The following is a 115343-nucleotide window of genomic DNA, read 5'->3' as shown; positions in this document are numbered from 1 at the left end:
TCGGCGGCAAGGCGTCCGGCCTTCTGACTTTCGGCGTGAAGGGCGGCCCGCGAGGCGGGCGCCCGCTTCCAGGACGCGGTGAAGATCTTCACCCGTCTGGTCAACATCGGCGACGCCAAGTCGCTGGTCTGCCACCCAGCCTCGACCACCCACCGCCAGCTGTCGCCTGACGAGCTGAAGAAGGCGGGCGTGACCGAGGACACCGTGCGCCTGTCCGTCGGCATCGAACACATCGACGACCTGATCGCCGATCTGGACCAGGCGCTGGCCGCCGTCTGATTTTTCGACCTGTCCCAGCCAGGCGCCGCCGACGCGGCGCTTGGCTGTCGACTCCGCTGATCCGGCTCACTACGGTCCCGCCATCGAATTCTCCGAGGGGTGAGACTGTATGCGTATTTCATCTTCCGTCGCCGTCCTGGCTTTCGCCGCGGCCCTGGCCGGCGGCGCCGCTGCTCAGGCCCAGACCGCGCCCGCCTTCGACGCCGCGCGCATTTCCGAGGACATCCGCGTCCTGTCGGACGACAGCTTCGAGGGGCGCGGCATCGCCACCCCGGCCGAGCAGAAGGTCATCGACTACCTGAGCCGCCAGTATGCGGCCGCCGGCTTCGCGCCGGGCGGCGAGAACGGCGGCTGGACCCAGGCGGTCGGCCTGAACCGCTTCACCGTCTCCAACGTCTCGGGCCAGCTGAAGCTGGGCGACTGGAGCCAGCCGCTGACGCAGGGCCAGGAAGTCACCATGACGACCCGCCTGCCCAGCAACGGCGTCGACCTGAAGGACGCGCCGCTGGTCTTCGTCGGCTACGGCATCAGCGCGCCCGAGCGTCAGTGGAACGACTTCAAGACCGACGTGCGCGGCAAGGTGATCGTCGTCCTGGTCAACGACGCCGACTTCGAAGACCCGTCGCTGAACACCTTCGGCGGCGAGGCCATGACCTATTACGGCCGCTGGACCTACAAGTTCGAGGAAGCCGCACGTCAGGGCGCGGCGGGCGTGCTGATCGTGCATGAGACCAAGCCCGCCTCCTACGGCTGGACCACGGTCGCCAACTCCTGGGGCGTGCCGCAGTTCGACATCGTGCGCGCCGATCCGTCGGCCGAGCGCGTGGCGATGGAAGGCTGGATCCAGCGCGATCTGGCCGTCGACCTGTTCCGCCGCGCGGGCCTCGATTTTGAGCAGGAGAAGATCAAGGCGCGCAGCCGCGACTTCCAGCCGGTCGAACTGAAGGGCGCCACCCTCGACGCCCGCATGGACGTGAAGTCCGAGGGCATCGTCACCCACAACGTCGTGGCCAAGCTGGAAGGGCACGACCCATCCGGACGAGACCATCCTCTACACCGGCCACTGGGACCACATCGGCATGGGCGAGCCGGACGCCAACGGCGACCGCATCTTCAACGGCGCCATCGACAATGCCTCGGGCACGGCGGCCCTGCTGGAGATGGCGCGCCAATGGTCGGCCGGACCGCGGCCGGAGCGCACCATCGTCATGATCAGCTTCACCGGCGAGGAAAGCGGCCTGCTGGGTTCGGAATTCTACGCCGCCAACCCGCTGTATCCGGTGGAGAAGACCGTCGGCGGCTTCAACATCGACTCGGCCGCGTCTTCGGTCGGATGAACAAGCTGGGCGTGACCGGCTACGGCCATTCAGAACTGGACGAGCCGGTGATCGCGGCGGCGGCGGCGCAGGGGCGCGGCTTCGTCGGCGACGCCGGGGGCGGCGGCGGGCATCTACTTCCGCTCCGACCACTTCCCGCTCGCCAAGAAGGGCGTGCCGATGGCCTATCTGTCCTCGACGGGCGAGTTCGTCGACGCGCCGATCGAGCCGCGCCTGGCGCGCGCCGCCGACTATCGCGCCAACCGCTATCACCAGGCGGCGGACGAGTGGGAGGCCGATTGGGACTATTCGGGCATGCTTCAGGATCTGGATGTCATGTTCAAGGTCGGTCAGGATTTGGCCAACAAGCCGCACCTGGCCGGAATGGAAGTCCGGCTCGGAGTTCGGCCCGGAACGCGCCAAGAGCGCCGCTCAGCGCCGCTGATCCGGCCCTTCGGTCGAACATGACGAAAATGTAAGGGGCGGCCTCGCAAGGGGCCGCCCTAAGACTATGGGAAACGGCCTCGTGGGGAAGGTCGAAGGAAACGCCATGCACCATCGCTTCATTCGCGGCGTCGCCGCCGCCGCGCTGATCCTCGTCGCGGGCGCCGCCTCGGCCCAGGACTTCTCGGCCCAGCGCCTGTCCGACGACATCCGCGTCATCAGCGCCGACGACTTCCAGGGCCGCTACCCCGGCACGCAGGGCGAGCAGAAGACGCTGGACTGGCTGCAGCCCAGTATGAGGCCATGGGGCTGGAGCCTGGCGGACCGAACGGCCAATGGCTGCAGGTCATCGACCTGAAGCGCCTGACGCCCAGGGGCGAAGCGGCCCTGGCCTGGGCCAGCGCCACGTCCGGCGGCCGCGCCCTGATCGCCGGGACCGACTTCACCCTGCGGGCGATGAACGATGCGGCCGTGGGCCAGGTGATCGACCACCCCCGTAGTCTTCGCGGGCTACGGCATCCATGCGCCCGAGCGGGGCTGGGACGACTACGGCGATCTGGACGTGACCGGGGCGGTCGTCCTGGTCGTGGCGGGCGAGCCGGACGGCGAACTGTTCAACGGCCCTACGCCACCACCTACCAGTCCGCAGCCTATAAGGCCGACGAGGCCAAGCGGCGCGGCGCCGTGGCGGTTCTGACCGTCGTCGACGGCGACGCAGGGACGGCCGCCTGGCGACGTGAGACATCGGGGGCGAACCGCACCCACACCCTGACGCCGGGCTCGGCCGAACTGACCCTCAGCGGCGCCGTCAACCGCGAGGTCGCCGTCGAAATGGGCGTGGACCTGGCGTCGCTGAAGCCCCGCCTCGAAACCGGCGACTTCCGCGCCTTCCCGCTGGAGACGCGGATCACCGCCTCGGCCGAGGAATCGGTCGAAATCCTGCGCACTCACAACCTTCTGGCGCGCATCACCGGAACAGAACGCCCGAACGAGGTCGTCATCTACTCCGCCCACTGGGACCATGTCGGCGTCAATGAACACGCAGCGGGCGACGACAAGGTGTTCAACGGCGCCTGGGACAACGCCTCAGGCACCATCGGCGTGGTCGAGATGGCGCGCCAGCTGAAGGCCGCCCCGACGCCGAAGCGCACCCTCGTCTTCGCCCATATGGCGGCCGAGGAGATGGGCCTGCTGGGCGCCTACGCCTATGTCGCCGATCCGGTCTATCCGCTGGAGACCACGGTGGCCGACATCAATATCGACATGCTGCCCCTCAGCGGCCCGACTCGCGACGTGCCCATCTTCGGCAAGGGCCAGAACAGCCTCGAAGACGACCTTCAGGCCCTGGCCGAACAGGAAGGCCGCTACGTCTCCGACGACGGCCAGCCGGAGCAGAATTCTACTACCGCTCCGACCACTTCCCCTTCGCCCGCGCGGGCGTGCCGGCCCTGATGCCCTGGCACGGGGTGGATTGGGTCGAGGGCGGCCGCGAGGCGGGCCTGGCCGCCTGGAAAGCCAAGTTCGGCGCCGACTATCACCGCCCCAGCGACGAGTGGTCGGCCGACTGGGATCTGCGCTCGGCGGTCGAGAACCTGACCCTGCTCTATCGCCTGGGCCTGGACCTGGCCAACGGCGACGAATGGCCGAGTTGGAAGCCGACCTCCGAGTTCGGCCAGGTCCGCGACCGCAGCGCGGCGGCCCGACGCTGACGCATCAAAAGGCAAGGGCGGCAACGCCCTCGCCCGCCCGCACGTTGAGGCGGAAATGAAGCGCCTTCGCCTCTCTTCTTCGTCGTGCTGGCGACCCTGCTGGCGGCCTGCGACCCGCCGGGACAGGTCAACCCGCCCACGGAGCCCGCCCAACCCATACAGGGGCCGGGAACCTCGGCGCCCCCGCCCCAGCGCCCGCCGGGGATGGAGCCCTTGCTGCGCGGCGCCGGCGCGACCAGCTTCGTCGGCCGATGGGCCGCCGCGGCCGGCGCCTGCGCGCAGCCAGACGATGAGGCCGCGCTCGAGATCACCACCACCGATCTGCACGGGCGCGGACTGCTCTGCGTGATCGAAACCATCAATGAGCGCGGCCAAGGCTACGACGCCCTCCTCTCCTGCCAGACGGCCGCCGGCCAGGCCGAACGGCCCGCCCGCTTCGAAGCCACCGACGACACCTTGCGCCTGATCTGGCTGGATCGGCCCAATGAGCAGCCCCAGCGCCTGATCCGCTGCACCACCCTGGCGCGCTGACGGCACAGGACGCCGCCCACGAAAAAACCCGCCGGATCGCTCCGGCGGGTCGTTTCGTCTGCGAGGAGAAAGCGCCTTAGTGGGCGACGCCCTTCCAGATGCGGCGATAGCTGGCGTAGGTCACGCCCGCGAAGGCCAGCAGGAAGATGATGACGCCGAAGCCCATCTGCTTGCGCTCGACCATCTTCGGCTCGGACGTCCAGGCGATGAAGGCGGCGACGTCCTTGGACATCTGGTCCACGGTCGCCTCGGTGCCGTCGTCATAAGTGACCTGACCGGCGGTCAGCGGCGCCGGCATGGCGATGAAGCCGCCCGGCGGCACATGGCCCTTGCCTTCCCAGAACGGGGTCATGTCGCCCGCCATATAGGGGTTGTAGTGCTGGCCCGGCGCCATCTTCAGGCCCGCCGGCGGGGTCGAATAGCCTGACAGCAGCGAATAGATGTAGTTGGCGCCGTCGTGGCGGGCCTTGGCCATGACCGACAGGTCCGGCGGCATGGCGCCGCCGTTGGCCGCAGCGGCCGCCGTCGGGTTCGGGTAGGGGTTGGGGAAGCGGTCCGCCGTGGTGGCGTCGCGACGCAGGTCTTCACCCGTTTCCGAGTCGATGTCGGCGACCTGAATCTCCTTGGCCAGAGCCTTCACGACCGGGTTGTCGTTCGGGTTCGGATACTTCGGATTCCAGAACGGCCCGTGCTTGTCGCCCAGGTTGCGGAAGTGCACCAGATCCATGCCGTGGCAGGAGGCGCAGACTTCACGATAGACCTTGTAGCCGCGCTGCAGCTGGCCCTGGTCGAAGGTGCCGAACGGACCGGCGAAGCTGAAGCCGCCGTCGCGCGGATGCTTGGCGCCCCCGGCGGCCATCGCCGGAGCGGCGATGGCGACCAGGCCGACAGCGGCCGTCACGGAGACGAGGATCTTGCGGAAGGACACGGTCTTTTTCTCGTTGCTCATCATCGCGCTCAGGCCTTCTCGGCTGCGGTCGACGGGAGCACGGGCTCCGAGATCGTCGCCGGGATCGGCAGCGGCTTCTCACGCAGGCCGATGAGAGGCATCAGCACCAGGAAGAAGACGAAGTAGTAGGCGGTGAACAGGCGGGTCAGCCACAGGTAGGAGTTCAGCTGGCCGTCGATCAGGTTGAAGCTGGGCATGCCCGGCACGACCGGCGCGTCCGGCAGCTGCGCGCCGCACCAGCCCAGGCCGAAGCAGACGAACAGGAAGATGATGAAGAAGGTCTTCATCGTCGGGCGGTAGCGCATGGAGCGCACCTTGGACGTATCCAGCCACGGCAGGACGAACAGCACGCCGATCGCGGCGAACATGGCCACCACGCCGCCGAACTTGTCGGGGATGGCGCGCAGGATCGCGTAGAAGGGCAGCATGTACCACTCAGGCACGATGTGCGCCGGGGTCTGCAGCGGGTTGGCCGGGATGTAGTTATCGGCGTGGCCCAGGGCGCCCGGGTTGTAGAAGACGAACACCGCGAACAGGATCAGGAACAGGATGATCGCAAAGCCGTCCTTGACCGTGAAGTACGGGTGGAAGGGCAGCGTGTCCTTGGCCTGACGGTCCTTCGGGATCAGGATGCCGACCGGGTTGTTCTGACCGGCGGCGTGCAGGGCCCACAGGTGCAGCACCACGCAGCCGGCGATGACGAACGGCAGCAGGTAGTGCAGCGAGAAGAAGCGGTTCAGCGTCGCGTTGTCGATCGCCGGGCCGCCGCGCAGCCAGACCAGGATCGGCTCGCCGACGACCGGAATGGCGCCGATCAGGTTGGTGATGACCTCAGCGCCCCAGAAGGACATCTGGCCCCACGGCAGGACGTAGCCCAGGAAGGCCGTGGCGATCATCAGGAAGAAGATGACGCAGCCGACGATCCAGATCATCTCGCGCGGCGCCTTATAGGAGCCGTAGTAGAGGCCCCGCAGCATGTGCAGGTAGACGGCGATGAAGAACATCGACGCGCCGTTGGCGTGCACATAACGGATCAGCCAGCCGCCGTTCACGTCGCGCATGATGCGCTCGACCGAGGCGAAGGCCATGTCGACGTGCGGGGTGTAGTGCATGGCCAGGACGATGCCGGTGATGATCTGGGTCATCAGGCAGATCGCCAGGATGCCGCCGAAGGTCCACCAGTAGTTCAGGTTCTTCGGGGTCGGCAGGTTCGCATAGTCCATGCCGAAACGGATGATCGGCAGGCGGGTGTCCATCCACCGCTCAACGGCGGTCTTCGGGACGTAAGTGGATTCGTGATCGCTCATGGTTCCTCTGTCCGTCCTCAGCCGATCTTCACGCGGGTGTCGGACACGTATTCGTAGTTCGGCACGATCAGGTTCAGCGGCGCCGGTCCCTTACGGATGCGGCCCGAGGCGTCGTAGTGCGAACCGTGGCACGGGCAGAACCAGCCGCCGTATTCACCGGCGTTGAAGGTCGGCACGCAGCCCAGGTGGGTGCACGAACCGATGACGACGAGATATTTCTCGTGGCCTTCCTTGGTGCGCTCGGCGTCGGTCTGCGGCGGGCTGCCCACGGCGCCCTCGTCGATGACCTTGGTCAGTTCGGCCGGGGTGCGATAGCGCACGAACACCGGCTTGCCCTGCCACTTGATGACGACCTGCTGGCCTTCCTGAACCTTGGTCAGATCGAATTCGATCGACGCCAGGGCCAGGGTGTCGGCCGCCGGGTTCATCTGGTTGATCAGGGGCCACGCCACCATCACGCCGGCGCCGGCCGCAGCCGCGCCCGCCGCAATGTGGATGAAGTCGCGGCGGGTGGCGTCGCCACCCCCGTGTTGGCCGTCAGGCCCGTCAGCATTCACGACCGATTCGGCCACGCGTTTCACCTCTGCATCGCCGGTCGCCCGCCCCGGGAAGGGACGTCAACCGAATGGAACCCTATCATGCGACGGCAAACCCCTGCCCGTCCGGCCTTGGTTTCAGCTGTTCCTGACAAGTCGCGAAAGCGATTTGCGAAACAGTCGCAACAAAAGCCGCGACAAGGCCCCGCCCCGCGCGTATGAGGGCCTTAGAATGCGTCTCGCCCTTTTTCAACCTGACATCCCCCATAATGTCGGCGCCTGCATCCGTCTGAGCGCCTGTTTCGGCGTGGAATTGCACGTCATCGAGCCCACCAGCTTCAATTTCGACGATCGTGCGATGAAGCGCGCGGCGCTGGATTACGGCTCGCTGTCCCATATGACGCGCCATGCGGACTGGGACGCTTTCCAGCGCGACCGGGCGCCGGGACGGCTGGTGCTGTTCACCACGCGCGCGGCCCAACCCCTGACGGATTTCGTTTTCCGGCCCGATGACGTTCTGTTGTTCGGCAAGGAGAGCGCCGGTTCGCCCGACTACGTCCATGCGGCGGCGGATGCGCGAATCTACATCCCCATCCGACCGGAAACCCGGTCGCTGAACCTGTCGGTCAGCGCCGGAATCGGCCTGCATGAGGCGTTGCGGCAGATGAACGAACTGCCGAGGCGTTGAGCGATTAACTAAAGCCGTTCAGTTCACGCCAACCCGCACAGGCATAACGTCGATCCGCAATAGCGGAGACCATGATGCAATCCCTGTGGCTTAAGCTTACCACGCCGGACCAACTGCCTTTATTGTTGGCGTTCGCCCTTCTCGCAGGTTTTCTGATCGGGTTGGGCGCGGCTGACGCCATGAAACGCCGCGGGCGGCGCCGAACCAAACCGTCGACGACCGCAGTCAAGGTCTTTCCCACGCCTCGAAACCCCGCCACAGATCAGCTGGCGACGGTCATGAAGGCTGAGTTTTACGCCAAACGATTGATGTCGCGACAGGAAGCGCGCGTCTTCTACGCCTTGGAGCGCGGCTTGGCCAAGCACCCGCTCGGTTGGCGCGTCATGGCCCAAGTCTCGCTCGGTGAGGTTCTGGGTTCCACGGATACGAACGCATTTCAGGCCGTGAACAGCAAGCGGGTCGACATGCTGATCATCGCCAGGGACGGTCTGCCGATCGCCGCGGTCGAATACCAGGGCTCAGGCCACTATCAAGGCACGGCCGCCGCCCGCGACGCCGTGAAACGAGAAGCTCTCCGACGTGCCGGTATCGAGTTCCTGGAAATTCGTTCCGGGCATGCTCCCGAAGAACTGGCCTTCGAAATCGACCGGCTCGTCCGGCGCAGAACGCCTGCCGACGAGCCGGCCTGATCGCCTTGTCCTAGCCTGAGCCTTACTCCGGCGCGCCGTCGTTCGGCAGTTTGGCCAGGCTCGGCCGCTCGGCGCTCTTCGAGGCCGCCACGCGCTCCACCGCGCGCATGACGCGCAGCAGGTTCTCGCCCGAGATCTTGCGGATGTCGGCCTCGCTCCAGCCGCGACGCATCAGTTCGGCCAGCAGGCGCGGATAGCCGTCCACGCCCTCCAGGCCGACCGGCAGGCTGTCCACGCCGTCATAGTCGCCGCCCAGGCCCACGTGGTCGATCCCCGCCACGTCGCGGACGTGCTGGATGTGGGCGATGACGTCCTCCATCGTCGCCTTGGGCGCCGGGTTGGCGGCGTTCCAGGCGTCCATGCCCGCCTTGACCGCAGCGGGATCGCCGGGGTTGAGGGCCGTCAGCCGCGTCGTCTCCGCGCCGCGCGCGGCGCCCGCAGCCCGCACGGCCTCGCTGACGAAGCCCGGCACGAACGTCACCATGACGATGCCGCCGTTGCCCGCCATCTGGCGCAGCACGGCGTCAGGCACGTTGCGCGGATGAGCCGTCACCGCCCGCGCCGAAGAGTGGGAGAAGATCACCGGCGCCTCGGACACGCGAATGGCGTCGACCATGGTGGCCTCGGATACGTGGCTGAGATCGACCATCATGCCCAGACGGTTCATCTCGCGGACCACGTCTTCGCCGAAGGCGTTCAGACCGTTCCACTTGGGCGCGTCCGTGCCGCTGTCGGCCCAGGTCGTGCTCTTGGAGTGGGTCAGCGTCATGTAGCGCGCGCCCGAATCGTAGAACTCGCGCAGCAGGCCCAGAGAGTCGTCGATCGAATAGCCGCCCTCCATGCCGATCAGGCTGGCGATCTTGCCCGCGCGGTGGATGCGGACCAGGTCGTCGGCCGTGGTGGCGATCTCGAAGGTCTCGGGATGGGCGGCGACGATGCGCTTCACCGTGTCGATCTGCTCGAAGGTGGCCTTGGCGGCGTCGACCGGCGCCATGCTGGCGGGGACATAGACCGACCAGAACTGACCGCCCACGCCCCCGGCGCGCAGACGCGGAATATCCGTATGCAGGCGCGTCGACGTCGACAGATTCGCATTCAGATCAACGCCGTGCGGATCATTCCCGAAGCCCTGACGCAGCGCCCACGGCAAATCGTTGTGCCCGTCGATCAGGGGCGTGCGCTTCAAAATCTGCATCACGCGCGCCTCTTGAGGCTGAGACGTTTTAGCCAGAACCGGTCCCGCCAGAACGGCGACGGAGGCGGCGGCCAGCAGGCTGGCGCGCAAGGCGATGCGGATCATGATTTCCCCTCTGAGCTACAGACCCGCCCGGTCGCCCCACGGCGCCGCTTTACGGGCGCCGCACGCTGGCACATGCGCGACGCCGTGGGAACCGTCCGTAGGCATCGTTTGCGCCGCGCCTTGTGATCTGGATCAAGGCCCCCTCGCCCGCGCTGCGGCATCAGGCTCGCATCCGCGCACCCCGCCGGACTGTTCAGAAAGGCCGCGTCATGGTTGAAGCCCTCATGATCCAAGCTGACCCCGCCCTGATGATTGAGCGCCGCGAGCGCGCCCGCGTCTGGTTCGAGACCCTGCGCGACAATATCCACGCCGGTTTCGAGGCGCTGGAAGACGCCGCCCCCGCCGAACTGTTCGCCGGAGAGCCCGGCCGTTTCGTCCGCACGCCCTGGGACCGCAAGGAAGGCGGCGGCGGCGTCATGGGCATGATGAGCGGCCGCCTGTTCGAAAAGGTCGGCGTCCACTGCTCGACCGTCCACGGAACCTTCCCCGCCGACTACGCCAAGAACGTGCCCGGCGCCGAGGAAGACCCGCGCTTCTACGCCACCGGCATCAGCCTGATCTGCCATCCGGTCAGCCCGCGCGTGCCTGCCGTGCACATGAACACCCGCCTGATCTCGACGACCAAGACCTGGTTCGGCGGCGGCGGCGACCTGACGCCCGTGCTGGATGCGGACCGTCGCGACGATCACCCCGACACCGTCGATTTCCACGCCGCCATGAAGGGCGCCTGCGACGCCTTCGACCCGGCATGGCACGCCAAATACAAGCAATGGTGCGACGAGTATTTCTTCCTGCCCCACCGCAATGAACCGCGCGGCACCGGCGGCATCTTCTACGACCACCACGACAGCGGCGACTGGGAGAAGGACTTCGCCTTCACCCAGGCGGTCGGCGAGGCCTTCCTCAAGGTCTATTCTGAGATTGTCGCCCGCCGGATGCACGAGCCCTGGACCGAGGCGGAGCGCGAGGAACAGTTGATCCGTCGCGGCCGCTACGTCGAGTTCAACCTGCTCTACGACCGCGGCACCATGTTCGGGCTGAAGACCGGCGGCAACGTCGAGTCGATCCTCAGCTCCATGCCCCCCGTGGTGAAGTGGCCATAGAGCGACGGCTCAAGCCGAAACCTGATCGTTCGCCCGGTCCAGGGCCTCTGCAACGGCCCTGGTCAGGCCCGCCACGCTGAGCGGCTTGGTCAGATGGCCGTCGGCGCCCGCGCGACGGCTGGCCTCGACATGTTCGCTCATGGCGTTCGCGGTCAGCATCAGGATCGGCGTCGGCTCGGCGCCTGTGCAACGCTCATGGGCGCGCATCTCGGCCGTCGCGGTCAGGCCGTCCATGACCGGCATCTGCATGTCCATCAGCACCAGGTCGAAGCCTCCCTCGCGGAAGGCGGCCAGGGCTTGAGCTCCGTCCTCCACCGTCGTCAGCGCGACCCCCAGAGGCTCGAGCATGACCTCGACCACCTTGCGGTTGGCCGGGTGGTCGTCCGCCAGCAGCACGCGCGGCGCGCCTGAGCGATCCGCACGCGGCAGAGCGGCAGGCGGAACTGGAGCCGCTTCAAACTCATCCTCTGCGCCCTCGACCGGCGGCAACGGCAGATCGAACCAGAAGCGCGCGCCGCCCTGCGGCGGAGACTCGCAGTCCAACTCGCCGCCCATCAGCCGCACCAGATCATCCGAAATGGCCAGCCCCAGGCCGCTGCCGCCGAACTGACGGGTGATGGAGCCGTCCTCCTGCTGGAAGCGATGAAAGATGCGCGACTTGAACTCGGCGTCGAAGCCGATGCCCGTATCCGTGACCGTGAAGCGCACGCGTTCCCCTTCGCCCTGCACGGCCTCCAGCGTCACCGCGCCTTCCTGGGTGAATTTCAACGCATTGCTGATGAGATTGGTCAGCACCTGACGCAGCCGCACCGCATCACCGATGACCCGACGGGGCAAGGTCGGATCATAGTCCAGCCGCAGCTCGACGCCCTTGCCCAGAGCCAGCGGCGCCCACAGTGCGACCACATCGCGCGTCACCTGCTCCAGGTCAAAGGGCGCCGGCTCGATCGCCACTTGGCCCGACTCGATGCGGGCGACGTCCAGAATGTCCGACAGCAGCCGCTCCAGAGTGACCCCCGACGAACGGATGATGTCGACCAGTTCGCGATCCCTCTCCGGCAGATCACGCGTCGTCAGAACCTCGGCCATGGCCACCACCCCGTTCAGGGGCGTGCGGATCTCATGGCTCATATTGGCCAGAAACTCGCTCTTGGCGCGGTTCGCCGCCTCGGCGTGAAGCTGCGCCTTCTTCAGACGCCGCGACTGTCGCCTCTGCCACAGCAGCACCAGCAGCACCGACAGGACGAAAACCAGGCTGATGGCCAGAATCCAGTTCTGACCCCGGATCACCGCCTGCTGCAGCTGGGTGTTGGCGCGTGCGGTCTCGAGCTGACGACGCCGCTCGGCCAGTTGCTGCTGCATGTCGCCCGTCACCTGATGGATGCCCGCGCTGAAGCGGCGGGACAGGTGCAGGTCGCGCTCACGCTGATACTCGCGCAAGATCTCGAACCCCTCGCGCGGCCGGCCTGAGCCGAAGAGGAGTTCAGCCTCAAGCAGGCGCTCGGTCGGATCGACCGCCCCTTCCGGCGCCAGGTCGCGCAGGCGCTCCAGATCGCGACGCGCGCCCGCCAGATCGCCCAGCCGCGCCCGCGCCACGCCGCGCGCCGGCAGAATGTCCAGCGCCAGAAAGGCCTTGCCGTCTATCAGGGCTTCGTGCGGAGCCAGACAGTCCAGCACCCCGCGCGAATCCCGTCGTGCATCGGCCACGGCTGCGCATAGAGCGGCGTCATAGGCGCTGAGGCTTTCCAGATTGGCGCGCTGGCTTAAGCGGTGGTGCGCCGCGTAATAGAGTTCTGCGTTCGGCAAATCCCCGACCTGAATCGCCATGCGCGCCAGATTATAGAGGCTGTCGAAATCAGGGCGCGGGTAATCGGGGTTGGAATCGTCGATCTCAAAACGACGAAAGGCGGCGGCGGCGCCCGCCACGTCGCTGAGCTTCATCAAGCCCATGCCCGTCATTTCCCACACGCCGGCGCGAGCGGTGGCGGCATAGGGGTCGTGAGCCGGAATCTCCGCCTCGACCGTCGTCAGCAGGCGCAGGCCTTCGCCTACCCGGTCCTGATCCATCAAGGCCAGGGCGCTCAAGCGGGCCGCATGGGCCATGACGAACCAATCGCGCGAGGTCCGGGCCGTGCGCGCCATCTCCTCTTCTACCGACAGGTCGCCCTGGTCATAGCGGATGGTCAGTGCGTTCAGTCGCGCAATGGCCAGGTAGCGCTGGTCGTTCTGGGCGCGCGCCTGCGTCTCCAGGCGCTTGTTCCAAATAGCCGCTCGCTCGAAATCGCCCTGGTTCAGAACCGTCCAGGCGACATGATACAGCCGGTTCAGCCCCTCGCGGTCACGGCGTTTCATCGCCGCCAGGCCGAAAGCTTCCAGCGCCGCGAAATCCGTACGGGAGGCGCGCTGTTCGACCGCACGCGCCAGTTCGGCGCTCTGCACCGCCTTGGCCATGGCGGGCTCGGCGACCGCCATCACGGCGACCGCCATCAAGGGCGCGCGAACAAAGGTCTTGAGGCGTATGGAAGACATCCTCGCGACCCTAGTCCTGCGAAAGTTGCCTAAGACTTAGCGCCGTTCGACGAAGCGCGCCACGCCAGCAGCGCCCTTCAGGCCGACACGCCCAGATAGGCGCGGATCCAGTCGGCCAGGACGGCGCGGTCGTTCGGCTCGGCCAGGGTGGCGTGGGCCTGATCGACCAGGGCGTCGTCGATGCGTCCCCGCCGCCCCTCGGTCAGGCGCGCGGCGAAGGCCGGATCGAACTCGGGGTGGCACTGGAAGCTGATGGCGTCCTGCCCCCAGGCCAGGCCCGCATAGGGCGTGAACGCGCTGGAGATCAGCACCCGCGCATCGGCGGGCGCGGCCACGACCTGATCCTGGTGCGACACGGGAATGGCGATGGTCGCCGCCGTCGGCGTCATCCAGGCCTCGTCGCTCAGCACGTCATAGCGGTGCAAGCCGACGCCCCACCCCTTGTCGGACTTCTCGACCCGGCCGCCGAAGGCGTGAGCCAGGATCTGGTGGCCGAAGCACACGCCCACCAACCGCGTCTTGCCTCGCGCCTCGCGCAGCCAGGCGGACAGCGGCTCGATCCAAGGCAGGTCTTCATAGACGCCCGCCGCCGATCCGGTGACGATCGTCCCGGCGAAGGCCGACGGATCCTCGGGGAGTTCGCCCGCCTGAACGTCGAAGCGATGGGTGGTCGCGCCCTCGCCCAGCATGGCGCGGAACTGGGCGGTGTAGTCGCCGAACGCCTCGGCCAAATGGGCAGGCGGGCGACCGGTTTCGAGGATGGCGATGGCGGTCATGAAATCCACTTGATCGACGGCGGTGAAGGAAGCCTCAGCGGCCGGATTGCGGTAGAAGAAAGAACAAAGCAATGAGACGAACCGCCCATGCCTTCTTCCGCCGACGCCCCGGCCGATGCGCCGCTTGAAGACCTGGTCGTCCTGATCAATGTCTTCAAGTGCAATGCGCCCCATCAGGACGAACTGATGGAGCGTCTGGCGGATCTGGTGCGTATTCAGACCGCCCTGCCCGGCTTCGTCTCGGGCACCCTGCATCGCGGATTGAACGGTCGCGTGGCGGCCAATCACGCCGTCTGGGCCGACGCCGACGCCTGGAAGGCCATGACCCGCCATCCTCGGATTGTCGCGGCCATGGGGCCGATCCTGGCCATCGCGACCTTCGAGCCGCACCTCTATGAGCCGGGCGAGGTCATCCAGGCCTAGCCCGCCCGCCAGACCTCGGCCCGACCGCCCGCGTCGCCCAGCGCCTGAACCGTCCAGCCGCAGATTTCAGCCGCCGCCGCCTCTGCGCCCGAGGGGGCGTTGACCACCGTCATGGCGCAGCCGTTCATCTTCATCGGATTGTTCAGCGGACGCAGCCGCGCCTCGGCCACCAGCACCCGCGACAGCCCCGCCTGCTCCAGCCGCCGGATGAAGCCGTCAAAGGTCTCCAGATCCTTCAGCGGCGTCCAGATCGCCACGCAGGCCGTCGGATCGGCGCGCAACACCGCCGCCGCCGTTTCGGCCGAGCGGACATAGTCGTCGGGCCGCTCGAACGGCGGATCGATCATCACCAGCGGCGCCTTCAGCCCCCGCGCCGCACGCACCGCCTCCTCATAGCCGTCGCCCGCCTGCCCCACAGCGTTGGGCCAGGGCGCCAGCGCCTCGCGCAACAGGGCCTCGACCGGCGGATTCAGCTCGAAGCCGCGATAGGAATCCTCAGGCCGCAAGGCCCGCGCCGTCAACACCGGCGAGCCGGGATAGAACCGCACCCCGCCCTGCGGGTTCAGCGCCGCGACTTCCGCCGCCAGCGCCTCGATCAGCGGCGGCCGCGCCTCGGCGGTCATCAGCCGCGCCACCCCGGCCTCGGCCTCGCGCGAGCGGACGGCATCGCCCGACAGGTCGTAGAGGCCCGCGCCCGCATGGGTGTCCAGCACGGCGACCGGGCCCAAGGCGTCGGTTCGCGCCTGCCGCTCCTTCAACAGCCACAGCACCAGGGCGTGCTTGACCAGATCGGCGAAGTTTCCGGCGTGAAAGCTGTGACGATAATTCATGCCCGCTCGTCTCTCGCGGCGAGCGCGGGGTCAAGCCCGCATCCCCAGCGCTCTGATACGAAAAAGGCCCCCTGCCTTGCGGACAGGGGGCCTTGGCCTCGCATCAGACTTCGATCAGTCAGCCCAGTTCAGGACGACCTTGCCCGACTTGCCCGACTTCATGGCCTCGAAGCCCGCCTCGAAGTCCTGATACGGCATCTGGTGGGTGATCAGCGGCGTCAGGTCCAGACCGGCCTTCAGCAGGCCCAGCATCTTGCGCCAGGTGGTGAACATCTCACGCCCATAGACGCCCTTGATGGTCAGGGCCTTCAGGATGATCGCGCCCCAGTCCGTCTCCATCGGCTTGGACGGAATGCCCAGAAGGGCCATGCCGCCGCCCATGATCAGGGTGTCGACGCACTGCTTGAAGGCGACGGGCGACCCCGACATCTCCAGCGCCACATCGAAGCCGACCTTCAGGCCCAGTTCGTGCATGACGTCGCGCAGATCTTCCTTGGTGGTGTTCACCGTGCGCACGCCCGGCGCGACCTTCTGCGCAAGTTCCAGGCGGAAGTCGTTGATATCGGTCAGGACCACAGTGCGGGCGCCCGCATGGCGCGCCACGGCGGCGGCCATCATGCCGATGGGACCGGCGCCCGTGACCAGCACGTCCTCGCCCAGGAGGTCGAACTGCTGCGCCGTGTGCACGGCGTTGCCGAACGGGTCCAGGATCGAGCCGATCTCATAGGGCACGTCGTCCGGCAGCTCGATGACGTTGAAGGCCGGGGCCACCACATATTCGGCGAAGGCGCCCTGGCGGTTCACGCCGATGCCGCGCGTGTCGGGGTCCAGGTGGAAGTGACCGGCGCGGGCCGCTTCGGAGTTCAGGTCGATGACGTGCCCCTCGGCCGAGACGCGCTGGCCGACCTTGAGGCGGCGATCCACGTCCTTGCCGATGGCGACGATCTCGCCGGCGAACTCGTGGCCGGTGATCATCGGCACGGGCACGTTCTTCTGGGACCACTCGTCCCAGTTCCAGATGTGGATGTCGGTGCCGCAGACGGCGGTGCGGTGCACCTTGATCAGCACGTCCTCGTCGCCCGCCACGGGGATCGGGGCGTCGATCAGCTCCAGCCCCTCGGCCGGTTTCGTCTTGGCCAGGGCCTTCATGGTGTCGGTCATGGTGGGTGCTCCCGTTACTTAGATGCAGCCGCTAGGCCGCCTTGGCCTGGACCGCAAGCGGTTCATGCGCCTCGCGGCGGGATCAGCGGCGTCATGCGTTCGCCCGCGGCCCCCAACTGTAACGAAATGAGATAATCCGGTTCAAACAAGCTTGGCTATAAGAACGCGAATCAGCTAGCGGCGATTCCAGAGCCGACGGCGAGATGGTCTCGACGTGGTTTCAGACCTAACCTCCAGCAAAACTCATGAAAAAGACGATCGCCGCCCTAGTCGGCGCCACCGTAGTCCTCGCGGCCAACGCAGCCTCGGCTGGCGTCCTGACCAACGTCTCCGTTAGCCTTTCGGACAGCCGCGTATCGCGGCCGACGGACGTGACCATCCGCTACACCACCGCTACAACACTCGACGCGCCCAGCCTTCGCCGCAACCTGCTGATAGCCACGTTCGGCGGCTTGGCGATGACCGACGGCGATTGCGGCGCAGATGTGACCTTTACGGTTAATGGGGCGCCCCTGGCGCCGGCCGCTTTGAGCCAATGCTCGGTTTGGGGCGGCAACAACGTCCAGTTCCGCCTGGCCGCAGGAGCAAGCGTCGCCGCCGGCTCGAATGTAGAGATCGTTATCGACAGTGCGCGCGTCACCACCACGGCGACGTCAGGCCTCTATGGCGCCACTACCTTCAGGACCGCCATGGACAGCGGCGCCCCGATTGATACGCCTGCCACCCAGCCCACCTACTTCATCAGCACGCCGCCGCCCGCCCCGGTTCCGACCCTGACCGAATGGGCCATGATCCTGCTGACAGCGGCCTTGGGCGGTTTCGCCGTCTTGACCATCCACCGTCGCCGTCAGGGCGTCTGATCCGCACATCATTGAGGCGCCCCGTCGCGGGTCGCCTCGGCGCTTGCGCCCCTTTTCCACCTTGCCAAGGCTTTCAAGCAATGAAGAAACCCATCACCGCAGCCGCGTTGGTCGCCGCCCTATCGATGGCCGCCACCGCCGCCATGGCGGGGACCTTGACGAATGTCAGCGTTACGCTCTCGGACAGCCGCGTCTCCCAACCGACCGACGTGACGATTCGCTACACCACGGCCACTGACCTCGACACCCCCAGCCAGAACACCAACCTGCTGATGGCCGAGTTCGGCGGCCTGACCTTCACCAACGGCGACTGCGCCGGTGACGCGACGGTCAAGATAGACGGTGTCGCTCTGCTGCCAGGCCAGTTGGACATCTGCTCCTTCTGGGGCGGCAAGTCGGTTCAATTCCGGATTGCCCCCGGTGAGATCGTTCCTGCCGGCTCCAACGTGGAGATCACAATCGACAAGGCGCGGGTGACGACCACGGCGACGGCTGGCAGGTATGCCACCGTCGGCCTGAGGACTACCCGGGACAATGATAATCCGGTTGTAGACACCCCGGTCACTCAGCCGACCTATGTCATCGGCACGCCGCCCGCTCCAGTTCCGACCCTGACCGAATGGGCGATGATCCTGCTGACGGCGGCCCTGGGCGGCTTCGCCGCCTTGACCATTCACAAGCGTCGCCGCACGGTCTGACCGGATCAGACAATGGCAGGGGCGGGCCGTTCAGGTCCGCCCCTGCTCTTTTCCTCCCCGCACTTCAGGCGCCCCACCATGCTGCGTTTCTTCAAGTCGCCTGCCGTCCAGTATCTGGGCCTGTTCGCCCTGCTGGCCGTGACGCTGTTCAGCGTCCTGGCCACGCCCTGGGCCGAACGACTGTTCGTTCAGCCCTTTACCCAGTTGCTCGTCGACATCAGCGCCTTCGTGCTTGCGCCGTTTGACCCCCGGGTTCAGGCGCAAGGCGACATCCTGCGCTTTTCCGACGGACATGGCGCGGTTCAGGTGCTCGCGGGCTGCAATGCGGTCGAGGTCTGCGCCCTGCTAATCGCGGCCATCCTGGCGTTTCCAGGCCGCCTGCGCGACGGTCTGATCGGCGCCGGCGTCGGCGTGATCGCCCTGCAACTGGTCAACCTGCTGCGCATCATCAGCCTGCTGTATCTGTCGCGCGGGTCGGAATCCCTGTTCGAGTTCTTCCACCACTATGTCTGGGACGCGATGATCGGGCTGGAGGGCCTGCTGGTTTTCTTCTTCTGGACCCGCTGGCAGAGCCGACAGCCCGGCAATGCACCCAAGACCATCGTTGAGGACGCCGCCTAATGGCCGCCTGGTTCGAAACCCTGGGCGCCAGAACGGCGGAAGAGGCCGCGCGTCGCCGCTTCGGTCTGTGGTCGTTGGGGATGTTCGTCCTGCTGCTGCCGCCGTGGTGGCTTTGGGGCGCTGACCTGGCTGCAGCGGCGCTGCGCCCGCTGGCGGGCCTGGCCTTCCGGATGTTCGGCCTATCCGGCGAGATCGGCGTGACCGCCGATGGCGGCTGGATCATCGGCACGCGCCTGACCAGCGGCGGCGTTCCGGTGAACTATGACCTGGCGGAGACGTCGATTCGGCGGCTGCTGCTCGGCTTCCCGCTGGCTCTGGCCTTCCTGACGGCGCCGCCGCGCACGACGCGTCCGCTCAAGGCGGCAGTCGTGACAATCCTGGTCCTGACCCTGCTGTTCATCCTGTCGCTGGCGTCCCTTATCTGGGGCGATCTGGCGGCGCAGTTGAACCCTGCCCTGGCCCCGCCCAGCGCGGGGGCCCGACAGGCGCTGGACCAGCCGCCCCTGCACCCCATCCTGGCTCAGATCGCCATCATCGGCCGCTATATCGGCATGTCGGTGGCGCCGCTAATCGCTGCGGTCGTGCTATGGGCGGCGCTCAACCCCGTCGGCCGGTCGGTCATCATGGCCGACGACAGCCTGAAATCGTAACTTCTGTTGGGGGTATCAGATGACCCCCAACTCCTTGCCCGCCTGGGTGAAGGCGGCGACGGCGGCGTCGATCTGTTCGAAGGTGTGGGCCGCAGACATCTGGGTGCGGATGCGGGCCTGGCCGCGCGGCACCACGGGAAGCTGAACCCGATGACGTAGACGCCCAGCTCCAGCAGACGCGCCGCCATGTCCTGCGCCAGCTTGGCGTCGCCCAGCATGACCGGAATGATCGGATGCTCGCCCGGCAGCAGGTCGAAGCCCGCCTCGGCCATGGCTGAACGGAACCGCGCCGCGTTGGCGAACAGCTGGGCGCGCAACTTGTCGCCCTCATCCCCCGCGGCGATGCGGATGGCCTCCAGCGACGAGCCGCAGACGGCGGGCGCCAGGGCGTTGGAGAACAGATAGGGCCGCGCCCGCTGCTTCAGCAGTTCCACCACGCTCGGCCGGGCGCAGATGAAGCCGCCCATGGCACCGCCCAGCGCCTTGCCGAAGGTGCCGGTGACGAAGTCGACCTCGACGCCGCAATGCGCAAACGAGCCCTTGCCCTTGTCGCCCAGGAAGCCGGTCGCATGGCAGTCGTCGACCATGATCAGCGCCTGATACTGGTCAGCCAGGGCGCGGATCTGGTCGATCTTGCCGATGTAGCCGTCCATCGAGAAGGCGCCGTCGGTGGCGATGATGATGTTGCGGGCCCCGCCGGCGCGCGCCTCCTTCAGCTTGGCCTCCAGATCGGCCATGTCCGAGTTGGCGAAGCGGTAACGCTGGGCCTTCGACAGGCGCACCCCGTCGATGATGGAGGCGTGGTTCAGGCTGTCCGAGACGATGGCGTCGGCCTCGGTAAACAGGGGCTCGAAGATGCCGCCGTTGGCGTCAAAGGCGGCGGCGAACAGGATGGCGTCCTCAAAGCCGAGATAGTCGGCGATGGCGCGTTCCAGCTCCTTGTGGATCTCCAGCGTACCGCAGATGAAGCGGACCGAGGCCGTGCCCGCGCCCCATTTTTCCTGCGCCTTGATCCCGGCCTGGGTGACGCGCTCGTCGCCCGCCAGCCCCAGATAGTTGTTGGCGCAGAAGTTCAGCACGTCGCGGCCGTTGACGGAGATCACCGGCCCCTGACGCGAGGCGATGACGCGCTCGGGCTTGGTCAGCCCCTGGGCGTGGATGTCAGCCAGTTCGGCGGAGACGCGATCGTAGAAGGCCAGGTTCATATCTTGGGTCATGTTTGCTCCGCTACGCTGAATTCGGGCAGGTTTGAACCCCTAGTCTGCGAGCTCTGAAACAGTTTGAGCCGAGGCGTCGGCGACGGGCCGCAGGGGGCTGACCTCAACCTGCCCGCCGCAGGGGGTAAAGGCCAGCGGCAGGGCGATCGCCGTCGCCGCGCCCGGCGCGGTCACGCGCACCGTCTTGGCCGAAGGACAGGTCGTCTCGCCCTTGTCTTCATGCGGAATGACGGTCCAGGCCAGATCAAACCAGGCGGCCTGCTGCGGGCGGATTTCCACCGGCGTCGGCGCGCGGCCCTGGGCGAGATAGCTCCCCGGCGCCTGAACCGCGCGAACGCCCGTCATCAGCTTTCCTTCGCCGTCCAGCAGGCTGACGGACGGATAGCCCGTCATGGTGCAGGCGTCAGGCCCGGTGTTCCGCAGCGCCAGGGTGGTGAGACGATGACCCATGCCCGCGTCGCCGCCCTCCACCGCCAGGCGCAGGTTCTCGGCGGCGCACGGCGCGCCCGACGGCGGCGGCGCCACGGCGGCGACCGGTCGGCTGCAGCGCTCGATGATGGCGCCGCCCGCCTGATCCCCCCGCCCCCCGGTCTGGCCGATGCGGCTCAGCGTGCCGCTCTCCAGTTCGCCCCGGCTGGCCGTATGCCACTCCAGCCCCTGCCCCGCGTACCGGGCGCCGCTGGCCGCAACGACGTTGGTCAGGGCGTAGTCCTTTCCTTCGTAGGACAGACGAGCGGTCTGGGCGTCGGGATAGGCGACGACGACCGTCTTGCCGCTTTCGCAGGCATAGCCGACGGCGGCTGCGCTCTGGTCCGTCGGCGGCTCGATCGGCGCGGTCGGCTCGGCCGGCTTCTCCCGAGAACATCCGGCGGCCAGCAGCCCCAATCCGGCGGTCAGGGCGATGGTCTGGAACGTGGCGGATCTGGTCATGGCGGCCCCCTTGCTGCGGCGACCCTGCTGCAACGTCGAGGGCTTGTGAAGGCTCCGCCCCGGCAAATCGTCAGGGAGCGGTTGCGTAACGATATACTATAACATATCAAGCCTCCCATCATTGTAACGGGGATGCGTGACATGCGATTTCGGACCTTCCTGCTGACCGCCGCGGGGGCGGCGGCGCTGACCAGCCTGGGCGTGGCTGCGCCCGCTTTCGCCGAAGACGTCGTACAGCGTCAGTCGCAGGGCGACCCGCATGATCACGCCCCCCGCGCCGCCGAGGCCTATGAGGTGGACGAGGTCGTGGTGCGCGCCCTGCCCCTGGGCCGCGCGGGCGACGACGTCGGCTCGCACGTCGCCCTTCTCAGCGGCGACGACCTGGTCCACCGGCGTCAGTCGACCCTGGGCGACACCCTGAACAGCATCCCCGGCGTCAACTCCGACACCTTCGGCGGCGGCGCCAGCCGCCCGGTGGTGCGCGGCCAGACCTCGCCCCGCGTCAAGGTGCTGAGCGAGGGCGCCGGCCTGATGGACGCCTCCGAAGTTTCGCCCGACCACGCGGTCAGCGGCGAGCCCCTGCTGCTGGAGGGCGTCGAGATCCTGCGCGGCCCGGCGGCCCTGCTCTATGGCGGCGGCGCCATCGGCGGCGCGGTCAACCTGCTGGACAAGAAGATCCCGACCCGCGTCCCAGCGAACGGCGGCGAGGGCGTGGCCGAATACCGTCGCGGCTCGGTCGATGACGAGGAAGCCGGCGTCGTCGGCTTGACGGTCGGCGCCGGAAACTTCGCCGTCCGCGTCGAGGCGGCCGCGCGCAAGTCGGACGACTACAAGGTTCCCGGCTGGGACGAGCCGCGTCTGGACGGCTCCTACAACGAAACCTCAACGGCGACGCTGGGCGCCTCCTGGATCGGGTCGCGCGGCTATCTGGGCGCGGCCTATACCGAACAGACCAGCCGCTACGGCCTGGCCGGTCACAGCCATGAATATGAAGACTGCCACCCGCACGGCGACCATCTGCATTGCGGCGGTCACGGCCACGACGACGATCATGGCGACGACGATCACGGGCACGAGCATGAGGGCGACCACGACCACGCCGCCCCCGAGGTCCGTCTGAAGAGCCGCCGCGTCGACCTGCGCGGCGAACTGCGCGACCCGCTGCCGGGCATCGAGAACGTGCGTCTGCGCGCCGGTTACACCGACTATGAGCACAGCGAGCTTGAAGAAGGCGTCGTCTCGACCACCTTCACCAACAAGGGCTACGACGGCCGCATCGAAGCCCAGCACCGCGAGATCGCCGGCTTCCGCGGCGTAGTCGGCCTGCAACTGAGCAAGAGCGACTTCGCCGCCATCGGCGAGGAAAGCTTCCTGGCCCCCAGCACGACCAAGAACACCGGCCTGTTCGTGATGGAGGAATACGAGATCGGCCTGTGGCACCTGGAAGGCGCCCTGCGCCAGGAATGGCAGGAGGCCTCGGCCGTCGGCCTGCCCGACGTCGAGCACAAGCCTTTCTCCATCTCGGGCGCGGCGGTGTGGCACTTCACCCCCGGCTGGTCCGGCGCCGTGTCGCTGTCGCGTTCGCAACGCGCCCCCTCGGCCCAGGAGCTGTATGCCGACGGCGTTCACCTGGCGACCAACACCTATGAGATCGGCGACTCCAGCCTGGACGTCGAGACGGCCAATTCGATCGAGCTGACCCTGCGCAAGACCGAAGGCGCCCTGACCGGCTCGGTCAGCGCCTATCATTACGTCTATGACGACTACATCTTCGCCCGGACCCTGGATCAGCATGAGGACTTCCGCCTGATCCGCTACAGCCAGGCCGACGCGACCTTCACCGGCATCGAGGGGGAACTGACGCAACAGTTCACCCCGTGGCTGTCGGGCACGGTGTTCGGCGATTACGTCCAGGGCGAGCTGAAGGGCGACGGCGGGAACCTGCCTCGCATCCCGGCGGCGCGGGCGGGCGTGCGCCTGGCCGCCTTCCAGGGACCGTGGTCCGGCGATGTGGAGTACAGCCGCACCTTCAAACAGACCGACATCGCCGCCTTCGAGACCGAGACGCCCGGCTACGACATGGTCAACGCCACCGTGGCCTATGACTTCGATCTGGGGCCGGTGCGCTCGCAGATCTTCCTGCGCGGGACCAATCTGCTGGACGAGACGGCTTTCAACCACGCCTCCTTCCTGGCCGAGACGGCGCCCCTGCGCGGGCGCAACCTGACGGTGGGCGTGCGCGCCCGCTTCTAGAGCGAAATCGGTTTAGTTGGACGCATGTCCAACTAAACTCAGATATTCGCTCCAGATAATTCTGGACCATTGTTCTGGGTTCAGTCGATCCGACTGAACCGAAAATGGTCTAGGTTTCTTCGCTATTGCAAAAAACGAGGGGCGGGATCCGACGGATTCCGCCCCTTCGTCCGTTGGAGTCCTGTCGGTTCGAACAGGACTAAGCCCCGCATTACAGGAGTTTAATCCAGGAGAGCGATTGCGCCCCCCTTCGGCGCACATCGTTCTTTAATCGAGTCGATGCGATCGACGAGACAGGGCGTCGGTCGCGAGCGTGCCTGTTTTTCGGTTGCCTTTAGGACTCGACATGTCGCCAGTCGCCTTGCTGTTCGCCCTCGCCTCCCTGTCCCCTGCCGACACGGCGGCGCCCGCCGCCCCGCCGCAGTCCGCGCCTGCCCAGACCGCCACCCCGGTCCCGCAGGAAGAGCTGGACGACGGCGCCTATGACCTGGGCACGCTCGCGGCCGTCACTACCGCCCGGCGCGGCGCGGCCCTGGGCGACTATGAGCCCGAACTGACCCTCGACGAGGAGCAGATCAAGGCTTACGGCGCCAGCAGCATCGAAGAGCTGATGACCCTGCTGGAGCCGGTGACGCGCAGTTCGCGCGGCGGCTCGCCGGTCTTCCTGGTCAACGGACGGCGCATCTCGGGCTTTCGCGAGATTCGCGGCATCCCGCCCGAGGCCATCGAGCGCACCGAGATCCTGCCCGAGGAAACCGCCCTGTCCTACGGCTACAGCGCCGATCAGCGGGTCGTGAACTTCGTGCTGAAGGCCGACTTCCGCTCCGTGACCATGCAGGCCAGCGCGCGCCGTCCCGACCAGGGCGGCCGCACCATGACCGACCTGGAAAGCAACATCCTGCGCATCTCGGGCAAGCAGCGCTGGACGCTGGACCTGGAATACGAACGCGACACCCCCCTGTTCGAGACCGAGCGCAACATCACCCGCGAGGGCGTTCCCTATGACCTGATGGGCAATGTCACCGCGCCGGGCGGCGGCGAGATCGACCCCGCCCTGTCGGCCCTGCTGGGCCAAGGCGTGACGACCGCCTCGGTCGGGGCGGGCGCAGCGGGCGGCGCCGCCCTGTCCGACTTCGGCGTCGGGCCGCGCACCGACGACCTGACCGCCTATCGCACCTTGTCGCCCAAGCGCGAGAACAGCTCCATCTCCGGCTCCCTGGTGCGCGACTTGAACCAGACCATGTCGATGACGCTCAGCGGCGAACTGGAGGATGCATCCAGCTTCTCCTACCTGGGCCTGCCGGGCCTCAGCCTGGCCCTGCCCTCGGCCAGCCCCTATTCGCCCTTCGCCGGCGACGTGCTTCTGCATCGCTATATCGACGCGCCCGGCGCGCTGGGACGACAGACGGACACCCTGTCGGGCCAGTTGGGCTTCCTGGTCGACGGCTATCTGGGCGACTGGCGCTGGACGGTGAACGGCGGCTACGACCGCACCGAGACCAAGACCCGCACCGGCCGAGGCCTCAACGACGACGCCCTTCAGGCGGGCGTGACGGCGGGAACCATCGACCCGTTCGGCGACCTGGGCCAGTTGCCGACCAATCCGTTCGACACCGCACGCTCCATCTCCAGCAAGACCAGCGTCGAGGGCGTCATCAACGGCACGGCCTGGGAAGGCCCGGCCGGATCGCTGACCTCGACCTTCAAGGTCGGCTTCGACAGCCAGTCTCTGGACTCCGAGAACCTGCGCTTCTCCGAGGAACAGCAGGCCAGCGTCTTCTCCGAACGCTCCCTGTCGCGCGACCGCACCAGCGCCTCGGGCAACTTCAACCTGCCCATCGCCAGCCGCGACCGCGAGGTTCTGGGCGCGCTCGGCGACCTGTCGGCCAACCTAAACCTGGCCTACGAAGACCTGTCCGATTTCGGCGGCCTGTCGGCCTATACCGTCGGGCTGAACTGGTCGCCGTGGGAGCCGGTCAACTTCACCGCCAGCTGGGCTGACGAGCAGAAGGCCCCGTCGATGTCGCAACTGAACGACCCGACGATCTCGACCCCGAACGTGCCGGTCTATGACTTCGCCACCGGCCAGTCGGTCAACATCGTCCGCATCGAGGGCGGCAACCCCAACCTGTCCGAAGAGACCAAGCGCGTCCTGAAGTTCGGCGTCAACCTGACCCCGCTGAAGGACAAGGATCTGCGCTTCACGGCCAACTACACCCGGACCGAGACGGAAGGCTCCATCGCCTCCTTCCCGACCATCACGCCTGAACTGGAAGCCGCACTACCCGAGCGCTTCACGCGCGACCTGGACGGCAATCTGGTGTCGATCGACGCCCGGCCGCTGAACTTCCAGAAGGCCGAGCAGCAGGAAATCCGCTGGGGCCTCAACTTCTCGACCGCCTTCGGCAAGCCGGACCCGGCGGCTATGGCCCGCATGAACGCGCGCAGCGGCGGCGGCTCGCGTGGACCGGGCGGCGGCGCGCCGACCGTCATGCGCGTCCAGGGCGGCCCGCCTCCGGGGGGTCACAGCGCGGGCGGCGCGCCCTCTGGCGGCGGAATGCGGATGCAGTCTGGCGGCGGACGCGGTCGGGGCGGGGGCATGATGCCTGGCCAGGGGCGCTTCAACGTCTCGCTGTATCACACCTATCGCATCCAGGATGAGATCACGATCCGCGACGGCCTGCCGGTGCTCGACCTGCTGGACGGCGCCGCCATCGGCGCGCGCGGCGGCCAGTCCCGCAATGAAGTCCAGCTGCAGATGGGCGCCTTCAAGAGCGGCATGGGCGGCTTCCTGAACGCCAACTGGAAGGAATCCACCCGCATCAACGGCGGCTCGTCGCCGGACGACGACCTGAGCTTCTCGGACCTGACGACGGTGAACCTGAACCTGTTCGCCGACCTGTCGTCGCGTGAGAGCCTGGTGTCACGCTACCCGTGGCTGAAGGGCGCCCGCGTCAGCGTCGGCGTCGAGAACATCTTCGACCAGCGCCTGAAGGTCCGCGACGGCCTGGGCGAGACGCCGCTGTCCTATCAGCCCGACTACCTCGACCCGCTGGGCCGCACGTTCCGCATCAGCCTGCGGAAGATCCTGTACTGATGGCCGCACCACCGCCGCTAACGAAGGAAGGGCGGCCTAGTCGGCCCCCTCCGCCGTCATCCTCGGACTTGATCCGAGGATCGAGGGGACCGGCGCGCTCTTCCTGTCCGCCGTCACGCAGACGGATGGCCCGATCCTCGGATCAAGTCCGAGGATGACGAAGAGCCATGATCATGAAAAAGGCCCAGTCGCGAGACCGAGCCTTTGTCTTTTAGTGATCGCCTTTCGGCGTCTCCATCAGTTCGATCAGCACCCCGCCCATCTCTTTGGGATGCAGAAACACCACCGGCGTCCCGTGCGCCCCGATGCGGGGTTCGCCCGTGCCCAGAATGGTCACGCCCTTGGCGCGCATCTCTGCGATGGCGGCGTGGATGTCGGCCACCTCGAAGCAGACGTGGTGCTGGCCGCCCTTCGGGTTCTTAGCCAGGAAGCCTGTGATCGGGCTGGTCTCGTCGAACGGCTCGATCAGCTCGATCTGGGCCGTCGGCGTGTCGATGAAGCAGACCTTCACCCCTTGGGCGGGCAGGTCGAACGGCTCGCCGATCTTCGTGGCGCCCAGAATATCGCGATACAGCTTGATCGACTCGGCGATGGAGGGCGTCGCGACGCCGACGTGGTTCAGATTGCCGATCACTTCTTCGTCTCCACAGGCACAGGCTGGGCATAGCCCAGGCGCTGGTTCAGCTTCTCGATCAGGTCAACCGCCGTCTCGGCGATGACCGACCCGGGCGGATAGACGGCCGCCGCGCCCATATCGAGCAGGGGCTGCACGTCCGACGGCGGAATAACCCCGCCGACCACCACCATGATGTCCGGGCGGCCCAGTTTCGCCAGTTCGGCGATCAGCTCAGGCGCCAACGTCAGATGCCCCGCCGCCAGCGATGAGGCGCCGACCGCATGGACGTTCTTCTCCACCGCGTCCTTGGCCGCCTCGGCAGGCGTCTGGAACAGGGAACCGGCCGTCACGTCGAAGCCGATGTCGCCGTATCCGGTGGCGACCACCTTCTGGCCCCGGTCGTGGCCGTCCTGCCCCAGCTTGGCGATCAGGATGCGAGGCGGGCCGCCGTCGTTCTCGACGAAGGCGGCGACCATTTCACGGGCGCGGGCGACCTTGGGATCGTTGCCCGCCTCCTTCGCATAGACGCCCGAAACCGTCTTCACCGTAGCGATGTGGCGGCCGAAGGCGGCCTCCAGCGCGTCGGAGATTTCGCCCACGGTGGCCTTGGCGCGAGCCGCCCGCACGGCCAGCTCCATCAGGTTCTCATTGCCGCGCGCACCCTCGGTCAGGGCGTCGAGCGCGGCTTGCGTCGCCGCCTCGTCGCGCTCGGCCTTCAGGCGTTGCAGCTTCTCGATCTGGCGGGCGCGCACCTCGGCGTTGTCGACCTTCAGCATCGGAATGTCGTCGACCACGGGGTTCAGATATTTGTTCACCCCCACGACCGTCTGCTGGCCCGTGTCGATGCGGGCCTGCGTCTTGGCGGCGGATTCCTCGATCCGCAGCTTGGGAATGCCCGCCTCGATGGCCTTGGCCATGCCGCCGTAGGCCTCGACCTCCTCCATCAGGGCGCGGGCCTTGGTCGCCAGCTCCTGGGTCAGGCGCTCGACGTAGAAGCTGCCGCCCCACGGGTCGATGACGCGCGTCAGGCCCGTCTCGGCCTGCGCCAGAATCTGGGTGTTCCGCGCGATCCGGGCCGAGAAGTCGGTCGGCAGAGCCAGCGCCTCGTCCAGGGCGTTGGTGTGCAGGCTCTGCGTCTGGCCGCCCGCCGCCGCCATGCACTCGACCATGGTGCGCGGCACATTGTTGAACACGTCCTGCGCCGCCAGCGACCAACCCGAGGTCTGGCAGTGGGTCCGCAGGGACAGCGACTTCGGATTGACGCCGCCTTCGCGCTTCACCGCCTCGGCCCACAGCAGGCGGCCGGCGCGCATCTTGGCCACCTCCATGAAGTAGTTCATGCCGATGGCCCAGAAGAAGCTCAGACGCGGCGCGAACCGGTCGATCTCCATGCCCGCCGCCTTGCCCGCGCGTAAGTATTCGATGCCGTCCGACAGGGTGTAGGCCAGCTCGATGTCCGCCGAGGCTCCCGCCTCCTGCATGTGATAGCCGGAGATGGAGATGGAGTTGAACTTGGGCGTTTCCTTCGCCGTCCATTCGAAGATGTCGGCGATGATCCGCATCGAGGGCGCAGGCGGATAGATGTAGGTGTTGCGGACCATGAACTCCTTCAGAATGTCGTTCTGAATGGTCCCGGTCAGCTTGGCGTGATCGACGCCCTGCTCCTCGCCCGCCACGACGTAGAGGGCCAGGATAGGCAGCACCGCCCCGTTCATGGTCATGGACACCGACATCTGGTCCAGCGGAATGCCGTCGAACAGGGTCCGCATGTCCAGAATGCTGTCGATGGCCACGCCCGCCATGCCGACGTCGCCCTTCACCCGCGGGTGGTCGCTGTCATAGCCCCGGTGGGTGGCCAGGTCGAAGGCGACCGACAGGCCCTTCTGACCGGCGGCCAGGTTGCGGCGATAGAAGGCGTTGGACTCCTCGGCGGTCGAGAAGCCCGCATACTGGCGGATGGTCCAGGGCGCGCCCGCATACATGGTCGGATAGGGCCCGCGCACGAAAGGGGCGAAGCCCGGCAGGCCGTGGATGAAGTCCAGCCCGTCCAGCGCATCCGGCCCATAGGCCGTCTCGACCGTCAGCCCCTCGGGCGTCGTCCACGCCGCGCGCTCCGGCCCGGCGCCGGTCGCGCCCAGATCAAGGGCGACCTTGGAGAAGTCAGGAAAACTCATTGGGCGGCCTCCTCGAAGGCGGCGGCGAAGCGCACGGGCGCCAGCGCCTCAAACGTCCCGATGGCGGCCATGGCGGGCGCGGGCGTCACCGGCGCGGTCCGCACGTCCGGGTCGACGAATTTGGTGACGCCGACGATCTGGGCGGCGCCGTCCCGATACGCCTTCTCGGCCATGTCGCGAGCGCGGGCGATGCGAGGCTGGATCACCCCGCCTTCCAGACAGGCGATCACGCCGCCTTCGGCCTCATAAACCTGGAACTCGGCCCACGCGGCCTCGGCCAGTTCGCGGGTGCGCGCGTCCAGATACCAGGAGCCGCTGGCCGGATCGTCGACACGGCCCAGATTGGACTCCTCCATCAGGATCAGTTGTGTGTTGCGCGCCTGACGTTTGGCGAAGTCGTCCGGCAAGCCCGCCGCGCGAGTGAAGCCGTCCAGCACCACCGCATCAGCCCCGCCCACGGCCCCGGCGAACCCGGCGGCGGTCAGGCGCAGCATGTTCGGCCACGGATCGCGCGCCGACAGCATCCGCCGCGACGAGCGCGCCTCGATGATCGCCGGAACCTCGGCGCCGAACGCCTTGGAGACGCTGGCCCAAATCAGGCGCAGCGCACGGATCTTGGCCAGGGAGTCGAAATAGGCCTGATCCACCGCGACGCCCAGCACGACGCCCTTCAGCGCCGCCTCAACCGACAGCCCCGCTTCAACGGCCGCCTTCACATAGGCCACGGCCGACGACGCGGCGAAGGCCAGTTCCTGGGCGATGGAGCCGCCCGCCTCATGCGCCACGCGGCCCGAGGCCATGAACAGCGTCGCCTCGGGATAGGTCGCGGCGTGGGTCGCCGCCGCCTTGGCCGTCTCGGCCATGATGCCCGCAAAGTCCGACGGCGCCCCGCCCGCCTCGGCATAGGCCGAGATCGGATCGAGGTGGAAGGCCAGCTTGGCGCGGGGCGAACCCTTGGCGGCCGCCGACAGGGCCTCCGCCGCCTTCACGCCCTCGAGCCCGGCGTCCAGCGCCACCGGCGCCAGTTCCAGCGCCACCCCGTCCAGCGCGCGCGCCAGCTTCGCAGCGTCCGACGCCGCCGGCCCGGCGATCAGGACGGAGGCCGCCCCGTTCTCCAGATCGGTCAAGATGGCGCGGTTGAGGGCATCGGCGTCCTCGCCCTCGTTCAGCGCCCGCACGTCCCACGCCCGGCCTTCGGAATCCGAGGGCCGGGGCGCGAACACCGGCTCGCCGCCGTTCGCCGCCCCATACAGAGGCTTCGTCGCCAGATGGTCCGCATCCAGATGGATGAGGCTCTCCAGCGGACGCTCCTTCAGCGCCTTGATAGCGGCTTCACGCCACTCCAGCGGGGTCGGGACGGCGAACTCACTCATTTACTCGAACTCCACCAGCACGTCGTCGGCGGCGACCGGGTCGCCGGCCTTGGCCTTGACCGCCTTCACCTTGCCGTCGCGCTCGGCCTTGAGGATGTTCTGCATCTTCATGGCCTCGATGATGGCCACGGTCTCGCCGGACTTGACCTCCTGGCCCGGGGTCACGGGGATGTCGACCACCAGACCCGGCATCGGCGACAGCACAAGCTTGGACGTATCCGCCGCCTGCTTCTCGGGCAGCAGGGCGTAGAGATGCGCCACGTCGGGACGCAGCACGCGCACCCGCGCCCGCGCCGCGCGGTGACGGATGTCGAAGCCGTCGGCGGCGCGCTTCACCTCGGCGGTGAAGGCGTCGTCGTCCAGCACAGCCTTGAACAGCGACAGGCCCGGACGCCATTCGATCTCGGACAGGGAGACGTCCTCGCCGTCGATGGCGACGATCAGGTCTTCGGCCTCGTCATAGCCGACCTCGACCTCATAGGCCGTCTTGTCGATCAGGACGGTCCAGTCGGTGCGCTCGCTGGGGTCGCCGTCCTGTTCGGCGATGACCTCATTCATGGCCACGGCCGAGGCGATCAGGATTTTCACCTGCTCAGGCGTCGGCGCCAAGCCGTGGAAGCCGTCGGGGAATTCGTCCTTGATGTAGCTGGTGGCCAGCTCGCCGGACTGGAAGCGTTCCTGATCCATGACCGCCGCCAGGAAGGGCACATTGTGGCCCAGCCCCGCCAGATGGGTGTCCTCCAGCGCGCGGGCCATGCCGCGCACGGCGTCGTCGCGCGTCTCGCCCCAGGCGCACAGCTTGGCGATCATGGGGTCGTAGAACATGCTGATCTCGTCGCCCTCGCGGACGCCCGAGTCATTGCGAACCGTATAGTCGCCCTGATCGCCCTCTTCCGGCTGCTCATAACGCACCAGACGGCCGATCGACGGCAGGAAGCCGCGATAGGGGTCTTCGGCGTAGATGCGGCTCTCGATGGCCCAGCCGTTGATCGACAGGTCGTCCTGCTTGATCGCCAGTTGCTCGCCCCAGGCCGAGCGGATCATCTGCTCGACCAGATCGACGCCGGTGATCAGCTCCGTCACCGGATGCTCGACCTGCAGACGGGTGTTCATCTCCAGGAAGAAGAAGGACTTGTCCTGACCGGCGACGAACTCGACCGTGCCGGCCGAGTCATAGTTCACCGCCTTGGCCAGGGCGACGGCCTGCGCCCCCATGGCGGCGCGTGTCGCCTCGTCCAGCAGGGGCGACGGCGCCTCCTCGATGACTTTCTGGTTGCGGCGCTGGATCGAGCATTCGCGCTCGAACAGGTGGATGACGTTGCCGTGCTTGTCGCCCAGCACCTGAATCTCGATGTGGCGCGGATCGACGATGAACTTCTCGAGGAAGACGCGGTCGTCGCCGAAGGCGTTCAGCGCCTCGGCCTTCACGGCGGCGAAGCCCTCGGCCATGTCGTCGTCCGAATGGGCGACGCGGATGCCCTTGCCCCCGCCCCCGGCCGAAGCCTTGATCATGACCGGATAGCCGATCTCACGCGCGATCTTCACCGCCTCGTCCGGCGTTTCGATCAGGCCCATATGGCCCGGCACGGTCGAGACGCCCGCCTCTGCGGCGAACTTCTTGGACGTGATCTTGTCGCCCATGGCGTCGATCGCCTCGGGGTTCGGCCCGATGAAGGCGATGCCCTCGGCCTTCAGCCGACGCGCAAACCCGGCGTTTTCAGACAGGAAGCCGAAGCCGGGATGCACGGCCTGCGCCCCCGTCTGCTTCACGGCGTCCACGATCCTGTCCTGGATCAGATAGGACTGGGCGGCGGGCGACGGGCCGATGTGGACGGTCTCGTCCGCCATCTCGCACGCCAGCGACCCGGCGTCGGCGTCGGAGTAGACGACCACCGTCTTGATGCCCATGCGACGGCAGGTCTTGATGACGCGAACAGCAATTTCGCCGCGGTTGGCGATCAGAATTTTATCGAACATTTCTGGGCCTTACAGCGGGATGTTGTCGTGCTTCTTCCAGGGATTTTCCTGGGTCTTGTTCTTCAGCGTCTTCAGCGCCTTGATCAGGCGACGGCGGGTGCCGTGGGGCATGATGACGTCGTCGATGTAGCCGAGCCCAGCCGCCACGAAGGGGTTGGCGAAGCGTTCCTTGTATTCGGCCTCGCGCGCGGCCAGAGCCTCGGGGTCGCCGGCCTCTTTACGGAAGATGATCTCGACCGCACCCTTGGCGCCCATGACCGCGATCTCGGCGGTGGGCCAGGCGTAGTTGACGTCGCCGCGCAGGTGTTTGGAGCTCATGACGTCATAGGCGCCGCCATAGGCCTTGCGCGTGATGACCGTCAGCTTGGGCACGGTGGCCTCGGCATAGGCGAACAGCAGCTTGGCGCCGTGCTTGATCAGAGCGCCGTACTCCTGCTTCGTGCCCGGCATGAAGCCCGGCACGTCGACGAAGGTCACCAGCGGGATGTGGAAGGCGTCGCAGAAGCGCACAAAGCGCGCGGCCTTGCGGCTGGAGTCGATGTCCAGCACGCCCGCCAGCGTCTGGGGCTGGTTGCCGACGATGCCGACCGGCTGGCCGTCCAGACGGCCGAAACCGCAGATGATGTTCTTGGCGAAGTCGGCGCCGATCTCGAAAAAGTCGGCCTCGTCGACCGTCTTCAGGATCAGCTCCTTCATGTCATAGGGCTGGTTCGGATTGGCCGGGACCAGAGTGTCCAGCGAGGCCTCATCGCGATCCGGCTCGTCATAGGTTTCGCGAACCGGCGGCGTCTCGCGGTTCGACAGCGGCAGGAAGCCGATCAGGCGGCGCACCTCCGACAGGGCCTCCAGATCGTTCTCGAAGGCGCCGTCGGCGACCCCGGACTTGCCCGCATGGACGCGGGCGCCGCCCAGGTCCTCGTGGCTGACCACCTCGTTGGTGACGGTCTTCACCACGTCGGGGCCGGTCACATACATGTAGGAGGTGTCCTTCACCATGAAGATGAAGTCGGTGATGGCGGGCGAATAGACGTCGCCGCCCGCGCACGGGCCCATGATGACCGAAATCTGCGGGATGACGCCCGAGGCCAGGGTGTTCTGCAGGAAAATGTCGGCGTAACCGGCCAGCGATTCCACCCCTTCCTGAATGCGCGCGCCGCCTGCGTCGAACAGGCCGATGATCGGCGCGCCGGCCGTCAGGGCCATCTTCTGAATCTTGACGATCTTGGCCGCGTGGGCGCCCGACAGCGAGCCGCCGAACACGGTGAAGTCCTTGGAGAAGACATAGACCAGACGGCCGTTGATCGTGCCGCGTCCGGTGACGACGCCGTCGCCGGGGATGCGCTGCTCGGCCATGCCGAAGTCGTGGCTGCGATGCTCCACGAACATGTCGGTCTCTTCGAAGGAGCCTTCGTCCAGCAGGACGCCGATGCGTTCGCGGGCGGTCAGCTTGCCCTTGGCGTGCTGGCTGGCGATGCGCTTCTCGCCCCCGCCCAGCTTGGCGGCGGCGCGACGGCGCTCGAGTTCCTCGAGGATGGCCTGGCTCATGGTTGGAGCGACTCCCTGACTTCGTTCAGGGTCCAACAAGCCGCTTCATCGCAAAAAGGCAATCGCAACTTTGCAAAAGGCCTCCAAGTGCGTAAGCCTGCCAAGGCAGACAGGCGTTTTTGCAAAGTTGCAATGCCCGACCATCATGGCTGAAAAACTCTACCTCGGGACCAAGGTCCGCAAGCTGCGCGAGGCGCGCGGCTGGACGCTGGAGCAGTGCGCCGGGCGGCTGGCGCTGTCGCCGTCCTATCTGTCGCAGATCGAGACCAACCAGCGCCCGGCCACGGCGCGGGTGCTGATCGCCCTGACGCGCGCCTTCGACGTGGACGCCAGCCTGTTTGATCTGGACGGCGACGCCCGCCTGATCGCCGACCTGCGCGAGGCGACCACCGACGTCGCGGGCCACGCCGAGGCGCCCACGGCGGGCGAGCTCAAACAGGCGGCCATGAACGCGCCCCGGCTGGCGCGGCAGTTCCTGGCCCTGCACCAGGACTATCGCCGTCTGGACGAGCGGCTGAAGACGCTGAACGAGACGCTGGGCCGCGACGAACACGCCGCCGACGCCGCCCCCGCCCTGCCCTATGAGGCGGTGCGCGACTTCTTCCACTATCGCGACAACTACATCGACGCCCTGGACCGGGCGGCCGAGGATCTGGCCGCGCGGCTGAACCTGGGCGACGGCGTCCATCCGGAGCGCGAGCTGGAGGCCGCCCTCAACGACCTGTGCGGCGTGCGCGTCGCCACGGGTCAGGGGCGCGGCGCCATGCGGCGCTTCGATCCGGGCGCGCGCATCCTCCATGTCGACGCCAGCCTGCCGGGCGCCACCCGCGCCTTCCAGATGGCGCATCAGCTGGTTCGCTTGCGGTTCGAAGACCTGATCGAGCACGAACTGGACCGCGCCGCCTTCGACATTCCCGCCGCGCGCGACGTGTGCCGGGTCGGTCTGGCCAACTATGCAGCGGGTGCGCTGCTGCTGCCCTATCGCGCGTTTCTGGAGGCGGCGCGGGAGCTGCGGCACGACGTGGACCGCCTGCGCAACCGCTTCCACGTCAGTTTCGAACAGGCCTGCCACCGATTGAGCACGCTACAGAGGCCCGGCTGGCGCGGCGTGCCCTTCTACTTCGCGCGAGTGGACATGGCCGGCAACATCACCAAGCGGCACAGCGCCACGCGCTTCCAGTTCGCCCGCTTCGGCGGCGCCTGCCCGTTATGGAACGTCCATGAGGCGTTCAGCGCGCCGGACCGCATACTAGTCAATCTGTCGGAGATGCCCGACGGCGCCCGCTACGTCTGCATCGCCAAGAGCGTGTCCAAGCCGGGCGGGTCGTTTCTGGAGCCGGATCGCCGCTATGCGCTGGGACTGGGGTGCGAGATCGAGCACGCGGCCCAGTTGGTCTATGCGGACGGGCTGGACCTGAACGGCCCGCCGACGCGCATGGGGGTGAACTGCCGCATCTGCGAACGGACGGACTGCACGCAAAGGGCGTTTCCGCCGATCGACCGGACCCTGGCCGTGCCGGAGAATGAGCGGGGGGTGATCCCGTATACGCTGAGCTGACCCTCTCCCCACGCAAGGCAGGGAGAGGGAAAATCAGCGTCAGCCCATCGTCGGGATGACGAAGCTCGAGTCCGCGTGCTCCAGATCGCTGTCCGGCCAGCGGGCGGTCACGGTCTTGGTCTTGGTCCAGAAGCGGACGCCTTCCATGCCGTGCTGGTTGATGTCGCCGAAGGCCGAACGCTTCCAGCCGCCGAACGAGTGATAGGCCACCGGCACCGGGATCGGCACGTTGATGCCGACCATGCCGACGTTGACGCGGGCGGCGAAGTCGCGGGCCGCGCGGCCGTTCTGGGTGAAGATGGCGACGCCGTTGCCGTACTGGTGCTTGCTCGGCAGGCTCAGCGCCTCCTCGAAGCTGGCGGCGCGCATGATCTGCAACACGGGGCCGAAGATCTCTTCCTTGTAGGATTCCATCTCGGGCTTGACGTGGTCGAACAGCGACGGGCCGATGAAGAAGCCCTTCTCGTGGCCCTGCAGGCTGAACTCGCGACCGTCGACGACCAGTTCGGCGCCTTCTTCCACGCCCTTGTTGATCCAGCCCAGAACCTTGTCCTTGTGGGTCTGGGTGACGACGGGGCCGTAGTGGGCCTCGGCGTCGGTCGAGACGCCGACGCGCAGGTTCGGGATTTCCGAGACCAGACGCTCGCGCAGTTCATCGGCGGTGCGTTGACCGACCGGCACCACCACCGGCAGGGCCATGCAGCGCTCGCCGGCCGAGCCGTAGGCCGCGCCGGTCAGATCCTTGATGACCTGATCCATGTCGGCGTCGGGCAGGACGATGCCGTGGTTCTTGGCGCCGCCCATGGCCTGAACGCGCTTGCCGTGGGCCGCGCCCTTCTGGAACACATAGTGGGCGATGTCCGACGAACCGACGAAGCTGACGGCATGGATCAGCGGATGTTCAAGAATGGAGTCGACCGCCACCTTGTCGCCGTGGACGACGTTCAGCACGCCCTTGGGCGCGCCCGCCTCCATCATCAGTTCGCCCAGACGCACCGGCAGGGACGGGTCACGCTCGGACGGCTTCAGGATGAAGGTGTTGCCCGCGGCGATGGCCACGCCGAACATCCACATCGGGATCATGCCGGGGAAGTTAAACGGGGTGATGCCCGCCACCACGCCCAGCGGCTGGCGCATGGAATAGACGTCGATGCCCGGACCGGCGCCATAGGTGTATTCGCCCTTCGAGGCGTGCGGGATGCCGCAGGCGAACTCGATCACTTCCAGACCGCGCTGGATGTCGCCCTTGGAGTCGGCGATGACCTTGCCGTGCTCGCTGGACAGCAGTTCTGCCAGTTCGTTCATGTTCGCCTCGACCAGGCGCTTGAACTCGAACATGACGCGGGCGCGGCGCTGCGGGTTGGTCGAGGACCAGCCTTCAAAGGCGGCCTGCGCCGACTGGACCGCGCGATCCAGTTCCGACGGCGTCGCCAGCTGGACGCGGGCCTGAACCTCGCCGGTGTTGGGGTTGAAGACGTCGCCGAAGCGACCCGATGCCCCATCAAAAGCCGCACCGTCGATGAAGTGGCGAATATCGCGCATTGAACGTCTCTCCCGATGATTATGGTTCTTCGTGAGCCTGCCCTAGCAGAGCGGGCGGGTCAGGCCCATTGCAATCTTGCAGGTGATGATGTGCATATCTGCACATGTTCGACTGGGATGATCTGAGAGTGTTTCTGGCGGCCGCGCGCGCCGGGTCTCTGGCCACGGCGGCGCAGCGGCTGGGCGTGGACGCGGCCACCGTCGGGCGGCGCGTGGCCCGGCTGGAGACGGCGCTGAAGTCGACCCTGCTGGTGCGCTCGGCCGCCGGACTGCACCTGACGGCCACGGGCGCCCAGCTGCTGGAGCGGGCGCTGGACGCCGAAAGCGCGATGGAAGCCGCCGGGCGCGTCACCCAGCCCGACCTGATCGCCGGCGCCGTGCGGATCAGCGCGTCGGAAGGCTTCGGCGGGGCGGTGCTGGCCCCCGCCCTGCCCGGCCTGCTGGCCGCGCATCCGGGGCTGAACGTCGAACTGGCGGCCAGCTCCGGCTTCCTGTCGCCCAGCCGCCGCGAGGTGGACATGGCCATCACCCTCAGCCCCGCCGCTGGGCCGCGTCTGATCGTCGAGCCGCTGACCACCTATCAGCTGGCGCTCTACGCCGCGCCGGAATACCTGAAACGTCACGGCGCGCCCGACACCATCGACGACCTGAACCGCGTCGACATGGTCGGATACGTCGACGACCTGATCTATGCGCCCGAGTTGCATTATCTGGACGAGATCCGCCCGCACCTGCGTCCCCGCCTGGCTTCATCCTCCATCCGCGCCCAACGGGACATGGTGGCGGCGGGCGGCGGCATCGGCGTCCTGCCCTGCTTTCTGGCGGAGGGACTGACGCGCGTTCTTGCGGACGCTGTGCTGATCGAGCGGCGCTTCTGGCTCAGCACCCACCGCGAGGTCCACGGCACGGCGCGGCTGAAAACGGTCCGGCGCTGGATCAAAGCCCTGTGTCAGGATCAGGTCAGCCGCCTCGCCCCCTTGCCCGCGACCACGCCGAGACGCGCCGAAGGGTGACTATATTTTACATTTTACATTGCTCTAAAGCCCAGCATCCGGGGCTATGACTCCAGCGTTCTCCTCGGAGCTGCGTAACAAGTATGAAGATCGCGATATTAGATGACGATCCCGTCCAATTGGAGTTCGTCTCCGAGGTCGTCCAAGACGCCGGGTATCGCGCCACTCTGTTTTCGCGCGGCCAGGCGCTGATCTCCGCCCTGCGCAAGGACACCTTCGACATGCTGATCGTCGACTGGAACCTGCCGGACCGTTCGGGTCTGGAGGTGCTGGCTTGGGCGCGCACCAATCTGAAGCCCGCCCCGCCCATGCTGCTGGTCACCAGCCGCGCCGAGGATGAAGACGTGGTCGCAGGCCTGGACGCCGGGGCCGACGACTACCTGCCCAAGCCCCTGTCCAAACCGGTGCTGGCGGCGCGGATCAACGCTCTGATCCGTCGCGCCTACGCCCAACCGACGACGCCGGGCGTCGAGGTCTATGACGGCTTGTCCTTCCACGAGTCCGCCGGGTCCGTGACCCGCGACGGCCAGCCAGTCGCTCTGACGGCCAAGGAATACGCCCTGGCCCTGCTGCTGTTCCGCAACCTGCACCGGGCGCTGTCGCGGACCTATATTCTGGAGACGGTGTGGGGCAATGAGCCGGACCTGAACAGCCGTTCGCTGGACATGCACATCTCGCGTATCCGCAACAAGCTTGAGCTGCGGCCCGAGCGAGGCTTCCGCCTGACCCCCATTTACAGCTACGGATACCGCCTTGAGCGCGTCGCGGGGGCAGAACCCGGCCAGGACGCCTGAATGAAGACGCAGGTGGCGAAATGAAGACGGATTGGGCGGCGGCCCTGGCGATCGCAGCGATGCTGGCCGCAGGAAGCGCCGTCGCACAGACTTCGGCCGCCCCGCCCGCTGCCCGGACGGCCGCCTCCGTCGAGACCCTCGACTATGTCGTCCAGCGCGGCGACACCCTGATCGACCTGGCGACCGCCTACATGCACCGGCCGCTCGACTATCGCCGAGTTCAGCGCGAGAACCGGGTCGCCAATCCGCGTCGCCTCGCCATCGGTCGCACCCTGGCCCTGCCCGTCGATCTGCTGCGCGCCGATCCGGACGAGGCGCGCATCGCCGGCTTTCGCGGCGCGGCGACCCTGAACCAGGACGGCCGCTCCGCCGCCCCCGCACCCGGCCAGACCGTGCGCGAAGGCGCCGTTCTCACCACCGGAGCCAACGCCTTCGTCCGCCTAGCCCTGTCCGACGGCAGCCATGTGGTCGTGCCCTCCAACAGCCGCGTGCGGGTCAGCCGCCTGCGCCGCTACGCCATCAACGGCGCCGTCGATCACGCCCTGACGGTCGAGGCGGGCCGCGCCGAGTCGCGCGTCACGCCCCGGCGCCGTCCCGGCGGCTTCGCCATCCGCACCCCCGTCTCGGTCTCGGCCGTGCGCGGCACCGACTTCCGCGTCTCCTTCGACGATGACGCCGACCGCTCGAGCACCGAAGTGCTGGAAGGCGCCGTCGCCATCGCCTCGGGCCAGGCCGAAACCCTGGCCGCCGCAGATCAGGGCGTCAGCGCCGCCGCCGGCGCTGTTCGCCTGCTGCCCCTGCTGCCCGCGCCCGCCCTGGCCCGCCCCGACGCGCCGCAAACCCAGGCCCAGGTCGCTTTCGACATCCAGCCCCTGCCCGGCGCCGAACGCTATCGCGGCCGCGTCGCCCAGGACGCCGGCATGATCGAGGCCTTCTCCGAGGCCGACAGCGCGCCCGGCGGCCCCCTGGTCTTCGGCGAGATGGAGGAAGGCGCCTTCTTCCTGCGCCTGACCGCCCTGTCGCCCGAGGGACTGGAGGGCAAGTCCACCACCTACAGCTTCATCCGCGCCCGCAACGGCGTCGGCGGCCTGGCCTCGGCCCTGGACCAGCGCGACCGCCGCCGCTTCTACCGCTTCCGCTGGGAGGCCGAGGGCGTCGGCGCGGCGACCTTCCGCTTCCAGCTTTGGCGCGAGGCCGAGGACGGAACCGTCGACGGCCCCCTGCTGGTCGACCAGCCCGGCCTGACCGACGAGGCCTTCACCCTCAGCGACCTGCCGCCGGGCGTCTACAGCTGGCGGGTGCAGGGCGCGCGCCATCGCTTCGGCCGTCTGCTGGAAGCCTGGTCCGAACCGCAACAGCTCCGCATCGGACGATAGCGCCGTGCCCGCGCCCTCAGGGCCGAAAGGCGGCTGGAGAGGCTGGCTCGGCGCCCGCTTGACCGGCCGTCGCGCCCTGGTCGAATGGGGGCTGGTGGCGACGCTGTCCGCCCTGCTGGTCGGCTGGATGGCGCTGACGCCCGCCGCCGACGGCGCCGACCACCTGATCTATGACGCCCTGATGCGGGCCGAGGCGGGACCGGCCGACGAAGACATCGTCATCATCGCCATCGACGACCGCAGCCTGGAAGCCCTGGGCCAATGGCCCTGGCCGCGCGACCTGCACGCCCGGCTGATCGACCGCCTGACCCAGGCGGGCGCGGGGCCTGTCGCCTACGACGTCCTGTTCACCGAAGCCTCGCAGCAAGACGACGCCCTTGCCGCCGCCCTGGCCCGCAACGGCCAGGTCCGCCTGCCCGTGGTGCTGGACGCCCCCGGCCTGAACGGCGCCGCCTATCGCGAAGACGCCCCCGCGCCCGGCCTGACCGAGGCGGCGGCGGGTCTGGGCCACGTCAACCTGACGGTCGACGACGACGGCGCCGTGCGCCGCCTGCCCCTCTATCTTCAGGCGGGCGAGCGGACCTGGCCGCACCTGATCCTGCCCCTGGCCGCCGCCAAGGGCGCCGTTCCTGCGCCGCCCGCGCCGCATGAGGGCGGCGACCTGTTCGCCGCGTCGCCGGAAGCCCTGATCTATCGCGGCCCGCCCGGCGCCTTCCGCACCCTGTCCTTCGCCGACGTGCTCAGCGGCGAGACGCCCGCCGCCTTCCTGAAGGACAGGCTGGTGCTGGTCGGGGCGACGGCGCCGGGTCTGGGCGACCGTTACGCCACCCCGGCCACGCCCCACGGCGAACTGCGTCCCGGCGTCGAGGTGCAGGCCGCCCTGCTCCAGACCCTGATCGAGGGCGGCGGCCCGCGCAGCCTGTCGCCCGCCTGGGTGCTGATCCTGTCCCTGCTGCCGCTCGGCCTGCTGGTCGCCGGCTTCCTGGTGCTGCGTCCGGCCGCCAACATGGCCCTGGGCGCCGGGCTGATCGTCGTGACGTTGATCGCCGCCGCGACCGCCTTCCTCGCAGGCGGCCTGTGGCTCCCGCCCTCGGCCGCCGTAGCTGGCTTGGCCCTAGCCTATCCCCTGTGGAGCTGGCGCCGCCTGGCCGCAGCCTCGGCCTATATGCAGAGCGAGGTCGAGGCCTTCGAGCGCGACGGCGTGCGCCTGACCGGCCGCGCCCAGGGCGGCGACGTGGTGGCCCGTCAGGTGGACGCCCTGCGCGCCGCCGTGCGTCAGGTGCGCGATCTGGAGCGCTTCATCTCCGACGCCCTGCGAAGCCTGCCCGACGCCACGGTCGTGGCCGACCCGCACGCCCGCATCATCCTGTCCAACGACCGGGCCGAGGCCCTGTTCGGCGACCGACTGAGGGACGACGCCGACCTGCCCCTGCTGTTCCGGTCCCTGGGCGAACCGGCCTGGCGCCGCTTCCTCGATCCCGAGGGCGATCCCGGCGACATCACCACGCCCGACGGCCGCATCCTGAAGGCCGCCGCCGCCCTGCTGACCGACGCCGAGGGGCAGCCGGTCGGCCATATCGTGCGCTTCGCCGACATGACCCGTTTCCGCGCCGCCGAGCGCCAGCGCGCCGAGGCCCTGCAACTGCTCAGCCACGACATGCGCGCGCCTCAGGTGTCGATCCTGACCCTGCTGGACGGCCCCGCCCCGCGCCTGGACCCCATGGTCGAGCGCCGCATCGCCGACTACGCCCGCCAGACCCTCGACCTCGCCGAAGGCTATGTTCAACTGGCCCGCGCCGAGAGCCAACCCTATCGCTCCGAGCTGCTGGACCTGGGCCAGATCGCCATGGACGCCGCCGACATCCTGTGGCCCCAGGCGTCGAAGAAAGGCGTCCGCATCCTGACGCCCGACGGCGAGGAAGAGTTCCTGGTCCAGGGCGACCCCGCCCTGTTGCGCCGCCTGACCACCAACCTTCTCGACAACGCCCTGAAATACGGCCCGGCGGGCGGCGCTATCCAGGTCAGCCTGACCGGGGCCGAGGAAGACGGTCGCCCGGTCTGCGTCCTCGGCGTCAGCGATCAGGGCCCTGGTCTGTCGGAAGAGGCCGCGCGTCGTTTGTTCCAGCCCTTCGGCCACGGCGGCGCCGATCATCGCGGCGCGGGTCTGGGCCTCGCCTTCGTCCGCACCGTCGCCGAACGCCACGGCGGAACCATCCGCCACCAGCCCGGATCGCCGGGCGCGACCTTCATCCTGACCCTGCCCAGGATCGCGGAAGAGGAATGAAGCTGCGGGCGGTCGGCCCTAGTCCGCCGCGTCCAACTGCGCCACCGCCGCCTTGGCCAGCAGGCCCGGCGCGGTTTCGGCCTGACGCCGTCCCAGGATCGCCACCGCCGAGGCGCGATAGGCCCCCGCCTCATTCCCCGGCCCGGTCAGGATCACCGTCAGGCTGTGCGTCTGGCGACCCTGGCTCCACCATTGCGGCAGGCGCGGCGCATCGGTCCACTCGCCCTGGCGCGCATCGACGTCGGTGAAGACGCCGGTCTTCTGAGGCCGCACCGCATAGGCCGTCTCGACCCGCCAGGCGGACTTATCGTCCACCTCGCGCCAGCCGCGCGCCGCCAGCGCCTGACGCACGGCCTCGGCCGCCGCGCGGTCGGCCTCGCTCGGCGCCTCGGCCTCAAGCAGGCGATAATCAGTCACGTTCGCGGGCACGGCGGCCGACAACTGCGTCTCGACGCGCGGCGTAGAAGCGCAGCCCGCCAGGACGGCCGCGCTGACCAGGGGAAGAGCCAGACGAGAGATCATGGCTGCGATACCTGCCCCGCCGCGCCCTCCAAGTCCACAACGGACGATTCCAACGGGACCGAAAAGCGCTCCGGCCTAGCCCCCGGACGCCAGCGCGCCCGTCACGCCCAGCGTCCCGTCCGCGTTCTCGACCACGCCCAGTTCCTCGATGCGCGCCCCGTCCTGCTCCAGCACGGCCAGCCAGCCGAAGGCCTGCGCCGTCGTCACGCGATCCAGCCGGACGCCCAGCCGCCCGCCCTCGGACATGCCCAACGTCGGCTGCACCCCCGCCGCCGAAGCGGTAGAGGCGACCAGAGCCTGCAGATCGACCGCCTCAGCCGGTCGCGCGCCGCGCTGGATCACGGCCGTCTCGACCTGCGTCAGTCGCCGCTCGGCGGCGACGCGGGCGCGCGCCTGATCGGCCTGCCAGCCGTCCAGCGGCCGCACCACGCCCAGCCAGCCGACGACGCCCAGCACCAGCGCCCCCATGACCGCCAGCATCCGCCGCTCGCGCAGCGACCGACCGTCCCACCAGGCGGCGACGGAAGAGAACAAGGCCTTCATCGGGCGCCTCCGATCGTGAGCGTGCTGACCATGCGCCCGCCTTCCTCGGCCGAGGTTTCGTCGACCACCGCCAGACCGGCCTCGGCCAGATCGGCGCGCACGGCGTCCAGATCATTGAACGTCGGATGGGCCAGGGTGACGCGCAGCCCCTCGCCGCCCAGGGTCGCGTCGTCCAGTTCCGCGCCCGGCACGCGCTCGACGGCGGCGAAGACGGCGGCCATCGCGCGCGCGGTCCCGCCCGGCGGCGGCCCGGCGTCGAGACGACGCAGAGCCTCCGGCGCCGGATCGTCCGCCGTCGCCAGTTCAGGATAGAGCTTCACCGCCCCCGCCCGAGCGCCGGCCTCAGCGCGATCGGCCGCCGCACGGTCGCGCAACCCTTCGGCCGCTATCAGGATCAGGGGCGAGACCAACAGCGCCGCCGCCAGACCCGCCGCCAGCCGCCAGTCTTTGGCCGCCTGTCCCCGCTCGCGCCGGTCGTGGACCTGCAACAGGTCGAGCGGGGCCGCCATCGCCCCCGCCGCCAGGGCCGCGTCCAACGCCTCGCCTTCCAGCCAGGTCAAAGAACGCCCGGCCGCAACCGCCTCCGCCAGATCCGGCTGGACCGTCACGGCGAAGGCCGGGCCGCGCAGCGCCACGTCGGCCCCTGCCTGTGCGGCCGTCAATGTCCCCGCCTCCAGCGGTGCGGGCAGGCACAGATTGTCCGGCACGACGGCCTCGGGCCGGATGTCGAAGGTCTCCATCCAGCGCAGCCAGGCCTGCAACAGCTTGGCCGACACCGCCGCCGTCAGGCGCGGGCCGCCATCGACCGGCGCAACGCCCAGAGCCACGTCCAGCCCCTCGACCTCGCCCGCCGCCTGATCGCGCAAGGCCCAGCGCGCCGCGGCGCGGGCCTGGGCCGCATTGCCCGGGGGCAGGTCCAGCCAGCGCGTCATGACGTCCGCGCCGGGGGCCACGGCGATGGTGCGCATCGACGGCGGCGCTTCGGCCTGATGCGGGTCCAACTCGCCGCGTCCGACGACACGGCCCTCGCGATCGACCAGCAGGAAACGCGCCGCCAGGGTCGCGTGGGTCGGGATGAACAGGATGCGGGCGTGGCTCATTCTTCCATGCTCATTCTTCAGGCGTCCAGCGACGGATGACGGTGCGCGCCGCGCCGTCGGGCGCGACGTGGATCAGGGCGGTGCGGACGGCGCGGGCGTCGCCATGCTCGATCTCGACCCTCAGGTCGAAGTAACGGGTGGCCAGGGTGATCTGGCCCTTGGCCTCTTCGTCGACGACCACGCCCGACAGGGCGGGTTGGGCCCAGAAGGCGTCGGGGCTGCTCCAACCCGTCGCAGGACGCGCGGCGATGGCCGCCTTGGCCGCGTTCAACCCGACCACGCCCCGGCTGATCGCGACCAGCAGAACGGCGTCCTGCGGCTCCAGCGTATTCACATTCAGGGGCGACAATCGCGCCTCCGGCAGGGCGCATAGATGCGGCCTCAACCGGCGATAGAGGGCGTCGTCCACCCCCGCCACGGCGCGCAGTTCGCTGACCTCGGCCAGCATGACCCCGCCAGTGCGATACGGCGTCGGACGGCTGGCGTAGGCGGCGTCCTCCGCCCCCTGCGCCGAAACCTCGTCGTCGCCGTCCATCCAGTCGGTCAGGGCCGCCGCGACCGCCGACATCCGCCCGCGCGGCAGGCCCAAAGCGGCGCCGAGCGCGATGAACTGCGCCGCCCCTTCGGGCCGGGCGATCAGATCCTCGCCCTGCCCCAGCGCCAGACTGTTCAGGTTGAAACAGGCCTGACCGTCGCGGATCACCGCCCGCCCCTCGCCCTCTTCCAGCGGCAGGGCGAAGACGCGGCCGTTCCATTGCGGCTGCAACGGCGTGCGCGCCGGATCGGCGCGCACCAGATCGGACAGCCGCCGCCGCGCCAGCGCCTCCGCCCCCGCCGCATAGGCTTGCGCCTGCGCCTGGCTCTCGGCGTTGGTGGTGCGGCGCACGGAAAAACGCACGTCGTCCAGCAGCACCACGCACAGCGCCGCCATCACCGCCACCAGCAACAGGACGGTCAACAGGGCCATGCCCCGACGATCGCGCGCGCCTTCCTTCATGCGGCTGCGACCAGAAACAGCTGCTCGACCGAGCCGAAGCCGTCCAGCGTCAGCGTCACCCGCACGGCGTCCGGCAGGGGCCGGTCGCTGCTGGCGGAAAAGGCAGGCGCCTCGGACCCGTTCTGGATGAAGGCGACGCGCACCTCTGTCACCCCGCGATACAGCACCTGCGGCGGCCCGGCCCGCGCACCGTCCAGATAGGGCGCCACGCGGCGCTCCAACCGATCCTCCACCAACCGGTATTCAACCCTTTGAACCGAGGCGCGCGGCGCGGCGTCCGGGTTGCTCCAGCCGCTGCGGGCCAGCACCAGCAGGGGATCGCCCGGTCGTTGCGGCCCCATGATCGCCTGAGGCACCGGACGCCCCGTCGGCCCGCGCACCCGCCGCGCCGTCGCCTGCGCCAGATCGGCGCGCAGCAGAGCGCGGGTGCGTTGCAGCGCCGCCACCCGCTCCGCGTTGGCCTTCACCGCGAACCGCGTCTCAATCGACTGGCCCAGCACCAGCGCGCCTGCCCCCGCCAGAAGGGCGAAGATCAGCAGGGCGATCATGACCTCGACCAGTGTAAACCCTTGTCGATTTGTTGCGCTATCGCTCACGCCACGGGCGCTCGCTGCTTGAGCACATTTTAGGACGCTATCGCTCGCCGCACAGCGGCTCGCTGCTTGAGCGGGTTGGCACCACGCCTTCATGCGCCCGCCGCCCGGAACAGCACACGCTCGGCGGCTTGTTCTTCATCGGCGAAGACGCGTACGTCGATACGGCCGACGCCGGGCATGTCGGTCGCGCTGACCACCCGCACCCAACGCCATTCGCGCCCGCCCAGCGACGCTTGCCCCGACGTGCTGCCGCTGGGCAGATCGCGCGCGATCATCGCCTCGGCGGCCACATTGTCAGCGACGACGCCGCCCAGCGTCCGCGTCTCGACCCGCGCCGCCGAGCGGGTGCTCTCGCCCGACAGGTTCAGCAACGCCATCGCCGCCAGACCGAACACGGCCAGCGCCACAAGACACTCGATCAGGGTGAAGCCCGCGCGGGGCGCTCCCTCACTCATGGATCGTCACCTCGCCCGCGCCGTCGATGGCGACGGTGACGGCCTGGCCCTCGCGCTCCAGCCGCACGCTGGCGGCGTCGGCGCCGCCGGTGGGGTCGAACACGGCGCGGGCGGGCGCGGCGACGGCGACGCCCTCCCCCCATGCCTTCGGCGCCAGAACGCCCGTCAGCGGCGTCCAGACGGCGCCGTCGAAGCTCTCGAAGCCATAGCCCGCCGCATCGGCGCGCAGGGCCACCGGGCGGTTGGTCATCACCGCCTCCTCGCGCGCCAGCGTCAGGCGCGCGGCGAACCGCTCGGCCTCGACCGCCAGCGTCGGGCGCGGGTCCGGCATGGACAGCAGCACCGCCCCCGCCGCCACGCCGATGATGGCGATGACCACCATTAACTCGACGAGGGTGAAACCTTGTCGTGCGCCAACGCTCGCCGCGCGGCGGCTCGCTGCTTCAGCGCGTTTGGGCGTTCCCACGGCTACCGAACCGGCCGGGCGAGAGAGCGCTTCAGCCCTGCCAGTTGCCGATGTCGGCGTCATTCCCATCGCCCCCTTCCTGGCCGTCGGCGCCGAAGGACCAGATGTCGAACTGGCCGCCATGGGCGCTGCGGCGGCGGTACTGATAGGGATTGCCCCACGGGTCTTCCGGCAGGCGGCGGACATAGCCGCCCTGGCGATAGCGTTCCGGCCGCGCCAGATCGGCGGGCGGCGCCGTCAGGGCCTTCAGCCCCTGCTGGTCCGTCGGGAAGGCCAGGTTGTCGAGGCGATAGGTCTCCACCGCCTGCTCCAGCACCGAGATGTCGGCCCGCGCCTTGCCGACCATGGCCTTGTCTTGACTGGGCAGGACATTGATCGCCACCACCGTCGCCAACAGGCCGATGATGACGATGACGACCATTAACTCGACAAGGGTGAACCCTTGTCGTGCGCTACCGCTCGCCGCGCGGCGGCTCGCTGCGTGAGCGCGTTGGGCGCGCGTTTGGGCGACATGGCGCAGACGTCGGGCGAAGGTCTTGAACATCAATGCCTCTCTCACCCCAGAGCCAGGGTGTTGATCTGAAGAATGGGAAGCAGGATCGACAGCACGATCACGGCGACGATCCCGCCCATGACCACGATGATCGCCGGCTCCAGCAGGCTGAGCATCACGGCGGTGAAGTTGGAGAATTCGCGTTCCAGATAATCGGCCGCGCGCTCCAGCATGGGCTCCAGCCGACCGCTGCTTTCGCCGGATGCGGTCATGTAGACGAGGATGGGCGGGAACACCTCGGCGCGGCGCATGGCGGCCGACAGGCCACCGCCCTCGCGCACCGCCTCGGCCATCTGTTCGGTGGCGCGGCGCAGGGCGCGGTTGGAGACGGTGCGGGCGGTGATGGTCAGCCCCTCCAGCACCGGCAGGCCCGCCGCGATCATGGTCGACAGGGTGCGGGCCATGCGCGCGCCGTGCAGGTCGCGCGTCAGCCGCCCGACTAGAGGCAGCCTCAGCACCCAGGCGTCCAGCTTCAGCCGCACCGCCTCGCGCCGCCGCGCGATCAGCCCCGCGCCGACCACGGCCGCAAGGATCAGCGCCATCAGCCAGCCCCAGTCGCGCATCAGGTCCGACAGGCCGATGACCAGCCGCGTCAGCAGCGGCAGGGTCTGGCCCATGCTGTCGAACTGATCGACCACCTTGGGCACGATATAGGTCATCATGGCGACGATGACGCCCAGCGCCACCACCGCCAGCACGCACGGATAGACCAGCGCCGTCAGCACCTTGCCGCGCACGACCTCGTCCCGCTCCAGCCCGTCGGCCAGCCGTTCGAGAATGGGCTGAAGCGCGCCCGACTGCTCGCCCGCCGCCGTCATGGCGCGATACAGCGGCGGAAAGGCCGCGCCCTGCTGGCCCATGGCGTCGGACAGGCGCCGCCCCTCGATCACCCCGGCGTGGACGCCTTCCAGCACGCGGCGCACGTTCGGCCGATCCGCCTGAAGCATCAAATTGCGCAGCGCCTCTTCCAGCGGAGAGACGGAAATCAGCGTCGCCAGTTGCCGCGTCGTCAGCGCCAGCGCCTTGGGCGACAACCGCCCGGCCTTGCCGGATGTCGTCGCAGCGATCGCGCCCGAACGACCCGGCGACAGTTGCAAGGGCGCCAGTTGTCGTTTCGCCAGCGCCTTGCGCGCGGCGGCCTCGTCGGCGGCGGTCACGGAGCCGCTGACCGTCCGCCCGGCGGCGTCGGCGGCGATGTAGTCAAAGGCCGCCATCAGGCCGCGACCTCTTCGGCGGCGGTTTCCTGACGCGCCACGCGCAAGGCTTCCTCGACCGAGGTGACGCCTTCCAGCACCAGCGTCCGCGCCCGGTCGGCCAGCGTCCCGCCGCGCGCGAAGGCGGCGTCGAACACCACGTCCTCGTCGGCGCCCGAGGCGATCAGGCGACGCACCTTCTCGTCCACCGTCAGCGTCTCATAAAGCCCGATGCGGCCGACATAGCCGGTCGAGCCGCAATCGGCGCAGCCGTGCGGCCGCCAGACGCGCGCGCCTTCCTCAGCCCCGATCAGCCGCGCCGTCGCCTTGTCCGCCGTCTCCTCGATCCGGCAGTGCGGGCACAGGCGCCGCACCAGGCGTTGCGCCACCACCAGCCGCAGGGTCGAGGCCAGCAGGAAGGGCTCGACCCCCATGTCGCGCAGGCGCGTCACCGCCCCGGCCGCGTCATTGGTGTGAACCGTCGACAGCACCAGATGGCCGGTCAGCGACGCCTGAACGGCGATGGCCGCCGTCTCCGTGTCGCGAATTTCGCCGACCATGACCACGTCGGGATCCTGACGCAGGATGGCGCGCAGACCGGCGGCGAAGGTCATGCCGACCTTGGGGTTGACCTGCGTCTGGCCCACGCCCTCCATGGCGTATTCGACCGGGTCTTCGACCGTCAGTATGTTGCGCGAGCCGTCGTTCAGCAGCGACAGCCCGGCATAGAGGCTGGTCGTCTTGCCCGAGCCGGTCGGCCCGGTGACCAGGATGATGCCGTTCGGCTCGGCCAGCGCATGGCGGAAGGCCTCCAGCGCGGCCGGGTCCATGCCCAGCCGGTCCAGCGTCAGCCCGGCCTGATCCTTGTCCAGAATGCGCAGCACCACCCGCTCGCCCGCCCGCGACGGCAGGGTCGAGACGCGCACGTCCAGCGACTTGCCGCCCAGCGTCAGGGGGATGCGCCCGTCCTGGGGCTTGCGCTTCTCGGCGATGTCGAGCCGCGCCATGACCTTGATGCGCGACACCAACAGGGGCGCAACGCGCGGGTTCAGGCTCAGCGCCTCGCGCAGCACCCCGTCCACCCGCATCCTCACCAGCAGCCGCGTCTCATAGCTTTCCAGATGCACGTCCGAGGCGCCGATGCGGGCGGCCTCGGCGATGACGCCGTTGATCAGACGGATGACCGGCGCGTCGTCCGTGGCGTCCAGCAGGTCCGCCGCCGCCGGGATGTCGTCCACCAGACTGTCGAGGCCCACCGGCAGGGACAGGTCGTCGCCGTCGGCGGCCGTCAGTTGCTCGCCCGCATAGACTTCCGACAGCTTGCGGTCGAAGGCGGCGGCGCTCAGCGGCGTCGCCTCCAGCGGACGGCCCAGCGCGCGGCGCGCCTCGACCAGGGCCAGAGGGTCGGCGCCCTCGCGCACCCCGACCGCCATCACCTCGCCCGCCGCCAGCAGCAGGACGCCGTGGGTCTTGGCGAAGCCGTAGGGCAGACGCGGATCGACGACGGTGATCACCGGGCGGCCCCCGCCACAGGCGGCAGCGGTTGGGCCGCGACCGGCGCCACGGGGGCGATGACCAACGGCTCGCCCACTGCCGGAGCCGCAGGCGGCTGGACCTGCATATAGTCGCGCAGCAGGGCGTCCAGGCTCGGCTCGCGATCGGGATGAACCCTCTGCTGCTCGCCGCGCATATAGCCCCAGCGATCCGTCGCCAAACCCTGCGCGTCCGCCGTCGTGCGCAAGATGGTCGGGCGCAGGAAGACCATCAGATTGGTCCGTCCCCGCTCGCGGCTGGTCGAGCGGAACAGGACGCCTACGCCCGGAATGTCGCCCAGGCCGGGCACCTTGCTCGTCTCCAGCCGGTCGTTCTGATCCAGAAGGCCGCCCGCCACGGCGATGTCGCCGTCATCGACGACCAGCGTCGTCTCCAGCTCGCGCTTGTCCAGGATCAGGTCGTTGGCGCCGCTGGTCAGCAGGCCGTTGATGCTCGACACTTCCTGCCTCAGCGTCAGGGTGATGGAGCCGCCCGCATTGATCTGGGGCCGCACCGTCAGGCGCACCCCGATGTCCTTGCGCTCGGTCGTGGTGAAGGGGTTGGAGTTGCCGTCCAGAATGGTCTGGCCAGTGGTGATCGGCACCTCCTGCCCGACCAGGAAGGTGGCCTCTTCATTGTCCAGCGTCATGATCGACGGGGTCTGCAGGAGGTTGGAGCCCGCGTCCGTCTTGGCCGCATTGATGATGAAGCCGAACAGGCCGTCGCCCCATTTGCCGCCCGCCCCGCCGACGAAGCCGTTGGCGCCCAGCAGGCTGTTCAAGGCCAGGTTCTGCAGCCGTTCGCGCAGGGGATCGTCCTTGTCGAGCTGCCCTGCCGCCGCCCCGCCCGCGATGGGAACCAGCGGCGCCGCACGGTCGGAATAGTTGGTCAGGCCGACGCCCTGCTCGCCCGCCATCAGCCACTGCACGCCCAGATCGCGCACGGCCTTGTCGCTCAGCTCGACGACGATGGCCTCGATCAGCACCTGCTGACGGCGCACGTCCAACTGGCGGATCACCTCGGTCAGGGTGCGTTGCAGGTCCGCCGGGCCGGAGATGACCAGGGCGTTGGCGCCGGGGAAACGGGCGATGGTGGCGCGCTGGCCGGTGGCGGTCACGGTGGTCGAGCCGATCGACCCGCTGTCGGCCTCGCCCGTCGTGGTCAGGCCGCCCTGCCCCATGCCGCTGGTCGTATTGGTCGCCCCCCGTGCGGGCGGTGCGCAGGCGCGGGGACGAGGTCGCCGCCGCATCCGCAGGCTGCCCCACGATCTGTTGCAGGACCGGCAGAAGCTGCTCGGCGTCGGCGTGCTCCAGGAAGACGACGTTGACGTCCTGACTGGCCCGCGCCCGCCCGTCCAGATCGGCGATCAGGCCGCGCACCCGCGACAGCGCCTGCCCGTCCCCGCGCAGCACCAGCGCATTGGAGCTTTCGACCGGGGTGATCGTCACCAGTCCCGGCCCGCCGGGACCGCCCGTCACCTGTTGCAGCACGCCCGCGATCTCGCGCGCCGAGGCGTTCTCCAGCGCCACCACCTCATAGGCCGAACGGTCCACGTCGATGCGGCCGACCAGCGCCCGGATGCGCGACAGGTTGTCGGCGAAGTCGGCCACCACCACGCTGTTGGCGCCGGGGTTGGCCAGCACCTGCCCTTGCGCCCCGACCAGAGGCCGGATCGTCTCGGCTGCCGAGGCGGCGTCGATGTGGCGAAGGGTGAAGACCTCGGTCGAGAACCGCTCGGCGCCGACGGTGGCCGGGCCCTGCGCCGCGCCCTGCGCCGGACTGATGCGATAGGCGCCCGACGACGTCGGCGTCACCACCAGACCATTGGCCCGCAGCGTCGACAGGAAGACCTCGAACAGCTGAGCCCGGGTCAGGGCGCGCGGGCTGGACACCGTCACTGTGCCCGTCACCGCCGGATCGACGATGAAGGTGCGCCCCGTCGTGCGCGCCACATCCTGCACGAAGGCGCGGATGTCGGCGTTCTGGACATTCAGCGTCTGGCGCGATTCCTGCGCCATCACCGGCGCGGCGGCCAGCGGCTGGACCGCCAGAACAGCGGCCAGCACGCCGGTCAACAGAGAGCGGTTACGGGCCTTCATGGGCGCGTCCTTACGGTGGTGGAGCGGACCTGACCGTCGCGCTCGAACTGGATCTGGGCCGAGGGGGCGTCGGCCAACTGGCCGCGCAGGGCGGCAAGCGCCTGCGGGCTGTTCAGGGCCGTGCCGTTGACCGACAGGATGACGTCGCCTGAGCGCAGGCCTGCATTGCGCAGCTCGCCCCCGTCGCCCGAGGCGGACACGGTCAGCCCCTTGATCCCCAAGCCCTGAATGCGCGGCCGCAGCCCCGCCTGGGCGATCAGACGTTGAGGATCGACCACCACGCCTTCGGCCGGGGCCGGTTCAGGCGCAGAGACGGCGGGTTGCGCCGTCGTCGCGGGCGCAACAGAGGCTGCGCCGGACGTCATGTCGGGAAAATCGAGACGGAACGGCGCGCCGCCACGCGACAGCATGACGTGGTCGGGGGCGACGGCGCTCAGGGTCAGCCCCGGCTCCACCTCCTCGCCCGCGCCGACCGAGACCTGGCGTCCGTCCGCCAGACCGATGATGGCCGAGCCGCCGCCCGCACCATCCGCGCGCACGCCGAACAGGCTCAGGCCGCCGCCGTCCGACGACGCCGCCTCGGCCCCGCCTCCGCCGTTACGGAAGAAGGCGTCGAAGCGCGACAGCACGCCCAGGTCGACCGCCGGCAGAGGCCGCGCATGCATCGCTTGCGGCGTCGGCGCCGCGAACAGCCAGACCAGCCGCCCCGGTCTGCACCAGAAGAAGCAGGATCAGCGCCGCCTCGACCACGCGCCGCAACGGCGGACGACGAAGGGACAGGCGGCCAAGGGACAGGCCGCCCTTGCCCCACGAAACGGCGCTCAGTTTGCGAAGGCCAGCGAGCAAGGAAGACATCCCCAACGGCCTCTCGCGGCCGCAACGCCTCCCTAGGCGGATGCTCCGTACCCGGCTCGCTCCGAACCATGACAGCGCCGAGAAGTTGTCACGACAGATGCGGCGGGTTCAGACGATATGACGCGAAACATTCACCCTCTCTCAACAGGAGAGGGATAAAAAAGCCGGGAGGCCGCTAGACCTCCCGGCTCAAGATCAGGCTCAGTCTGCGCTTAGAAACGCGCCGTCAGGCTGACCGAGGCGCTCTGGCCCAGATCGTACTGGTTGATGCGGATCTTGTTGCCCTTCTCCTGGTACTCCTCGAAGTCCGTCCCGAGCAGGTTGCGCAGCTCCAGGGCGAAGCCCAGGTCGCGGCCCTTCACGGTGAAGTCCTTGCGATAGACGAAGTCGAGGAAGGCGCCCGGCTCCTGCACATAGTCCGGCTCGCGCGCCGTGCCGACGCCCGCGCCGCGCGCGGTGGTCCGCTCCGAGACATAGTTCAGGATGAAGGTCGCCTGCGAGCGGGCCGTGTCGTCTTCCCAACCCAGTTGCAGGTTGGCGACGTGCTCGGACTGCCCCTGCATGCGGCTGCCGTCCTGGATGAAGAAGGACGCCTGTTCGGGACGGCCGCCGCCGCCCAGGGTGATGACGGTGTCGCCCTCGCCGACCGAAACCTCGGAGTCCGACCAGGTGTAGTTAGCCTGCACCAGCCAGCGCTTGTTGGAGATGAAGGCCGCCTGATCGGCGAACTCGAAGTATTTCTTCACCTCGGCCTCGACGCCCATGACGGTCGCTTCCGGCGCGTTCAGGAAGGTCTGCTGGCGCTGGTTGCCGACATCGACGATCACGGCTTCGACCGGCTTGTCCAGCTTCTTGTAGAAGACGCCCGCCGTGACGAACTGCTGACGGCCGAAATACCATTCCCAGCGCGCGTCCAGGTTCAGGATCTCGGTGTCCGTCAGATATGGGTTGCCGATGAAGACGCGATCGCTTTCCGGGTCGGTGTAGGCCTGGGGCGCCAGTTCGCGGAACTGCGGACGGCCGATGGTCTTGGACGCGCCGAAGCGCAGTTGTTGATCCTCGGTGAAGTTCCACGTCGCGGTGAACGACGGCAGCCAGTACTGCTCTTCGATCTCCGTCGCCTCATAGGCGGGCGTTCCGCCGAACAGGTCGCGCGGGGTCACGCTCTGCTGGCCGTCCTCGAAGCGGACGCCGAAGGTGGTGCGCACGGTCGGCACGAACTCGGCGTCGACCATGGCGTAGACGGCGTTGACCTTCATCTCCGCATCATAGGCGTTGGCGCCGTTCGAACCGGCGATCTCGCGCAGCTGCAGGGTCCACGGATTGATGTTGTAGTCCGAGAACAGATAGTCGATCCGCGCCCGGCGCTGGCTGTCGGTCAGGCCGTTGACGGCCTCGAACTGCAGGTCGTGACGTTCGGCCGAGCGGGTGTTGTCCAGGGTCGAGGCGCCGACGCTGATGGTCGCCTCGCGGCCCGCCGCCATCGGCAGCTTGTAGGCCAGGTCCACGCCGCCGGACCAGATTTCGTCGTCCAGCTCGCTGAACGAGATCTGGTTGCCCTGGACGTTGTGGATCAAGCGGTCCTGGGCGTCGACGCCGTACTGGAAGCGCGATTCATAGGGAGCGTCGCGCGAGGTCTTGGCGTAGGCCGCGCGCCAGTCCAGCTTCCACTCGCCGTCCGCGCCGAAGTAGTGCTCGCCCGCCAGCTGGCTGGTGAACAGCTGACGCACGAACCACTCGGTGTAGTCGTTGCGGATCACGCTGCCGCCAGCGTCGAAGTCCGGCCCGGCCGAGGTGCGGGCGCGCTTGGTCGTGGTGCGGACGTAGAGGTTGGTCCACTTCACCTCATGATCGTCAGTCGTCAGCGACAGGCCGCCCAGGAAGTTCAGGCGCACGTCGTTCTGGTTGGACTCGACGTCGAAGGTCGAGACCGGCACCAGGTCGTCGCCCTGGAACTGGCCCTCTTCCTGGATCGCCTGACGGGTGCGCCAGGAGTTATCGTAGCCGGCCACGGCGATGACGCCCAGGTCGCCGATCTCGGTCGGGGTGCGGAACCCGCCCGCCAGTTCCAGGCTGCCATCGACCGGCGTCTGCTGACGCTGCATCAGACGCAGCGGCGCATTGACCATCGAGCGCCCCATCCGCTGCAGCTCGGCGGCCGAGAAGTTGGCCATGTTGATCTGCTTGCCGGTGCGGAAGGCCAGGTCGATCGGCCCCGGAATCTTGCGGGTCTCGTCGTCGAAGCCGGTCCAGTCGGTGTCCGAGCCGTAATAGACCAGGTTGTCGCGGCCCGTCGTCTCGGTGTTGCCGCCGACGCCCGCCTTGAAGGTCAGGAAGGGCTCGGCCGGGGCGTCCACGGTGCGCAGGTCGATGACCCCGCCGCCGAACTCGCCCGGATAGTTGGGGGAATAGGACTTCTGAACCGTCACGCCCGCCAGGATGCTGGAGGGGAACAGGTCCAGCGGCACCACGCGCTGCAGCGGCTCGGGGCTGGGCAGCGGCGAACCGTTCAGCAGGGCCGAGGAATAGCGCTCGCCCAGGCCGCGCACATAGACGAAGCGGCCTTCGACGATCGACAGGCCGGTCACGCGGGTCAGGGCGGCGGCGGCGGTGGAGTCGCCGGTGCGTTGCAGGTCTTCCGACGTCAGGAAAGCGGCCACCTCGGCGCTCTGACGGTTCGGCTGCGGGATGTTGCGGCCCAGGACGACGATGTCGCCCAGCTGGGTGGCCGGGGTCTGCGACACCTGATCCGGGCTTTCCGGATCGGCGGGCAATTCATTGCTCAGAGCCACGGCGGCGACGGGAGCGGACGCCTGGGCGAGCGCGAGGCTGGGCGCGCCGAAAGCGGCGACCAGGGCGCTGCTGGCCAGCAGCAGCCCGTTACGGGTCAGGGTCTTGTTCTTCATGTTCGGCTGCCTTGCGTAGGTCGAGAGAGGCTGGACGCTCAAAGGGTCGGCGGCGGCCCTTTCGGACCGCCGCCTCGCCAGAGGGTTCATCAGCACTTCGCGTTGGCGGTCAGGCCGCAGGTCCAGCCCTGCCACCAGGTGTCCGAGGCGTTCTTCACGGCGCCGATGTAGTCGGTGTCGACGAAGGCGGCGTGGACGCTGGAAGCCTTGAACGGAGTCACGGCGGCTTCGTTGGCGCCGTTGATGAAGGTCAGCGACTGGTTGGCGATGGTCACGCCTGCGGTCGGCGCCGTCAGGGTCGACGTCCCATTGGCCGTGTTGTTCGTACCGGCCTTGAAGACCGTTTCCGAACGCGTCGCATTGTTCGGACGGTAGGAAATCCCGCACGACATGAAGACCGAGTTGAACACCGGGTTCACGCTGGCGGTGTCGGCGTCGGCGATATCCAGGCAACCGGCCTTGGAGCCGGCCACGCTGGTGAAGACCGAGTTGACCACGGTCGCCTTGGTGCCCGTGTCGAAGTGGGCGACGGTGTGGGCGTCGGTCGGCGAGTTGCGGCCCACCATCGTCCAGTTGGCGATCTTGGGTTGCGAGTTGTAGCGCTGGGCCAGCGGCGTCGAGGCCGGGGCGGCCGAGAACTCGAAACCGGCCGAGCGGCTGGTCGCGTTCGGGGCGCGCTGGGTCACGATGCCGAACTGGGCGCCGCCGCGCCAGCCGGTGTCGGTGTCGAAGGCGTCGTCGTCGGCGCCGTTGATGACGATGCGCTTCAGGTTGACGTTGCCGCCGAAGATTTCGATGCCGTCGTCCGACGAGTTGTAGGACTGGACGTATTCGATGGTCGTGCCCGCGCCGACGCCGGCCAGGGTCAGGGCCTGCAGCTCGTTGCCGGTCGAAATCTCAAAGCCCGAGTAGCGGATCTGGACGTAGCGCAGACGGCCCGAGTTGTCGTTGACGTTGCCGCCGCCGTAGAAGGCGTTGGTGCCTTCCACCTGGCCGGTGCAGGTGACCGGCGCGGTCAGCTGGCAGTTGGCCTGGGGCGCGCGGCCGGCGATGACGATGCCGCCCCACTGGCCGTGCGAGTTCTCGGTCGTCGCGCCTTCGACGTTCTGGCGGCTGGTGAAGACGATCGGCTGCGAGGCCGTGCCTTCGGCGTAGATCTGCGAGCCGCGGTTCACCAGCAGGTAGTCGCCGCCGCCCGAGGCGAAGATGGTGACGCCCGCTTCGACCGTCAGGATGCCCTGCGTGCCCGTGCTGGCCGAGGCGTCGACGCCGCCGTCGGTGCCGACGGCCGTGCGGCCCGAGATGGAGTAGATGGTGCCGGCGCGCAGCGGCACGGTCAGCGCGCCGTTGATCTGTTGCGGCAGCTGGCAGTTGCGCAGCGTGCCGTTGGCCATGGTGCCGACGTTGGCGAAGCCGGTCGGGCAGTCAGCCGCGGCCTGGCCGTTGCCGCCATTGCCGTTCCCATTGCCGTTGCCGTTGCCGTTCCCATTGCCGAAGTCGCCTTCGCCGGGCGAGGCCACCTCGGCGGAGCCGCCGCAGGCCGCCAGGGCGAGCGCGCTGGCCGCCACGGCGAGCATGGTCTTGAAGCTGCTGTTCATCGTCATCCACCGGTCTGGTCAAAAGATGCGACAGTGGGCGGCCTGTCCGTCACGGACGGCCCTGCTTCCCTCCTGCCTCGGCGGCATGGATAGCGACTGCGGTTTCCGAAGCTTGCGCGCTTCAATGACGGATCGGCTTAGGTTTCTTGCCGTTTTGTCGCCGCTTGAGTGACAAAATGTCCGGTGACGGAGGTAGCGCCTCGCCCTCCCGCGCCTCAAAGCCGCGGCCGAGGTCCGTGTGACGCTTGTATCCAGGACGCGTCTGGCGCAACACAGCGCGCCGGTCTTCCCGCCGGTCCCGACACACAAGAAGACGAGACACCGAATGGGCGGCTGGAACGTGCGTAAGCGCATCACTGTCAACGCGCAGGAACGCAGCCTGACCCGCAGTCTCAGCTGGCCGCACCTGATGGCCATGGGCGTGGGCGCCATCGTCGGCACCGGCATCCTGACCCTGATCGGCATCGGCGCGGACAAGGCCGGCCCGGCCGTCCTGCTGTCCTTCCTGATCGCGGGTTTCGTCTGCGCCTGCGCCGCCCTGGCCTATGCCGAAATGGCCTCGACCATCCCCGCCTCGGGCAGCGCCTACACTTACAACTACGTGGTCCTGGGCGAGGTCGTCGCCTGGATCATCGGCTGGAGCCTGATCCTGGAATACAGCCTGGTGGTCAGCGCCGTGGCCGTCAGTTGGTCCGGCTATGCGGCGCCCCTGCTGCACGACTGGCTGGGCCTGCCCATGGCCTTGATGCAGGGACCGCACGCGGGCGGCGTCGCCAACGTCCCGGCCCTGTTCATCATCCTGGTTATCGCCGGAATGCTGATCATCGGCACCCGCAAGAGCGCCACGCTGAACCTGGCCCTGGTGGTCGTGAAGCTGTCGGCCCTGGTGCTGTTCGTCTGGTTCGCCCTGCCCCACTTCAACGCCGCCAATCTGGAGCCGTTCAATCCCTACGGCTTCGGCCGCACCATGGGCGAGGACGGGGTCGAGCGCGGCATCATGGCCGCCGCGGCCATCATCTTCTCGGCCTTCTACGGCTTCGACGCCATCGCCACTGCGGCCGAAGAAACCCGCAATCCCAAGCGCGACCTGGCCATCGGCATCATCGGCTCCATGCTGGTCTGCGCGGCCATCTACACCGTCATCGCCACGGCGGCCCTGGGCGCGACCTCCTTCACCCTGTTCGCCAACAGCCCCGAACCGCTGGCCCTGATCCTGCGCGAGATCGGCCAGCCCGGCGCCGCCCACTTCCTGGCCGTGACGGCGGTGCTGACCCTGCCGACCGTCATCCTGGCCTTCTTCTACGGCCAGAGCCGCATCTTCTTCGTCATGGCGCGCGACGGCCTGCTGCCGCGCGGCCTGTCGCAGCTCTCGGCCAAGGGCGCGCCCCTGCGCATCACCCTGTTCACCGCCGCCGTGGTGGGGACCATCTCCCTGTTCTTCCCGCTGGACGAGATCGTCGCCCTGGCCAACGCCGGGACGCTGGTGGCCTTCAGCTCAGTGGCGCTGTGCATGCTGATCCTGCGCCGTCGCTCGCCGGACCTGCCGCGCGGCTTCCGCACGCCGCTGGCCTGGGTCATCGGCCCGATCGCCATCGCCGGCTGCCTCTATCTGCTGGCCAGCCTGCCGCAGAAGACGCAAGCGTGGTTCCTGATCTGGAACGTCATCGGCGTCGGCGCCTATCTGCTCTACGGCCGTCGCTTCAGCGTCGCCCGTCGTGAGGCCAAGGAAGCCGAACAGGCCGTCGCCGACTGATCCATACAGGGGGCGCTGCGACCGGCGCCCCCGCTAATCCGCAACCGGCCCAGGCGGTCCCCGGCGCCGCCTGCTATCCAGACGCCTCGCCCCGATGGCCGGATGGCGGAGCGGTTACGCGGCGGAGTGCATATCCGTCCAGCCTGGTTCGATTCCAGGTCCGGCCTCCATCGGGGCGCCCTGCCGTTCAGGAGCCGCCCCCCATGCGTCGCCCCATGCATCGCCCCGCGCCCCCGATCGACGCCGTGGACTGGCTGAACACGCTCGACCCGGTGCGTCTGGAAGACCTGCGCGGCAAGGTCGTCTGCATCGCCTTCCTGCAACGCCTCTGCCCCGGCTGCTCCCACTACGCCCTGCCCCAGGCCCGGCGCGTGGCCGAGACCTTCACCTCCGGCGAGGTCGCCGTTCTGGGCGTCCACAGCGTGTTCGAACATCACGACCAGCAGTCGGACCGCGCGGGCCTGACCCAATGGCTGGCCGAGCACGGTTGCCGTTTCCCCGTCGCCGTCGACGCGCCTTCGGCCGACACCACCGCGCCGCGCACCATGACCGCCTTCAATCTTCAGGGCACGCCCAGTCTGGTGCTGGTCGACCGGCTGGGCCGGATGCGGATGCGCCGCTTCGGCCCCGTCGCGGACATGATGCTGGGCGCCGAGATCATGGCCCTGCTGCTGGAGCCTGCAACCGTCGCGTGAAAAGCTGCACCGCCTGCTTGCCCCAGCGTCAAATGCTCATTTTATTGAGCATCCAGAACACAAAATCAGTGACTTAGGCCAAAACCATAAAGGGCTTGGCGCCTGATCCGTTATCGTGCCCACTATCCTGGACGGCGAACCAGAGGGGATCGCCTTCACAGTGAGCAGACGATATGGCCGCCCCCTTCTCCACGGATAAGGTCTTCATCGGCGGCGTCTGGCGCCCCGCAGGGGGCGAAGCGACCCTGCCGATCGAGAACCCATCGACCGGCGAGGTCATGGGCCAGCTTGCCGCCGGAACCGCCGCCGACGTGGACGCGGCCGTCTACGCCGCGCGCGCCGCCTTCGGCGGAGACTGGAGCCGGACCACCGCCGTCGAGCGCGGCCGCATCCTGGCCCGCATGGGACGCGAGGTCGAAGCCCGCATCGACATGCTGGCCGAACTGGAAGCCCTCGACGTCGGCAAGCCGCTGAAGCAGGCCCGCAACGACGTGATCGCCCTGGCCCGCTACCTCGAATTCTACGCGGGCGCGGCGGACAAGCTGCACGGCGAGACCATTCCCTTCCAGGACGGCTACACCGTCTACACCCTGCGCGAGCCGCACGGGGTGACGGGCCACATCATCCCGTGGAACTATCCGATGCAGATCATCGGCCGCTCCGTCGTGGCGGCCCTGTGCGTCGGCAACGCCGTGGTGCTGAAGCCCGCCGAGCAGGCGTCGCTGACCGCCCTCGCCTTCGCCCATATCGCCGCCGATTGCGGCCTGCCCGCAGGCGCGCTGAATGTCGTAACCGGCACGGGGGCCGAGGCGGGCGCGGCTCTGGCGGCGCATCCGGGGATCAACCACCTGTCCTTCACCGGCTCGACCGGGGTGGGCGTGGCCATCCAGCAGGCGGCGGCGCTCAACGCCGTTCCGGTGACGCTGGAGCTGGGCGGCAAGTCGCCCCAGCTGGTCTTCGACGACGCCGATCTGGACAAGGCCCTGCCCTTCCTCGTCAACGCGGGCGTCCAGAACGCAGGCCAGACCTGCTCAGCCGGATCGCGCGTCCTGGTCCAGCGCGGCGTCTATGACGAGGTCGTGCGCCGCATGGCCGAACGCTTCGCCGCCCTGACCGTCGGCCCCGCAATGGACGACCGCGATGTCGGCCCGCTGGTGTCCAAGAAGCAGCAGGCCATGGTCGACAGCTTCATCGAAAAGGGCCGCGCCGACGGCCTGATCGTGGCGCAGGCGACCCTGGCCGACCTGCCGTCCGGCGGCGCCTATGTCGCACCCACCCTGTTCGCAAACGTCGCGCCCGACCACCCGCTGGCGCAGCAGGAAATCTTCGGCCCCGCCGTCGTCGTCATCCCCTTCGACACCGAGGAGGACGCCGTCGCCATCGCCAACGGCACCGATTACGGCCTCGTCGCGGGCGTCTGGACCGCCGACGGCGGGCGGCAGATGCGGCTGGCGAAGCGGCTGCGCGCCGGACAGGTCTTCATCAACAACTACGGCGCGGCAGGCGGGGTCGAACTGCCCTTCGGCGGCGTCGGCAAATCGGGCCACGGTCGCGAGAAGGGGTTCGAGGCGCTCTACGCCTTCACCACCCTCAAGACCGTCGCGGCCCATCACGGATAGCGCAAGGGAGTAGCGTCTTGGAGGGGAACAGATCGAAGCGGCTGGAGGGCAAGCGAGCGATCGTCACGGGCGGGGCCTCCGGCTTCGGCGCCGGAATCGCGCGCCGCTTCGCCGAGGAAGGCGCCCGCGTCATCGTCGCCGACCTGAACGGCGAGGACGCCCGCACGCTGGCCGCTGAACTGGGCGACGCCGATCTGGGCGTAAAGGTCGACGTGTCCAGCGCCGCTGACGTGGCCGCCCTGGCCGAAACCGCTGAGCGCCTGCTGGGCGGCGTCGACATCGTGGTCAACAACGCGGGCGTCGGCCACACGCCCCAACCGCTGGACGAACTGTCGGACGAAGCCTTCGACCGCATCGCCGCCGTCAACATGCGCTCCATCTATCTGATGTCGAAGGCCTTCGTCCCCGCGATGAAGGCGCAAGGGTCCGGCGCCATTCTGAACATCGCCTCGACCGGCGGGGTCAGCCCCCGCCCGAACCTGACCTGGTACAACGCCTCAAAGGGCTGGGTCATCACGGCGACGCGGGCCATGGCGGTCGAACTGGCGCCCTTCCAGGTGCGGGTGAACGCGCTGAACCCGGTGGCGGGCGACACCCCCCTGCTGAAGACCTTCATGGGCGAGGACACGCCCGAGGTGCGGGCCAAGTTCCTGGCCTCCATCCCCATCGGCCGCTTCTCGACGCCCGAGGATATGGGCGCCGCCGCCGCCTTCCTCTGTTCGGACGACGCCTCGATGATCACGGGCGTGGCGCTGGAGGTCGACGGTGGCCGCTGCATCTGACCGTGTGTTCAAACTGCTGGTCCTGCCCGGCGACGGCATCGGACCGGAGATCATCCGCGAGACCCTACGCGTCGTCGACTGGGCCCGGAACGCCGGGCTGCGGATTGAACTGAGCGAGGGATTGGCGGGCGGCGCCAGCATCGACATCGTCGGCGCGCCCATCGCCGAGGACGTGGTCGAGCAGGCGCTGGCCTCCGACGCCGTCCTGTTCGGCGCGGTCGGCGGGCCGAAGTGGGACCACCTGCCCCGCGCCCAGCGCCCCGAGATGGGCATCCTGCGCCTGCGTCAGGCGCTGGACCTCTACGCCAACCTGCGCCCCGCTGTCTGTTTCGACGAACTGCTGGACGCCTCGGCGCTGAAGCCCGAGTTGATCCGGGGCCTCGACATCCTGATCGTGCGCGAAGCGACGGCAGGCGTCTATTTCAGCCTGCCCCGCGCCAATGAGGTCGGCCCCGACGGCCAGCGCCGCGCCTATGACACCCAGGCCTATACCGAGGCCGAGATCGCCCGCGTCTGCCGCACAGCCTTCGAGCTGGCTCGCACCCGCCAGCGCAGCGTCTGCTCGGTGGACAAGGCCAACGTCATGGAAACCGGCGCCCTGTGGCGGGCCGTCGCGAGCGAGGTCGCCTCCGACTATCCCGACGTGGAGTTGAGCCACATGTACGCCGACAACTGCGCCATGCAGTTGGTGCGACGCCCGGCCCAGTTCGACGTCATCGTCACCGACAACCTGTTCGGCGACATCCTGTCGGACGCGGCGGCGGCCCTGACCGGCTCGCTGGGCCTGCTGCCCTCGGCCTCCCTGTCCGGGCTTGGGCAGGGCGGCAACAGCCGGGGCCTGTATGAACCGATCCACGGCTCGGCGCCCGATATCGCCGGACAGGGCGTCGCCAACCCGATCGCGACCATCCTGTCCTTCGCCCTGTGCCTGCGCTGGTCGTTCGACCGCGCCGATCTGGCCGACCGGCTTGAGCGCGCCGTTCGGCACGTCGTGTCCAGCGGCGTCCGCACCCCGGATATCGCCCACCCCGGCGTCGCCGCCGTTTCCACCATTGAGATGACCGACGCGGTTCTGGCCGCCTTGGCTGCCGAGTGAGGTTCCACCGATGAGCGCCCCGACCCTGCAGACCGTCATGGACCTGATCGACGGCCGCACCGACGAATTGGTCGCCCTGACCCAGGATCTGATCCGCTTCCCCACCATCAACCCGCCGGGCGAGGCCTATCGCCCCTGCGCCGAATACATCGGCGAGCGGCTGAAGACGCGCGGTTTCACCGTCGAATATGTGCGCGGCGAAGGCTCGCCGGGCGACAGCGACCAATACCCGCGCACCAACGTCATCGCCCGCTGGACCGGCTCTGAACCGGGGCCTTGCGTCCACTTCAACAGCCACATCGACGTGGTCGAGGTCGGCGCCGGCTGGACCGTCGATCCCTTCGGCGGCGAGGTGAAGGACGGCAAAGTCTACGGTCGCGGTGCCTGCGACATGAAGGGCGGGCTGGCCGCCTCCATCATCGCGGTCGAGGCCCTGATCGATTCCGGCCTGCCCCTGCCCGGCGCGCTGGAGATATCCGGCACGGTGGACGAGGAGTCCGGCGGCTACGGCGGCGTCGCCTATCTGGCCGAGCGCGGCTGGTTTTCCGAGCCGCGCGTCAACCACGTCATCATCCCCGAGCCGCTGAACGTCGACCGGGTCTGCATCGGTCACCGCGGCGTCTGGTGGGCCGAGATCGAGACCAAGGGCCGCATCGCCCACGGCTCCATGCCATTCCTGGGCGACTCGGCCATCCGCCACATGGGCGCGGTGATGGAAGAGTTCGAGAGCAAGCTCTATCCCGCCATGGCCGCCCGCCATTCCGACATGCCGGTCGTCCCTGAAGGCGCGCGTCAGTCGACCATGAACATCAACTCCATCCACGGCGGTCAGGCCGAGGGCTTCGACGGCCTGCCCGCGCCCTGCGTCGCCGATTCCAGCCGTATGGTCATCGACCGCCGCTTCCTGATCGAGGAGACGCTGGAGGACGTGAAGGGCGAGGTGAAGGCCATCCTCGACGGGCTGGCGGCCCAGCGCCACGGCTTCCGCTATGAGATGCGCGACCTGTTCCAGGTGGCCCCCAGCATGGCCGACCGCGACGGCCCCGTGGCCAGCACGACCGCCGCCGCCATCGAGACGGTGCTGGGCAAGAAGGCCCAGTTCGTCTGTTCGCCCGGCACCTATGACCAGAAGCACATCGACCGTATCGGCAAGCTGAAGGACTGCATCGCCTACGGCCCCGGCGTGCTGGATCTGGCGCACCAACCGGACGAATGGGTGGGCATCGACGACATGACCAACTCAGCCAAGGTCATGGCTAGGGCGGCCTATGATCTGCTGACCCGCAAGCGGAGCTGACAGGATGGCGCGTGGCGACATGGAAGAAGAGAACATCATCGGCCCGCGCCTGCGCGCCCTTCGGGATCGCCTGGGCCTGTCGCAGCGCGCCCTGGCGCGCAAGGCCGGTGTGCCGTCCAGCACCGTCAGCCTGGTCGAGAGCGGCCGCACCAGCCCCTCGGTCGGCTCGCTGAAACGCCTTCTGGACGCGGCGGGCATATCGCTGGGCGACTTCTTCAGCTCGGAGTTCGAGACCCCGACCAAATACTTCTATCGCCACGACGAACTGACCGACATTTCACGCGGCGAAGTCTCCTACCGTCAGCTGGGCTCCAGCCAGGATTCCAGCCTGCAGATCCTGCACGAGACCTATCAGCCCGGCTCGGATAGCGGCCGGGTCATGCTGTCCCACGAGGGAGAGGAAGGCGGCATGATCATCTCCGGCCGCCTGGAAGTCACCGTCGACGGCCAGTCGCGGGTGCTGAAGGCGGGCGAAGGCTATCTGTTTCCCAGCGTCCTGCCGCACCGCTTCCGCAACATCGGCGACGCGCCCTGCGTGGTCATCAGCGCCTGCACGCCGCCGACCTTCTAACGGCGCCGTTGCGAATGATCAGTATTCCGATCATTGGATTATTTTATCCTTACGCGACAGGAAGATAGGCACCCAAAGAAACAGTCTTGCTCCAAATCGACCCAGGGCAGCTACTGATTGCCGAGGGAAGAGAGATTTCCGTCGCCGACAGAGCAGCCGCACAAATGTGCTGCATTGCACAAGACGTCGACTACGGAGATAGTTCGGCGACCGGGCAGTCCCGGCCGCGACGGCTGAACGCGGCCATAGACCGCGACGGCCTCATGGGGAGGAAGACGATGAATCGTCTGATGGTCAGCGTTTCCGCCGGGGCCCTGTTCGCCCTGTCCGCCACCTCCGTCGCCGCGCAGCGCGCGCCCGACGAGCCGGCCGCCACCACGGTCGACGAGGTCATCGTCACCGCCCAGCGCCGTGAACAGGCGGCCCAGGACGTGGGCATCGCCCTCAGCGTCCTCAGCGGTGAAAGCCTGACGCAGCAGGGCGTCACCAACGTCAACCAGCTTCAGAACGCCACGCCCAACCTGGAGGTCGAACCGGCCTTCGGCGGCGGCGCGGCCCAGTTCCGCATGCGCGGCGTCGGCTTTCAGGACTACGCCTCCAACAACTCGCCCACGGTCGGCGTCTATGTGAACGAGGTCGCCTATCCGGTCCCCGTCATGACGCAGGGACTGATCTTCGACATCGACCGGGTCGAGGTGCTGCGCGGGCCGCAAGGCACCCTCTACGGCCGCAACACCACCGGCGGCGCCATCAGCTTCGTCACCAAACGCCCGACCGAGGAGCTGTCCGCAGGCCTGATGACCGAATGGGGCAGCCATAACCTGTTCCGGGGCGAGGGCTATGTCTCAGGCCCGCTGGCCGACACCCTGCGCGGCCGTCTGGCCGTCTCGACCGAACAGGGCGGCGCCTGGCAGCGCAACCGCGACACGGGCGGAAAGCCTGGGCGACGCCGACCGCACCGGCGCCCGCGCCCTGCTGGAATGGACGCCCAATGAGACCTTCACGGCCCTGCTCGACGTCCACGGGGGCGTCGACAAGTCCGAGAACCAGGGCCTGTATCTGATCAGCGACCTGCACACCCGCCTGGGGACCGGCCCCGGTCATCCCCGCCGACAAGGACCGCTCCAAGACCGGCTGGGGCCTGTCGCAGCGCTTCGCCGACGCCATCGGCCGCGACGTGAACGCCAAGCCCGGTCGGGACAACTCATCCTGGGGCGCCTCGCTGAACGCCAATCTGGCGCTGAAGGGCATGAGCCTGTCCAGCATCACCAGCTATGAAACCCTGGACCGCAGCGAATACGGCGACTGGGACTCCAGCGCCTCGGTCGAGGCCGACACCTTCTTCGGCAGCGACGTGAAGGTTCTATCGCAGGAACTGCGCCTGGCCTCGGACAACGACAGCCCCCTGACCTGGGTGGCCGGGTTCTACTATTCCAAACAGGATCTCAACGAGCGCTACTTCTCGGACTTCATCGACATCTACAACACCTACGCCCAGGTCACCTATGACCAGAAGGTCGAGTCCTGGAGCCTGTTCGGTCAGGCCGAGTACGCCTTCGCCGAGCGGTGGAAGGCCATCCTGGGCCTGCGCTACGAAGAAGAAACGCGCGAGCTTGAAGGCTTCGGCTCGGCCTTCGGCGGCGCCACCGCCCTGCCCCCGACCAGCGTCGACACCAAGATGACGCCGCTGACCGGCAAGGCGGCGCTGGAGTTCAAGCCCGCCGACAACGTCCTGATCTACGGCTCGGCCAGCCGGGGCGCCAAGTCGGGCGGCTTCACCACCTACAACACCGGCGACAGCAGCGGCATCGAGCCCTTCGATCCGGAAATACTCTGGGCCTATGAGCTGGGCTTCAAGGCCGACCCGTCGCGCGCGGTCCAGATCAACGGCGCGGCCTACTACTACGACTACAACGGCCAGCAGGTGCTGTCGGCCGTCTGCGGCGCCAACGGCCCGGTCGGCCGCTTCACCAACGCCGATTCCAAGATCTACGGCGCGGAACTCGAAGGCGTCTTCCGTCCCACAGCCGGTCTACGGATCAGCCAGAACCTCAGCTACAAGAAGGGCGAATACACCGACTTCATCGACCTGGACATCGGCGCCTGCCAGCAGATTCCCCGCGCCACCGTCTACATCGACAAGTCAGGCCAAAAGATCCCCTTCCCCGCCTGGTCGTACGGCGGCTCGGTCAGCTACGACTGGACGGTCGGCGGCTTCGCGGTCACGGCCGAGGCCAACTACAGCTATCGTGACGAGTACCCGTCCTGGCTGGGCGCCAAATACGATGTCGAGGCCTATTGGCTGGCCAACGCCAGCGTCACCATCGGCCCCGAGGACGCCGCCTGGTCCGTGGCCTTCTGGGCGCGAAACCTGTTCGATCAGGACTACGACCTGACCCGCAACTTCTTCACCAGCGCCGACATCGCCCAACCCGGAACGCCGCGCACCATCGGCGCGCGGCTGACCCTGCGCTACTGATCGATCACCCCGCTCAGTAAATCGAGCATGCAGGTAAAATGTCATTTTTTATCTGCATGTTGCGCCTGACAAGTAACAGTCTTCCCTTTCGTCGCGGTTCGTCCGCTACTGGCGAAAGACAGAGGATGACCGCATGACCGCTGCAAGCGCCGGCAAGGCCGCCAACGACCTTAATCCATTCTGGATGCCGTTCACGGCGAACCGCGCCTTCAAGGCGCAGCCTCGCCTGTTCGCCTCGGCCAGGGACATGCACTACTTCACGCCGGACGGCCGGGCGGTGCTGGACGGCACCGCCGGCCTGTGGTGCGTCAACGCCGGTCACGCCCGCCGGCCGATCGTCGAGGCCATCCAGCGTCAGGCCGAGATTCTGGACTACGCCCCGACCTTCCAGCTGGGCCATCCGCTGGCGTTCGAGTTGGCCTCGCGTCTGGGCATGCTGCTGCCCGGCGACCTAAACCACGTCTTCTTCGCCGGTTCGGGGTCAGAGGCGGTCGACACCGCCCTGAAGATCGCCCTCGCCTATCAATCGGCCAGGGGGTTCGAGAACCGCACCCGCCTGATCGGCCGCCAGAAGGGCTATCACGGCGTCGGCTTCGGCGGCATTTCCGTCGGCGGGCTGGAGAACAACAAGCGCGGCTTCCCCACCCTGCCCAACGTCGACCACCTGTCGCACACGCTGAATCTGGACGAGGCCGCCTTTACGCGCGGCCAGCCCGTCTGGGGCCTGCATCTGGCCGATGAGCTGGAGGCCCTGATCGAGACCCACGGCGCCGAGACCATCGCCGGCGTCATCGTCGAGCCCATGTCCGGGTCGGCCGGGGTGATCGTGCCGCCGGTCGGCTATCTGGAGCGTCTGCGCGAGATTACGGCGCGGCACGGCATCCTGCTGATCTTCGATGAAGTCATCACCGGCTTCGGCCGCCTGGGCGCCCTGACGGCGGCCGAGGCGCTGGGCGTCACGCCCGATCTGATGACCTGCGCCAAGGGTCTCACCAACGGCGCCGTGCCGATGGGCGCCGTCGGCGTCAGCAGCGCCGTCTACCAGGCGGTGGTCGAGCGCGCGGCCGGGCCGGGCATCGAGTTCTTCCACGGCTACACCTATTCCGGCCACCCGCTGGCGGCGGCGGCCGGTCTGGCGACGCTCGACGTTTATGAGAGCGAAGGCCTGTTCCAGCGCGCGACCGAACTGACGCCCTACTGGCAAGACGCAGTGCACAGTCTGAGGGGGCTGCGCCACGTCATCGATATCCGCGATCTGGGTCTGGTTGCGGGGATCGAGCTGGAGCCGCGTCCCGGCGCGCCCGGCGCCCGCGCGACCGAGGTCTTCCACCAGGCGTTCGACGAAGGGCTGCTGATCCGGGTGACGGCGGATGTCATCGCCCTGTCGCCCCCGCTGATTATCAGCCGGGAACAGATCGACGAACTGATCGGCCGCCTGTCAGGGATCATAGAAAAAACACCCTGATCAGGGGTGTCGAGGAGGGGGAATAGAATGAGAAAACACCTACTGGCGTCGTCGGTCAGCCTGCTGACCCTGGCCGCCTTCTCCAACGCGAACGCTCAGAGCGACGCCCGATCGGGGGATCAGGCCACGCGCGTCGACGAGATCATCGTCACCGCCCAGCGTCGCGAGCAGGCCAGCCAGGACGTGGGCGTCTCGCTCAGCGTCATCGGCGGCGAACAATTGGACGAGAAGGGCATATCGGTCGTCAACGATCTGGAGAACGCCGTCCCCAACATGGAGGTCGACAGCCAGTTCGGCGGCGGCCAGCCTCAGTTCCGCATCCGCGGCATCGGCGCGCGCGAATACTCCTCGAACAACGCCTCGACGGTCGGCATCTATGTCGATGAAGTGGCCCATCCCTATACGGTGACGACCCAGGGCGCCCTGTTCGACGTGGCGCGCATGGAAGTCCTGCGCGGCCCGCAAGGCACCCTCTACGGCCGCAACACCACCGGCGGCGCCATCAACATCATCACCAATGCGCCCACGGCCGACTTCCGCGCCGGCTTCAACGCCGAATACGGCACGTTCGATCGCTTCAAGGTCGAGGGCTATGTCTCGGGTCAGATCGCGCCCAACCTGCTGGGCCGCCTGGCCGCCGTCACCGAACAGGGCGGCGCCTGGCAATACCACCGCGACACCGGCGAAAAGCTGGGCGACCTCGACAAGAGCGCCATCCGCGGCCGCCTGACCTGGGACGCCAGCGAGGCCGTCACTGTCGACCTGGCCGCCACCTATTCGATCGACAAGTCGGACGGCCGCGGCTTCCGCCTGCTGGGGCCGTACACGGTTTCGGGCGGCGCCGTGACCTATCCCAAGGACACGGCCTGGAGGATCACGGGCTGGGGCATATCGCCGGAAATGGCGGCCGTGGCCGGGGTCGGCCTGAACGCCAAGCCGTTCCGCGACAACGACGGCTTCGACGTCAGCGCCCGCATCAAGGCTGACCTGGGCTGGGCCGACCTGACCTCGATCACCGCCTACCAGACCTTTTCGCGCAGCGAGTTCAACGACTGGGACAGCACCCGCTTCAACGAGTCGAACGTCTTCTTCTACAACGACATCGACGTCTTCGCTCAGGAGCTGCGCCTGAGCTCCAACGGAGACGGGCCCCTCAGCTGGATGATCGGCGCCCACTATGCTGACGAAAGCATCGACGGCGGCTTCTACACCAACTTCCGGGGGCAGCCGAACCTGATCAACACCGCCTATGGCCAGTCGGTGTCAGCCTTCGGCGTCTTCACCCACAACTCCTATCAGGTGAACGAGCGCCTGAACTTGATCGCCGGCCTGCGTTGGGAGACGGAAGAGCGGACCCTGGACAGCGGCGGCACCTCGGTCGCGCCCAATCCGCCGCCGCCGACCGCCAGCTACGACACCGATCTCAACGAGGTCTCCGGCCGCCTGGGCCTGGAATACAAGCTGACAGACGACGCCCTCTTCTACGCCAGCGTGGCGCGCGGGGTGAAATCAGGCGGCTTCACCACCTACAACGCCACCTCGGCGACCCCGTTCAAGCCGGAAATCGTCATCGCCTATGAGGCCGGGATCAAGTCGGACCTGTTCGATCGTCGCCTGCGTCTGAACGGCGCCCTGTTCTACTATGACTACAAGGACCAGCAGGTTCAGGGGCTGGAATACGACCGGATCACCGGCCGCCTGGGCAAGATCACCAATGTGCCCAAGTCGCACATCTGGGGCGGCGAAATCGAGCTGACCTGGGTGCCGGTCGACGGCCTGACCATCAGCCAGAACATCGGCTACAAGACCGGCGAGTATGACGAGTACTTCGCCATCGACGGCGCCAAGACCGACGCCGCCAATCCCAAGGACGGTCCCTGGGACGTCATCATCACCAACGACCGCTCCGGCGAACGCCTGTCCTTCCCCAAGATGAACTACGGCGGCTCGGTCGCCTATGACTGGGAAGCGGCCGGGTGGGAGCTGCGCGCCGAGACCAACTACAACTATCGGGACGAGCTGTATTCCGTCAGCTCCTCATCGATCATCGACGCCTACTGGCTCTGGAACGCCAACTTCAGCGTCAGCCCGGCCGGCGCCAACTGGCGCGCGGGCCTGTGGGTGCGGAACATGTTCAACACCTACTACGAAGAGACCCGCAACGGCTTCAACGGCTCGGCGCGCCCGACCACCTCGCCCAGCCAGGGCCGCACCTACGGCGTGCGCCTGTCGATGGACTTCTAAGGCTTCCTCCCGAGTGAGGCGGGCCGGTTCCGGCCGGTCCGCCTTGCGCCTTTTCCTGATGGTATGATGGCTTACTCCGCTTCCCGCCTTGATCGCCGCACCCTGCTGACGGGTCTGGTCGTCGCGCCCGCCGTGCTGAGTTTCGGTCGCGCCCAGGCGGGCGGCGCCTATCTGTTTCCGCTGGGCGTCGCCAGCGGCGATCCCGCGCCGGACGGCTTCGTCATCTGGACCCGACTGGCCGCCGATCCTCTGGCCGCCGACGGTCAGGGCGGCCTCGACGCCGCCATTCCCGTGCGCTGGGAGGTCGCCGCCGACGACCAGTTCCGCCGCATCGTCGCCTCCGGCAGCGTGACCGCCGTCCGCGACGCTGCACACAGCCTGCACGTCGAGGTCGCGGGCCTCAGCCCCCACCGCCCCTACTGGTATCGCTTCACCGCCCAGGGCCAGCAGAGCCCAATCGGCCGCGCCCTGACCACCCCCGCCCCCAACGCCAGCGCGGACCGGCTGCGCCTCGCCGTCGCCTCCTGCTCGCACTGGGAGCGCGGCTATTTCAGCGCCTACGGCCACATGGCCGACGAGGCGCCGGACCTGACCCTGTTCCTGGGCGACTACATCTATGAATACAGCCTGGGGCCGGACCGCGCCGACCAGGTGGTGCGCCCCTACAACCTCGAGGAAGCGACATCGCTGGCGGGCTATCGCAACCGCTACGCCCTGCACCGCACCGATGCGAACCTGCAGCGTCTGCACGCCGCCGCCCCCTGCCTCGCCGTCTGGGACGATCACGAGGTTCAGGACGACTATTCCGGCGTCTGGTCCAAGATTTCGGGCGTTGCCCCCAATGACTTCCTGCAACGCCGCGCCGCCGCCTATCAGGCCTTCTATGAGGCCATGCCGATCCGTCGCACGCGCTTGAGCGCCAGCCTCCAGATGCCGATCTATCGCCGCGTCCGCTATGGCAAGCTGGCCGAGTTCTTCATGCTGGACGGCCGCCAGTACCGCTCGAAACAGCCGTGCAGCGACGGCGCCAACGGCGGCAAGGGCCAGATCGTCACCGATGCGACCTGCACCGACCGGCTGGACCCGTCGCGCACCTTCCTCGGCTTCGAGCAGGAGCGCTGGCTGTATGACGGCCTGGCCCGCGCTGAGGCGCGCTGGAACATCCTGGGCCAGAACCTGGTGATGGCGGGCCTCCGCCTGGCGCGCAGCCCGGCCGATGAAAACCGCTACTGGACCGACACCTGGGACGGCTTCCCCGCCGCCCGCGACCGTCTGACCTCGGCCCTGTCGGAACTGAAGCCGTCCAACCCCGTCGTCCTCAGCGGCGACTACCATTCGTTCTGGACCAACGACGTGAAGCTGGACAGCCGCGACCCGTCGTCGGCCACCGTGGCGACCGAGTTCGTCGGCACCTCCATCACCTCGACCGGCCCCAGCTACGACGGGCTGATGGCCGTCATGCCCAATAATCCGCAGGTGAAATTCTTCGACAGTCGCCCGCGCGGCTATATGTCGATCGACGTGCGCCCCGACCGCATGGATACGCGCTATCAGGTCATCAGCGATGTGCGCGATCCCAAGGCCAGCCTGTCGACCCTGAAATCCTGGACCGTTGAATCGGGCCGCCCCGGCGCCGTCGCCGCATGATCCCTTCTACCCGGAGTTTTCCCATGACCACCTCGCGCCGCTCTTCTTCCCTCATCGCGATGAGCCTGGCTCTCGCGCTCGGCGGAGCGTTGAGCGGCTGCGCCGGGGCGGTGTCGACGCAGACGGCGGCGACTGCGCCCGTGACCTTCTGGGAAGGCTTCCGCGATCACCCGCACGGCTATCTGACCGCCGAGAACACGCCCAACGCCGCCAACTTCCTGCCGCCGCCGCCCGAGGAAGGCTCACTGCGCGAACAGGCCGACATCGCCGCCTATCGCGCCATGCGGTCGCTGGAAGGCTCCGAACGCTGGGCCATCGCCCGCGCCGACAATGAGATCGAAACGCCCGGCGCCCCGCGCGCCTTCGACTGCGCCCTCGGTTTCAAGTTCGAGCCGGAAACAGATGCCGACGCTCACCCTGCTGATGGGCAAGATGCTGGGCGATCTGGAGATGATCCAGACCCCGGCCAAGAAGGGCTATTTCCGCAAGCGCCCCTTCGTGGTCGAGCCGCTGCCGACCTGCATCGCGCCCGAGACCTGGCTGGCGGCCAGCGGATCCTATCCGTCGGGCCACTCGGCGCTGGGCTGGGCCTGGGGCCTGGTGCTGGCCGAACTGGCGCCCGACCGCGCCGACGCCATCCTGCGCCGCGGCCTGGCCTATGGCGAAAGCCGCGCGGTGTGCGGCGTCCACTATCCCAGCGACGTCGAGGCGGGCCGCATCGTCGGCGCGACCATCGTCACCCGGCTGAAGGCCGATCCGGCGTTCCAGGCCGATTTCGCCAAGGCCAAGGAAGAGTTCGACGCCGCCCGCGCCGCCGCGACCGAGGCTACGGCCGCCTGCCCCGCCTCGCTGGCGCGCCAGCCGTGGTGAGGCGCGCTTAATCCATGGCGTGAAAGCAAATCCATGACGTAGGCTGACGAAGATCGGCCACGTCGCAAGGGGGAGACCGAGGGAAGGTGACGAAGACAGGGGCGACATGCGTCGCGACAGCATCCCGACGGCGCGGCCGGAACGGCGGGCTTCGGCCCGGCCTGATCACGCTCGTGCTGTCGCTGGCCCTGTGCCTCGTCTGGGGCCTGACCGCGCCGCAGGTTCAGGCGCAGGCGCCGCGTGACCGCCTGATCCTCGGCCTGCCGCTGGAGCCGCCGAACCTCGATCCGACCTCGGGCGCGGCGGCGGCGGTGGATGAAGTCGTCTACGCCAACGTCTTCGAAGGCCTGACCCGTCTGACCCAGAACGGCGCCGTCGCCCCGTCGCTGGCCGAGTCATGGGAGGCCGCCCCCGACGGCCTGACCTGGACCTTCCACCTGAGACGCGGCGTCACCTTCTCGGACGGCTCGCCGTTCGACGCATCAGTGGCGAAGTTCTCCCTGGACCGCATCACGGCCGAAGGCTCGACCAACGCCCAGAAGGCCCTGTTCGCGCCGATCCAGAGCGTCGAGGTCGTCGATCCGGCGACCATCCGCATCCGCCTGTCGCGGCCGATGGCCACCCTGCCCTATGTTCTGGCCTGGGGCGACGCGGTGATGGTTTCGCCGAGCAGCGCGGCCACCAACGCCGTCACGCCGGTCGGCACCGGCCCGTTCAAGCTGCAGAACTGGCAGCGCGGCAGCCAGCTGACCCTGATCCGCCGCGACGGCTACTGGGGTCCGACGCCCCGTCTGAACACCGTCGTCTTCCGCTTCATCAGCGATCCAACCGCCGCCTTCGCCGCCGTCAGCGCGGGCGACGTGGGACGCCTTCCCCAACTATCCTGCGCCCGAGAACGTCGCCCAGTTCCAGCGCGACCCGCGCTTCCGCGTCGTCGTCGGCGCCTCCGAAGGCAAGGTCATTCTGGGGATCAACAACAACAAGGCGCCGTTCAACGACGTGCGGGTGCGCCGCGCCCTGTCCTACGCCATCGACCGCGACGCCCTGATCCAGGGGGCCATGTTCGGCTTCGGCCAGCCCATCGGCAGCCATTATTCGCGTCAGGCGCCGGGCTATGTCGACCTGACCGGCCTCTATCCGCACGATCCCGCCAAGGCGCGCGCCCTGTTGGCCGAGGCGGGCTATCCCAACGGCATCGACGTGACGCTTCGCCTGCCGCCCCGCCCCTACGCCCGGCGCAGCGGCGAGGTGCTGATCTCGCAACTGGCCGAAGCAGGCATCCGCGCCAAGATCGAGAATCTGGAGTGGGCCCAGTGGCTGGACCAGGTGTTCAAACGCCGCCAGTTCGACCTGACCATCGTCGAGCACGTCGAGCCGATGGACTACGACATCTACGGCCGCAAGGACTACTATTTCGGCTACGACAGCCCGGCCTTCGACGCCCTGCTGGCGCAGGTCAACGCCGCCCCGGACGAGCCGACGCGCAACCGCCTGCTGGGCGACCTGCAACGCCGCATCGCCGATGACGCGGTCAACGGCTTCCTGTTCCAGTCCTCGCGCATCGGCGTGTGGAAGGCGGACGTGAACGGCCTGTGGATCAACGGCCCCATCGCCGCCAACGACGTCACCGGCGCCTACTGGACCGGCGCGGGCGCGGCTACGACCTCCAACGCCGAGCGTACCGGCGGCGGCCTGCCCTGGGGCTGGATCAGCCTGATCACGGGCGCCGCCCTGCTGGCCTTCGTCGCCTGGCGCTTCGGCGCGGCCTGGCTGCTGAAGAAGCTGGGCGGCCACGCCCTGACCCTGCTGGCGGCGACCGTGGTCATCTTCCTGTTGCTGCAGGTCGTGCCCGGCGATCCGGCCAGCTATATGATGGGGCTGAACGCCAGCCCGGAATCCATCGTCGCCCTGCGCCAGCAGATGGGCCTCGAAGGCTCCGGCCTTGAGCGTTATTTCGCCTGGCTCGGCGACCTGCTGACCGGCAAGTTCGGCACCAGCTACACCTATCAGGTGCCGGTCGGCGGGCTGATCGCGGAACGTCTGGCCGTGTCCGCGCCACTGGCCCTGATGGCCACCGTCCTGTCGCTGATCGTCGCCCTGCCCATCGGCGTCACCGCCGCCAGCCGCCGAGGCCACCGCCGTCGACACCGGCCTGATCGGCGTCACGCAAGTGGGCGTCGCCCTGCCCAATTTCTGGATCGCCATGCTGCTGATCCTGCTGTTCTCGGTGAACCTGGGCTGGTTCTCGGCGGGCGGCTTCCCCGGCTGGAGCGCGGGCTTCTGGCCCGCCTTCAAGGCCCTGATCCTGCCTGCTGTCGCGCTGGCCGCGCCGCAGGCCGCCATCCTCGCCCGCGTCCTGCGCACCGCCCTGCTCGACACCATGAACGAGGACTATGTCCGCACCGCCCGCGCCAAGGGTCTGTCGGTCAATCAGGCCCTGTGGCGCCACGCCTTGCGCAACGCCTGGATCCCGGTCCTGACCATCCTCGGCCTTCAGTTCCCCTTCCTGCTGGCGGGCGGCATCATCATCGAAAACGTCTTCTCCCTGCCCGGCCTCGGCCGACTGGTCTTCCAGGCCATCACCCAGCGCGACCTGATCGTCGTGCAGAGCGTCGTGGTGGTGCTGGTCTTCGCCGTGGTTCTGGTCAGCTTCCTGATCGACCTGGCCTATCTGTTCGCCGATCCGCGCCTGAGGGGACGCCGCGCATGACCGACGCCCCCGCCATCATCGCCCCCGCCAAACCCCGCGTGCGCTGGCCCCTGTCGCTGATCGTCGGCGCGACGCTGACGGCCGTCGTCCTGCTAACCGCCCTGCTGGCCCTCGTCTGGACGCCCTATGACGTCGAGGCGGTCGACATCGCCGCCAAGCTGACCGCCCCCTCCGCCGCCCACTGGATGGGCACCGACCACTTCGGCCGCGACGTGTTGTCCATGATCATGGCAGGCGCGCAGAACTCCCTCGTCGTCGCCTTCGTCGCCGTCGGCATCGGCGTCGCCATCGGCACGCCTCTGGGCCTGACGGCGGCGGCGCGCGGCGGCTGGATCGACGAACTGGTCATGCGCGGCAACGACCTGATCTTCGCCTTCCCCGCCCTGCTGCTGGCCGTGATGATCACCGCCGTCATGGGACCGGGCGCGATCAACGCCGTCATCGCCATCGGCGTCTTCAACATTCCCGTCTTCACCCGCGTCGCGCGCGGCGCGGCGCAAGGCCTGTGGACCCGCGAATACGTCCTGGCCGCCCGCACGGCGGGCAAGTCCAAGGCCCTGATCTCGGTCCAGCACATCCTGCCCAATCTGATGAGCCTGCTGGTCGTGCAGGCTGCGATCCAGTTCGCCGTCGGCATCGTCGCCGAGGCCGGTCTGTCCTACGTCGGCCTGGGCGCCCAGCCGCCCGCGCCCAGCTGGGGCCGGATGCTGGCCGAAGCCCAGACCATGATCGGCTTCGCGCCGTGGCTGGCCATCATGCCGGGCCTCGCCATCTTCGTGACCGTGCTGGGCCTCAGCCTGACCGGCGACGGCCTGCGCGACCTGTTCGACCCGCGCGTGCGGCGGGAGCGTTGACCATGACCGTCCTCGACATCCGCGACCTCAGCCTGTCGATCGGCCAGACGCCGATCCTGAAGAACGTCAGCCTGTCCGTCGCCCCCGGCGAGATTCTCGGCCTTGTCGGCGAGAGCGGCTCGGGCAAGTCCATGACCTCCCTGGCCGTGCTGGGCCTGACGCCGCCGCGCGCGACCCTGACCGGCGAGATCCGCCTGAACGGTCAGCTCATCTCGAACGCGCCTGACGCCGTGATGCAGCAGGTGCGCGGCCGCGACGTGGGCATCATCTTTCAGGAGCCGATGACGGCCCTGAACCCCGTCATGACCATCGGCGACCAGGTCGCCGAGACCGTGCGCCTGCACAAGAAGAGCTCGCGCAAGGAAGCCCTCGCCGTCGCCCGCGCCGTGCTCGACCGCGTCGGCCTGCCCGCCGAACGCTTCCCCCTGACCCGCTATCCGCACGAGCTATCGGGCGGCCAGAGGCAGCGCGTCGCCATCGCCATCGCCATCGCCCTGACGCCGAAACTGCTGATCGCGGACGAGGCGACGACGGCGCTGGACGTCACGACCCAGGCCCAGGTGCTGGACCTGCTGAAGCGGCTGGTGCGCGAGGACGGCATGGGCCTGATCCTCATCACCCACGACCTCGCCGTCGTGGCCGAAACCGCCGACCGGCTAGCGGTGATGAAGGATGGCGAACTGGTCGAGGAAGCGCCCGTCGACCGCATCCGCACAGGCATGGCCCACGCCTATTCCCAACGCCTGCTGGCCAATGCGACCCACGCCCCCACGCGCCGCAGCCGCCCGCAGGCCGACGCCGCCCCTGTGCTGCAGGTCGAGGGTCTGGTGCGCGAATACGGCGGCGCCCCCGCCCTGTTCGGCAAATCGAAGACCTTCCGCGCCGTCGATCAGGTCAGCCTGTCGATCCAGCCGGGCGAGAGCGTCGGACTGGTCGGCGAAAGCGGCTGCGGCAAGTCCACCCTGCTGCGTGCCATCCTGGCGCTGGAAACGCCGCAAGGCGGCCGTGTCCGGGTCAAGGGCCGCGACATCACCGCCGCGCGCGGCGCCGCGCTGAAGTCCATCCGCCGCGACATCCAGGTGGTGTTCCAAGACCCCTACGGCAGCTTCGATCCGCGCTGGAAGGTCAGCGATCTGGTGGCCGAGAACTTCCACCTGCTGGACGCCAAGCCCTCTCCCGCCGAGGCCCGCCGCCGCGTCGATGAAATGCTGGAGCGCGTCGGCCTGACCAGCAACGCCGCCGACCGCTATCCGCACGAGTTCTCGGGCGGCCAGCGCCAGCGCATCGCCATCGCCCGCGCCCTGATCACCGAACCGTCGGTCATCTGTCTGGACGAGGCGGTCTCGGCGCTGGACGTGTCCGTGCGGGCGCAGGTGCTGGACCTGCTGGCCGATCTGTCGGACCGGCTGGGTCTGTCCTACCTCTTCGTCACCCACGACCTCAGCGTGGTGCGCACGGTGACGGATCGCCTGCTGGTCATGCAGGCCGGAAAGATCGTCGAACAGGGCGATACGGCCGCCGTCTTCGCCGCCCCTTCGCACCCCTATACGCAGAAACTTCTGGCGGCGACGCCGGATCTGGTCCGCAATCACGCTCTGGAAAAGGAAACCGCCGGATGAACCGCAGAACCGTCCTCGGCTCGGCCCTGATCGGCGCCGCAGCCTCCGCAGCAGGAGCCGCCAGCGCCAAGCCCGCCGCCCAGAGCGCCGCCCGCGCTTCCGGCCGCACCGGGCCGCTGAACCTGATCACCGACGTCGAGGGCATCAAGGTCGGTCAGGCCCACGACGCGAGCGTCCGCACCGGCGTCACCGTCATCCTGGCCGAAAAGCCCGCTGTGGCAGCGGTGGACGTGCGCGGCGGCGGTCCCGCCGGACGCGAGACCGACGTCCTGCGCGCCGAAAACCTGGTGCAGGAGGTGGACGCCATCATCCTGTCGGGCGGGTCGGTCTATGGTCTCGGCTCGGCCGACAGCGTCGCCGCCTGGATGGGGATGCGCGGGCGCGGCTACGGCATGGGCGGGGCGCCGGGCGTGCCGCCCTCGCCCATCATCCCGACCGCCTGTCTCTACGACCTGGCCAACGGCGGCGACAAGGCGTGGGAGATGGAGCCCCCCTATCGCCGCCTGTCGGTTCAGGCGCTGGAGGCCGCAGGCGACCGCTTCGATCTCGGCACCGCAGGCGCGGGCTATGGCGCCGAAGCGGGCGCGCTGAAGGGCGGGATCGGCTCGGCCTCGGCGGTCATGGCGGCGGGCTGGACGGTCGGCGCCATCGTGGCGGTCAACAGCGTCGGCTCGGTCGTGGCGCCGGGCGGCAAGAGCTTCTGGGCCGCCCCCTATGAGATCGGCGACGAGTTCGGCGGTCTGGGATCATCGGGCCTGCACGCCTCGGCCGAGGACTGGGGCCCCTCCAAGTTCCGGCCCCAGCCGCGCGAGAACACCACCATCGCCTGCATCGCCACCGACGTCGCCCTGACCCGCGTGGAGCTTCAGCGCATGGCCATCATGGCCCAGGACGGCATGGCGCGCGCCATCCGCCCGGCCCACGCGCCGTTCGACGGCGACACCCTGTTCAGCCTGTCCACGGGCAAGAAGGTCATCGCTGACCCGGCCCTGCGTCAGGTCGTGGTCGCCCAGCTCGGCAACGTCGCCGCCGACGTCCTGGCCCGCGCCGTGGCGCGCGGCGTCTATCACGCGACCAACTATGAGGGCATGACCGGCAAGACCTGGCGGGAGCTGTAACCCCACGTCCTTCTCCCCACCGGGGGAGGAGGTGGGCGTCGGAGGCGCTCGGATGAGGGGGACGCCTCAACGCTCTCGACGCCCGCTTTTGCGGACACAGCCCCCTCATCCGTCATGCTTCGCCTGACACCTTCTCCCCCGGCGGGGAGAAGGGCCTTTAGATCGGCGCCCCCGGCGGCACCGCCTGCGCGACCGGCAGCGTCTCGCTCAGCGCCTTCAGCCCCTCGACCGGCCCGGTCAGAGCCTCCGCCAGATAGGCGCACTGCGCCGTCTCCAGCCGATCGCCGCGGCAACGCTTCAGCTGCTCGCCGAACCGCCGCGCGCTGTCACGCACCGCGCCCTGCGCCGTCGAGGACAAATCCTTGCCCTGGATCAGCGCGGCCAGATGGGCGGCGTAGCGGGCGCGGGCGACGCGGCGCAGCTCGGCCTGACGCGGGCTCAACGCCGCGCCCGGCCCGACGGCGACCGCCACCCGATCCAGCGTCTCGACCAGGCCCAACTGCCCCGGATCGCGGCGCTCCTGCTCGACCAGACGGTTCAGCCGCTCCGGCGCCAACAGGGTTTCAAACACCACCTCGGTCGCCGCCGCCGCCGCCGAGGACGGATCGAACACGGCGTCGGTCTTGCCCTCGAACAGCTCGATCTGGGTCTGGCGATCCGAATTGCCCGACTGGGCCGAGGACAGCAGGTCGATCAGATCGTCGCGCAGGTCCAGTTCGGCCGGAGACAGGGCCAGCATCAGGGCCTCCAGCGCCGCGCGCTGTTTGTCCGCAGGCACGACCTCGGCCCGCTCACGCCCTTCGCCGCTGACGGCGTAGCTGTAGTCCAAGCCGCCGATCTGACGTCCCACCGCCGTCGTCTGATAGCGGTGATAGAGATAGATCGGCACGATGACCCGGCGCAGGTCCGCCGCCGGCGCCCCCGCCGGCAGATTGGCCAGGCCGAAGCGCGACAGGGCGATGCGCCGCACCGCCAGGGTGTTGGCGAACTCGGCGGTCGGGTCTGTTCCGTTGTCCCACATGGCGCCGTAGGGCTGCAGGCTGCCCAGCGGACGGGTGTCGGTGTCGTTGACGAAGCGGTAGCCCTTTGCTTGCGCCTCGGCGGCCAAGGCCGCTCTCCGCGCGATCGGATCACGTCCCGGCGCGTCGCCATAGAGCCAGTCGACGACATAGCGGTCCCAGGCGCCGACGCCGGTCGTATAGGCCTGGCTGAAGTCCAGCCGGTCCCCGTCCGCGATCACCCACGGCGCCGGATAATCCATGACCGAGGCCCGCCCCTCGAAGGTGGAGGCGGCGAAGTTGTGAGCAATGCCCAGGGCGTGGCCGATCTCGTGCGCCGACAGGTGGCGCAGGCGGTGATAGGCCAGACGGTCCGGGTCGTCCTCGCCGCCCGTGCCGCTGCGGGCGGCGCCGATCAGCCCTTCGATGATCATCTTGTCCTGACGGTCGCGCAGGGAGCCCAGTTGCACCACGCCGCGCACGATCTCGCCGGTGCGGGGGTCGTTGACGCTGGTCCCGGTCGACCAGCCGCGCGTCTCGCGGTGAACCCAGGAGATGATGTTGTAGCGGGCGTCCATCGGATGCGCCCCCTCGGGCAGGAGCTCGACACGGAAGGCGTTAAGATAGCCCGCCTGTTCAAAGGCCTGCGCCCACCAGTTGCCGCCCTCGATCAGGGCCTCGCGGATGGCGGGCGGGGCGGCGCGATCGACGTAGAAGACGATGGGCTTCTTCACCGTCGAGCGCGCGGCGGTCGGATCCGTCTTCTCCAGCCGGAACCGGCGGGCCAGCCGACTGACCACCGGCTGATCCAAGTCGGCGGCGAAATCCGTCACCGTCACCTGAGCCGAGGTGCCCGACCGTGGATCATGCAGCACAGGCAGGAAGCCCTCGTCCGGCAGTCGGATGAACGAATGGCGCACCGCCAGGGTGACGGAACGGGTTTCCGGCGAAACGCGCGACAGCTCGCCGCCCGGCTCGTCGCTGGTGAAGGTCTGGACCGTCTGGAACTCCACATTGTCGGGGAAGACCAGGGTCTGGGCCGTATCGACGTAGCCGAGGCTGGCGGCCGGCTTGAACGTCCCCAGCCGCGCTCGCTTCAGACGGGAAACCACATTGACCGCGTCGCGCTCGAGAAAGCCCGAAAGGTCCACCGTGACCGAACCGTCGGCCCCGGCGTCCGTCGCCTCAGCCGACCAGACGACCGGCGAGACGAAGGAGGCGGCGACGGCGTTGACCTGATCCGGGTCGGCGTCCACGGCGCGGAAGCGATGGTTCTCGAAGGCGGCGAAGACCCGGTTCCCGACCTTGCGGAAGACCACGATCTGCGTCTGCCCCAGGCCCGAACGATCCAGCCCCGCTCCGTCCATGCCCAGGCCCGCCGACAGACCCGGCTGATACAGATAACGGCCCAGAACCCCGTCCGCGTCCGGCGCGGGCAGGCGCACCGAGACCTTGCCCTTGTCGCTGTCCTGTCGCACGCCGAACAGGCCGTCCCGCCAGGCGGCCGACGCCGCCGCCGAGGCGGGCGCGGACTGCGCCGCTACGGGAGCCGCCGCTCCAGCCAGAACCAGACCCGCGGCGCCCGCCAGAAGAACCTTGCGCAACATCGGCTTCCCCCTCCGATTGATTCAACAGCGGTCGTTCAGACCATCGAACGGCCGAAACAGCAAGCGGCGGCTCAGCGTACGCCCAGGGCCAGAGCATCCGGACGCCGAGTGTCGGCCGCGCCCAGGAAACGGTCGCCATCGACCATGATGGACTGGGTGCTCCCCATGGTCATCGACGGACGCACGGCGTGCCCCCGCTCGCGCAGCAGGCGCTCGACGTCGGGCGAAAAACCGCCTTCCAGCTCCAGCGGGCTGTCGCCTCCCGCCTGGTTCAGACGCGGACGCATGGCCGCCTCGGCCACGTTCAGATCGTGGTCGATCACGTTGGAGATCAGCTGGACCATGGTGGCGATGATGTAGCCGCCGCCGGGCGTGCCTGTGACCAGCCAGGGCTTGTCGTCCTTGAACACCACCATCGGCGTGATGGTCGAACCCAGGCGCTTGCCCGGCGCGGGCGAGTTCGGCTCCCCGCGCGTGCCCCACGAGAAGTTGTCCAGGTGGTTGTTCAGCAGGATGCCCGTCCCCACCGGGGCGACGTGCGCGCCGTAGGAGTTGGACAGGGTGTAGGTGTTCGACACCGCATTGCCGAAAGCGTCCGCGACCGAATAGTGGGTCGTGTCCTGGCTCTCATAGGGATAGGGGTTGCCCTCGGGGATATCGGCCGCTTTCAGGGTGCGGTCCAAGGCGATCAGTCGAACGCGTTCGGCGGCGAATTCCTTGCTCGCCAGCCCATGCGCCGGGGTGGTCCACTGCGGCGCCCCGCCGATCAGGCGACGGTCCGACGAGGTGATCTTCATCGCCTCGGAGATCAGGTGCAGGCTGTCGACGCTGCCCCACCTCATCGCGCGCAGGTCGAAATGCTCCAACAGGTTCAGCGCCTGGGCGACGCTGACGCCCGAGGCCGTCGGCGGCATATAGGCGATGCGATGGTCGCGATAGCTGCCCCAGATCGGCTCTGACACGTCGGCGCGGTAGGCGGCCATGTCGGCCATGGTGATCACCCCGCCCTGGGCCTGGACGCCCGCGACGATCTGGCGGGCCAACTCGCCCTTGTAGAACTCATCGGCCCCGCCGCGCGCCACCTTGCGCAGGCTCTCGGCCAACAGAGGCTGGCGGAAGATCTCGCCCGCGCGATAGGGGGTTCCGTCCGCCTTCAGATAGGCTTCGCGCGCGCCCGGATCGGTCGCCAGCACCCGCGCCCGCCCGGCCGTGGCGTCGGCCTCGCCGTCCGACAGGACATAGCCTTCCTCGGCCAGCTTGATCGCCGGCGCGACCAGATCGGCCCAGGGCATGGAGCCGAGCGCGCGTGCGCCTCCCACATGCCCATGACCGTGCCCCGGCACCGAGACGTTGATGAAGCCCGATGGCTTGCTGCGGTCAAAGCGGCCGCTGTCGTCCAGCAGCAGGTCCGGCGTCGTCGCCGCCGGCGCCGTGCCGTAGTAGTTGACGGCGATGGTCTGGGCCGGCCGCTCGGCCGTGGCCGCCATATGGACGATCATGTAGCCGCTGCCCGCCGATGTTGCCCGCACGCGGCAGGGTCACGGCTTCCGCGAAAGCCACGGCGACGGCCGAATCCACCGCATTGCCGCCCTGACGCAGGATTTCGACGCCCACGCGGGTGGCCGGGTCGCTCTGGCTGACCACCATGCCGCCGCGCCCCACCACGGGGCTGTGGATCTGGCCGTAGTTGACGATGTCGCCGCCGCTGCCCGTGGCGGGCCGGACCGGCGCGGCCTGTTTGGCCAGGACCGGCCCGCCCATCAGCATCAGGGCCGCCGTCAAGGCGACCAGGGTTCTGGGTTTGGTGATGTGCATGCAGCCCCCGTCACAATCCATCGCCGCCCCGCCTCGAACAGCGACGAGCGGACCGCGACGACTGACCTCAAATCCGATGAGCGAGCGATAGCATTGCTAAAAAGTCGACTTCAAGGGGCATTTCTTAGTGATTATTGCGCTCATTATTTTGAATATCGGCAATATTTAACCCAAAAAGGTTGACGCCGCCAACTATGGCGTCTTTTAGTCTGAAATGCGGCGCATCGTCCGCCATCGATAAAAATTCAGGCGACGGCGCGCTGCGCGACGGTCGCCGGCCATCAAACGACGCTCAATCGGAAGGGATGCCGAGGCGATGATCAAACACGGGGATGCCAAGCTCATGCGTTCAGTCCATGCACGTCGAAACATAAAGGCCGCCATGCTGGCCTCCACCGCCCTGCTCGCCGCCGGAACGGCGCACGCCCAGCAGACGCCGGCCAACGAACAGGCCACCCAGGTCGAAGACATCGTCGTCGTCGGCTCCCAGATTCGGGGCGCGAAGGTCACCGCCGCCCTGCCCGTCACGGTCGTGGGCGAGGAATTGATCCAGGCGACCGCCGCCACCTCGGGCGACGAACTGCTGCGCTCCATCCCCCAGATGGGCGATGTGACGTTCAACTCGGGGTATCTCCCGGCCTCGTCCAACTCGGCGCGCGGCGACACCGGCTCGGTGAACCTGCGCAACCTCGGCATCGGCAACACCCTGGTCCTGCTGAACGGCCGCAGGGTCGTGGGGCACCCGACGTCCCAGGCGAACGAGCACCTGGTCCCCGTCCTGACCTACAACACCAACGCCATTCCGGTGTCGGGCCTGAAGCGGCTTGAAGTCCTGCGCGACGGCGCGGCGGCCATCTACGGCGCCGATGCGGTGGCGGGCGTGGTCAACACGGTCCTGCGCGACGACATGAACGACTGGACCGTCTCCGCCCAGTACGGCGCCGCCGAGGGCACCGACATGTGGGAGAGCAATTTCTCCTTCTACGGCGGCAAGGACATCGCCGACGGACGCGGCAACCTGTCCCTGTTCTTCAACTACGACCGCCGCGACGAGCTTTCGACGCTGGATCAGGACTACACCGCCTCCGTGGACATCCGTTCTCTGTTCGCCGGAACGGGCTTCGAGAACGACACCACGCTGAACGGCGTCTCGTCGCTGACGCCCTGGGGCTATTTCCGCGTCGCGGACGGCGCCACCTCGATCGGCGGCGCGAACCGCTCGGCCTTCACCATCCAGCCCAACACCCTGTCCGGCTGCATCCGGCAGTTGGGCGACGGCTTGTGCATCAAGAACGGCACCACGGTTGACGCTGCCTTGCGCGCCGATACGGCCCAGGAAGACCTGACGGTCATTCCCCAGGTCGATCGTTTCAACCTGTTCCTGACCGGCCGCTACGAGATCAACGACAACGTCGAATTCTTCGGCGAGCTGGGCGGCTACTACGCCAAGTCCAAGGCGCGGCAGGCGCCGATCAACACCCTGTCGTCCGTGGTCATGACCATTCCGGGCACGAATTTCTACAATCCGACCGGCGAGGATCTGCTGCTCAGCGGCTATCGCTTCAACGACTTCGGTCCGATCGGCGTCGAGGTCACGAACAAGCAGTTCCGCGCCCTGGGCGGACTGCGCGGCGAATGGCGCGGCTGGAACTGGGAAACCGCCCTGGTTTGGTCCGAAGCGACGGCCGAGGACGTGTCGGACAACATCTCGACCACGCGCCTGTTCGAGTGGGCGTCCAAGTCCACGCCCGACGCCTACAACTTCTTCAACGGCGGCGACCCGACGCACCCCCGCTACGGCGACTCCACCCCGTCGAGCCAGGCGGCGCTGGACGCCATCGGCGTCGACATGGTCCGCAAGACCAAGACCGAACTGGGCATGTGGGACTTCAAGATCTCGCGGCCTGACCTCTTCACGCTGCCCGCCGGCCCGGTCGGCATGGCCGCCGGCGTCGAGGCCCGTACGGAGACCCAGCTGGACGACCGCGACAGCCGCATCGACGGCACGATCACCTATACCGACCGATCGGGCGCGACCTACAGCGACCTGATCAACTCATCGATGAACCCCGACACCTACGGCGAACGGGACGTGCTGTCGGCCTATATCGAGTTCGCCGCCCCGCTGGTCTCGCCGGAGATGGGCGTGCCCCTGGTCCACAACCTGGAGGTCCAGATCGCCGGCCGCTTCGAGAATTATTCCGACTTCGGCGACGTGGCCAAGCCCAAGTTCGCGGCGGCCTGGGACATCGTCGACGGGTTCCGCGTTCGCGGTTCGTGGGCCCAGGGTTTCCGCGCCCCGAACCTGGAACAGATCAACGCCACGATCATCACCCGCTCCAACACCAGCACCGACTGGGCCTATTGCGAGGCCCTGCTGCGTCGCGGCGCGCTGAGCAACATGAACCTGTGCGGCGGCAGCTTCACCCCGCCCTCCACCTTCCCCGACGCCGACGCCGTCAGCACGGCCCGGATCGCGCGCCTGACCGCCGAGCAACGCTCGGGCAATCCGGACCTGCAGCCCGAGGAGTCCGAGACCCTGTCCTTCGGCCTGGTGGTGCAGCCGCGCTTCATCCCGGCGGACTACGGCGACTTTACCTTCACCGCCGACTGGTGGCGGGTCGAGCAGACCGGCATGGTCGGCATCTTCCGCGGCCAGAACGCCATCACCCTGGACTATCTGCTGCGCAAGAGCGGCGGCTCGAACCCCAACGTGGTGCGCGCCGCCCCGACGCCCGAGGACATCCGCCTGTTCGCGGGCACCGGCCTCGCGCCCGCGGGCGAGATTCTCTACATCAAGGACGCCTACACCAATCAGCAGCCCCAGACCGTCGAAGGACTGGACCTGGGCGCCATGTGGAGCCTGCGCGGCACCCGCTACGGCGACTTCAACCTGAACCTGAACGTCTCGCACTTCCTGAAATACTATCTGGAGCCGTCACCGGGCGTTCAGGAGCTGATGGACGCGATGGACTCCGGGGACATCGATCCCGCAATCAACTTCTCGGGCAGCGCAGGCGATCTGCTTCGCGACTTCGGCCGCCCGGAATGGAAGTGGTCGCTGTCGGGAACCTGGCGCTATCAGAACATCACCGTCGGCGCCTTCACTCAGTACATCTCGTCGCTCTACGACGACTCCGTCACCAATGCGGCGAACGAGCCCTGGACCGTCGACGCCACCCTGACGGGTAATCTGTACGGCGAATATCAGTTCGAGGACGGCGGCCTTCTATCCGGCACGGCGGTCCGCGTCGGCGTGCGCAACATCACCGACGAACAACCGCCCCTGTCCAGCGGCGGCTATGTCGGCACCGTCTATCAGCCCTACGGTCGCTACTGGTACGCTAGCATCCGCAAGACCTTCTGACCGATCTCTGATCGTCCGGGGACGGCAGGCGGCGACGCCTTCCGTCCTCCCTTCTTTTTGTTCCCGGAGTACTCCATGAAGCCCGTTTCGATGCGCGCCCTCGCCCTCGCCGCCGCCCTGGCCGGCGTCGGCGTCCCCGCCCTGGCCGGCGAGCTGTCGCCCCAGGCCCAGCAGCAGATCGTCTCGACCGTCGACCGCAATCAGGCCGCCCTCGACCACGCCGCGCTCGAAATCTGGAAGTTCGCCGAGCTGGGCTATCAGGAGACCCAGAGCTCGGCCCTGCTGCAGGACCAGCTGCGCGACGCCGGCTTCACCGTCACGCCCGGCATCGCCAATGAGCCGACCGCCTTCCTGGCCAGCTTCAAGAACGGTTCCGGTCCGGTCATCGCGGTCCTGGCCGAATACGACGCCCTGCCCGGCCTGTCGCAGACCCTCAGCCCGATCCAGGAATCCGCGGGCGGCCATGCGGGCCACGGCTGCGGCCACAACCTGTTCGGCGCCGCCTCCATCCACGCCGCCATCGCGGTGAAGGACTGGATGGTCGCCAACAACATCAAGGGCGAGCTGCGCGTCTACGGCACCCCGGCCGAAGAAGGCGGTTCGGGCAAGGTCTACATGGTCCGCGACGGCCTGTTCGACGACGTGGACGTGTCGCTGCACTGGCACCCCGGCAATGTGAACTCGGCCCGCCAGGGCGACACCATGGCCAACGTCTCGGGCAAGTTCCGCTTCTACGGCACGGCGTCCCACGCCGCCGCCGCGCCGGACAAGGGCCGCTCCGCCCTGGACGGCGTCGAGGCCATGAACGCCATGGTCAACCTGATGCGCGAACACGTGCCCGACCGCACGCGCATCCACTACGCCATCACCGACGGCGGCAAGGCGCCGAACGTCGTCCCGGCCTACGCCGAGGCCTATTACTACGTCCGTCACAACAACCCGGAAATCGTCCGAGACGTGCTGGAGCGGGTGAAGCTGGCGGCCGACGGCGCGGCCCTGGGCACCGGCACCCGCGTCGAGTTCGAGGCCATCGGCGGCGTCTACTCCATGCTGCCGAACGAGGCCCTGATGCACGTCATGGACCGCAACCTGCGCCATGTCGGCGGCATCACCTGGACGGCCGAGGAAACCGCCCTGGCGTCGGAAATCCAGAAGACCCTGACCACCAAGCCCGACCTGGCCTCAGTCGGCCAGATCGAGGACGCCGTGATCGGCGGCGACTTCGGCGGCTCGACCGACGTCTCGGACGTGTCCTGGGTCACGCCGACGGTCGGCCTGTCGACGGCGACCTTCGTGCCGGGTTCGGCCGGTCACTCGTGGCAGAACGTGGTGGCGGCAGGCTCGACCATCGGCCTGAAGGGCGCCCATCTGGCGGCCAAGACCCTGGCCCTGACCACCGCCGAACTGTTCCAGAGCCCCGAGACGATCCAGGCCGCCAAGGCCGAATTCGAGCGCCGCCGCGGCCCTGACTTCCAATACCGCGCCCTGCTGGGCGACCGCGCCCCGGCGCTGAACTACCGCGACTAGAGCCGTCCGCTGCGCGATCCCTCCTCGTCTTGCTGCAGAGGGGTCGCGCAGCCCGCCTATCGCACCGCTCCAATCCCGGTAAAACACGGCGATTGACCGCGGCTGGACGCGATCAGCCCGCCGCCTCCCGTCCGTCCGCCATCATGAGCGTTCCACCGACGGCGCGGAGCGATTTCAGACGATTCAGACGAATTGGACTCTGTTTTTTCGGCGAGGCCGATCAGGCCTCCGCGCGTGACGCCGGGCGGCTCCTGACCGCCCGCGCGGGCTGCCCGGCGTGGATGTCGCGCCCGCGCCGCTCCACCTCCCGCAGGATCGCCGCCAGCTCCTTGTCGGTCAGATGCTCGATGCCGATGAAGGCCGCGTCGGCCTTCTTCACCGCATAGATCAGCTCATCCATCTTGGCGTGCATGGCGGCGGCGTCGCGGTTCTGGGTGTTCTGGATCAGGAAGACCATCAGGAAGGTGACGATGGTCGTGCCGGTGTTGATCACCAGTTGCCAGGTCTCGCTGTACCTGAACACCGGTCCCGTCACGGCCCAGATCAGCACCACCGCCAGGCAGACGATGAAGGTCCACGGCCGCCCCGCAAGCTTGGCCGTCGCGTTCGCCAGATGATTGAACAGCTTTTCCATTCCGGCGGAACGGCGGCCGCAGGGCCAGGTTCCGCCGGATCAGAGTTCGCCTCAGTCCGCCTTCTGCGGCGCCCGCGTTCCGATGGTGCGGTCCAGGAAGTCCAGATAGGTCCGCCACTGATGCAGCTGACGATCATTGCCCCGGATGCCGTGACGCTGGCCCGGATAGAGCATGGTCTCGAAGGGGATGCTCTTTTCCTGAAGGGCGTTCAAAACCCGCGTGGTGTTCTCGAAGATGACGTTGTCGTCGGCCATGCCGTGCATCAGCAGCAGACGCCCGGTCAGATTATCGAGGCGGTTCACCACGTCCGAGGCGGCGTAGCCGTCCACGTTCGCCTGCGGCGTCGACATGTACCGTTCGGTATAGGCGGTGTCGTACAGGCTCCACTCCGTCGGCGGCGCGCCCGCCAGGGCGGCGGCCAGCCCCATCTTCGGCTCGGTCAGCGCCATCAGGCTCATGAACCCGCCGTAGGACCAGCCCATCATGGCGATCCGGCTGTCGTCGACATAGGGCAGCGAGCGCAGATAGTCCGCGCCGATGACCTGATCCGCGATCTCCGGCTGGCCCATCTTCAGATAGAGAGCCTGTTTGAAGGCCGCCGAGCGATCGCCTTCGCCCCGGTTGTCCAGGCGGAAGACGATGTAACCGGCCTCGGTCAGCAACTGGGTCTTGGCCGGCTGCCAGGCGTTCTTTACCCCGCCGCCCGACGGGCCGCCATAGACTTCCATCACCACCGGATAGGTCTTCGACGGATCAAAGCCCGGCGGCGTCGTCATCTGCCACATCAGCGTCTCGCCGTGGCTCTGAAGGGTTCCGAAGGTCGGCTTCTGCTGACGCTCGGCATAGGGCCAGAAGGGGTGGCCGGGCTGAAGCCGGTTCTCCTCGATCCAGCGCACGCGCTGGCCGTTGATCGAATAGAGGGCCGACTGCGCCGGGGTGTTCACGTCGCTGTAGTTGCCGACATAGGCCGTGCCGGTGTTGTTGACCGATGCGCTCCACCAGCCGCCGCGCGGGTGACTTCCGTGGGGCTCAACGTCCGCTTGTAGCTGGCGCGGAACAGTTGCTGCTCGATCGGATATTCCTTGCCGTCGCGCATGGAGGCGGTGAAGAAGACCTCGCCCGTGTCCTGATTGACGCCGTCCAGCGCCTTGACCGGATAGTCGCCGCGCGTGATCGCCCGCAGGCGGCGGCCGTCCTTGTTGTAGAGATACAGGTGACGCCACCCGCTCTCCTCGCTGGACCAGATGAAGTTCCCGTCCTTGAGCGCCTTGAAGTCATGGGTGACGTTGACCCAGGCGTTCGAGGTCTGGCTGGCGATCACCCGGCTGGCGCCCGTGGCCGGATCGACGCTCAGCAGGTCCAGCCGCTTCTGGTCGCGCGACAGGCGTTGGACATAGGCGACCGAGCCGTCCGCCGCCCAGTTCACCCGGCCCAGATAGATGTCGGTGTCGGCGCCCAGGTCGACCTTGACCCGCTGACCGCTCTGCACGTCCTGGACATACAGCTCGACCACGGCGTTGGGCCGTCCGGCGCGTGGATAGCGCTGCGAGATGACCGAGGCCCCGCCGCCCGTGATGTCCAGGCGCGGAATGACGTCGACCGTGCTCTCGTCCGTGCGTTGCAGGGCGATGTAGCGTTCGTTCGGGCTCCACCAATAGCCGGTGTCGCGGTCCAGCTCTTCCTGGGCGATGAACTCGGCCGTGGCCCAGGTGATCAGATCCTTGCCGTCCGTGGTGATGGCCTGTTCGGCGCCCGTCTCCAGATTGACCAGGACCAGGTTTTGATCGCGCACGAAGCTGACGAAGGCGCCCTTGGGCGACACCTTGGCGTCGATCTCGTCGGCTGCCGTCTCGGTCAGGCGTCGCACCGAGCCGTCGGCGCGGTTGGCCCAGGAAGACGTCGCCCTCCAGCGGTGCCAGGATGTAGCCGCCCTGTTCGTCCCACGAATACTCGACCACGCCGCGCTGGGAGATCCGCATCCGCTCGCGCCGCGCCTTCTCGGCCTCGGACAGTTCGCCGGCGTCGGGGACCAGGGCGCGGGCGTCGATCAGCTTGAACGGCTCGCCCCCCTTCACCGGCGCGGCCCACAGGTCCAGCACGTCCACGTCATCCTCGCGCGAGCGCAGGAAGGCGACCAGTTCGCCGTCGGGCGACAGGCTAACGCCCTTGGCCACCGGCCCGGCCAGGGACGGATTGGCAAACACCCGCTCGACCGTCAGGATCGAGGACGCGGGCGCCGTGGCGGCGGGCGGAGCCGCGGGCTGCGGCGAGGATTGGGCGAAGGCCGAGGTCGCAGCCATCAGGATCGTCGAGGCGAGAAGAAAAGTGCGCATGGCGGTGAAGCTAGAGACGGAATCTTCCGTCGTCATCCGCAATTCGTCCTTCTCCCCTTGTGGGAGAAGGTGGGCCCGAAGGGCTCGGATGAGGGGTTTCTCCGACAGAGGCCAAAGCCGCGTGGTCGGAAAGGTCGCAAAAACCCCTCATCCGTCAGGCTTCGCCTGCCACCTTCTCCCGCAAGGGGAGAAGGGAGAAAAAGAGAGTTCAATTCATCTGAATCGTCTGAATCCCCTGCGGCTTGCGGCCGCATCTTCATGAGCCGGAACGCAGTATGACACAGTCGGACAGGCAGGCTGGCCGATTGTGATCCGCCCTTGTCGCAGAAGAGACGGAAGGATCGCCGCAGCGCCCTTTCGCAACCGCCCGCGACGGCCTAGGTAGTCGCCATGTCTGACGCCTCCCTCTCCGCGCCGCCCGTCAAGGCCAGTCCGTTTCATGAGTTGGAAGTCCTGTGGGTCCGCCACTGGAACGACCAGTTGTTCAGCTTCGGCGTCAAACGGCCCGAGGATTTCCGCTTCCGTTCGGGCGAATTCGTCATGATCGGCCTGCCGGGTCTGGACGGGGCCAAACCCGTGCTGCGCGCCTATTCCATCGCCTCGCCCTTCTGGGCCGAAGAGCTGGAGTTCTTCTCCATCAAGGTCGAGGACGGCCCACTGACCTCGCGCCTGCAGAAGATCGTCGCGGGCGACAGCGTCCTGATGGGCAAGAAGCCGACCGGCACCCTGGTGCTGGACGCCCTGACCGGGGGCGAGCGTCTGTGGCTGATCGGCACCGGCACGGGCCTGGCGCCCTGGCTGTCGGTCGCGCGCGACCCGGAGACCTATTCGCGCTTCAAGCAGGTCATCGTCTGCCACACGGTGCGCAACGTCGCCGACCTGGCCTATCGCGACTTCTTCAGCCACGAGATCCACGACGACCCGCTGATCGGCGATGAGGCCAAGGCCCAGCTGACCTATTACCCCACCGTGACCCGCGAGCGGTTCGAGACGCCGGGCCGCATCACCGACCGCATCAAGTCGGGCGACGTCTTCGCCGACCTGCAACTGCCCATCGGCTTCTCGCCCAACAGCGACCGCGTCATGCTGTGCGGCTCGATGGCCATGATCAAGGAGACCGGCGAACTGCTGGAATCCTACGGCCTGAAAGAAGGCTCGAACGCCGAACCCGGCGACTATGTTCTGGAGCGCGCCTTTGTCGGCTGACCTGATGACCGCCCCCCGCACCGTCGCCATCGACGACCGCAAGGCCCCGGAAGACTGCACCACCATGCTGGACGTGCGTCAGGGCGTGGACGCCCTTGACCGCGCCCTTGTGACCCTGCTGGCCGAGCGCCAGCGCTACATGGACGCCGCCGCCCGCATCAAGCCGAACCGCGACGCCGTCTTCGATCAGGCCCGTATCGACGACGTGGTGGCCAAGGTGCTGAAGGCGGCCGAACCCGCCGGCCTGTCGCCCGACATCGCTGAGCCGGTCTGGCGCCTGCTCATCGACCGCTGCATCGCCCACGAATTCGGAACCTGGGACAAGACGCGGGTCTGAACTTCCTTCTCCCCTTGCGGGAGAAGGTGGCAGGAGAAGCCTGACGGATGAGGGGTCACGCCCACGCATCCGTCAGTTCCACTCGACTATCGAGAAACCCCTCATCCGGCCCTGACGGGCCACCTTCTCCCGCAAGGGGAGAAGGACGCTCACATATTCAGCCCTTAAGGCTCTTCAACGCCAGTTCATGGCGATAGGCCGCCACATCGCCCAGGGCCGCATCCAGGGCCGTCTTCACCCGTTCCAGCCCGGCGGGCGCGGCCGCCTGCTCGCCGAACTCCACCTCTTCGCAGACCTGGGCCAAGGCCTTGGCCCCGATGCCCGCCCCGGCGCCGCGGATGGTGTGAACCGCGTCGCGCCAGCCCTCGCTGGACGCGTCCAGCATGGCCGACCACATGCGGGCCTGTTCGGCGAACAGGCCCAGCACCTCCTCCGTCACATCATCCATGCCCGCCGTCATGGCTTCGAGGACGGTGAAATCCACCGCCCCCGACAGGTCGCGTCTCGCCATCAGGCCTCAGCCTCTTCACCCTTGGCCAGGCGCGAGTTGCGCGACGACCAGATCAGGTAGACGGCCAGGCCGAACAGGTTCCACAGCAGGAAGTAGATCTGCGTCGAGCTCTTCAGGCTGAAGAAGAAGACGATGCAGCCGATGATGGCGATGCCGCCGACCAGCCACCACAGCGGCGCCTTGAACTTGCGCTCGCGGTTCGGCTCGCGCACGCGCAACACGATCAGGCTGACGCCCACGGCCATGAAGGCCATCAGGGTGCCGGCGTTGGCCAGCGACGCCAGTTCGTCCAGACGCATGATGCCGGCCAGGAAGGCCACGACGATGGCGGTGAACACCGTCACCACGGCCGGAACGCCGCGCTTGGAGATCTTGGCCAAACGGTTGGGCAGCAGGCCGTCGCGCGCCATGCCCAGGAAGATGCGGCTCTGACCGAACAGGAAGGCCAGCAGCACGGTCGGCAGGGCGATCACGGCGGCGGCGGCGATCCACTGGGCGGCGACGCCCTGGCCCAGGCCGCGCATGATGTGGGCCAGCGGCTCCGGGCTGTCGGCGAAGCTGGCGACCGGGGCGGCGCCGATCGCAGCGGCGGCGACGGCGATATAGAGGACGGTGCAGACCACCATCGAGCCGACGATGCCGATGGCCAGATCACGCTCGGGTTTCTTGGTCTCTTCAGCCGCCGTGGCGATGGCGTCGAAGCCGTAGAAGGCGAAGAAGATGATGGCGGCCGCCGCCATCACCCCCGTCTGCACGAAGGGCGCCCCGAAGCCGTGCGGCATGAAGGGGGTGAAGTTGGCCGTATCGAAGTGCGGCATGGCGATGGCCACGAACACCACCAGGGCGGCGATCTTCACGAACACCAGAATGGCGTTCAGCGTGGCGCTTTCCTTCGTGCCCAGCAGCAGCAGGCCGGTCACGATGGCGATGATGAAGATGGCCGGCAGGTTGATCAGCCCGCCCTCGACGTGCGGCCCCACGGTCAGGGCGAACGGCAGGTCGACGCCCAGCCCCGCCAGGAAGGGCACGGCGTAGCCGGACCAGCCGACGGCCACCGTCGACACCACCAGCGAATATTCCAGGATCAGGCTCCACCCCACGACCCAGGCGAAGATCTCGCCCAGCGCGGCGTAGGAATAGGTATAGGCGCTGCCCGAGGCGGGCATGATGGTCGACAACTCGGCGTATGCCAGGGCCGCGCAGGCGCACACCAGACCGGCCAGGGCGAAGCTGATCAGTACCGCCGGCCCCGCCAGTCCCGCCCCGACCCCGATCAGGGTCAGGATGCCGGTGCCGACGATGGCGCCGACGCCCAGGGCCATAAGGTGCGGCCAACCCAGGGTTTTCTTGAGCCCCGGCCCCGAATGCGGGGCCAGCATCGCGTCGATCGAGCGCCGACGGTTCCAGAACGCCATAATCTCTACTCCCCCTCGCCGCGTCTTTCCGGCGGCTGATTCAAGGCGCGACCTTAGCGCGCGATGCAATCGCGATAAAAGATGCATTTGACGCTTGCACCCGACACCGGTCCTGAGTAATAGGAGCGCCCTTCGCCGAGGCCATCAACGCCGCCGCGAAGGACCGGCGCCATACCAAGGGCGCAGACGACGGTACGGGTGATTAGCTCAGTTGGTAGAGCAGCTGACTCTTAATCAGCGGGTCCACAGTTCGAACCTGTGATCACCCACCATCGTCTCTCTCGAACAATCCAGACACACTCCCTTGCGGGGATAGGCGACCAAGCTTTCCGTGCCAGGTTGGCCGCCCCTGTCTGACGCCCTTTATCGCGTTCCGAAGAAGTAGCCTCGCCGATTCTCCGGCGGCATGCCGTTGATCGGGTAGTCGGCCGTCAGAACATTCTTGAAGCCGCAGTACTTCATCATGGCCACGACCGCCGCCCGGTTCGGGAGATAGAAGTTCGTCGGATCCTTGTTGAAATCCATGCCGTTCACGAAGAGCATGGTCGGATCGGGGTCGTCCGTCGGCATCAGCCAGCTCTCGATGATCAGGCATTCCTTCGTCACACGCGCCGCTCTCTCAATCACCGAGAGAGGATCACGCACATGGTAGATGACGCCTGACAGCAGGACGACATCAAACTCTCCGACCGCTTCGGGCGTTATCTGCATGGGGTCGATGTCCAAGTCCTCGACCTTGGAGCCCGTAGCCTCGCGCACCCACTTGAAGCCGTCCTGATTGCCCCAGCCCGGCCCGCTCCAACAAAAGTGGTCCGTCGCCAGCACCCGCGACGCGCCACGACGTTCAGCCTCAAAAGAAAAGAAGCCGTCCCAGGCGCCGATATCCAGGACCGTTTTCCCCTTCACCGGATAGCTGAAAATAGTCCCCGCCTCGGCGTTGCACATCTCGTGGGACTTGAAGCCGGGCGTAATCACCCCGTTTCCGACATCTATGGAATGAAACCAATTGATGTTCGCGGGAAGCTCGGGGTTCGCATGCTGCAGCATTTAGGCCTCACTAAAATAACGACGGTTATTGATGAGGGCGCCTGTCGAGGAAAGCAAGGCGCCCCCTTTGACGCTGATGCCGGGGCCGCCTTCTGCTAGAGACGACTCATGAGTCAGACTTCAGAACTCTCTACCTCCCACGGTCCGCTGACGGGCGTGCGCGTGCTGGATCTGTCGCGGGTGCTGGCCGGGCCCTGGGCGACGCAGACCCTGGCCGATCTGGGCGCCGAGGTCATCAAGATCGAGCGGCCGGGCGCGGGCGACGACACCCGCCACTGGGGGCCGCCCTTCACCACCACGGCCGATGGCCAACCGGGCGACGCCGCCTATTTCCTGTGCGCCAACCGGGGCAAGAAGTCGGTCGAGCTGGACATCGCCAGTCTTGAAGGCGCCGAGGCCGTGCGCCGCCTGGTTGCAACCTGCGACGTGGTGGTCGAGAACTTCAAGACCGGCGGGCTGAAGAAGTACGGCCTCGACTACGCCTCGCTGGCGGCGGTCAATCCGAAGCTGGTCTATTGCTCCATCACCGGCTTCGGCCAGGACGGGCCGGACGCGCACCGAGCGGGCTACGACTATATGATCCAGGCCATGGGCGGGCTGATGTCGATCACCGGCCAGCCGGACGGCGCGCCGGGCGCCGAGCCGATGAAGGTCGGGGTGGCGGTCGTGGACCTGTTCACCGGCCTGTACGCCTCCAACGCCATCCTAGCGGCCTTGTGGCACGCGCGGGCGACGGGCGAGGGCCAGCACGTCGACATCGCCCTGTTCGACGTCCAGGCGGCCATGCTGGCCAATCAGGCGACCAACTACTTCGTGTCGGGCAAGGCGCCGACGCGAATGGGCAACGCCCATCCCAATCTGGCCCCCTATCAGCCCTTCCCTTGCTCGGACGGCATGGTGATCATCGCCGTGGGCAACGACGGCCAGTTCCGCGCCCTGTGCGGCGCCCTGGTGCTGGAGATCGAGGATCGCTTCGCCACCAACGCCCTGCGCGTCGCCAACCGCGAGGCGTTGGGGCCGCTGATCGCCGCGAAGACGCAAGGCTTCACCATGCAGGGGCTGATGCAGGCGCTTGAGGCCGCGGGCGTGCCCTGCGGCCCGGTCAACACCATCGACCAGGTGTTCGAAGAGCCCCAGGCCATCCATCGCGGCCTGACCGTCGAGCAGACGCGGCCCGACCTGGCCGATCCCGTCCGCACCGTCGCTTCGCCCATCCGCCTGTCGAAGACGCCGGTGCGCTATGACGCCCCGCCGCCGAAACTGGGGCAGGATACGGAAGCGGTGTTGGGAGCGTTGAAGGCGGAGAGGTGACGCCTCCCCCCTCTCTCAAGCCCGAGAATGACGGCGAGGCAGGCATGAGCGCGGCGTTTGGCTCAGCTGACCTGCCGCTTCTCCAGCTTCCGCGCCAGGGTGCGGCGGTGCATTCCCAGGCGGCGCGCGGTTTCGGAGATGTTGAAGTCGGTCTCGGCCAGGACTTCGTGGATGCGCTCCCACTCCAGCGTCTTGATCGAGGTCGAACGCGCCGTCAGGGGCGCATCGGGATCGCCCGCCTCGCGGCCGAAGGCGGCTTCGATGGCGTCGGTGCCGGCGGGCTTGGCGAGGTAGTGCCGCGCGCCCAGCTTGATCGCCTCGACCGCCGTGGCGATGCTCGCGAAGCCCGTCAGCACCACGATCACCAGGTCGGGATCAAAGGCGTGCAGCGTCTGCACGCAGGTCAGGCCTGACGCCGTTCCCAGCTTCAGATCCACCACGGCGTAATCGGGATGGTGCGTCTTCAGCAGTTCGACCATCTGGTCGTGGCTGTGAGCCGAGACGACCTGATAGCCGCGCCGCTCGAACGACCGACGCAGGGTGCGCGAAAAGGACTCGTCGTCCTCGACGATCAGAAGCTGGCGGGGTTCGTCGTTCATCTCAGTCCCTCTTTCCAGGCCCCTCATTTCGGCGCCAGGGCGTCGATCGGCAAGGTCAGACGCACCATGGCGCCGGCAGCGCCGCCCTGCCCTTTGGGCCGATTCACAGCCACGACCGTCCCGCCCAGCTTGCGCATCACATTCACCAGCAGGAACAGCCCCAGGCCGGACCCCGCCCGCGCCTTGGTCGACTGATAGGGCTGGCCTAGCTTTTCCAGAATAGCTGAAGAAAAGCCCGGCCCATCGTCCTCGAAGGCGATGAACAACCCGCCCGCGTCGGCGGCGGCCCGCACCTCCAGGTTTCGCGCTCCGGCTTCATGAGCGTTGTCCAGAAGGGCGCTGAACACCTGCTTCAAGGCGGGGTCTACGATGATGGACGGATTGCCGGGCGCCGGGCCGTCCAGGGTCACGCGCATGGCCTCGCCCGACTTGTCGGACCATTCGGCGATGATCTCCTGCAGGAAGGCCTTCAAGGTGGTGACGGTCGGCGCCTCGCCCCGCGCCTCGCCCGCCGACATCAGGATGTTGGTGACGATGGATTTGCATCGCTCGACCTCGGCCTGCATCTGCTCGATGTCTTGCACCATATCCTCGTCGCGGTTCAGCGCGGGCATCCGCCGCCAGTCGCTGAGAATGACGGAGAGCGAGGCCAGGGGCGTGCCCAGTTCATGCGCCGCGCCTGACGCGAGCAGCCCCATGCGCACGATGTGGTCCTGTTCCGCCGCCTGCTGCCGGGCCTCGGCCAGATAGGCGTCGCGGGCGCGCACGTTCTGGCTGGTGCGGGTGACGAAGGCGACCAGCAGCACGGCGATCAGGATGAAGTTGATCAGGGCGCCCTGCTGGATCAGGCCCAGTCGCGCATCGGCCCCGGCGGGCAGGTCCAACGGCTGCCGCCAGATCGCCAGAAAGGCCAGGCAGGCCCCGGTCGCCAGCACGAAGCCCCAGGCGTAGGCCGGTCGCAGCAGCACCGCCGCCAGCACAACCTGCATCAAGTACAGGGCCGCAAACGGATTGGTCGCCCCGCCGCTAAAGTAGAGCAGCCAGCTCAACGCCGCCACGTCGACGCACAGGGCCAGCAGGATCTCCGGGTCGGTGACGACCTTGCGCCGCAGGGTGACGGGCGCGCTGACCAGGTTCATCACCGCCAGGGCCGTCGGCGCCAGCAGCAGCGGCCCTAGCGGCAGATGGATGCCTAGCCCCCAATGGACGATGACGATGGTCGCCACCTGCCCGATCACCGCCAGCCAGCGCAACTGGATCAGCAGCAGCATGTTGCGTCGCCCCGCCGCGCCCGGCGACACGGGAGTCTCGGCGTTGGCGTCCATGCCCATCAGGGTGCGGGCGAAGCGGCTCAGGGTCTGGGTCTGCATCAACGTCTTCCCAGCCTGCGACGCCGCTCCTCGCGCAGCCACAGCACCGCACCGCCCGCCGACATCAGCGCCAGGCCGAACCAGGTCAGGGCGTAGACCAGATGGCTGTTGGCGAACCGCACCACCGTCAACCCGCCGCGCGGCCAGCCGCCCGGATTGGGCGTCGCATCCGCGTCGATGAAATAGGGGGCGACCGGGCCGCTCAACTGCTTGGCCTCGGCGATCGCGGCCACGTCGCGCGAGAACCAGCGGTCGCCCGCCGGATCGTTGTCGCGCAGGAAGCCGCCCTTGGGCTCGCTGATCCGCAACAGGCCGGTGACGGACACCGGCCCCTCGCCCTGACCTTCGGCGCGGGTTTCGGGCGCGGCGCGCTCGGCCGGAACGAAGCCCCGATTGATCAGGACGGTGAAGCCGCGCGCGTCCGTCAGCGGCGTCACGACCCAGAAGCCCGCCCCCAGGTCCGTCACCGCCTTCACCCGCACCTCGCGGTCATGCGCGAAGCGGCCGCTGGCGATGACGCGGCGGTACTGGTCCGCCTCGCGCGTCACGGCGCCGAACCCTTCCGGTCCCGGCGCTGGAACGGGATCGGCATGGATGCGGCTGTCGACCTGGCGGATCAGTTCCTGCTTCCACGCCAGGCGCTGGACCTGCCAGACGCCCAGCGCCGAAAAGCCCGCGATCAGCACGGCGAACGCCGCCAGCCCCGCGACCAGTCGACGACGTGAAACCGGACCGGAAACCGGATCAGGGGCCGACGATGGCGTCAAACGGCGGTCTCCGCGGGCGAGAGGGCTCAGCCCATCCCCTGCATGTCGTGGACGGGCATCATGTTGGTGTTCAGGTGATACATGACCCAGACCGAACCGGCGACGGCGATGACCACGATCACCAGGGTGAAGATCAGCGCCAGCATGTTCCACCCGCCCTCGGACTTATGGTTCATGTGCAGGAAGAAGATCATGTGGACCACGATCTGCACCACGGCGAAGGCGGTGATGATCAGGCCCGTCAGCTGCGGCGCCAGCACCCCGGCCATGACCAGCCAGAACGGAATGGCGGTCAGCACGACCGACAGGCCGAACCCGATCAGATAGCCCTTGTAGGTGCCGTGATCGTGGTCGTCGCCGTGGTGATCGTCATGATGATCCACGGCGTGCTCATTGTGGGCTTCAGCGCTCATCGCAGCATCCCGAACAGATAGACGAAGGTGAAGACGCCGATCCAGATGACGTCGAGGAAGTGCCAGAACAGGCTCAGGCACATGAGGCGGCGCTTGTTGGCCTGGATCAGGCCCTTCTGACCTACCTGGATCATCAGGGTGACCAGCCAGATGACGCCGAAGGTGACGTGCAGGCCGTGCGTGCCCACCAGGATGAAGAAGGCCGACAGGAAGCCGCTGCGCTGGGGCGTGGCGCCCAGGTGGATCATGTGGGCGAACTCATAGAGCTCGATCCCCAGGAAGCACAGGCCGAACAGGCCCGTGACCGCCAGCCAGATCTGCGTCTGCGCCACCTTGTTCCGGTACATCGCCAGCATGGCGAAGCCGTAGGTGATCGACGAAAACAGCAGCATCGACGTGTTCACCGCCACCAGCGGCAGGTCGAACAGATCCTTAGGCGCCGGGCCGGCCGCATAGTTGCCGCCCAGCACGGCGTAGACGGCGAACAGGATCGCAAAGATGAGGCAGTCGCTCATCAGATACATCCAGAAGCCCAGCATGGTGCTGTGGCCTTCCGGGTGATGCGGTTCCTCTACCGGGTGGAAGATCGGCCGCCCGGCGTCGTCGACATAGTCGGGGTTGAGGGAAGGTGCGTGGCTCATCGGATCACCCTTGCGTCGCTGCTGCGGCCGCCAGGGCCTTGGTGCGCGCGTCCTCGGTCGCCTGAACCGTCTCGGCCGGGATGTAGTAGTCGCGCTTGTAGTTGAAGGTGTGGAAGATGGCGTAGGCGATCAGCGCCGCAAAGCTCGCGGCCGCCAGCCACCAGATGTACCAGATCAGGGCGAAGCCCACGATCAGCGACAGCGCCGACAGGATGAACCCCGCTCCGGTGTTGGACGGCATGTGGATCGGCTTGAAGCCGCCCGTCGGGCGCTCATAGCCGCGCGCCTTCATGTCCCACCAGGCGTCGCCGTCGTGAATGATCGGCGTCTTGGCGAAGTTGTAGTCCGGCGGCGGAGAGGATGTCGCCCACTCCAGGGTGCGGCCGTGCCAGGGGTCGCCCGTCTCGTCGCGCAGCTTGTCGCGGTTGATGATGCTGACAGCGAACTGGATCAGCATGGCCAGGATGCCGACGGCGATGATCGCCACGCCCACAGCGGCGATGATGAACCAGATCTGATAGGCCGGGTCGTCAAAGACCCGCATCCGCCGCGTCACGCCCATGAAGCCCAGGACGTACAGCGGCATGAAGGCCATCCAGAAGCCGACCACCCAGCACCAGAAGCTGACCAGCCCCCACTTCTTCTCCAGCTTGAAGCCGAAGGCCTTGGGCCACCAGTAGTTGATGGCGGCGAACAGGCCGAACAGCACCCCGCCGATGATGACGTTGTGGAAGTGGGCGATCAGGAACAGGGAGTTGTGCAGCACGAAGTCCGCCGGCGGCACCGCCAGCATGACGCCCGTCATCCCGCCGATCACGAAGGTCAGCATGAAGGCGACCGTCCACATCATCGGCAACTCGAAGCGGATGCGGCCGCGGTACATGGTGAACAGCCAGTTGAACAACTTCGCCCCTGTCGGGATCGAAATGATCATCGTCGTGATCCCGAAGAAGGAGTTCACGGACGCGCCCGAGCCCATGGTGAAGAAGTGGTGCAGCCACACCAGGTAGGACAGGATGGTGATGACCACCGTCGCATAGACCATCGAGGTGTAGCCGAAGAGCTTCTTACCCGAGAAGGTCGAGGTGACTTCGGAAAACACGCCGAACAGCGGCAGGATCAGGATGTAGACCTCAGGGTGGCCCCAGATCCAGATCAGGTTCACGTACATCATCGGGTTGCCGCCGAAGTCGTTCGTGAAGAAGTTGGTGCCGATGTAGCGGTCCGCCGACAGCAGGACCAGCGTCGCCGTCAGGATCGGGAAGGACGCCACGATCAGGACGTTGGCGCACAGCGACGTCCAGGTGAAGACCGGCATCTTCATCAGGCCCATGCCCGGCGCGCGCATCTTCACGATGGTGGCGATCAGGTTGATGCCGGACAGGGTGGTCCCTACCCCCGCGATCTGCAGCGCCCAGATATAATAGTCGACCCCGACCCCGGGGCTGTAGCCGATGCCCGACAGCGGCGGATAGGCCAGCCAGCCGGTGCGTGCGAACTCGCCGATGAACAGCGAGGCCATGACCAGCACAGCCCCCATCGTCGTCATCCAGAAGCTGAAGTTGTTCAGGAAGGGGAAGGAGACGTCCCGCGCCCCGATCTGCAACGGCACCAGATAGTTCATCAGGCCGGTGATCATGGGCATGGCCACGAAGAAGATCATGATCACGCCGTGGGCGGTGAAGATCTGGTCATAGTGGTGGGCGTTCAGATAGCCCTCGGACCCGCCGAAGGCCATGGCCTGCTGGATCCGCATCATGATGGCGTCGGCGAAACCGCGCAGGAACATGACCAGGCCCAGGATCATGTACATGATCCCGATCTTCTTGTGGTCCACGGTGGTGAACCACTCCTTCCAGAGATAGCCCCACAGCCTGTAGCGGGTGATCAGGGCCAGCATCCCCAGACCGCCGATGACGACGACGGCGAAGGTGGCGACCAGGATGGGCTCGTGGAACGGAAGCGAGTCCCAGTTCAACCGGCCCAGAAGCGGCGATGTTGTTTGTTCGACAGTCATGATCGTTCAGGCGCTCAGGATTGCGACGCGGCGGGCGCGGACGCCGTGGAAGGCGCGGAGAAGAGGGAGGCGAAACGCTCGTTCGGTTCGGACCGGCCGGGGCGTTCAAGCCCCTGCCCCATGACCCGGTTCAGCGGGGTGTCGCGGGCGACGTCCTCGCCGAAGGCCTGACGGCGGCGGGCGGCCTCGACGGCGGCGGCCTCGGCCTCCAGCGGGGTGCACAGCGTCATCACATAGGACTCGCCCGCACCGAAGACGGCGTCGCCGCGGCGGGCGTATTTGTCATAGACCAGCGGCAGGGTGTTCTTGACCGCCGCCAGGCCCAGACCGCCCTTGCGGTCGATGTCCATCATCTCGCCCATGCACATCTTGCCCGGCTCGACGCACATGTTGACCACGGCGTCGAACAGGCGGTCGTCGACCGAGGCGTAGTGGATGACCGGCACCTTCTCGCTGGGCTTCTCAAGCTCCAGATAGGTGTCGCGATCCAGCCCCTGACCGGCGGCGCGCACGCCCGCGACCCACTGGTCGAAGCCGGCCTGATCCAGACCGTGGAAGGCGAAGCGCATGTTCGAGAAGCCGTCGCCGGAATAGTTGGCCGAGAAGCCGACGTATTCGCCCGGGCGGTTGATGACGGCGTGCAGCTTCGTCTCCATGCCCGGCATGGCGTAGATCTGACCGGCCAGGGCGGGGATGTAGAAGGAGTTCATCACCCCGGTCGAGGTGATGTGGAAGCGGATCGGCCGATCAACCGGCGCGGCCAGTTCGTTCACCGTGGCGATGCCGTATTCGGGGTAGATGAACAGCCACTTCCAGTCCATGGCCACCACCTCGACCTGCAGCGGGCGGTGATCCTCGGCCACGGCCTGCCCCTCGGCGATGCGGTCCAGCGGGCGATAGGGGTCCAGAAGGTGCGTCCCGGCCCAGGTGATGGCGCCCAGGCAGATGATGATCAACAGCGGCGCGGCCCAGATCACCAGCTCCAGATGGGTCGAGTGATCCCAATCCGGCTCATACCGGGCTTCCTTGTTCGATTCCCGATACTTCCAGGCGAAGAAGACGGTCAGGATCATCACCGGAATGATGATGATCAACATCAGCACCACGGACATGACCAGCAGGTCGCGCTGCTGGGCGGCGATATCGCCGGCGGGCGCAAGGACCACGGCCTCGCAGCCGGGCAGCAGGGCCAGAAGAGGCAACAGCAACAGGGGGCGCAGTCGGCGCACGGCGGCTCCAGTCGAGGTTCGAGGCAAGGGCACGGTCATCTTGCAGGCCCCGTAACCCCGCCCCCGAACAGGCGACATTGGACAATCTGCCCTATCCCCTGTTCCGACCATCGGGAGCAAAGGGGCTGTTTCAACATTCTATTGTCGCGGGCGCGTGTGCGCCCCGGTTCCTGGAGCCTCATCGGTCATGAACGCAGCCAGCGGCGCGCCTTCTTCAGAGCCCCTCGAGCGGGACGCCAGCCGGATCAACGCGCGAGACGGCAAAATCGACGCGGGCGAAATCGCCATCGGCGTCATCATCGGCCGGACGTCGGAATTCTTCGACTTCTTCGTCTACGCCATCGCCTCGGTCGTGGTGTTTCCGCAACTGGTCTTCCCCTATGCGGGACCGCTGGGCGGGACGCTGTTGTCCTTCGCCGTCTTCGCCGTGGCCTTCATCGCCCGGCCGTTCGGCACCGCCCTGTTCATCGCCGTCGACCGACGCTTCGGGCGCGGGACCAAGCTGACCATCGCCCTGTTCCTGCTAGGCCTGTCGACGGTCTGCCTGGGCTTCTTGCCGGGACACGCGCAGGTCGGTCACTGGTCGGCCGCCATGCTGATCGCGCTGCGGATCGGTCAGGGCGTGGCCCTGGGCGGCGCCTGGGACGGCATGGCCTCGCTTCTGGCCGTCGCCGCGCCCGAGAAACGCCGCGGCTGGTACGCCATGGTACCGCAACTGGGCGCGCCCTTCGGCCTGATCGTGGCCAGCGCCCTGTTCGCCTATTTCCTCAGCAAGCTGTCGGCCGCCGACTTCATGGACTGGGGCTGGCGCTATCCCTTCTTCGTGGCCTTCGCCATCAACGTGGTAGCCCTGTTCGCGCGCCTGCGCATCGTGGTGACGCCCACCTTCCAGGCCGCCTTCAAGACGCTGGAGCTGCATCCCACGCCCGTGACCAAGGCCGTGCGCGAAGAAGGCGGAAGCATCGTCATCGGCGCCTTCGCCCCCCTGGCCAGCTTCGCCATGTTCCACATGGTGACGGTGTTCCCGCTGTCGTGGGTCTTCCTCTACACGGACGAGGCGCCCAGCCGCTTCCTGATGATCGAACTGATCGGCGCCGTCTTCGGCCTGATCGCCATCATGGCGTCGGGCTGGCTGGCTGATCGCTACGGTCGACGCGCCCTGCTGGCCGTCACGGCGGCGGGCATCGCCGCCTTCTCAGGCTTCGCGCCCCAGCTTCTGGACGGCGGCCCGGCGGGCGAGCTGACCTATATGATCCTGGGCTTCATCCTGCTGGGCCTGTCGTTCGGCCAGGCCTCGGGTTCGATCGCCTCCAGCTTCAGCCTGACCAACCGCTACACGGCCTCGGCCCTGACCTCGGATCTGGCCTGGCTGTTCGGCGCGGGCTTCGCCCCGCTGGCGGCCCTGGCGCTGTCGGGCAAGTTCGGCCTGGTTGCGGGCGGCGCCTATCTACTGTCGGGCGCCATCTGCACCCTGCTGGCCCTATGGCTGAACCGCGAACTGGCCAAGGGCCGCGCGGGCGCCAAGGCCTAGGGCTTTCTCTTCGTCCAATAGAGAAGGGGCGCGGCCGGCCGGTCGCGCCCCTTTTTGGTTGCGCTAGCGCTCGGCGCGCAGCGCCTCGCTGCTTGAGCGCAGATTGACGTATGTGTGTTCAGCCCTGCGCCTTGGCCTTGCGACGCCAGTGCGTCAGCAGGTGTTCAGTATAGCCGTTCGGCTGTTCCCTGCCCTTGAACACCAGATCGCAGGCCGCCTGCCACGCCGGGCCGTCATAGGCGGGCGCTAGAGGACGATAGGCCGGATCGCCCGCGTTCTGACGATCCACCACAACGGCCATGCGCTTCAGCGCCTCCATGACCTCATCCTCGGTCGTGAGGCCGTGACGCAGCCAGTTGGCCAGGTGCTGGCTGGAGATGCGCAGCGTCGCCCGGTCCTCCATCAGGCCCACATCGTGAATGTCCGGCACCTTGGAGCAGCCCACGCCCTGATCCACCCAGCGCACGACATAGCCGAGGATGCCCTGCGCATTGTTATCCAGCTCCTGCCGGATCTCGTCGGCGCTGGGCGTTCCGGTGGCGAACGGCGGGGTCAGCAGGGGCGTCAGGCCGGTCGGCGCGCGCTTGGCGATCTCGGCCTGACGCGCCCAGACGTCGACCTCATGATAGTGCAAGGCGTGCAGGGTCGCCGCCGTCGGCGACGGAACCCACGCCGTCGAGGCGCCCGCGCGCGGGTGGCCCGCCTTGGCCGCCAGCATGTCGCCCATGCGGTCGGGCGCCGCCCACATCCCCTTGCCGATCTGGGCCCGGCCCGACAGGCCCGCCTTCAGGCCGATGTCGACGTTGCGATCTTCATAGGCCTTGATCCAGCCGGTCTCGCGCACCGCCTCCTTGCGCACGACGGGACCGCCCTCCATCACCGTGTGGATCTCGTCGCCCGTGCGATCCAGGAAGCCGGTGTTGATGAAGACCACCCGGCCCTTGGCCGCCGCGATGCAGTTCATCAGATTGACGCTGGTGCGCCGCTCCTCGTCCATGATGCCCATTTTCAGCGTCAGGGCGGGCAGGCCCAGCATGGTCTCGACCGCGCCGAACAGGTCGTCGGCGAAGGCCACTTCATCCGCGCCGTGCATCTTGGGCCGCACCACATAGACCGAGCCCGCCGGACTGTTGCGCGCCTCTGCCGGACGGCGCAGGTCGTGCAGGCCGATCAGGCCGGTCATGGCGATGTCCAGCAGATGCTCGGGCGTCTCGCGCCCGTGGGCGTCCAGCACGGCGTCGGTCGTCAGGTGCAGGCCGACGTTGCGCACCAGCATCAGGCTGCGTCCCTTCAGCGCCAGCCGCGATCCATCGGGCGCCGTATAGACGCGGTCCGGGTTCAGCCGGCGCTCGACCGTGCGCCCGTCCTTCTGGAAATCGGCCTGAAGATCGCCGCGCATCAGGCCCAGCCAGTTGGCGTAGACCAGCCGCTTGTCCGCCGCGTCGACGGCGGCGACGCTGTCCTCGGCGTCGGCGATGGCCGACAGGGCCGCCTCGACCAGCACATCGGCGACGCCCGCCGGATCGTCCTTACCGATGCGGTGTGCGCGGTCGATGACGATCTCCAGATGCAGGCCGTTGTGGCGCAGCAGAACGCCCGACGGCGCATCGGCCTGGCCCGAATAACCCGCGAACACGTCCGCGCCCGCCAGCCCGGTCTCAAGCCCGCTGTCCAGCGTCACGATCAGGCGGCCATGCTCGACCCGATAGGCCGCGGCCTGAGCGTGCGATCCGGTCGCCAGCGGCGCCGCCTGATCCAGAAGGGCGCGGGCGCGGGCGATGACGCGGGCGCCGCGTTCGACGTCATAGCCGCCCGCCTTCGGCGCCTCGCCCAGCGCGTCCGTGCCGTAGAGGGCGTCATACAGGCTGCCCCAGCGCGCATTGGCGGCGTTCAGCAGGTAGCGGGCGTTGGTCAGGGGCACGACCAGTTGCGGCCCAGCCAGGGTCGCGATCTCGGGGTCGACGTTCGCCGTCTCGGCCCTCACGCCGTCGCGTTCAGGCTCGATATAGCCGATCTCCTGCAGATAGGCCTGATAGGCCGTCTGATCCGGCTGGCCCGGATAGGCGCGGTGCCAGTCGTCCAGCTTGTTCTGCAGCTGGTCGCGGCGTTCCAGCAGGTCGCGGTTGCGGCGGCTGAACTGAGCCAGCAGCCCCTCGACCCCGGCCCAGAAGCCTGCGGCGCTCACGCCCGTATCCGGCGTCGCCTGATCGCGCACGAAGGCGTCCAGTTCGGCGGCGACCTTCAGGCTGCCGTGGCGGACATAGGCGTCGGCGGGAGTCTTGGGGGCGTCGAACATGGCGGTCTCCTTCATCGCCCAGACTAGTCGCGTCCTGCCTCGCTATCCACGGCGAAGAAAGACGCCTATCTTTGCATAATACGCAATGATGAGACCCCGCCATGCTGGCCGAGTATGAAATCTTCGTCCGTGCGCTGGAGGAAGGCAGCCTGTCCGCCGCCGCACGGCGGCTGGACCTGTCGCCCGCCGTGGCCTCGCGCAGGTTGGCGCGGCTGGAGGACCGGCTGGGCGTGCGGCTGATCGAGCGCACCTCGCGCCGTCTGGCCCCGACCGAGGCGGGACGGCTGGTCTATGACCGCGCGGCGCAGCTGCTGGAGGGGGTCGAGGATCTGGAGGCCGTGGTGTCGCGCCGCACGACACAGGCGCGCGGCCTTCTGCGCGTCTCGGCGCCGACCTCGTTCGGACGGCGACGGCTGGCGCCCCTGCTCCAGCCGTTTCTGGCGGCCCAGCCCCGCCTGACGCTGGAGCTGAACCTGAGCGACGCCTTCGTCGACCTGATGGCCGAGGACGTGGACGTGGCGGTGCGGATCGGCGGCTATGAGGCGGATAATCCGCTGATGCATCGTCTGGCGCCGAACCGGCGGGTGCTGTGCGCCTCGCCCGCCTATCTGGCCGAGCACGGCGCGCCGGACAGTCTGGACGACCTGCGCCGCCACGCCCAGCTGGCGGCCGAGAACCAGTCGACCTGGCGGCTGGAAGGCCCCGAAGGCCCCGTCGTCTTCCGCGCCCGCAGCCGGGTGCGGACCAACTCAAGCGAAGTGGCGCGCGAACTGGCGCTGGCAGGCGGCGGGGTGGCCCTGCGCTCGACCTGGGACGTCGGCGACGAACTGCGCGACGGGCGGCTGAAGGTGGTGCTGCCGCAGTATGCCGGATCGTCGGACGTGGCGATCTTCGCCCTGACGGCAGGCCGGGCGCGGGCCGAAACCCGCGTCCGCGCCTTCATCGACTTCCTGTCCGGCCTCTATGGCGAGACGCCGGAGTGGGATCGCTGACTACTCCTGAGAAGCCGCCGTCGTCGGCTTCATCCAGCGATCCAGCCAGGACGACATCTCATACAGGGTGTGACCGACCGATTCCCGCGCGCGATAGCCGTGGTCCTCCTTGGGCAGGACGACATAGCGCGCCGTCGCGCCATTGCCCTTCAGCGCCGCGTAGAAGCGTTCCGTCTGGATCGGGAAGGTGCCGGAGTTAGCATCCGCCTCGCCGTGAATCAGCAGGATCGGCTCATTCACCTTGTTGGCGTAGGTGAAGGGCGACATGGCGTTATAGGTCTCGGTCGCCTCCCAGTATGACCGCTGCTCGGCCTGGAAGCCGAAGGGCGTCAGGGTGCGGTTATAGGCGCCCGAGCGCGCGATGCCCGTCTTGAACAGGTCGGTGTGCGCCAAGAGGTTCGCCGTCATGAAGGCGCCGTAGCTGTGGCCGCCGACGGCGATCCGCTCCCGTTCCGCCACGCCCAGAGCCACCACGGCGTCGACCGCCGCCTTGGCGCTGGCGGACAGTTGCTCGATGTAGGTGTCGTTCGGCTCGGCCCCGTCGCGGCCGATGATCGGCATCGTCGGGTTGTCCAGGATGGCGTAGCCCTGGGTCAGCAGGAACAGGTGGCTCGATCCCGACGGCCGCACGAAGCGGTTGTCGGTGTCCACGACCTGACCGGCCACGGCGGCGTCGGTGAACTCGGCCGGATAGGCCCACATCAGCAGCGGCAGCGGGCCGTCGCGATCCTTGTCGTAACCGGCGGGCAGATACAGCGTCCCCGACAGCTCCACCCCGTCGTCGCGGGTGTAGGTGATCAGTTGGCGCGTGGCCCCGGCCAGTTGCGGCGCCGGATCGGGGAAGTTCGTCAGTTGGGTGACGCCGCCGTCCAGATCACGCACGCGAAGGTTGGCCGGATCGGTGCGGCTTTCGCGATAGGTGACCAGTTTGCGGCCCGCCTCGTCCAGCACGCCCACGACGCTTTCATACTCGCCTTGGGCCGAGCGCCAGACGCGCTCCGTCTCGCCCGTATTCAGGTCCATCAGGTCGAGGAAGGGATAGGCGCCTTCGCGTGTCGCCCCATTCCCCTCGACGAAGACCTTGGAGCCGTCGGCGTTGAAGCGCATGACCGAACGGCCGCGCGCGTTCGGCTCGGTCACGACCGAGCCCGGATCGTTGTAGCGATCCTGATAGTTGCGATCGACCAGGACGCGGCCCGCGCCGGGGTTCGACGGATCGACCAGGGTGCGCGTCTCGTGCCGGGTGTTGAACCAGCGGCTGTTGACGATGGCGGCGTCGTTCCGGCCCCAGGTCGTTCCGGCGTAGCGTTCCTTCAGGTCGGCCAGGGTCTGCACCCGGTCGTTGAAGGGCGCGCGCAGCATGAAGACGCGGTCGCGCACTTCGGCGGCGTTGCGCGGGTCGCCGCCGTCCTGAGCCTCGGCCCAGACCAGGGTGGCGTCGGCGTCGGCCCGCCACTGGACCGCGCGCGGCCCCGGCGCCACGGCGTCGAACGGCGTCGGCACATTGTCGCGCAACGGCAGGTCGGCCACGCGGTGCACCTGGCGCCCGTTCATGTCGGTGACGATGACGTCCGAGGGGAACAGGCTGGCCGGCACGACGTAGGAATAGGGCTTCTTCACCCGCGTCTGCAGGATGTAGCGCCCGTCCGGCGAGGTCGAGACGCCCAGGATCACGCCCGGCTGGCCCACCGAGCGCGCGCGGCCGTTCACCGACACCACGGTCGGCTGACTGGTGAAGTAGTAGTCGAACAGGGCCTCGTCGCCCACGTTGGACAGCAGATCCTGATAGGTCCGCACCGGGGCGGCGCGGCCGCCCGTCTCGGTGATGATCGGGCCTTCCGGCGGATGGTCGACGTTGGGCGCCAGGCCGCGCCCGGCCGGAACCGCCAGGACCAACAGGCCCGAGGAGTCCGACAGCCAGGAGAAGCCCGAACCCGCCGCCGCATTGACCATCGGCCCGTTCAGCTTGCGCGCCTTGGCCTGGGCGACATCGGCGGTCCAAAGCTCCAGCCCGTTGGGCGCATTGACCAGGAAGGCCACAGCCTGGCCGTTCGGCGCCCAGCTGACATTGGTCAGGCGCGCATTGGCGGGCAAGCCCGTCACCGGGCGCGCAGGCCCGCCGTCGACCGCCTGGAAGCTGAGCCCCGTCAGCCAGGAGACGCGGCTGTTGGCCGGGCCGTTGTTCTTGGGATTGATGCGATAGCCCGCCAGCCGCAGCATCGGCTCGGCCAGTTCGGCGATGGCCGGCAGGTTGGAGCGGTCGGTCAGCAGCAGGGTCTTGCGGTCGGGGCTGACGCTGACGCCCGGATTGGGCTTGGCGTCCAGAATCTGGGCGATCGGCGACGGCGGTTGGTGATAGGTCGGCGCGGCGTCCTGGGCGACCGCTGCGACCGGCAGGGCCAGGGCTGGAACGGCGGCGGCGAGCACCAGGGCGGGCAAGGCGGCCCGCAAGAGATGATGGCGCATGGATTTTCCCCACTGAGACGAGTCTTATGTGGCGCTAGGTGTGAGACCCCTGCGGTCCAGGGTCAACCGTCAGGCTTGTCACGCCATGCCTTCCCCTGCGTCGCGCTTGCCGCTTGCTCCACTTCCCGGCCCGCTTTAAGGACGGAGGAGACCACGATATTCATCAGTTGGTGAAAAAGGGAGTCCGATGGGCAAGATTTACGCTGACGTGAAGTCCGCGCTGGAGGGGCTGACATTCGACGGCATGACCGTCATGTCCGGCGGCTTCGGCCTGTGCGGCATTCCCGAGAACCTGATCGCGGGCCTGCGCGACACGGGCGTGAAGGATCTGACCGTCATCTCCAACAATGCGGGCGTGGACGGCTTCGGCCTGGGTCAGCTGCTGGAGACGCGTCAGATCGCCAAGATGATCTCGTCCTACGTCGGCGAGAACAAGGAGTTCGAGCGTCAATACCTAGCGGGTGAGCTGCAGCTGGAGTTCAACCCGCAAGGCACCCTGGCCGAGCGCATCCGCGCGGGCGGTGCAGGCATCCCGGCCTTCTTCACCGCCACCGGCGTCGGCACCCTGGTCGCCGAGGGCAAGGAAGTGCGCGACTTCGACGGCCGCAAATACGTCATGGAGACGGGGCTGGTCGCCGACCTGGCCATCGTCAAGGCGTGGAAGGCTGATGAGCGCGGCAATCTGGTGTTCCGCAAGACGGCCCGCAACTTCAACCCGATGATGGCCACCGCCGGCAAGATGACGGTCGTCGAGGTGGAGGAGATCGTCCCCGTCGGCTCGATCGACCCCGACCACATCCACACGCCGGGCGTCTATGTCGACCGCCTGATCCAGACCGTGTCCGAAAAGCGCATCGAACAGCGTACAGTCCGTCAGCGGGAGGCCGTCTGATGTCCGCCCCCGATCAGGAAAAACTGAACAACGACGCAGCCCGCACCCTGAAGACCCTGCTGCACGCAGGCATCAAGGAAGTCGATGCCGCCTTCGGGAGCGGTTACGCCTACTCCAACCCGGCTCTGGTCGCCGGATATCTTCAGGCAGGCGCCACGCTGATCGCCCAGCAGCAGCGTTCGGCTTCGCTGCATGACAACGCATCTGCTTCTTCGGGAGACGAATGACCATGGCCCGCACCCGCGAACAACTGGCCGAACGCGCCGCCAAGGAGCTGCAGGACGGCTTCTATGTGAACCTCGGCATCGGCATCCCGACCCTGGTGGCCAACTACATCCCCGAAGGCATGATCGTGACCCTGCAGTCGGAAAACGGCATGCTGGGCATGGGCCCCTTCCCCTATGAGGGCGAGGAAGACCCCGACCTGATCAACGCCGGCAAGCAGACGATCACCGAAATTCCCGAGAGCAGCTATTTCAGCTCGGCTGACAGCTTCGCCATGATCCGCGGCGGCCACATCAATCTGTCGATCCTGGGCGCCATGGAAGTGGCCCAGAACGGCGACATCGCCAACTGGATGATCCCCGGCAAGCTGGTGAAGGGCATGGGCGGCGCCATGGACCTGGTCGCGGGCGTCA

General features: G+C 68.0%; 92 protein-coding genes, 2 tRNA genes and 6 pseudogenes (2 of these 100 cut by a window edge). 52 read left to right on the top strand and 48 right to left on the bottom strand.

Annotated features, from left to right (window positions below; translation table 11 throughout):
• From FGL25_RS04870 to FGL25_RS04855, 6 genes and pseudogenes are all read left to right on the top strand, one after another.
• Nucleotides 1-170, top strand: the final stretch of a protein-coding gene (locus FGL25_RS04870; protein WP_252970037.1) for an O-acetylhomoserine aminocarboxypropyltransferase/cysteine synthase family protein. 994 nt of this gene lie to the left of the window's left edge; 170 of the gene's 1164 nt are visible here — the last part of the coding sequence; the start codon falls outside the window, past its left edge; it ends in the stop codon at nt 168-170.
• Nucleotides 79-279 (top strand): PLP-dependent transferase, encoded by a 201-nt coding sequence (locus tag FGL25_RS18095; protein WP_252970036.1) that lies wholly within the window; start codon nt 79-81, stop codon nt 277-279. Before FGL25_RS04870 ends, FGL25_RS18095 begins: the two co-directional genes overlap by 92 nt.
• A gap of 109 nt (nt 280-388) precedes the next feature.
• Nucleotides 389-2074, top strand: a complete 1686-nt coding sequence (locus FGL25_RS18090) for a PA domain-containing protein (protein ID WP_252970035.1) — start codon at nt 389-391, stop codon at nt 2072-2074.
• A 71-nt stretch (nt 2075-2145) separates the two neighbouring features.
• Nucleotides 2146-2397, top strand: coding sequence for a hypothetical protein (locus FGL25_RS17340; RefSeq protein ID WP_252970034.1), 252 nt, complete (start codon nt 2146-2148; stop codon nt 2395-2397).
• A pseudogene (locus tag FGL25_RS17915) lies at nt 2343-3748 on the top strand (M28 family peptidase). The gene FGL25_RS17340 and the pseudogene FGL25_RS17915 overlap by 55 nt, the downstream one beginning before the upstream one ends.
• A 213-nt stretch (nt 3749-3961) precedes the next feature.
• Nucleotides 3962-4279 (top strand): hypothetical protein, encoded by a 318-nt coding sequence (locus FGL25_RS04855; protein ID WP_167493286.1) that lies wholly within the window; start codon nt 3962-3964, stop codon nt 4277-4279.
• 76 nt (nt 4280-4355) lie between these two features.
• On the opposite strand, the gene FGL25_RS04850 is transcribed toward FGL25_RS04855, so the two are convergent.
• From FGL25_RS04850 to petA, 3 genes are read right to left on the bottom strand one after another with little or no spacing between them, the layout of a single operon-like run.
• Nucleotides 4356-5231, bottom strand: a complete 876-nt coding sequence (locus FGL25_RS04850) for a cytochrome c1 (protein ID WP_003165564.1) — start codon at nt 5229-5231, stop codon at nt 4356-4358.
• A 5-nt stretch (nt 5232-5236) separates the two neighbouring features.
• Nucleotides 5237-6535: a cytochrome b gene (locus tag FGL25_RS04845; protein ID WP_003165565.1), complete on the bottom strand. Its 1299-nt coding sequence runs from the start codon at nt 6533-6535 to the stop codon at nt 5237-5239.
• A gap of 17 nt (nt 6536-6552) precedes the next feature.
• Entirely contained in the window at nt 6553-7107 is a 555-nt protein-coding gene (gene petA / locus FGL25_RS04840) for a ubiquinol-cytochrome c reductase iron-sulfur subunit (RefSeq protein WP_040345735.1), read from the bottom strand.
• Nucleotides 7108-7303: 196 nt separating this feature from the next.
• Between petA and FGL25_RS04835 the strand changes: the two genes are divergently transcribed.
• Both FGL25_RS04835 and FGL25_RS04830 read left to right on the top strand, forming a co-directional pair.
• Nucleotides 7304-7759: a tRNA (cytidine(34)-2'-O)-methyltransferase gene (locus tag FGL25_RS04835; protein ID WP_138141101.1), complete on the top strand. Its 456-nt coding sequence runs from the start codon at nt 7304-7306 to the stop codon at nt 7757-7759.
• 71 nt (nt 7760-7830) lie between these two features.
• Nucleotides 7831-8448: a DUF2726 domain-containing protein gene (locus FGL25_RS04830; RefSeq protein WP_138141100.1), complete on the top strand. Its 618-nt coding sequence runs from the start codon at nt 7831-7833 to the stop codon at nt 8446-8448.
• 22 nt (nt 8449-8470) lie between these two features.
• Here FGL25_RS04830 and FGL25_RS04825 read toward each other — a convergent pair whose 3' ends face one another.
• The gene (locus tag FGL25_RS04825; protein ID WP_138141099.1) at nt 8471-9748 is read right to left on the bottom strand and encodes a dipeptidase; all 1278 of its coding nucleotides are present in this window, start codon (nt 9746-9748) and stop codon (nt 8471-8473) included.
• Nucleotides 9749-9996: 248 nt separating this feature from the next.
• Between FGL25_RS04825 and hemF the strand changes: the two genes are divergently transcribed.
• The gene (gene hemF, locus FGL25_RS04820) at nt 9997-10851 is read left to right on the top strand and encodes an oxygen-dependent coproporphyrinogen oxidase (RefSeq protein WP_415873030.1); all 855 of its coding nucleotides are present in this window, start codon (nt 9997-9999) and stop codon (nt 10849-10851) included.
• 9 nt (nt 10852-10860) lie between these two features.
• Here the strand turns inward: hemF and FGL25_RS04815 are convergent, their stop codons facing one another.
• Nucleotides 10861-13338, bottom strand: coding sequence for a hybrid sensor histidine kinase/response regulator (locus FGL25_RS04815; RefSeq protein ID WP_252970033.1), 2478 nt, complete (start codon nt 13336-13338; stop codon nt 10861-10863).
• A 119-nt stretch (nt 13339-13457) separates the two neighbouring features.
• Nucleotides 13458-14156 carry a type 1 glutamine amidotransferase gene (locus FGL25_RS04810; RefSeq protein ID WP_040346849.1) on the bottom strand — a complete coding sequence of 233 codons (699 nt, stop codon included), beginning with the start codon at nt 14154-14156 and terminating at the stop codon, nt 13458-13460.
• 87 nt (nt 14157-14243) lie between these two features.
• Here FGL25_RS04810 and FGL25_RS04805 point away from each other — a divergent pair, with 87 nt between their 5' ends.
• The gene (locus FGL25_RS04805; RefSeq protein ID WP_088409988.1) at nt 14244-14579 is read left to right on the top strand and encodes an antibiotic biosynthesis monooxygenase family protein; all 336 of its coding nucleotides are present in this window, start codon (nt 14244-14246) and stop codon (nt 14577-14579) included.
• Here FGL25_RS04805 and rlmJ read toward each other — a convergent pair.
• Together rlmJ and tdh are read right to left on the bottom strand one after the other, a co-directional pair.
• Nucleotides 14576-15409 carry a 23S rRNA (adenine(2030)-N(6))-methyltransferase RlmJ gene (rlmJ, locus tag FGL25_RS04800; protein ID WP_088409989.1) on the bottom strand — a complete coding sequence of 278 codons (834 nt, stop codon included), beginning with the start codon at nt 15407-15409 and terminating at the stop codon, nt 14576-14578. The two genes, FGL25_RS04805 and rlmJ, sit on opposite strands and share 4 nt — an antisense overlap.
• A gap of 114 nt (nt 15410-15523) precedes the next feature.
• Nucleotides 15524-16570, bottom strand: a complete 1047-nt coding sequence (gene tdh / locus FGL25_RS04795) for an L-threonine 3-dehydrogenase (protein WP_088409990.1) — start codon at nt 16568-16570, stop codon at nt 15524-15526.
• A gap of 245 nt (nt 16571-16815) precedes the next feature.
• Here tdh and FGL25_RS04790 point away from each other — a divergent pair, with 245 nt between their 5' ends.
• The 4 genes from FGL25_RS04790 to FGL25_RS04775 all read left to right on the top strand — a co-directional run bounded on the left by FGL25_RS04790 (nt 16816) and on the right by FGL25_RS04775 (nt 19399).
• Nucleotides 16816-17430: an IPTL-CTERM sorting domain-containing protein gene (locus FGL25_RS04790; protein ID WP_138141096.1), complete on the top strand. Its 615-nt coding sequence runs from the start codon at nt 16816-16818 to the stop codon at nt 17428-17430.
• A gap of 80 nt (nt 17431-17510) precedes the next feature.
• Complete coding sequence (locus FGL25_RS04785; protein ID WP_167493285.1) at nt 17511-18128, top strand: IPTL-CTERM sorting domain-containing protein; 618 nt, start codon at nt 17511-17513, stop codon at nt 18126-18128.
• A 78-nt stretch (nt 18129-18206) separates the two neighbouring features.
• Complete coding sequence (gene xrtH / locus FGL25_RS04780; RefSeq protein WP_157677952.1) at nt 18207-18749, top strand: exosortase H; 543 nt, start codon at nt 18207-18209, stop codon at nt 18747-18749.
• On the top strand, nt 18749-19399 hold the full coding sequence (locus FGL25_RS04775; RefSeq protein ID WP_138141094.1) for an exosortase H-associated membrane protein: 651 nt from the start codon (nt 18749-18751) through the stop codon (nt 19397-19399). The genes xrtH and FGL25_RS04775 overlap by 1 nt, the downstream gene beginning before the upstream one ends.
• On the opposite strand, the gene FGL25_RS04770 is transcribed toward FGL25_RS04775, so the two are convergent.
• Both FGL25_RS04770 and FGL25_RS04765 read right to left on the bottom strand, forming a co-directional pair.
• Nucleotides 19291-20616 carry a glycine C-acetyltransferase gene (locus FGL25_RS04770; protein WP_252970032.1) on the bottom strand — a complete coding sequence of 442 codons (1326 nt, stop codon included), beginning with the start codon at nt 20614-20616 and terminating at the stop codon, nt 19291-19293. The genes FGL25_RS04775 and FGL25_RS04770 overlap by 109 nt on opposite strands.
• Nucleotides 20617-20655: 39 nt before the next feature.
• Nucleotides 20656-21546: a DUF4232 domain-containing protein gene (locus tag FGL25_RS04765; RefSeq protein ID WP_138141093.1), complete on the bottom strand. Its 891-nt coding sequence runs from the start codon at nt 21544-21546 to the stop codon at nt 20656-20658.
• Nucleotides 21547-21687: 141 nt separating this feature from the next.
• On the opposite strand from FGL25_RS04765, the gene FGL25_RS04760 reads away from it, so the two are divergent.
• Together FGL25_RS04760 and FGL25_RS04755 are read left to right on the top strand one after the other, a co-directional pair.
• Nucleotides 21688-23799, top strand: a complete 2112-nt coding sequence (locus FGL25_RS04760; protein ID WP_252970031.1) for a TonB-dependent receptor domain-containing protein — start codon at nt 21688-21690, stop codon at nt 23797-23799.
• A gap of 346 nt (nt 23800-24145) precedes the next feature.
• Nucleotides 24146-26896: a TonB-dependent receptor gene (locus FGL25_RS04755; RefSeq protein WP_138141091.1), complete on the top strand. Its 2751-nt coding sequence runs from the start codon at nt 24146-24148 to the stop codon at nt 26894-26896.
• A gap of 211 nt (nt 26897-27107) precedes the next feature.
• On the opposite strand, the gene mce is transcribed toward FGL25_RS04755, so the two are convergent.
• Genes mce through FGL25_RS04730 form a run of 5 tightly spaced genes read right to left on the bottom strand, consistent with a single transcriptional unit; the run spans nt 27108 to nt 34581 of the window.
• Nucleotides 27108-27530 (bottom strand): methylmalonyl-CoA epimerase, encoded by a 423-nt coding sequence (gene mce / locus FGL25_RS04750; protein ID WP_003165579.1) that lies wholly within the window; start codon nt 27528-27530, stop codon nt 27108-27110.
• Entirely contained in the window at nt 27527-29686 is a 2160-nt protein-coding gene (gene scpA / locus FGL25_RS04745; RefSeq protein ID WP_138141090.1) for a methylmalonyl-CoA mutase, read from the bottom strand. Before scpA ends, mce begins: the two co-directional genes overlap by 4 nt.
• Nucleotides 29683-31059, bottom strand: a complete 1377-nt coding sequence (locus FGL25_RS04740) for a methylmalonyl-CoA mutase family protein (protein ID WP_138141089.1) — start codon at nt 31057-31059, stop codon at nt 29683-29685. The genes scpA and FGL25_RS04740 overlap by 4 nt, the downstream gene beginning before the upstream one ends.
• Complete coding sequence (locus tag FGL25_RS04735; protein ID WP_088410001.1) at nt 31060-33036, bottom strand: acetyl-CoA carboxylase biotin carboxylase subunit; 1977 nt, start codon at nt 33034-33036, stop codon at nt 31060-31062.
• A 9-nt stretch (nt 33037-33045) separates the two neighbouring features.
• Nucleotides 33046-34581 (bottom strand): acyl-CoA carboxylase subunit beta, encoded by a 1536-nt coding sequence (locus FGL25_RS04730; protein WP_087140222.1) that lies wholly within the window; start codon nt 34579-34581, stop codon nt 33046-33048.
• Nucleotides 34582-34726: 145 nt separating this feature from the next.
• On the opposite strand from FGL25_RS04730, the gene FGL25_RS04725 reads away from it, so the two are divergent.
• The gene (locus FGL25_RS04725) at nt 34727-36139 is read left to right on the top strand and encodes a short-chain fatty acyl-CoA regulator family protein (RefSeq protein ID WP_138141088.1); all 1413 of its coding nucleotides are present in this window, start codon (nt 34727-34729) and stop codon (nt 36137-36139) included.
• 39 nt (nt 36140-36178) lie between these two features.
• On the opposite strand, the gene FGL25_RS04720 is transcribed toward FGL25_RS04725, so the two are convergent.
• Nucleotides 36179-37681 (bottom strand): CoA-acylating methylmalonate-semialdehyde dehydrogenase, encoded by a 1503-nt coding sequence (locus FGL25_RS04720; protein ID WP_003165585.1) that lies wholly within the window; start codon nt 37679-37681, stop codon nt 36179-36181.
• A 104-nt stretch (nt 37682-37785) separates the two neighbouring features.
• Here FGL25_RS04720 and FGL25_RS04715 point away from each other — a divergent pair, with 104 nt between their 5' ends.
• The 4 genes from FGL25_RS04715 to FGL25_RS04700 all read left to right on the top strand — a co-directional run bounded on the left by FGL25_RS04715 (nt 37786) and on the right by FGL25_RS04700 (nt 43148).
• Nucleotides 37786-38694: a LysR family transcriptional regulator gene (locus FGL25_RS04715; protein ID WP_138141087.1), complete on the top strand. Its 909-nt coding sequence runs from the start codon at nt 37786-37788 to the stop codon at nt 38692-38694.
• 83 nt (nt 38695-38777) lie between these two features.
• Nucleotides 38778-39488, top strand: coding sequence for a response regulator transcription factor (locus FGL25_RS04710; RefSeq protein WP_088410005.1), 711 nt, complete (start codon nt 38778-38780; stop codon nt 39486-39488).
• A 20-nt stretch (nt 39489-39508) separates the two neighbouring features.
• Nucleotides 39509-40864: a FecR domain-containing protein gene (locus FGL25_RS04705; RefSeq protein ID WP_138141086.1), complete on the top strand. Its 1356-nt coding sequence runs from the start codon at nt 39509-39511 to the stop codon at nt 40862-40864.
• Nucleotides 40865-40922: 58 nt separating this feature from the next.
• Entirely contained in the window at nt 40923-43148 is a 2226-nt protein-coding gene (locus FGL25_RS04700; protein ID WP_252970030.1) for a CHASE2 domain-containing protein, read from the top strand.
• An 18-nt stretch (nt 43149-43166) separates the two neighbouring features.
• Here FGL25_RS04700 and FGL25_RS04695 read toward each other — a convergent pair whose 3' ends face one another.
• From FGL25_RS04695 to FGL25_RS04630, 15 genes and pseudogenes are all read right to left on the bottom strand, one after another.
• Nucleotides 43167-43670, bottom strand: a complete 504-nt coding sequence (locus tag FGL25_RS04695) for a hypothetical protein (RefSeq protein ID WP_138141084.1) — start codon at nt 43668-43670, stop codon at nt 43167-43169.
• Between the two features lie 75 nt (nt 43671-43745).
• The gene (gene gspM / locus FGL25_RS04690; protein WP_138141083.1) at nt 43746-44213 is read right to left on the bottom strand and encodes a type II secretion system protein GspM; all 468 of its coding nucleotides are present in this window, start codon (nt 44211-44213) and stop codon (nt 43746-43748) included.
• Entirely contained in the window at nt 44210-45313 is a 1104-nt protein-coding gene (gene gspL / locus FGL25_RS04685; RefSeq protein ID WP_138141082.1) for a type II secretion system protein GspL, read from the bottom strand. The genes gspM and gspL overlap by 4 nt, the downstream gene beginning before the upstream one ends.
• Nucleotides 45314-45323: 10 nt before the next feature.
• Nucleotides 45324-46280, bottom strand: a complete 957-nt coding sequence (gene gspK / locus FGL25_RS04680; protein WP_252970029.1) for a type II secretion system minor pseudopilin GspK — start codon at nt 46278-46280, stop codon at nt 45324-45326.
• A gap of 26 nt (nt 46281-46306) precedes the next feature.
• Entirely contained in the window at nt 46307-46906 is a 600-nt protein-coding gene (gspJ, locus tag FGL25_RS04675; protein WP_252970028.1) for a type II secretion system minor pseudopilin GspJ, read from the bottom strand.
• An 89-nt stretch (nt 46907-46995) separates the two neighbouring features.
• Nucleotides 46996-47361 (bottom strand): type II secretion system minor pseudopilin GspI, encoded by a 366-nt coding sequence (gene gspI / locus FGL25_RS04670; RefSeq protein WP_125899663.1) that lies wholly within the window; start codon nt 47359-47361, stop codon nt 46996-46998.
• Nucleotides 47354-47890: a GspH/FimT family pseudopilin gene (locus FGL25_RS04665; protein WP_290125513.1), complete on the bottom strand. Its 537-nt coding sequence runs from the start codon at nt 47888-47890 to the stop codon at nt 47354-47356. The genes gspI and FGL25_RS04665 overlap by 8 nt, the downstream gene beginning before the upstream one ends.
• Nucleotides 47859-48371 carry a type II secretion system major pseudopilin GspG gene (gspG, locus tag FGL25_RS04660; protein WP_436835249.1) on the bottom strand — a complete coding sequence of 171 codons (513 nt, stop codon included), beginning with the start codon at nt 48369-48371 and terminating at the stop codon, nt 47859-47861. The genes FGL25_RS04665 and gspG overlap by 32 nt, the downstream gene beginning before the upstream one ends.
• 11 nt (nt 48372-48382) lie before the next feature.
• Nucleotides 48383-49594, bottom strand: a complete 1212-nt coding sequence (gene gspF, locus FGL25_RS04655) for a type II secretion system inner membrane protein GspF (protein ID WP_138141078.1) — start codon at nt 49592-49594, stop codon at nt 48383-48385.
• The gene (gene gspE, locus FGL25_RS04650; protein WP_138141077.1) at nt 49594-51087 is read right to left on the bottom strand and encodes a type II secretion system ATPase GspE; all 1494 of its coding nucleotides are present in this window, start codon (nt 51085-51087) and stop codon (nt 49594-49596) included. The genes gspF and gspE overlap by 1 nt, the downstream gene beginning before the upstream one ends.
• Complete coding sequence (locus tag FGL25_RS17330) at nt 51084-52286, bottom strand: secretin N-terminal domain-containing protein (RefSeq protein WP_252970026.1); 1203 nt, start codon at nt 52284-52286, stop codon at nt 51084-51086. Before FGL25_RS17330 ends, gspE begins: the two co-directional genes overlap by 4 nt.
• Nucleotides 52287-52509: 223 nt before the next feature.
• Nucleotides 52510-53124 (bottom strand): annotated as a pseudogene (locus FGL25_RS17325) (secretin N-terminal domain-containing protein); the annotation flags it as partial.
• 77 nt (nt 53125-53201) lie between these two features.
• Nucleotides 53202-53870: a type II secretion system protein N gene (locus FGL25_RS04640; protein WP_252970025.1), complete on the bottom strand. Its 669-nt coding sequence runs from the start codon at nt 53868-53870 to the stop codon at nt 53202-53204.
• Nucleotides 53871-54272: 402 nt separating this feature from the next.
• Nucleotides 54273-56966, bottom strand: a complete 2694-nt coding sequence (locus tag FGL25_RS04635; RefSeq protein WP_138141076.1) for a TonB-dependent receptor domain-containing protein — start codon at nt 56964-56966, stop codon at nt 54273-54275.
• Nucleotides 56967-57055: 89 nt separating this feature from the next.
• Entirely contained in the window at nt 57056-58570 is a 1515-nt protein-coding gene (locus FGL25_RS04630; protein ID WP_046652007.1) for a hypothetical protein, read from the bottom strand.
• A gap of 319 nt (nt 58571-58889) precedes the next feature.
• On the opposite strand from FGL25_RS04630, the gene FGL25_RS04625 reads away from it, so the two are divergent.
• From FGL25_RS04625 to FGL25_RS04545, 20 genes and pseudogenes are all read left to right on the top strand, one after another.
• A complete protein-coding gene (locus tag FGL25_RS04625; protein WP_138141075.1) occupies nt 58890-60317 on the top strand; it encodes an amino acid permease in 1428 nt (475 codons plus the stop codon).
• Between the two features lie 96 nt (nt 60318-60413).
• Nucleotides 60414-60487 (top strand) — tRNA-Cys (locus FGL25_RS04620).
• A 33-nt stretch (nt 60488-60520) separates the two neighbouring features.
• Complete coding sequence (locus tag FGL25_RS04615) at nt 60521-61012, top strand: redoxin domain-containing protein (RefSeq protein ID WP_088410021.1); 492 nt, start codon at nt 60521-60523, stop codon at nt 61010-61012.
• Nucleotides 61013-61185: 173 nt separating this feature from the next.
• Complete coding sequence (locus FGL25_RS04610) at nt 61186-62631, top strand: aldehyde dehydrogenase family protein (protein ID WP_138141074.1); 1446 nt, start codon at nt 61186-61188, stop codon at nt 62629-62631.
• A 17-nt stretch (nt 62632-62648) separates the two neighbouring features.
• Nucleotides 62649-63413, top strand: a complete 765-nt coding sequence (locus FGL25_RS04605) for a glucose 1-dehydrogenase (RefSeq protein ID WP_138141073.1) — start codon at nt 62649-62651, stop codon at nt 63411-63413.
• A 4-nt stretch (nt 63414-63417) separates the two neighbouring features.
• On the top strand, nt 63418-64509 hold the full coding sequence (leuB, locus tag FGL25_RS04600) for a 3-isopropylmalate dehydrogenase (RefSeq protein WP_252970246.1): 1092 nt from the start codon (nt 63418-63420) through the stop codon (nt 64507-64509).
• Between the two features lie 10 nt (nt 64510-64519).
• Nucleotides 64520-65806 carry an acetylornithine deacetylase/succinyl-diaminopimelate desuccinylase family protein gene (locus FGL25_RS04595; protein ID WP_138141071.1) on the top strand — a complete coding sequence of 429 codons (1287 nt, stop codon included), beginning with the start codon at nt 64520-64522 and terminating at the stop codon, nt 65804-65806.
• A gap of 4 nt (nt 65807-65810) precedes the next feature.
• Nucleotides 65811-66377 (top strand): cupin domain-containing protein, encoded by a 567-nt coding sequence (locus FGL25_RS04590; RefSeq protein ID WP_003165611.1) that lies wholly within the window; start codon nt 65811-65813, stop codon nt 66375-66377.
• Between the two features lie 278 nt (nt 66378-66655).
• A complete protein-coding gene (locus tag FGL25_RS17320; RefSeq protein WP_252970024.1) occupies nt 66656-67372 on the top strand; it encodes a TonB-dependent receptor plug domain-containing protein in 717 nt (238 codons plus the stop codon).
• Between the two features lie 182 nt (nt 67373-67554).
• On the top strand, nt 67555-68856 hold the full coding sequence (locus tag FGL25_RS17315) for a TonB-dependent receptor (RefSeq protein ID WP_252970023.1): 1302 nt from the start codon (nt 67555-67557) through the stop codon (nt 68854-68856).
• A 133-nt stretch (nt 68857-68989) separates the two neighbouring features.
• Nucleotides 68990-70321, top strand: coding sequence for an aspartate aminotransferase family protein (locus FGL25_RS04580; RefSeq protein WP_088410026.1), 1332 nt, complete (start codon nt 68990-68992; stop codon nt 70319-70321).
• A 27-nt stretch (nt 70322-70348) separates the two neighbouring features.
• The gene (locus FGL25_RS04575) at nt 70349-72565 is read left to right on the top strand and encodes a TonB-dependent receptor (protein ID WP_088410027.1); all 2217 of its coding nucleotides are present in this window, start codon (nt 70349-70351) and stop codon (nt 72563-72565) included.
• 66 nt (nt 72566-72631) lie between these two features.
• Nucleotides 72632-74212: an alkaline phosphatase D family protein gene (locus tag FGL25_RS04570; RefSeq protein WP_252970022.1), complete on the top strand. Its 1581-nt coding sequence runs from the start codon at nt 72632-72634 to the stop codon at nt 74210-74212.
• A gap of 402 nt (nt 74213-74614) precedes the next feature.
• Nucleotides 74615-75082, top strand: a complete 468-nt coding sequence (locus tag FGL25_RS17310; protein WP_252970021.1) for an acid phosphatase — start codon at nt 74615-74617, stop codon at nt 75080-75082.
• Nucleotides 75083-75168: 86 nt separating this feature from the next.
• A pseudogene (locus FGL25_RS17305) lies at nt 75169-75885 on the top strand (ABC transporter substrate-binding protein); the annotation flags it as partial.
• 19 nt (nt 75886-75904) lie between these two features.
• Nucleotides 75905-77014 (top strand): annotated as a pseudogene (locus FGL25_RS17300) (ABC transporter substrate-binding protein); the annotation flags it as partial.
• A gap of 238 nt (nt 77015-77252) precedes the next feature.
• Nucleotides 77253-77792, top strand: a complete 540-nt coding sequence (locus FGL25_RS17295; protein WP_252970020.1) for an ABC transporter permease — start codon at nt 77253-77255, stop codon at nt 77790-77792.
• On the top strand, nt 77789-78646 hold the full coding sequence (locus FGL25_RS17290) for an ABC transporter permease (RefSeq protein WP_088410030.1): 858 nt from the start codon (nt 77789-77791) through the stop codon (nt 78644-78646). The genes FGL25_RS17295 and FGL25_RS17290 overlap by 4 nt, the downstream gene beginning before the upstream one ends.
• A 2-nt stretch (nt 78647-78648) precedes the next feature.
• Nucleotides 78649-80265 carry an ABC transporter ATP-binding protein gene (locus FGL25_RS04550; RefSeq protein WP_138141069.1) on the top strand — a complete coding sequence of 539 codons (1617 nt, stop codon included), beginning with the start codon at nt 78649-78651 and terminating at the stop codon, nt 80263-80265.
• Entirely contained in the window at nt 80262-81383 is a 1122-nt protein-coding gene (locus tag FGL25_RS04545) for a P1 family peptidase (RefSeq protein WP_138141068.1), read from the top strand. The genes FGL25_RS04550 and FGL25_RS04545 overlap by 4 nt, the downstream gene beginning before the upstream one ends.
• Nucleotides 81384-81540: 157 nt before the next feature.
• Here FGL25_RS04545 and FGL25_RS04540 read toward each other — a convergent pair whose 3' ends face one another.
• The 3 genes from FGL25_RS04540 to FGL25_RS16945 form a co-directional block, all read right to left on the bottom strand.
• A complete protein-coding gene (locus FGL25_RS04540; protein WP_138141067.1) occupies nt 81541-83988 on the bottom strand; it encodes a zinc-dependent metalloprotease in 2448 nt (815 codons plus the stop codon).
• Nucleotides 83989-84059: 71 nt separating this feature from the next.
• A complete protein-coding gene (gene ggt / locus FGL25_RS04535) occupies nt 84060-85475 on the bottom strand; it encodes a gamma-glutamyltransferase (protein ID WP_197733802.1) in 1416 nt (471 codons plus the stop codon).
• A complete protein-coding gene (locus tag FGL25_RS16945; protein WP_197733801.1) occupies nt 85366-85803 on the bottom strand; it encodes a gamma-glutamyltransferase in 438 nt (145 codons plus the stop codon). Before FGL25_RS16945 ends, ggt begins: the two co-directional genes overlap by 110 nt.
• A gap of 382 nt (nt 85804-86185) precedes the next feature.
• Here FGL25_RS16945 and FGL25_RS04530 point away from each other — a divergent pair, with 382 nt between their 5' ends.
• On the top strand, nt 86186-89170 hold the full coding sequence (locus FGL25_RS04530; RefSeq protein ID WP_354702786.1) for a TonB-dependent receptor plug domain-containing protein: 2985 nt from the start codon (nt 86186-86188) through the stop codon (nt 89168-89170).
• A 75-nt stretch (nt 89171-89245) separates the two neighbouring features.
• Nucleotides 89246-90697: an amidohydrolase gene (locus tag FGL25_RS04525; protein WP_197733800.1), complete on the top strand. Its 1452-nt coding sequence runs from the start codon at nt 89246-89248 to the stop codon at nt 90695-90697.
• Between the two features lie 220 nt (nt 90698-90917).
• On the opposite strand, the gene FGL25_RS04520 is transcribed toward FGL25_RS04525, so the two are convergent.
• Together FGL25_RS04520 and FGL25_RS18085 are read right to left on the bottom strand one after the other, a co-directional pair.
• A complete protein-coding gene (locus FGL25_RS04520; protein WP_003165627.1) occupies nt 90918-91331 on the bottom strand; it encodes a low affinity iron permease family protein in 414 nt (137 codons plus the stop codon).
• A gap of 51 nt (nt 91332-91382) precedes the next feature.
• Nucleotides 91383-93665 (bottom strand): annotated as a pseudogene (locus tag FGL25_RS18085) (DPP IV N-terminal domain-containing protein).
• A 390-nt stretch (nt 93666-94055) separates the two neighbouring features.
• Between FGL25_RS18085 and FGL25_RS04510 the strand changes: the two are divergent.
• On the top strand, nt 94056-94871 hold the full coding sequence (locus tag FGL25_RS04510; RefSeq protein ID WP_076223869.1) for a ferredoxin--NADP reductase: 816 nt from the start codon (nt 94056-94058) through the stop codon (nt 94869-94871).
• 4 nt (nt 94872-94875) lie between these two features.
• Nucleotides 94876-95208: a chorismate mutase gene (locus FGL25_RS04505; RefSeq protein WP_088411880.1), complete on the top strand. Its 333-nt coding sequence runs from the start codon at nt 94876-94878 to the stop codon at nt 95206-95208.
• 157 nt (nt 95209-95365) lie between these two features.
• On the opposite strand, the gene FGL25_RS04500 is transcribed toward FGL25_RS04505, so the two are convergent.
• Together FGL25_RS04500 and FGL25_RS04495 are read right to left on the bottom strand one after the other, a co-directional pair.
• The gene (locus FGL25_RS04500) at nt 95366-95719 is read right to left on the bottom strand and encodes an Hpt domain-containing protein (protein WP_046652031.1); all 354 of its coding nucleotides are present in this window, start codon (nt 95717-95719) and stop codon (nt 95366-95368) included.
• On the bottom strand, nt 95719-97134 hold the full coding sequence (locus FGL25_RS04495) for an amino acid permease (protein ID WP_138141065.1): 1416 nt from the start codon (nt 97132-97134) through the stop codon (nt 95719-95721). The genes FGL25_RS04500 and FGL25_RS04495 overlap by 1 nt, the downstream gene beginning before the upstream one ends.
• 196 nt (nt 97135-97330) lie before the next feature.
• Between FGL25_RS04495 and FGL25_RS04490 the strand changes: the two genes are divergently transcribed.
• Nucleotides 97331-97406 (top strand) — tRNA-Lys (locus FGL25_RS04490).
• A gap of 91 nt (nt 97407-97497) precedes the next feature.
• Here FGL25_RS04490 and FGL25_RS04485 read toward each other — a convergent pair.
• A complete protein-coding gene (locus FGL25_RS04485; protein ID WP_138141064.1) occupies nt 97498-98181 on the bottom strand; it encodes a class I SAM-dependent methyltransferase in 684 nt (227 codons plus the stop codon).
• 108 nt (nt 98182-98289) lie between these two features.
• Between FGL25_RS04485 and FGL25_RS04480 the strand changes: the two genes are divergently transcribed.
• On the top strand, nt 98290-99492 hold the full coding sequence (locus FGL25_RS04480; protein ID WP_138141063.1) for a CaiB/BaiF CoA transferase family protein: 1203 nt from the start codon (nt 98290-98292) through the stop codon (nt 99490-99492).
• Nucleotides 99493-99554: 62 nt separating this feature from the next.
• On the opposite strand, the gene FGL25_RS04475 is transcribed toward FGL25_RS04480, so the two are convergent.
• The 7 genes from FGL25_RS04475 to cyoA are packed head-to-tail and all read right to left on the bottom strand — an operon-like array spanning nt 99555 to nt 106528.
• Nucleotides 99555-100091: a response regulator transcription factor gene (locus FGL25_RS04475; protein ID WP_003165634.1), complete on the bottom strand. Its 537-nt coding sequence runs from the start codon at nt 100089-100091 to the stop codon at nt 99555-99557.
• Nucleotides 100092-100114: 23 nt separating this feature from the next.
• Nucleotides 100115-101461, bottom strand: a complete 1347-nt coding sequence (locus tag FGL25_RS04470; RefSeq protein ID WP_003165635.1) for an ATP-binding protein — start codon at nt 101459-101461, stop codon at nt 100115-100117.
• Complete coding sequence (locus FGL25_RS04465) at nt 101461-102228, bottom strand: SURF1 family protein (RefSeq protein ID WP_138141062.1); 768 nt, start codon at nt 102226-102228, stop codon at nt 101461-101463. Before FGL25_RS04465 ends, FGL25_RS04470 begins: the two co-directional genes overlap by 1 nt.
• Nucleotides 102229-102254: 26 nt before the next feature.
• Nucleotides 102255-102641, bottom strand: a complete 387-nt coding sequence (gene cyoD / locus FGL25_RS04460) for a cytochrome o ubiquinol oxidase subunit IV (protein WP_003165637.1) — start codon at nt 102639-102641, stop codon at nt 102255-102257.
• On the bottom strand, nt 102638-103282 hold the full coding sequence (cyoC, locus tag FGL25_RS04455; protein WP_138141061.1) for a cytochrome o ubiquinol oxidase subunit III: 645 nt from the start codon (nt 103280-103282) through the stop codon (nt 102638-102640). The genes cyoD and cyoC overlap by 4 nt, the downstream gene beginning before the upstream one ends.
• Nucleotides 103283-103286: 4 nt before the next feature.
• Nucleotides 103287-105299 (bottom strand): cytochrome o ubiquinol oxidase subunit I, encoded by a 2013-nt coding sequence (gene cyoB / locus FGL25_RS04450; protein ID WP_138141060.1) that lies wholly within the window; start codon nt 105297-105299, stop codon nt 103287-103289.
• Between the two features lie 14 nt (nt 105300-105313).
• Nucleotides 105314-106528: a ubiquinol oxidase subunit II gene (gene cyoA, locus FGL25_RS04445; protein ID WP_046653379.1), complete on the bottom strand. Its 1215-nt coding sequence runs from the start codon at nt 106526-106528 to the stop codon at nt 105314-105316.
• A 187-nt stretch (nt 106529-106715) separates the two neighbouring features.
• Here cyoA and FGL25_RS04440 point away from each other — a divergent pair, with 187 nt between their 5' ends.
• A complete protein-coding gene (locus FGL25_RS04440; protein ID WP_003165642.1) occupies nt 106716-108059 on the top strand; it encodes an MFS transporter in 1344 nt (447 codons plus the stop codon).
• 118 nt (nt 108060-108177) lie between these two features.
• Here the strand turns inward: FGL25_RS04440 and FGL25_RS04435 are convergent, their stop codons facing one another.
• Nucleotides 108178-110355: a malate synthase G gene (locus FGL25_RS04435; protein WP_138141059.1), complete on the bottom strand. Its 2178-nt coding sequence runs from the start codon at nt 110353-110355 to the stop codon at nt 108178-108180.
• 101 nt (nt 110356-110456) lie between these two features.
• Here FGL25_RS04435 and FGL25_RS04430 point away from each other — a divergent pair, with 101 nt between their 5' ends.
• On the top strand, nt 110457-111347 hold the full coding sequence (locus FGL25_RS04430) for a LysR family transcriptional regulator (RefSeq protein ID WP_046653377.1): 891 nt from the start codon (nt 110457-110459) through the stop codon (nt 111345-111347).
• On the opposite strand, the gene FGL25_RS04425 is transcribed toward FGL25_RS04430, so the two are convergent.
• Nucleotides 111348-113813 carry a S9 family peptidase gene (locus FGL25_RS04425; protein ID WP_252970017.1) on the bottom strand — a complete coding sequence of 822 codons (2466 nt, stop codon included), beginning with the start codon at nt 113811-113813 and terminating at the stop codon, nt 111348-111350.
• A gap of 187 nt (nt 113814-114000) precedes the next feature.
• On the opposite strand from FGL25_RS04425, the gene FGL25_RS04420 reads away from it, so the two are divergent.
• The 3 genes and pseudogenes from FGL25_RS04420 to FGL25_RS04410 all read left to right on the top strand — a co-directional run.
• Nucleotides 114001-114705, top strand: a complete 705-nt coding sequence (locus tag FGL25_RS04420) for a CoA transferase subunit A (protein ID WP_138141058.1) — start codon at nt 114001-114003, stop codon at nt 114703-114705.
• Nucleotides 114705-114932, top strand: coding sequence for a hypothetical protein (locus FGL25_RS04415; protein ID WP_138141057.1), 228 nt, complete (start codon nt 114705-114707; stop codon nt 114930-114932). The genes FGL25_RS04420 and FGL25_RS04415 overlap by 1 nt, the downstream gene beginning before the upstream one ends.
• Nucleotides 114933-114934: 2 nt before the next feature.
• A pseudogene (locus FGL25_RS04410) lies at nt 114935-115343 on the top strand (3-oxoacid CoA-transferase subunit B); its annotated part runs 237 nt beyond the window's last position; the annotation flags it as partial.

Source organism: Brevundimonas vancanneytii, assembly GCF_901421975.1.
Classification (GTDB): Bacteria; Pseudomonadota; Alphaproteobacteria; order Caulobacterales; family Caulobacteraceae; genus Brevundimonas; species Brevundimonas diminuta.
This window is presented reverse-complemented; position numbering and strand designations above follow the sequence as displayed.

Excerpts from the sequence above, each read along its gene's own strand:
- FGL25_RS17290 (WP_088410030.1), top strand. The coding sequence starts at position 77,789 with ATGACCGACGCCCCCGCCATCATCGCCCCCGCCAAACCCCGCGTGCGC.
- FGL25_RS04575 (WP_088410027.1), top strand. The coding sequence starts at position 70,349 with ATGAGAAAACACCTACTGGCGTCGTCGGTCAGCCTGCTGACCCTGGCC.
- rlmJ (WP_088409989.1), bottom strand. The coding sequence starts at position 15,409 with ATGAATTATCGTCACAGCTTTCACGCCGGAAACTTCGCCGATCTGGTC.
- FGL25_RS04815 (WP_252970033.1), bottom strand. The coding sequence starts at position 13,338 with ATGGCGGTCGCCGTGATGGCGGTCGCCGAGCCCGCCATGGCCAAGGCG.
- FGL25_RS16945 (WP_197733801.1), bottom strand. The coding sequence starts at position 85,803 with ATGCACATCACCAAACCCAGAACCCTGGTCGCCTTGACGGCGGCCCTG.
- FGL25_RS04615 (WP_088410021.1), top strand. The coding sequence starts at position 60,521 with ATGCGTCGCCCCATGCATCGCCCCGCGCCCCCGATCGACGCCGTGGAC.
- FGL25_RS04470 (WP_003165635.1), bottom strand. The coding sequence starts at position 101,461 with ATGCAGACCCAGACCCTGAGCCGCTTCGCCCGCACCCTGATGGGCATG.
- xrtH (WP_157677952.1), top strand. The coding sequence starts at position 18,207 with ATGCTGCGTTTCTTCAAGTCGCCTGCCGTCCAGTATCTGGGCCTGTTC.
- FGL25_RS04420 (WP_138141058.1), top strand. The coding sequence starts at position 114,001 with ATGGGCAAGATTTACGCTGACGTGAAGTCCGCGCTGGAGGGGCTGACA.
- ggt (WP_197733802.1), bottom strand. The coding sequence starts at position 85,475 with ATGGCGGCCACGGCCGAGCGGCCGGCCCAGACCATCGCCGTCAACTAC.
- FGL25_RS04590 (WP_003165611.1), top strand. The coding sequence starts at position 65,811 with ATGGCGCGTGGCGACATGGAAGAAGAGAACATCATCGGCCCGCGCCTG.
- FGL25_RS04550 (WP_138141069.1), top strand. The coding sequence starts at position 78,649 with ATGACCGTCCTCGACATCCGCGACCTCAGCCTGTCGATCGGCCAGACG.
- FGL25_RS04625 (WP_138141075.1), top strand. The coding sequence starts at position 58,890 with ATGGGCGGCTGGAACGTGCGTAAGCGCATCACTGTCAACGCGCAGGAA.
- FGL25_RS04735 (WP_088410001.1), bottom strand. The coding sequence starts at position 33,036 with ATGTTCGATAAAATTCTGATCGCCAACCGCGGCGAAATTGCTGTTCGC.
- FGL25_RS04755 (WP_138141091.1), top strand. The coding sequence starts at position 24,146 with ATGTCGCCAGTCGCCTTGCTGTTCGCCCTCGCCTCCCTGTCCCCTGCC.
- FGL25_RS04475 (WP_003165634.1), bottom strand. The coding sequence starts at position 100,091 with ATGAACGACGAACCCCGCCAGCTTCTGATCGTCGAGGACGACGAGTCC.
- FGL25_RS04715 (WP_138141087.1), top strand. The coding sequence starts at position 37,786 with ATGTTCGACTGGGATGATCTGAGAGTGTTTCTGGCGGCCGCGCGCGCC.
- FGL25_RS04525 (WP_197733800.1), top strand. The coding sequence starts at position 89,246 with ATGAAGCCCGTTTCGATGCGCGCCCTCGCCCTCGCCGCCGCCCTGGCC.
- FGL25_RS04415 (WP_138141057.1), top strand. The coding sequence starts at position 114,705 with ATGTCCGCCCCCGATCAGGAAAAACTGAACAACGACGCAGCCCGCACC.
- FGL25_RS04695 (WP_138141084.1), bottom strand. The coding sequence starts at position 43,670 with ATGATCTCTCGTCTGGCTCTTCCCCTGGTCAGCGCGGCCGTCCTGGCG.
- FGL25_RS04845 (WP_003165565.1), bottom strand. The coding sequence starts at position 6,535 with ATGAGCGATCACGAATCCACTTACGTCCCGAAGACCGCCGTTGAGCGG.
- cyoB (WP_138141060.1), bottom strand. The coding sequence starts at position 105,299 with ATGACTGTCGAACAAACAACATCGCCGCTTCTGGGCCGGTTGAACTGG.
- cyoD (WP_003165637.1), bottom strand. The coding sequence starts at position 102,641 with ATGAGCGCTGAAGCCCACAATGAGCACGCCGTGGATCATCATGACGAT.
- gspL (WP_138141082.1), bottom strand. The coding sequence starts at position 45,313 with ATGAGCCACGCCCGCATCCTGTTCATCCCGACCCACGCGACCCTGGCG.
- FGL25_RS04500 (WP_046652031.1), bottom strand. The coding sequence starts at position 95,719 with ATGGCGAGACGCGACCTGTCGGGGGCGGTGGATTTCACCGTCCTCGAA.
- FGL25_RS04705 (WP_138141086.1), top strand. The coding sequence starts at position 39,509 with ATGAAGACGGATTGGGCGGCGGCCCTGGCGATCGCAGCGATGCTGGCC.
- FGL25_RS17330 (WP_252970026.1), bottom strand. The coding sequence starts at position 52,286 with ATGGGGCAGGGCGGCCTGACCACGACGGGCGAGGCCGACAGCGGGTCG.
- FGL25_RS04480 (WP_138141063.1), top strand. The coding sequence starts at position 98,290 with ATGAGTCAGACTTCAGAACTCTCTACCTCCCACGGTCCGCTGACGGGC.
- gspG (WP_436835249.1), bottom strand. The coding sequence starts at position 48,371 with ATGTTCAAGACCTTCGCCCGACGTCTGCGCCATGTCGCCCAAACGCGC.
- FGL25_RS04440 (WP_003165642.1), top strand. The coding sequence starts at position 106,716 with ATGAACGCAGCCAGCGGCGCGCCTTCTTCAGAGCCCCTCGAGCGGGAC.
- FGL25_RS04730 (WP_087140222.1), bottom strand. The coding sequence starts at position 34,581 with ATGAGCCAGGCCATCCTCGAGGAACTCGAGCGCCGTCGCGCCGCCGCC.
- FGL25_RS04720 (WP_003165585.1), bottom strand. The coding sequence starts at position 37,681 with ATGCGCGATATTCGCCACTTCATCGACGGTGCGGCTTTTGATGGGGCA.
- FGL25_RS04825 (WP_138141099.1), bottom strand. The coding sequence starts at position 9,748 with ATGATCCGCATCGCCTTGCGCGCCAGCCTGCTGGCCGCCGCCTCCGTC.
- tdh (WP_088409990.1), bottom strand. The coding sequence starts at position 16,570 with ATGACCGACACCATGAAGGCCCTGGCCAAGACGAAACCGGCCGAGGGG.
- FGL25_RS04610 (WP_138141074.1), top strand. The coding sequence starts at position 61,186 with ATGGCCGCCCCCTTCTCCACGGATAAGGTCTTCATCGGCGGCGTCTGG.
- FGL25_RS04570 (WP_252970022.1), top strand. The coding sequence starts at position 72,632 with ATGGCTTACTCCGCTTCCCGCCTTGATCGCCGCACCCTGCTGACGGGT.
- FGL25_RS04580 (WP_088410026.1), top strand. The coding sequence starts at position 68,990 with ATGACCGCTGCAAGCGCCGGCAAGGCCGCCAACGACCTTAATCCATTC.
- gspM (WP_138141083.1), bottom strand. The coding sequence starts at position 44,213 with ATGAAGGCCTTGTTCTCTTCCGTCGCCGCCTGGTGGGACGGTCGGTCG.
- FGL25_RS04835 (WP_138141101.1), top strand. The coding sequence starts at position 7,304 with ATGCGTCTCGCCCTTTTTCAACCTGACATCCCCCATAATGTCGGCGCC.
- gspF (WP_138141078.1), bottom strand. The coding sequence starts at position 49,594 with ATGGCGGCCTTTGACTACATCGCCGCCGACGCCGCCGGGCGGACGGTC.
- FGL25_RS04725 (WP_138141088.1), top strand. The coding sequence starts at position 34,727 with ATGGCTGAAAAACTCTACCTCGGGACCAAGGTCCGCAAGCTGCGCGAG.
- FGL25_RS04775 (WP_138141094.1), top strand. The coding sequence starts at position 18,749 with ATGGCCGCCTGGTTCGAAACCCTGGGCGCCAGAACGGCGGAAGAGGCC.
- FGL25_RS04495 (WP_138141065.1), bottom strand. The coding sequence starts at position 97,134 with ATGGCGTTCTGGAACCGTCGGCGCTCGATCGACGCGATGCTGGCCCCG.
- FGL25_RS04770 (WP_252970032.1), bottom strand. The coding sequence starts at position 20,616 with ATGACCCAAGATATGAACCTGGCCTTCTACGATCGCGTCTCCGCCGAA.
- scpA (WP_138141090.1), bottom strand. The coding sequence starts at position 29,686 with ATGAGTTTTCCTGACTTCTCCAAGGTCGCCCTTGATCTGGGCGCGACC.
- FGL25_RS04510 (WP_076223869.1), top strand. The coding sequence starts at position 94,056 with ATGTCTGACGCCTCCCTCTCCGCGCCGCCCGTCAAGGCCAGTCCGTTT.
- FGL25_RS04630 (WP_046652007.1), bottom strand. The coding sequence starts at position 58,570 with ATGACGATGAACAGCAGCTTCAAGACCATGCTCGCCGTGGCGGCCAGC.
- FGL25_RS04830 (WP_138141100.1), top strand. The coding sequence starts at position 7,831 with ATGATGCAATCCCTGTGGCTTAAGCTTACCACGCCGGACCAACTGCCT.
- FGL25_RS04520 (WP_003165627.1), bottom strand. The coding sequence starts at position 91,331 with ATGGAAAAGCTGTTCAATCATCTGGCGAACGCGACGGCCAAGCTTGCG.
- FGL25_RS04505 (WP_088411880.1), top strand. The coding sequence starts at position 94,876 with ATGACCGCCCCCCGCACCGTCGCCATCGACGACCGCAAGGCCCCGGAA.
- FGL25_RS04485 (WP_138141064.1), bottom strand. The coding sequence starts at position 98,181 with ATGCTGCAGCATGCGAACCCCGAGCTTCCCGCGAACATCAATTGGTTT.
- FGL25_RS04790 (WP_138141096.1), top strand. The coding sequence starts at position 16,816 with ATGAAAAAGACGATCGCCGCCCTAGTCGGCGCCACCGTAGTCCTCGCG.
- FGL25_RS04810 (WP_040346849.1), bottom strand. The coding sequence starts at position 14,156 with ATGACCGCCATCGCCATCCTCGAAACCGGTCGCCCGCCTGCCCATTTG.
- FGL25_RS04785 (WP_167493285.1), top strand. The coding sequence starts at position 17,511 with ATGAAGAAACCCATCACCGCAGCCGCGTTGGTCGCCGCCCTATCGATG.
- gspI (WP_125899663.1), bottom strand. The coding sequence starts at position 47,361 with ATGAGTGAGGGAGCGCCCCGCGCGGGCTTCACCCTGATCGAGTGTCTT.
- FGL25_RS17340 (WP_252970034.1), top strand. The coding sequence starts at position 2,146 with ATGCACCATCGCTTCATTCGCGGCGTCGCCGCCGCCGCGCTGATCCTC.
- FGL25_RS04635 (WP_138141076.1), bottom strand. The coding sequence starts at position 56,966 with ATGAAGAACAAGACCCTGACCCGTAACGGGCTGCTGCTGGCCAGCAGC.
- FGL25_RS04545 (WP_138141068.1), top strand. The coding sequence starts at position 80,262 with ATGAACCGCAGAACCGTCCTCGGCTCGGCCCTGATCGGCGCCGCAGCC.
- FGL25_RS04435 (WP_138141059.1), bottom strand. The coding sequence starts at position 110,355 with ATGTTCGACGCCCCCAAGACTCCCGCCGACGCCTATGTCCGCCACGGC.
- cyoC (WP_138141061.1), bottom strand. The coding sequence starts at position 103,282 with ATGAGCCACGCACCTTCCCTCAACCCCGACTATGTCGACGACGCCGGG.
- FGL25_RS17320 (WP_252970024.1), top strand. The coding sequence starts at position 66,656 with ATGAATCGTCTGATGGTCAGCGTTTCCGCCGGGGCCCTGTTCGCCCTG.
- FGL25_RS04850 (WP_003165564.1), bottom strand. The coding sequence starts at position 5,231 with ATGATGAGCAACGAGAAAAAGACCGTGTCCTTCCGCAAGATCCTCGTC.
- FGL25_RS18090 (WP_252970035.1), top strand. The coding sequence starts at position 389 with ATGCGTATTTCATCTTCCGTCGCCGTCCTGGCTTTCGCCGCGGCCCTG.
- FGL25_RS04765 (WP_138141093.1), bottom strand. The coding sequence starts at position 21,546 with ATGACCAGATCCGCCACGTTCCAGACCATCGCCCTGACCGCCGGATTG.
- FGL25_RS04640 (WP_252970025.1), bottom strand. The coding sequence starts at position 53,870 with ATGCATGCGCGGCCTCTGCCGGCGGTCGACCTGGGCGTGCTGTCGCGC.
- FGL25_RS04430 (WP_046653377.1), top strand. The coding sequence starts at position 110,457 with ATGCTGGCCGAGTATGAAATCTTCGTCCGTGCGCTGGAGGAAGGCAGC.
- FGL25_RS04760 (WP_252970031.1), top strand. The coding sequence starts at position 21,688 with ATGCGATTTCGGACCTTCCTGCTGACCGCCGCGGGGGCGGCGGCGCTG.
- FGL25_RS04665 (WP_290125513.1), bottom strand. The coding sequence starts at position 47,890 with ATGACGCCGACATCGGCAACTGGCAGGGCTGAAGCGCTCTCTCGCCCG.
- gspK (WP_252970029.1), bottom strand. The coding sequence starts at position 46,280 with ATGGCCCTGTTGACCGTCCTGTTGCTGGTGGCGGTGATGGCGGCGCTG.
- FGL25_RS04595 (WP_138141071.1), top strand. The coding sequence starts at position 64,520 with ATGAGCGCCCCGACCCTGCAGACCGTCATGGACCTGATCGACGGCCGC.
- FGL25_RS04540 (WP_138141067.1), bottom strand. The coding sequence starts at position 83,988 with ATGTTGCGCAAGGTTCTTCTGGCGGGCGCCGCGGGTCTGGTTCTGGCT.
- FGL25_RS04740 (WP_138141089.1), bottom strand. The coding sequence starts at position 31,059 with ATGAGTGAGTTCGCCGTCCCGACCCCGCTGGAGTGGCGTGAAGCCGCT.
- FGL25_RS04530 (WP_354702786.1), top strand. The coding sequence starts at position 86,186 with ATGCTGGCCTCCACCGCCCTGCTCGCCGCCGGAACGGCGCACGCCCAG.
- hemF (WP_415873030.1), top strand. The coding sequence starts at position 9,997 with ATGATTGAGCGCCGCGAGCGCGCCCGCGTCTGGTTCGAGACCCTGCGC.
- FGL25_RS04710 (WP_088410005.1), top strand. The coding sequence starts at position 38,778 with ATGAAGATCGCGATATTAGATGACGATCCCGTCCAATTGGAGTTCGTC.
- FGL25_RS17310 (WP_252970021.1), top strand. The coding sequence starts at position 74,615 with ATGCCGACGCTCACCCTGCTGATGGGCAAGATGCTGGGCGATCTGGAG.
- FGL25_RS04805 (WP_088409988.1), top strand. The coding sequence starts at position 14,244 with ATGCCTTCTTCCGCCGACGCCCCGGCCGATGCGCCGCTTGAAGACCTG.
- FGL25_RS04425 (WP_252970017.1), bottom strand. The coding sequence starts at position 113,813 with ATGCGCCATCATCTCTTGCGGGCCGCCTTGCCCGCCCTGGTGCTCGCC.